This is a genomic window from Paenibacillus sp. MER 180, from assembly GCF_023713665.1.
Lineage (GTDB): Bacteria > Bacillota > Bacilli > Paenibacillales > Paenibacillaceae > Paenibacillus_B > Paenibacillus_B suaedae.
This window is the reverse complement of record NZ_JAMAVT010000008.1, coordinates 1-115,343: the sequence shown is the minus strand read 5'-3', so window position 1 is coordinate 115,343 and position 115,343 is coordinate 1. Positions and strand designations below refer to the sequence as shown.

Annotated in this window: 54 protein-coding genes and 2 pseudogenes (1 of these 56 running past the window's edge); 41 read left to right on the top strand and 15 right to left on the bottom strand. The window is 49.0% G+C overall.

Annotated elements, in window-relative coordinates; all coding sequences use genetic code 11:
* Positions 1–1,098 carry the 5' portion of a MerR family transcriptional regulator gene (locus M3661_RS14890; protein ID WP_251486377.1) on the bottom strand. Its footprint begins 171 nt before the window's first position, so only the first 1,098 of its 1,269 coding nucleotides appear in the window; it begins with the start codon at positions 1,096–1,098; the stop codon falls past the left edge of the window.
* A gap of 154 nt (positions 1,099–1,252) precedes the next feature.
* Here M3661_RS14890 and M3661_RS14885 point away from each other — a divergent pair, with 154 nt between their 5' ends.
* The 5 genes from M3661_RS14885 to M3661_RS14865 all read left to right on the top strand — a co-directional run bounded on the left by M3661_RS14885 (position 1,253) and on the right by M3661_RS14865 (position 7,532).
* Positions 1,253–2,701 (top strand): amidase, encoded by a 1,449-nt coding sequence (locus tag M3661_RS14885; protein ID WP_251486374.1) that lies wholly within the window; start codon positions 1,253–1,255, stop codon positions 2,699–2,701.
* A gap of 256 nt (positions 2,702–2,957) precedes the next feature.
* Positions 2,958–3,809 (top strand): helix-turn-helix domain-containing protein, encoded by an 852-nt coding sequence (locus M3661_RS14880; RefSeq protein ID WP_251486371.1) that lies wholly within the window; start codon positions 2,958–2,960, stop codon positions 3,807–3,809.
* Between the two features lie 221 nt (positions 3,810–4,030).
* On the top strand, positions 4,031–5,335 hold the full coding sequence (locus M3661_RS14875; RefSeq protein WP_251486368.1) for an NtaA/DmoA family FMN-dependent monooxygenase: 1,305 nt from the start codon (positions 4,031–4,033) through the stop codon (positions 5,333–5,335).
* A gap of 84 nt (positions 5,336–5,419) precedes the next feature.
* Positions 5,420–6,448 carry an ABC transporter substrate-binding protein gene (locus M3661_RS14870; protein ID WP_251486365.1) on the top strand — a complete coding sequence of 343 codons (1,029 nt, stop codon included), beginning with the start codon at positions 5,420–5,422 and terminating at the stop codon, positions 6,446–6,448.
* Positions 6,449–6,506: 58 nt separating this feature from the next.
* Positions 6,507–7,532: a hypothetical protein gene (locus M3661_RS14865; protein ID WP_251486362.1), complete on the top strand. Its 1,026-nt coding sequence runs from the start codon at positions 6,507–6,509 to the stop codon at positions 7,530–7,532.
* Between the two features lie 62 nt (positions 7,533–7,594).
* Here the strand turns inward: M3661_RS14865 and M3661_RS14860 are convergent, their stop codons facing one another.
* The gene (locus M3661_RS14860) at positions 7,595–7,831 is read right to left on the bottom strand and encodes a DUF6953 family protein (protein WP_251486359.1); all 237 of its coding nucleotides are present in this window, start codon (positions 7,829–7,831) and stop codon (positions 7,595–7,597) included.
* A gap of 728 nt (positions 7,832–8,559) precedes the next feature.
* On the opposite strand from M3661_RS14860, the gene M3661_RS14855 reads away from it, so the two are divergent.
* Entirely contained in the window at positions 8,560–8,967 is a 408-nt protein-coding gene (locus M3661_RS14855) for a DNA-directed RNA polymerase (protein WP_251486356.1), read from the top strand.
* A 317-nt stretch (positions 8,968–9,284) separates the two neighbouring features.
* Here M3661_RS14855 and M3661_RS14850 read toward each other — a convergent pair whose 3' ends face one another.
* Positions 9,285–10,094: an N-acetylmuramoyl-L-alanine amidase family protein gene (locus M3661_RS14850; protein WP_083189559.1), complete on the bottom strand. Its 810-nt coding sequence runs from the start codon at positions 10,092–10,094 to the stop codon at positions 9,285–9,287.
* 174 nt (positions 10,095–10,268) lie between these two features.
* Here M3661_RS14850 and M3661_RS14845 point away from each other — a divergent pair, with 174 nt between their 5' ends.
* On the top strand, positions 10,269–10,583 hold the full coding sequence (locus M3661_RS14845; RefSeq protein WP_021253182.1) for a YqzE family protein: 315 nt from the start codon (positions 10,269–10,271) through the stop codon (positions 10,581–10,583).
* Positions 10,584–10,650: 67 nt separating this feature from the next.
* Here M3661_RS14845 and M3661_RS14840 read toward each other — a convergent pair whose 3' ends face one another.
* From M3661_RS14840 to M3661_RS14830, 3 genes are all read right to left on the bottom strand, one after another.
* Positions 10,651–11,886, bottom strand: a complete 1,236-nt coding sequence (locus M3661_RS14840) for a hypothetical protein (protein WP_251486353.1) — start codon at positions 11,884–11,886, stop codon at positions 10,651–10,653.
* A gap of 180 nt (positions 11,887–12,066) precedes the next feature.
* Positions 12,067–13,206, bottom strand: a complete 1,140-nt coding sequence (locus tag M3661_RS14835) for a YqhG family protein (RefSeq protein ID WP_065293768.1) — start codon at positions 13,204–13,206, stop codon at positions 12,067–12,069.
* A 25-nt stretch (positions 13,207–13,231) separates the two neighbouring features.
* Positions 13,232–15,034, bottom strand: a complete 1,803-nt coding sequence (locus M3661_RS14830) for a DEAD/DEAH box helicase (protein ID WP_397376525.1) — start codon at positions 15,032–15,034, stop codon at positions 13,232–13,234.
* Positions 15,035–15,386: 352 nt separating this feature from the next.
* Between M3661_RS14830 and M3661_RS14825 the strand changes: the two genes are divergently transcribed.
* The 23 genes from M3661_RS14825 (at position 15,387) to M3661_RS14715 (ending at position 89,762) form a co-directional block, all read left to right on the top strand.
* Positions 15,387–18,452 (top strand): adenosylcobalamin-dependent ribonucleoside-diphosphate reductase, encoded by a 3,066-nt coding sequence (locus tag M3661_RS14825; protein ID WP_397376524.1) that lies wholly within the window; start codon positions 15,387–15,389, stop codon positions 18,450–18,452.
* Between the two features lie 28 nt (positions 18,453–18,480).
* Positions 18,481–18,645, top strand: a complete 165-nt coding sequence (locus tag M3661_RS14820) for a hypothetical protein (RefSeq protein ID WP_251486345.1) — start codon at positions 18,481–18,483, stop codon at positions 18,643–18,645.
* Positions 18,646–19,311: 666 nt separating this feature from the next.
* A complete protein-coding gene (locus tag M3661_RS14815) occupies positions 19,312–19,458 on the top strand; it encodes a hypothetical protein (RefSeq protein ID WP_251486343.1) in 147 nt (48 codons plus the stop codon).
* 1,047 nt (positions 19,459–20,505) lie between these two features.
* Positions 20,506–62,331: a non-ribosomal peptide synthetase gene (locus M3661_RS14810; protein ID WP_251486340.1), complete on the top strand. Its 41,826-nt coding sequence runs from the start codon at positions 20,506–20,508 to the stop codon at positions 62,329–62,331.
* Between the two features lie 476 nt (positions 62,332–62,807).
* The gene (locus M3661_RS14805; RefSeq protein WP_251486336.1) at positions 62,808–63,755 is read left to right on the top strand and encodes a carbohydrate ABC transporter permease; all 948 of its coding nucleotides are present in this window, start codon (positions 62,808–62,810) and stop codon (positions 63,753–63,755) included.
* A gap of 17 nt (positions 63,756–63,772) precedes the next feature.
* Positions 63,773–64,609, top strand: a complete 837-nt coding sequence (locus M3661_RS14800) for a carbohydrate ABC transporter permease (RefSeq protein WP_021254837.1) — start codon at positions 63,773–63,775, stop codon at positions 64,607–64,609.
* A 186-nt stretch (positions 64,610–64,795) separates the two neighbouring features.
* Positions 64,796–66,166, top strand: coding sequence for an ABC transporter substrate-binding protein (locus M3661_RS14795; RefSeq protein ID WP_251486333.1), 1,371 nt, complete (start codon positions 64,796–64,798; stop codon positions 66,164–66,166).
* A gap of 130 nt (positions 66,167–66,296) precedes the next feature.
* The gene (locus tag M3661_RS14790; RefSeq protein ID WP_251486330.1) at positions 66,297–70,379 is read left to right on the top strand and encodes a polysaccharide lyase family 8 super-sandwich domain-containing protein; all 4,083 of its coding nucleotides are present in this window, start codon (positions 66,297–66,299) and stop codon (positions 70,377–70,379) included.
* 371 nt (positions 70,380–70,750) lie between these two features.
* Positions 70,751–72,265: an alpha-L-fucosidase gene (locus M3661_RS14785; protein WP_251486328.1), complete on the top strand. Its 1,515-nt coding sequence runs from the start codon at positions 70,751–70,753 to the stop codon at positions 72,263–72,265.
* Positions 72,262–73,224: a sugar kinase gene (locus M3661_RS14780; RefSeq protein ID WP_251486325.1), complete on the top strand. Its 963-nt coding sequence runs from the start codon at positions 72,262–72,264 to the stop codon at positions 73,222–73,224. The genes M3661_RS14785 and M3661_RS14780 overlap by 4 nt, the downstream gene beginning before the upstream one ends.
* Before the next feature lie 61 nt (positions 73,225–73,285).
* Complete coding sequence (locus tag M3661_RS14775; RefSeq protein WP_251486322.1) at positions 73,286–73,951, top strand: bifunctional 2-keto-4-hydroxyglutarate aldolase/2-keto-3-deoxy-6-phosphogluconate aldolase; 666 nt, start codon at positions 73,286–73,288, stop codon at positions 73,949–73,951.
* Positions 73,952–74,245: 294 nt separating this feature from the next.
* Positions 74,246–76,627 (top strand): glycoside hydrolase family 95 protein, encoded by a 2,382-nt coding sequence (locus tag M3661_RS14770; RefSeq protein WP_251486320.1) that lies wholly within the window; start codon positions 74,246–74,248, stop codon positions 76,625–76,627.
* Between the two features lie 209 nt (positions 76,628–76,836).
* A complete protein-coding gene (gene kduI, locus M3661_RS14765) occupies positions 76,837–77,667 on the top strand; it encodes a 5-dehydro-4-deoxy-D-glucuronate isomerase (protein ID WP_094183182.1) in 831 nt (276 codons plus the stop codon).
* Positions 77,668–77,710: 43 nt separating this feature from the next.
* The gene (locus M3661_RS14760; protein ID WP_021254845.1) at positions 77,711–78,517 is read left to right on the top strand and encodes a gluconate 5-dehydrogenase; all 807 of its coding nucleotides are present in this window, start codon (positions 77,711–77,713) and stop codon (positions 78,515–78,517) included.
* A 152-nt stretch (positions 78,518–78,669) separates the two neighbouring features.
* Positions 78,670–80,466, top strand: a complete 1,797-nt coding sequence (locus tag M3661_RS14755; protein WP_251486317.1) for a DUF2264 domain-containing protein — start codon at positions 78,670–78,672, stop codon at positions 80,464–80,466.
* Positions 80,467–80,593: 127 nt separating this feature from the next.
* Complete coding sequence (locus M3661_RS14750; protein ID WP_251486314.1) at positions 80,594–81,781, top strand: glycoside hydrolase family 88 protein; 1,188 nt, start codon at positions 80,594–80,596, stop codon at positions 81,779–81,781.
* Between the two features lie 84 nt (positions 81,782–81,865).
* Positions 81,866–83,623, top strand: coding sequence for a sensor histidine kinase (locus M3661_RS14745; protein WP_251486311.1), 1,758 nt, complete (start codon positions 81,866–81,868; stop codon positions 83,621–83,623).
* The gene (locus M3661_RS14740; protein WP_251486308.1) at positions 83,598–85,193 is read left to right on the top strand and encodes a response regulator transcription factor; all 1,596 of its coding nucleotides are present in this window, start codon (positions 83,598–83,600) and stop codon (positions 85,191–85,193) included. Before M3661_RS14745 ends, M3661_RS14740 begins: the two co-directional genes overlap by 26 nt.
* 38 nt (positions 85,194–85,231) lie before the next feature.
* A complete protein-coding gene (locus tag M3661_RS14735; RefSeq protein WP_251486306.1) occupies positions 85,232–86,035 on the top strand; it encodes a carbohydrate-binding protein in 804 nt (267 codons plus the stop codon).
* A gap of 555 nt (positions 86,036–86,590) precedes the next feature.
* Positions 86,591–87,007, top strand: a complete 417-nt coding sequence (locus tag M3661_RS14730) for a GntR family transcriptional regulator (RefSeq protein ID WP_021254851.1) — start codon at positions 86,591–86,593, stop codon at positions 87,005–87,007.
* Entirely contained in the window at positions 87,004–87,690 is a 687-nt protein-coding gene (locus tag M3661_RS14725) for an ATP-binding cassette domain-containing protein (RefSeq protein ID WP_251486303.1), read from the top strand. Before M3661_RS14730 ends, M3661_RS14725 begins: the two co-directional genes overlap by 4 nt.
* On the top strand, positions 87,687–88,532 hold the full coding sequence (locus M3661_RS14720; RefSeq protein ID WP_251486301.1) for a hypothetical protein: 846 nt from the start codon (positions 87,687–87,689) through the stop codon (positions 88,530–88,532). Before M3661_RS14725 ends, M3661_RS14720 begins: the two co-directional genes overlap by 4 nt.
* Positions 88,533–88,556: 24 nt before the next feature.
* Complete coding sequence (locus M3661_RS14715) at positions 88,557–89,762, top strand: hypothetical protein (protein ID WP_251486298.1); 1,206 nt, start codon at positions 88,557–88,559, stop codon at positions 89,760–89,762.
* 337 nt (positions 89,763–90,099) lie between these two features.
* Here M3661_RS14715 and M3661_RS14710 read toward each other — a convergent pair whose 3' ends face one another.
* Positions 90,100–90,816, bottom strand: a complete 717-nt coding sequence (locus tag M3661_RS14710; protein ID WP_251486295.1) for an alpha/beta hydrolase — start codon at positions 90,814–90,816, stop codon at positions 90,100–90,102.
* Positions 90,817–91,127: 311 nt separating this feature from the next.
* Between M3661_RS14710 and gnpA the strand changes: the two genes are divergently transcribed.
* Together gnpA and M3661_RS14700 are read left to right on the top strand one after the other, a co-directional pair.
* Positions 91,128–93,299 carry a 1,3-beta-galactosyl-N-acetylhexosamine phosphorylase gene (gene gnpA, locus M3661_RS14705; protein ID WP_251486292.1) on the top strand — a complete coding sequence of 724 codons (2,172 nt, stop codon included), beginning with the start codon at positions 91,128–91,130 and terminating at the stop codon, positions 93,297–93,299.
* Positions 93,300–93,551: 252 nt separating this feature from the next.
* Complete coding sequence (locus M3661_RS14700) at positions 93,552–94,295, top strand: alpha/beta fold hydrolase (RefSeq protein ID WP_397376523.1); 744 nt, start codon at positions 93,552–93,554, stop codon at positions 94,293–94,295.
* Positions 94,296–94,396: 101 nt separating this feature from the next.
* Here M3661_RS14700 and M3661_RS14695 read toward each other — a convergent pair whose 3' ends face one another.
* Positions 94,397–95,317 (bottom strand): GNAT family N-acetyltransferase, encoded by a 921-nt coding sequence (locus M3661_RS14695; RefSeq protein WP_251486288.1) that lies wholly within the window; start codon positions 95,315–95,317, stop codon positions 94,397–94,399.
* A gap of 228 nt (positions 95,318–95,545) precedes the next feature.
* Here M3661_RS14695 and M3661_RS14690 point away from each other — a divergent pair, with 228 nt between their 5' ends.
* The 4 genes from M3661_RS14690 (at position 95,546) to M3661_RS14675 (ending at position 99,412) form a co-directional block, all read left to right on the top strand.
* Positions 95,546–96,145, top strand: coding sequence for a DUF2087 domain-containing protein (locus M3661_RS14690; RefSeq protein WP_251486285.1), 600 nt, complete (start codon positions 95,546–95,548; stop codon positions 96,143–96,145).
* Positions 96,142–97,659: a serine hydrolase domain-containing protein gene (locus M3661_RS14685; RefSeq protein WP_251486282.1), complete on the top strand. Its 1,518-nt coding sequence runs from the start codon at positions 96,142–96,144 to the stop codon at positions 97,657–97,659. The genes M3661_RS14690 and M3661_RS14685 overlap by 4 nt, the downstream gene beginning before the upstream one ends.
* Positions 97,660–97,770: 111 nt before the next feature.
* Positions 97,771–98,451: a YdeI/OmpD-associated family protein gene (locus M3661_RS14680; protein ID WP_251486278.1), complete on the top strand. Its 681-nt coding sequence runs from the start codon at positions 97,771–97,773 to the stop codon at positions 98,449–98,451.
* Between the two features lie 28 nt (positions 98,452–98,479).
* The gene (locus M3661_RS14675; RefSeq protein WP_251486274.1) at positions 98,480–99,412 is read left to right on the top strand and encodes a phosphotransferase family protein; all 933 of its coding nucleotides are present in this window, start codon (positions 98,480–98,482) and stop codon (positions 99,410–99,412) included.
* Between the two features lie 103 nt (positions 99,413–99,515).
* On the opposite strand, the gene M3661_RS14670 is transcribed toward M3661_RS14675, so the two are convergent.
* Positions 99,516–100,736 carry a GNAT family N-acetyltransferase gene (locus M3661_RS14670; protein ID WP_251486271.1) on the bottom strand — a complete coding sequence of 407 codons (1,221 nt, stop codon included), beginning with the start codon at positions 100,734–100,736 and terminating at the stop codon, positions 99,516–99,518.
* A gap of 157 nt (positions 100,737–100,893) precedes the next feature.
* Complete coding sequence (locus M3661_RS14665) at positions 100,894–101,274, bottom strand: VOC family protein (RefSeq protein WP_251486268.1); 381 nt, start codon at positions 101,272–101,274, stop codon at positions 100,894–100,896.
* Positions 101,275–101,591: 317 nt separating this feature from the next.
* On the opposite strand from M3661_RS14665, the gene M3661_RS14660 reads away from it, so the two are divergent.
* Positions 101,592–101,933, top strand: coding sequence for a cupin domain-containing protein (locus tag M3661_RS14660; protein ID WP_251486264.1), 342 nt, complete (start codon positions 101,592–101,594; stop codon positions 101,931–101,933).
* A gap of 310 nt (positions 101,934–102,243) precedes the next feature.
* On the opposite strand, the gene M3661_RS14655 is transcribed toward M3661_RS14660, so the two are convergent.
* From M3661_RS14655 to M3661_RS14645, 3 genes are all read right to left on the bottom strand, one after another.
* The gene (locus M3661_RS14655; RefSeq protein ID WP_251486261.1) at positions 102,244–103,497 is read right to left on the bottom strand and encodes an MFS transporter; all 1,254 of its coding nucleotides are present in this window, start codon (positions 103,495–103,497) and stop codon (positions 102,244–102,246) included.
* Between the two features lie 426 nt (positions 103,498–103,923).
* Positions 103,924–105,081 carry a non-hydrolyzing UDP-N-acetylglucosamine 2-epimerase gene (gene wecB / locus M3661_RS14650; RefSeq protein WP_285853043.1) on the bottom strand — a complete coding sequence of 386 codons (1,158 nt, stop codon included), beginning with the start codon at positions 105,079–105,081 and terminating at the stop codon, positions 103,924–103,926.
* A gap of 431 nt (positions 105,082–105,512) precedes the next feature.
* The gene (locus tag M3661_RS14645; RefSeq protein ID WP_175400648.1) at positions 105,513–105,677 is read right to left on the bottom strand and encodes a hypothetical protein; all 165 of its coding nucleotides are present in this window, start codon (positions 105,675–105,677) and stop codon (positions 105,513–105,515) included.
* Between the two features lie 867 nt (positions 105,678–106,544).
* On the opposite strand from M3661_RS14645, the gene secA2 reads away from it, so the two are divergent.
* The 4 genes from secA2 to M3661_RS14625 all read left to right on the top strand — a co-directional run bounded on the left by secA2 (position 106,545) and on the right by M3661_RS14625 (position 110,657).
* Complete coding sequence (gene secA2 / locus M3661_RS14640; RefSeq protein WP_251486259.1) at positions 106,545–108,827, top strand: accessory Sec system translocase SecA2; 2,283 nt, start codon at positions 106,545–106,547, stop codon at positions 108,825–108,827.
* A 204-nt stretch (positions 108,828–109,031) separates the two neighbouring features.
* A complete protein-coding gene (locus M3661_RS14635) occupies positions 109,032–109,538 on the top strand; it encodes a hypothetical protein (protein ID WP_065294219.1) in 507 nt (168 codons plus the stop codon).
* A 74-nt stretch (positions 109,539–109,612) separates the two neighbouring features.
* On the top strand, positions 109,613–110,035 hold the full coding sequence (locus M3661_RS14630; protein WP_065294218.1) for a hypothetical protein: 423 nt from the start codon (positions 109,613–109,615) through the stop codon (positions 110,033–110,035).
* Positions 110,036–110,180: 145 nt separating this feature from the next.
* A complete protein-coding gene (locus tag M3661_RS14625) occupies positions 110,181–110,657 on the top strand; it encodes a GNAT family N-acetyltransferase (protein ID WP_251486257.1) in 477 nt (158 codons plus the stop codon).
* 120 nt (positions 110,658–110,777) lie between these two features.
* Here M3661_RS14625 and M3661_RS14620 read toward each other — a convergent pair.
* A pseudogene (locus M3661_RS14620) lies at positions 110,778–111,877 on the bottom strand (glycosyltransferase family 2 protein).
* Positions 111,878–112,026: 149 nt separating this feature from the next.
* Positions 112,027–115,343 (bottom strand): annotated as a pseudogene (locus M3661_RS14615) (hypothetical protein); the annotation flags it as partial.

The window sequence follows — 115,343 nt, the reverse complement described above, 5'->3', positions numbered from 1 at the left end:
ATCCAAATAATCTGGATAATAGGTTCGCTCATGAGCTTGCGGAAACAGATGACAAATTCGCGAAAGTGAAGCGGCGGGCGGCTGATAATACAAATAGTGCCCAAGCACACGGGCGCCCGGCTTGAGATAAGTCAGCATCGGGAGAAGCGGGAAGGTTCGATTGTGTAACGAAAAGTCGTTGAACGAAAAGCTGTCGACGATCAAATCAACGGTAACGGGGGCTAGCGGAAGCTGCCAATCACTGCTCTCGATATAAAGCGCCTGCAAATCGGTATGGTTCTGTGAAAGCTTCTCTTTAAGCCTGATAAGCAGTTCGCTCGACGTACCGCAAAAGATGTACATCGTCTCCGGTGGGAGAGATGAGATGTATCTAGGTAGAACCGTGTACACATCAGCGTTGGCTTCCACAATCAGCTGGTGCTTGGCAGGTTCGCTTCTAAGCCGGTCGGCCAACCATTGGTTGCCCTTTTCCGTCAGGTTGATAAAAGCAGATGAAAGCAATTGAAAACGCTCGTGCTCATAGCCATAGGTATATGCGGAACGAGCGTTTTCTTTATCCGAGGTAAGCAGAATGCCGTCCTTGATTTCCGCCCGATAAGAGCAGGAGCAGTATAATTGTGCGCTAAGCATATATTTTCCCTGAAGGCAGGCGTTTCGCATAAGCAGTGGAATGCGGCAGGAGGGGCAGTAAAGCAGGGGCAAAAAGGAGTAAGGCACTCCGGTCTCTGCTTCCGTCCTAGGCTCGTCCTGTAAAGTGATTAATTTATTTTCAAGCCGATGAAGAGCGTTTTCCAGTTGCTCTTTATCCTTCATCAGCCGCTTTTTCTTTTCGTTCATCATACGTAGATAATGCCAGCGGATGTCTTCGAAGACGGTAAAATCAGAGATCCGCTTCCTCAAAAGCATTTGGCGGATTTCCTGAAGTGTAAAATGAAACTGCTTCATTTCACTGATAAAGGCCATATCCTCAACGCATGAAGGAGTAAATTCATATTGGGCGCTTGCCTTTTTATCCGGAAGCAGCAGCTCGATTTCAATGTAGTAGCGTACCGTATCTACGGACACGTCAAAACTCTTGGCGAATGCCCCAATCTTCATGTAAGCACCTCCCATATTTTCCTTAATCTAATAATAAACTAAAATTGCGGGGGCACTCCAGATTTTTTTGGAAAATGAGATTTATTGCAGGCTTGATCTCAAGTACGCTCCATCTCTTAAGATAAGCGCATAACGAAGAAAGAGGTGAGATGCAATGAAGTTATCCGAATATGCTAGTTATGATGGTCTGGGTCTTGCCGAGCTGGTCAAGCGCTGCGAAGTTACGCCACAGGAACTGACGGCATTAGCTTGCGAAGCTATCCGGCTGCTGAATCCGCAACTAAATGTGATGGCCGTATCGATGCAGGAGCTGGCAGAAAAAGAAAGCACGTCTGCTTTGCCGAATGGCCCGTTTACTGGAATTCCGTTCTTGGTCAAGGATTCAACTTTGCATGCGGCTGGAGTGCCTCTAAATAGCGGGAGCCGACTAGGGGAAGGAATGATCTATCCGTACGACTCCGAGATGATGAGGCGGTTCCGACAGGCAGGTCTGGTGACACTCGGATCCACCACAGCGCCCGAATTTGGCTTCAATGTAACAACGGAAGCGGTTCTGTATGGGCCGACGAGAAACCCTTGGAATCCGGATAGGAGTCCAGGCGGCTCAAGCGGCGGCTCTGCTGCGGCGGTCGCGGCAGGTATTGTGCCAATTGCGCATGCCAATGACGGTGGCGGCTCTATCCGCATTCCTGCGTCTTGCAGCGGTCTGGTCGGCTTGAAGCCGACGCGTGGACGAACACCCAACGGTCCTGACAACGGAGAAGTGCTGAGCGGACTCGGTATACAATTTGCCGTGACCAAGACGGTGCGCGATGCGGCTGCACTGCTGGATGCGGTTGCAGGGCCAGACCCGGGGGCTTATGCTTGGGCCGAGCGGCCGAGCCGTCCCTTCTCAGCAGAACTTGCTGAGGAGCCGGGGAGACTGCGGATAGCCTGGATGGGCAAGCCGTTATCGGGCACCCCCGTTGATGCGGAATGCTTGCGGGTCTTGCATGAGACCGTCGGCTTATGTGAGGAACTCGGGCATGAATTAGTGGAGGTATTGCCAGAAGTGGATTATGAAGCATTGTTCGTGGCGACGATGCACATATGGGCGGCCAACACGTATCATGGAATTGAGCGGCTTGCGAAGGCCTTGAATCGTAAGCCCTCGGAACATAATCTGGAAGCAACGATACTGAAAGCTTACCAATACGGCGCTACCTTAACCGCCCATGATCTGCTTAATGCCCTCGATATCAGTGCGCAAGCGTCTCGATCCGTCGGTCGTTTCTTTGAACAGTACGACGTGCTCCTTTCCCCAACGATTGCGTCTTTGCCGTTTCCGTTAGGCGAACTGAATGCCAATAATTCGGATATCGATCTAAGAAGCTGGACAGAACAAGTATTCACCCGCGCTCCGTTCACTAGTCTCTTTAATACGACAGGCCAGCCTGCTGTATCACTTCCGCTTGGTTGGAGCGCGGACGGTCTGCCGATCGGGATGCAATTTGCTGGGCGATTCGCCGACGAAGCTACACTGCTGCGGCTCTCCGCCCAATTGGAAGCCGCCCGGCCATGGAATCATAAGCGTCCCCTCATTCATGCAGCTAGCAGCCAATAAGCCATTCATTTTCTGATCAGACGAACAGAAACCCAGGTCGACTTAAAAAGATGACCTGGGTTTTTGGAGATCCTATTATCTTTACGACAATGATCGAAAAAACTCACATTCATTATGGTTTTTTTTGGTTGCGACAGGTTTGATTCACATCCTGCTTTTGCTACAATGACGATAAAGTTGCTGGTTTCTAGCGATAGCATGTAGTTTTATTACGTTCCTTATTGATAGGTATGGAAAATCACATAAAGGAGAGCATATGCGGAATAAAGCAGATGTGGATAGATTAGCAGAAGTGTATGCAAATGATTCCTATGAAATCGAGAATGTATACCGTTTAGTAATTCAGCCCAAAAGCATACATCGTGAATTCATCACGGAGAAGCATGGTTTTCTCTTTATTATCCGTGGAACTGTAAGAATCAATATAAATGGGACGATATACGATTTGCATTCAGGCTCCGTGTTTCATGCGGCTCCAAACATGCGGATGGAAGCGCAAGTGACAAGTAAATCCGAATTGGAGTATTATTCCGTGTTCTATCGACTGAACAAGGGAAGTACCGACAGCCTCAATCATGCGTGTAATCTACATTTCGAACTTGAGCTTGATGTGATCCCTGAGGTCTTCGAATTGCTGACTATTCTGCATCAGAGCGTACAAATGTTGGATGGAATCGGCAAGCTCCGCGTAAAGGTAATATTTTTGCGAATGATGCATCAAGTGCTTATGGGGTATAAAAATCGTAAATATAGCAGTTCTCCGAATGAAGAAGTGATAGAGGCGGCTATCTTATACATCAAAAGAAATTATATGAATCCGCTGACACTGGGCGAATTAGCAGTCATACATGCCATGAATGCCAAACGCTTCTCTTATTACTTCCATAAATATACGGGATATCGTCCCATCGACTATGCCATTCATTATCGAATGGAGAGAGCTTGTGAGCTGCTTACAATCGGAAGTTTTTCTGTCAGTGATATAGCGGCTAGTGTCGGTTACGCAAATCCGCTTTATTTCAGCAGGGCATTTAAAAAGAAGTTCGGTGTGTCTCCTTCCGCATACGTTAGTATGCGAAATCGTCATGGCGATAAAGAAGAGCCTTGAATTACATGAAATAACCCATCGATTTTGATAATTGTGCATGTCGTATTTACTATTTATGTATTTGCTCGAAGAGGAGTCCTTGCTACACTATTTAATGAGAATGATTATCGTTATTACTTATTTGGGTATGAACAATATTCATTCTTGATGAAGGTGCATCCGATAGGCGAGCCCTAAGAGGATGACTACATGACTATAGGTAGGAAGGATGGTAGCAGCACGTGATAGCAAATCGGCAATTATGCATTGGATTATCATTATCGGCAACCTGGATGAAGGGGCATGGATGGCGGCATCCTGATAGCGGCGTGGAGAAGATGGATTCGATTGATTATTATATTGACTTGGCCAAGCTGGCGGAGAAGGCTAAGCTCGATTTTCTATTCAGAGCAGATTATTTATACATAAGTCCGCAAATGCTCGGTGATTCCGCTAATTTCGGAAGTCCTGATCCGACGGTCATGTTTGCGGCGATTGCTCGCGAGACGGAACGGATCGGACTGGTTACGACGGTGTCCACTACCTTCAATCCACCGTATGTTGTAGCTAGGCAGTTGCAGTCTCTGCATTGGCTAAGTAACGGACGTGCTGGATGGAACATAGTAACTTCAATAGAAGGAGCAGACAATTTCGGTGATTCCCCAATGCCATCTCCTGAGATCAGGTATGCAAGAGCGAGGGAATTTACGGATGTAGTACGCGAGCTGTGGGCAAGCTTCCCCCGTGAGGCGATTCTTGTAGATCGAGAGTCGGGAACATTTTCAGACCCCAATCAAGTAACTCCGATTCATCATTCCGGAGAGTTCTTTCAAGTGAAGGGCCCCCTTACGATGCCAGCTCATGCGGCGGGAACCATTCCATTATTTCAAGCAGGTGCTTCTGATATTGGACGAGAATTTGCTTCTTCTCTCGCGGATGCTATTTTTGCGGCGATGCCGGATATGGAGTCCGGTGTGGAGCTGCGTAAAGATCTGAGAAGAAGAGCGGAGGAACATGGACGTAATCCGAATGGGATCAAAATTCTACCAGGATTGTATTTCTTCCTAGCAGATACCCGTGAGGAGGCACAGTTATTATTCGAAGCTGCGAATGCGCACTTAAGTACAGAACGTAGACATGCAGCGCTCAAATCTGTGCTGGGTGTTGATCTGAGCAGTTATGAATTGAATGATCGCGTGACCGTAAATATGCTTCCTGATCCGAATCAACCGGTGCGCAGCCGAACACATGCCGAACTGCTCCGTAGATACATAATGAATAATCAGCCTACGGTAGCAGAGGTGTTGGCAAGGCCTGAGGTCGTTGGATCCGCGCATTGGGTTTCCGTTGGAACGGTTGAAGACGTGCTGGAGGATATTATGCAGCGGTTCGATGCAGGTGCGATCGATGGATTTATCGCACTTCCGGGTGGCTCAGAGAGGTCGCTGGAGATATTTTTCGAAGAGCTGATGCCACAGCTAGTTGAGCGAGGTGTATTCAGAAGCGAATATACGGGATCGACATTGAAGGAGCATTTACAAATCTAAGATCCAATCGTTATAGCGAACATGCTTCTAATTGATAAAGGAATCGGAAGTAGACCAATACAGTGACAATGCTGGGGGAAGAAAATGAAACGGTGGGGAATATGCTTAATTGCACTGCTAGTCATTGCGGCAGGAGCTCTGGTCGGATGTTCGGAAAAGACACCTGATGGGAACAAGTCTTTCACAAATGCTGCGAGCGGACAACAAATTGGACAGCCAAGTGTAAAACAAAAGGGTAAAGCGGGTACTTCCGATAATGGTGTGTGGCCGAGAACGATAACGCATTCTGCGGGACATGAGATCATATTGAAAGAACGTCCCAAGCGGATAGCGGTGCTTCATCCCTTGTATTTGGATTATTTTTTCGCGTTGGACACGCCTCCGATTGCCTCGGGCAATGCAGTGAGCGCGATGAAGGAATTCGCAACGTTGCAGCCTTACGTCGGAACTGCTGAAATTGCAGATTTGGGTACGGGAAGGGACTTAAACTTGGAAGCGGTTATTGCTTCGAATCCAGATGTAATTGTTACCTTCAAAGGTCATATCGATGCGAATTACGAGGAGCTAAGCAAGATCGCTCCTGTCATCCAAATTGATTACCAAGATACGTGGGAGCAGGCAACGATGATATGCGCCCAAATTATCGGTAAAGATGCATTAGCTGAGCAGCTAATTAAGGACACCAAGGAACTGATTCAAGAAACGAAGGAAAAGCTGGGAGATCTCACGCAGAAAAGCTACGCCCTGCTAAGAGTGGACGGCAAATCCAATTTTACAGCTCAGGGAACGAAAAATACAATGTACTATAACGAGGCTGCAGGTTTCGGACTGATGAAGCCGAATGGATATCCGGAAGACGGAAGTGTGCTGTCTTTGGAGGCTTTATCGGAAATGAACCCGGATTACCTCATCATTCAGCATAATATGGATCAAGCGAAGGCAGCAGTTAAGGAGAAGTCAGATTTGGCGGTATGGAAATCATTGAAGGCTGTGAAGGAGAATCATGTGCTATACTTCGATAATTCTCTGAATTCAGGCAGCGTTCTGGCTATCCGCCTAGCTGCGGAGAACTTTATGAAACTGGCGGGGCAAACGACTCAAACTCATCAATAATAAGCATCCGTAACAATCGGCCACCTCAATCGATACTATGGTTTAGGAGGGGATGCGATTGCAGGATCCATTTTTTAATACAGCCACGATCCATACGATTCGCAACGGAGTCGAAGTACATGAGTTGTGGCTGCTTATTAACGCACGCTACGATGAGACCGCCAAGCGATTCAAGCGGATCAATGTCGACAATTTTAGCTTCGGTTGGCAAATGCAGGCTTGCGGCACGTATCCAGGTGAAGAGAACATCGGAGATTTAGACAATCAGGGAATGAATTTATGGAAGGCTAACGGGAAAAAGGCATACAGTGTAGGGGATCCTGGACGTGACCAAACCGGTGAAGATATCGGGGCTCTGCAACCGGATGGAAGCTGGCGTGAGTTCGGAATCATGCTGGGATGGAATAATCTGTTTATGTGTGACTCATATGGAGGAGTGACGATCGGAGGATCAGGCATTGAAATTGACGGCTCAGGCATATCTCCGCTCAGTAGGCTTTCACTGGGTAAATTCAGCGGTGGAAGCTTAGTCCCGCAGCGTCCTATTCAAGACTATGTGTTTGCCTATAACGGAATGTGCTGGAATGTTCAACATGGACTGTGGAACAAAGATATTGGGGAACAGAGCGGCCTCTTCTATGGCTTGACAGCACCAATCAACTACAATGATAAGGCTGATGGCTCGTTCAACCCGGATTCCAACAAGGCGGACATGGACAAAGCGGAAGTGGTCGTCATGAAATTGCCAGGAGGGAAATCTGCTCAGATCGAAAATTGGGAGTATCTTGTGCAAATAACGAGCAGCGGGAACGCGAAAGTCCACGGATATGATGTCCCGCTAACTCAAGCCATTACCGTTAATTTAAATCAAAATCATGCAGCTGACGTATTTTATCCGAATTCAACCTGGAACAAGAGGAATGCGTATATCTTGGGTGTTAAGGGAATGAAGGCTGATGGAACGACAAAATCGGTTCAAAGCTATGATGCTTCCTACTATGATTATGGCATATATCTCAGTATGCCTGCCGGATATGCCCAAGCGGAGGTTCTATTGTCGAGAATTGGAATGTCGTCGGAATGATGTAATACAAAAGAGCCGCTTGGCTTAATGGCCAGCGGCTCGTCATTTTCTATAGATGCTATTTACATTTTAAAAACCCATTTATATTCTGAAGGATTCCATTCGATCTTTCCATCCTTGTTCAATTTTCCAAATTCCATAGCAACTGTTTTGTTGACTGCTTTCATCCCGTTGTCAAAGGAAAAAGTGAAACGCTTGCCGAATGTTTCTTCAATGCTTTGAACTGCATCAGCCAAGTTTACGACGATATCTCTTTTAATCTTGTTGTACAACCACAGTGCAACGTGTTGTTCGTTCATTTTACTTGCTCCCTTCATAATTCCTATATTTACGGCTGACAGTTTTGGGCTTCTCCGTCCTAAAGTCTGATCCCGTATCTTTATATTACTACAAGATCCTACCCAATCCTGCTATGTAAATGTGAAAATCTTTTGTCATTTAACGCTTATATGCTTAAGTGCATAGTTGCTTTACTGTGATAAACTGAAAATAGAGCACAGTTGAGTAGTATCTATCTTAAATAATCATATCCTTTTCCCATTATCTTATGCTAAGGTAAGCGATTTGCGACTGCGCTTGAGAACTTATATACAATTTTTTAACTTGTATGTGAAAGAATTTCGATTATGATAAAGGAGTAAGGGGCGTAAATGATCTAACTTTTGAAAAAAAGGTATTGACATGGTGGAGGAGTGAGTGTATAATAAATATTTAATAACGCAACACACTCCCTCAACCGTCATTTCACCGTCCATTTCGCCAACCACCTGTCTGTCCATTGGTTCGTTACTCACTATTGCTTTGTCCCTTTTTTAAGCTTGGAATTGTAATTGGTAGTGAAGTTTGCTTTATTTTTATTGGCTATTTTAGTTGTGAAATGTTTTTGAGGATTGATCATCCTATGCTGGGATGATGTTTGAACATGTTGTGAAATGTTTAATCATGTTAAAGAAAGAGAATTTTAAGAAACCTGACTCATTGAAAATAGAGCTAGGAGGTTTTTTCTTAAGAAGTTGGAGGAATACAAATGAATACAATACTAGTAAACAATTGGTTGAATCACATGGGTGACTACCGTGCAAGCCGTGCATTGAATGAGCGTAGATTGACTTATCGCATGTCTTATGTACAAGATATGAAGATGAACATGGTGAGTGCGCGTCGTGAACAAGACAAGTTGCGTCATGCCATTACACGTGCGAAGGAACAAGAAATGATCTTCCATGCTGCGTGCTCGAAACTTGATGCTGTACATCGCGATGCATTGAATACGCGTTACATGCACAATCAACGAGGCATTGAACCTGGTGTCATTTCCGAAGCGATTGATGCTCTTACTGCGGCATTGCAGTTGATGGAGAAGTACGGAGCGATTCAGTATCGTATTGTTGAAGGCTATGTGATTATGAATTTTGTACAACAGCGCACAGCGTAAGTGTATAGGATGCGATCAGGATTTTATAAACTGTCATCTCACGGACAGTTCTCGTCCACTTTAGCATCTCATATTGCATCTCATTTTAAACGATTGGGTGAGCATATGTTTTTGGAAAGTATGGAACGTTAACAGCCTCTTAAGGATAAAACTTAAGAGGTTTATTTATTTCCACTTGCTTTAATCAATTAACTTATAAAAGCAACCCCCGAAGCTCTTCTCCTTATGCCTAAAGAAGCCCAAAGTATAGCCTAATTGTAATATGACGCTGGAATGCGCCCCCTTGCTTGAACAGATGAAGAGAGCGCTTCTTCCAGTTAGAACATGGATTGATACAACATAACTGCATCACAGATGCGTGATGCAATGAGCGTCTGAGTTCGTGATTCAGTCAGCAGCTTGCGATCCCGATCATTGCTAATAAACCCGGCCTCAACAATCACTGCTGGCTGCTCCACCCGCTTGAGCAAATAATAAGTAGGGCCGAGCTCTGGCTGCTTATGCGATGCAAAGATTGGATTCAATGATTGTTGAATAAACCAAGCGAGCATTCGGCTTCGCCCTTCTTTCTGATGCAGCACAATCGGGCCGCGTGCAGCTTTGTTTTTGTTCCAATTGACATGAATGCTGATGAATATGGATACGGGGAGTTCTTGACTTAGCTGCCGACGCTGTGCAAGATCCTTGCGATGTCTAGAGCGGGTGGCCGACCATCGGTTATCATCGCTAAGCGCATAATCACCGGTTCGGTTGACAATGACCGGAATGCCCCTCGACTTCAGCATAAGATACAACTTCTGAGCGATAGCTAAATTAATGTCCTTCTCCAAGATATTGCCGTGAGTTGTTCCCCCGTCAATTCCCCCATGTCCTGCATCAATTAAGACCAGCTTAGAAAAGGGAAGACTCGGAAGGGATCCAATTGGTTCTGTATTGGGTGGGACAGATGCTGCAAAAGGTTCAGGGATTGCGTCCACGGCTAATTCCTGATATACGGCAGTCTCATATGTGGCGGCAGCACGTCCGGCCTGTCCTATCCCAATATTAGCGGTACACCCGATGACAATAGCTATAATGCCAGCGACCATTCGGCGCAATCGCGATGCACATGACGGTTGATGTAGCATAAAGCAATCCCTTCTTTCTGTCACATGGTCAACATAATCATTCCATCTTTATCGTGTACAGCGAAGCACAACCTCATTCCTGCCAATTTGGGTTGGTGCGCCGTAGATCTGGGTATCCTAAGAATGACGGGGCGAGGCAGCCAAGAGATAACGACGAGAGGATTGAGAACCGTTATGGCTAAAGCAGGAAAAGGAGAAGACTTGATTAAATACATTACACAACGCGTTGTCACCTATATGGATACGCCGGTTGAAGCGCGTCGGGAGCGTCAAATGGAGCGGAAAAATCGTGCAAAGGAATCGTGGCAAACGAAGTGGTTCGGAATGGTGCCATTCGGAGTCAAAATGTGGGCTGGCCAATGGGGGAGTGCAAGCAAGCCTCTACTCAAGCGGGCCAGAGAACTAAATGTGCTCCGACTATTGCGCAAACAAGTCAAAACAGCCTCAAATTCTCCATCATCAGGATCTGGGACGCCTTCTCAACCTTAGGCAAAAAAAAGGGGCACGCCTTTGAAGGTCGTGCCTCTTTGCAAGGATCAAGCTATGAACATATTTTTTACGACTGTGGAATAAATGCCCCCGCTTGCAATGCATCTGAGGAGGGCAGCCAGCGCATGGATTTCATGTCAGGAGAAGCGACAATTACATACACATTGTCTCTTGTCTTTGCCAAATCGCTTGAATTGCTCTGACCATCTCTATTTCCTCCTCCAAGCATCCATCTCTGAATCCCGATATACGAAAAAGGTTGATTAACAGCCCCGCCACTTATGCGCTGTACATAAACCCAATTTTGATCACGATAAGTAAGAGGAAGCTCCTTGGAGCTATTCATAGATAGCTTAGTCATCCACTTCACATTCTCATAGGGATCGAATGGTTCAATCAAACTGCTTGATGAGGCAACCTCGCTGTAGCTCTGCGAGGAGGCGACGGCATGATAGGATAGCAATTGTGTCGGAAGCAATCGTTCCTTGCTGTCCATGCGATTAGATCGATTCTCTGAGGGCTGGCTCAGCAATGTAGGGCCATTATTTGCATCTCGTTTTGTTGGCGCTGGTGCATACTGCTTCGGCAACGGGAGCCACTCTCCACTTTGCGCATCAAGCCAATCAACGTTCCCGTTGTGCCATTCCACTCGCCATACGGTAAGCAGCGGGGCTAGCTGGTACGGGTAAATACTCGTTACCCGTACTTCCTTATTACGTTCCTCAACAAGCTGCTGCTGTCGATATAACAATGCATCCTGTAAGGTCGACTCATCAAAGGGTTGCTGTTCGCCAAGCCCATATTCCGACAGTCGTATTTGACCATCGGCATCTGCCTGTAGAATCATATATCCAATTTGCTTTTGCTTGTCCATGACGCGGATGAACCACCCATGCATGCCTGGCCCAAGAGGGAAGCGTTCTGTATCTGCATGCTCCCATTGCTGGAATGGGGCTTTCTTGGCGAGCTGCTGCTGATAGTGGATAATTGCTTCATCAATCTGTTTGTTCTCTCCACCCCCTGGAAGCAGGGTCAAAGATGCGGGGGCGGGCTGGAAGGTTTGATAGGTAGACGAAGCAGAAGTAGACGTCAAGATGAGCGAATGTTCACTAAATAAGGATTGTTGAAGGGAGAGCGGAGCATAAGCCTCGCCTACAATGTTCTCATTGGTTCTGCCCGATAGTGTCTTGGCTTCGCTTGATGCAAACAGAATGCCGACAGTAACACTGCCAGCTACAAGGGAAGTCAGTGCAGCGGATGCGGCGATATAAGCCAATTTCGTCCACCAAGGTTCATTATTCATGCGAATCACCTCTAATTTCCGTTGTTACAGGCTGCCTGTATCGGTTGCTGTTAGTAGATATCCTTAATTGTAAAGGACAAGCTCTAAAAATGGTGTCGTTCCATTGTTCAGGTGCTTGTCCTTTACACGTTCTATTTTTGCCGCAATGTGGCGTTTCTGCACTGTTCATGATTGATAGGCTTAGGTCAATGTCGAAGGAAGATGAATCAAACCTGCATTGAGAATATTGACCGCAATCCGAGGCTCGAACTGCCACCGAATCTCTTGGCACCTCATGTCATATTGCTGCTGGATCTGTTCTTGTTTCGAAGGGGAATTTGTATTCCCTTGTTCGGGATCAGTGTCGGAACCATTCCCGCCATGCTTGTCCTTGTTGAATGGCGTACTCGCAGCCTGCTCGGCATCGGTGCTGAATTGCTGAAGCTGAGGTTCGTAATAAGACTTCAATCTCGCAAGCTCTTCTTCCAATCGTTCTGACGCCTCCACAGCCCATGTATCGTCATAGGTAGAGATGAGATCGATTAAATGTCTTTCTACAGCCTCGCGGGCTTGTTGAATAGACAACGACCAAGACGCAACATGCACATTGGAAGGAAGCTTAGGGGACAAGGGCATGGACAGCAGCTGTTCCATGAAGTCAGTCCGAATGCGTCCCGTTACAAGAGATATTCCGAACGAATGAATTTCCTCTCTCTTCAGATCGCAAGAAAATTCGACGTTAAGATTTAAGAGAAGCCATGGCTCATATGCAGTAGAACGCTTACTACCTCGTGTGGAGCTGCTTGCAGCAGTACTGCCGGCATTGGCTGGTTCAGCGAACAATTGAATGAAGCGACCCTCTTCATGAACCGCTTGCATGATGCTCGACAACCGCCGGCTGCCGAAGGTAACATCCTCGCGTGGAATTCGTCCTAAGCCTCCACCGCCGCCTGTAAAGGCGGGTGCTACGCCGAAGTAGCGACCGAGGATGGAGTCACCGGGGGCTGTACCGGCAAGGGTAGAGCCCGGAGGCGGAGCAATAGCTGCACCAGTTGGCGGAGCTGTGGCGTTACCCGCAGGCGGCAGGACTGGCGGGGCAGAAGGTCCACGATGGGGTTCAGGCGGCATCGCAGAAGGATCGAATACGAAGGTGAATCGCATCGTCTCGGGCTCTGCCCCTGTGCGATCAACAAAACCCCAGTAGTAGGGACGGTTCGTAAGCTTACGGTCGGCTCGTTCTGACAGCTTCACGGTTACACTGGCAGGTGAGGTCTCCATGATATGACAATCGGTGGCCTCCAAATAATCGAGCACAAATCGTCGTACTTGCTCCGTATTCATTCCTTCCTACCTCCTATTCCTGTCATCATCCTTCAATCTCGGCACTCACGTTATGCAGGAGATTACTTATCGCTGCACTCTTCTCGTCGTCTTCCATATCTATTTCTTCACGTATCGCATTTAACGAATTGCCTAAACGCTCCACCTCGGTGCGAATCAGATCTTCCGAATCGGATTCCAGAAGAATGCGGGAGAGGCTCTTCTCGAGAGAATCCTGCTTCTCGAACCGTTCTAGGATCATGTCGAGACTGCCGATGACCATCTCGAACATGTTGATTTTCTCATGAAGCAGGTTCAATATATATTCTTCAATCGTTCCTTGCGTTGATAGGTTGTAGATCTTCACATCATTGTTCTGACCAAGCCGATGTACCCTACCAATCCGCTGCTCTACGCGCATCGGGTTCCATGGCAAATCAAAATTAATCATATGATGGCAGAACTGCAGATTGATACCTTCGCCTCCGGCTTCTGTTGCAATCATGACCTGTGCCCGTCCGCGGAAAAGATCCATCATCCAATCCTTCTTGCCGCGGTTCATCCCTCCACTGTATGGAACTGCGACTAGACCGGCATTGCGGAAATACTGCAGCAAGTACTCCTGGGTAGCTCTGTATTCGGTAAACACGATAACTTTTTCATTAATCTCGCGAATAATGTTCATCGCCGTTTCGGCTTTGGTATTCGCATTAATGCCTTTAATGAGATCGACAAGATCCCAGATATAATTGCGAATAGGGGAGTCCTCGGCAAGCTTCTTCGACAAATTCACGAGTGTTAAGAAGACGGCATCCCGACTGGAGCATACTTCCCGCTGCAGCGTAATGAGGGAGAACATGCTGCCGATATCCCCGCTGCTTGTTCGATATTGCTCCTTTACAAATCGGGTGACGCCATCATAGAGCGCCTGTTCTTCTGGTGAAAGGGTGAGCGGAACATTCTTAACGATACGCTTCGTAAAATGAACATTGCCTTCACCCCTGCGATTGCGCACCATGACCTTCGACAGCTCGCTCTGGAGCATGCCCTCATTCTTCGGCATCCGCTTGTCTGCAACGAAGTTCGTGCTGAACTCCCCTTGTCCGCCCAGCTGACCTGGCTTCAGCAGATTGATCAAGTTATACAACTCGTTCATATCATTCTGAACGGGTGTAGCAGTTAGCAGAAGACAGTATTTCTTGCGCAAATGCTGAATGAATTGATAGTTCGTTGTTTTTCGATTTTTCAGTTTATGGGCTTCGTCAACGATTAACATATCGTATTCCTGCTCCATGAGAATTTCCTTGTGCGGATCGCGCTTAGCTGTATCCATGGAAGCGACTACGATGTCATTCGCCCATTGATATCCCTTCTTTTGGGCGATTGCGGGGATGCCGAACTTATGGTTCAACTCACGAACCCATTGCAGCACAAGAGAGGCGGGTACTAAGATGAGCACTCGCTTCACAAGTCCCCGAATCATATATTCCTTCAAAACAAGACCGGCTTCGATTGTCTTCCCGAGACCTACTTCATCGGCTAATATTGCTCTGCCTCGCATATCATGCAGCACTTTGCGGGCTGTCTCCAACTGATGCGGCAGTGGATCGACGTTTGTAATATGAGTTAAGCATTGAAGCTCGTCAAATGCATGAATTCGCTTTGCCTGCTGAGCTTCGTATGCAAGCCGGAATAAGGTCCAATCATCCCAAGGGCTGTTTTTGTCAATGCGAGCAAGAAGCTCGTCCGTCCATCCGTTCTCGATTGTAAGGGGGATGCGACCTATTGCAGCTGTGCTAGTACGGGAGGATGAGGAGGGGTTATCTCCATTATTGCCCACAGCTCCCATAGATGCATCGATTCCGGGGTAAGCTAGTGTTGTAGAAGCGTTACTCGGTGTACGAGACTCTTCGTTCGACGGCTGATACGTACGCATGTTGTCTCCCTCCCTAATCGATTCGTTATTCTTCATTACCGTGTAGTATGGACGTAATCTTCTTATTTCATAACTGTTCATACGATACGATGGAAAGAGTTTGGAATGAGGGATTTATCACAGTGGTTTTGTATATGTTGATGTAAAATACTTTTTGGACACTAGATATAGTGTTGAGTACATACCATGTAAGCAGGTCTAACGCACGTGGTTGTCGGTAATGATTTGATGAATTGAAGAAGCCAGGAGGTCGTTCTCTTTGAATATGCCACAGAAGAAACGCTTGGAAGGACTAAGTGAGAAGATATTTCTAGATCGATATGCAAAAAAGGATGCAGATACGAACAATACCCGAGTGGGGGACTTTGTGCTTGTATTAACCAAGGATGATCCTAAATTTCCGACGAAGGAGGTTGGAGAGGTTACTGCACGTAATGGCCGGAACTTATCTGTTGCACTCCGAAGCGGGGCGACCATCCAGACGTCTATTGAGCATGTGACCCTGACCGTGGAGAAAACACCGGAGGAAATGTGGGATCGATTGGCATCTGCAATTGCCTCCGTTGAGACTACGGAGAAGCAAGCGGAATGGACGGACAAATTCAGATATATTCTCGATGATTGGAAGCTTGTCCCGGGTGGACGAATCGCAGCAGGAGCAGGAGCAAGCGAGGAGCTAACCTTGTTCAATTGCTATGTCATTCCGTCTCCGAAGGATAGTCGAGGCGGGATTATGCAGACGCTCTCGGAAATGACAGAGATTATGGCTCGGGGTGGCGGCGTTGGCATCAATCTATCCTCGCTTCGTCCAAGACGGGCTATTGTGCGTGGTGTTAATGGCTCATCCAGTGGAGCGGTTTCATGGGGAGGCTTATTCAGCTATACGACAGGACTTATCGAGCAGGGCGGCAGCCGGCGTGGTGCCTTAATGTTAATGATGTATGATTGGCATCCGGACATTTTGGATTTTATTACGGTGAAGCAGACTGCAGGTCAAGTGACGAATGCGAACTTATCTGTCTGTGTTAGCAATGGATTTATGAAAGCTGTGAAGGAGGACTTGGACTGGGAGCTTGTATTCCCAGATACGAGTGATCCGGACTATGATGAGCAGTGGGATGGAGATTTGGAGAAGTGGAAGAAGGCAGGCAAGTCCGTCATTCCTTATCAGACAGTTAAGGCCCGCGACATTTGGCATACGATTATAGAGTCGGCGTGGAAGTCGGCGGAACCGGGTGTTGTCTTCATGGAGCATTATAATCAGATGTCGAACAGCTGGTATTTCAACCCGATTATCTGCACGAATCCTTGTGGAGAACAGGGACTTCCGGCGTGGGGTGTCTGCAATTTATCTGCGCTCAACCTGTCCAAGTTTTATGATGCTGAGAAGCGGGATGTTGCTTGGGAGGAGCTATCGAAGGTAACGCGTTATGCGGTGCGCTTCCTCGATAACGTCATAGATAAGACTCCGTATCATTTTGAGGAGAATAAAAACAATCAACAGAAGGAGCGGCGTGTCGGGCTTGGCTCGATGGGATTGGCAGAATTGATGATCAAGCTTGGAATCCGATATGGAAGTCCTTACTCGCTCGAATTCCTTGACCGGCTGTTCGGCTTTATTGCCCGCGAGGCCTACTTGGCTTCTGCGGATATTGCTGCGGAGAAAGGGGCTTTCCCTGCCTTCCAAGCAGAGCCTTACTTGTCAAGCGGCTTCATGAAGCAAATGTGCGGTGTATATCCTGAGGTCAAAGAAGCAATTCAAGCGAAGGGGATGCGTAATGTAACGGTCATTACGCAAGCGCCGACGGGCAGCACGGGTACCATGGTTGGCACTTCCACCGGGATCGAGCCGTACTTCGCCTTCAAATATTACCGCCAGAGCCGTCTCGGCTACGACGAGCAGTTCGTGCCGATTGCGCAGCAATGGAAGGATGCGCATCCGAACGACCAGCTGCCGGATTACTTTGTAACAGCGATGGATCTGTCAGCAGAGGATCATATACGTGCGCAAGCAGCGATTCAGCGCTGGGTGGACAGCTCGATTTCCAAAACGGCGAACTGTCCGAATGACTTTACTGTCGAGCAGACGAAGGAATTGTATGAACTGGCGTTCGACCTCGGATGTAAAGGTGTAACCATATATCGGGATGGAAGTCGAGACGTGCAAGTGCTGTCGACGGAGAAAGAGTCGAAGCAGGAAGAGAGCAACCATTCAGAATCGGGGCAAGCTGATTCCCATTCGAACTCGCAGGGAAAGCAGCCTGAGCAGGATGATTTCCGTGGGGACAATCAGGAGAAGCAGCAATCCGTGCAGAATCATTTTAGTACGGACGGTCAGGAGAAGCCGCAATCAACACAAGGAGGGGTTCTGCATTGCGAGTCTTCCTCTGTCTCGGAAGATCAGCAGAAGAAGAAGAAGAATGGGGATGGAAATGAGCAGCAGCTTCGTCGTCAGGATACCGGCTCGTCTGGTGCATCATCTAGTATCTCTTCAGATCGTGAAGAGAAGGATAGAGTGCGAGCGCAGGAAAGTAATGACGGTCAGGAATCTACACATGGCAATGCTTCTCCATCTGCTGAGGTAACTGCAACCAAGGGGGAAGAATCTGAATCAGTAAGCTCAAATAATGTGTACAAGCGCCGTCCACAAGTATTGCGCGGAGCAACGTATAAGATTAATACGCCGTTCGGGATGGCGTACATTACGATTAATGATTTGAATGACATTCCTGCAGAAATCTTCTTAAACGTTGGCAAGGCTGGATCCGATGTATTTGCGATGGCAGAAGCGCTAGGCCGCGTATGTTCACTGTTCCTGCGCTATGGCGATCATGGCAACAAAGTAGAGCTGTTAATCAAGCATTTGAAGGGAATCGGTGGTTCAGGTTCCGTTGGCTTCGGGGCTAATCGGGTGGAGTCGATTGCAGATGCAGTCGCAAAAGCGCTGGAGACACATATGCAGGAGCAGGCATGTGATCAAGAGCGTCAGCGAAATAATGAAGGGAGAAACGGTCAGCAGAACCATCAAAATGACAGCGGTCAGTCGCACAACAATAACCAACAATCGAGTGAAAATGGCCATCAGTCAAACAGCAACAATCAGACTGCCGATGGCAATCATCAACAGGTTAATTCTGTACGACAGGAATCGATCGAGCAGGCACCAATCGCAGCTGCGATTGAAGATTCATCATCTGCTCAGAAAAATACATCTCCTCAGATGAAGAACGGGATGTCGAGAGACTTATGTCCTTCTTGTGGCTCAGCGTCGCTCATTAATATGGAAGGTTGCAAGACGTGTGCGAACTGTGGTTACAGCCGTTGTTCATAAAGAGCATGTGTTTGGAGATTTGAGAGAAATGAGTGCGGTAGATCATTTGTATGTAACGTTCATTGTAATAGTCGGGGCAATACATCGGTTACCGTGTCAACGTGGCGGCATGGATAACAATTCGGTGGCGCTGCTTGAATATATGAAGAGAGGCGCGCAGATCAAATCGCCGATTAATGGTTACAAAGTATAGGGCAAATGGAAAACCCCCGTGAAGCTGCTATGGCAGCGCCCCGGGGGTTTGTGTTTTGGTTTGGCGCAGCATGACGCCAACTATTTAACCCCTGACAGCCTGTAGTATGGCTGCAGCTGGTCCCTGGTTGTTTTCTAGTTGCATAAAATGAACGGGAGATTACAGTTGAACTTCAGTTCATTTTATATAGGTTAACAGAATAATGACACTTCTAAAACAACAAAAGCCCTACCTCTCTTTTGTCCTTGCGGCTCCGATGACCGCGCCAGTGTGAATCAGAATTTCGTCTTTACATAAACTCATACTTCGTTTGGGTTATTCAAAATAGGAATTTAAAACCTCGTGGTCACGAAGGGTTATTCTTCTAGCGAGGAACGTAAAAGGGGTTAAATTGAACTTACAATATCATATTATATCACAGATGTAACTGTCTGACAAGAGCTCTATTGGGTTCTACTTTAGGCTGCACGGGCGGAGCCGGAAATAACAAAACTGATTCAAACACAACTGCAACAATGGATTGCTAGTTTGCCCTGCCTCATCAAGGCTTACCTTCCTATTTCATGCTGCGAAGGAGAGCGCATAGTATTATGATTAATAGGCCTAAATGGTATCCTGATGAGAGTATTTTCAGTTATTAGTTAGATATTGGCTAGAGCCAATTATATGACGATCAATGTGTTGCTGGCAAAGTTTGAAGTGAAGAGAGTGGATTGGTTAAAAAATTGTTATTCATATGAGCAGTTGACTAATCTTGCAGCGCATTTAAAAATACAAAAAAAATTACCTGGCGGTGCTTCAATTTCAAAATAATATACTGGAAATACGAATTCTTACTTATTAAAAAATCGAATGAAATATTTAGGAACCGCCGAATACCGAGCGGTATGTATGTCAGAAAAAGTTATTATTTAACAATTTGGATATTGCAAAGAAAAATTTGGCATGTTACTATTGCGCTAACACTTACGATAGGAGTTGAAGAGGGTAATGTAAAATTTCTTGCTTACGTTTAAAGAATAAAACAAGCTCTATTTGTTCTGTTTTATTCTTTATTGGCAAGAAAGTTACCTTATTCTTTTCACTCAAAATATATCCTTATCTGACTTTGCGTAGGGTTGGGTTTGCTTTATTTTTTGAGCTGTAAGAAAGGTCAACTTTCTTGCGGCTCTTTTTATTTGAGTATTTTGCATTAATCTGAGCCCTTGATACGGAAGGATTTTCAGTCATAAAAAAGGGATTTCACCCCAACTTGGCGAAGTTTTTCGGTGATTGAACCAAAAATACCCAAGAATGGAGGAAAAAACCTCGTATATCCAAGAAAGTCTATTTTCTTTTGAAGATCTGCAAAAAATGCATACAAATGATTGGTTGCTTATCATTTTTAGCGTTTTGGATCTTCGTCCTTACGTGAAAGAGCTGAGAAGCAGTTCACCCCGAGGGGCTGACGGTCACTCTATTGTTATAAATAATAAGAAAGATGGGGAAGGAGATGTATTCACCAGTACCGCTTTCGAAAAGTGAAAAATATTAGCAACTACTATTTAGTAGATGAGAACTTTAAGGAAAACGAGAGCTTAAGAAGACTAGTATCGCTTAAACAATAAAACATACGAAATCATGATCGATACCACATAAGGATACTCCTCTGTATTTAATAAAACCTCAAACAATTTCTTTCTTACAACCAGAACCGTTACAATTCTCATTAAAACAGACAGACATAGAATTATTCATTTCATTAGCAAGAATAAGGTGAATTTGCAGGAAGTTGAAAGCCACTTTGTTACATTTACCCCACAGCAGAAAGCATGACCAATACCGGCATTCCAAGGATTCCAAAGAGAAGGAAGGGTATTTATGTCAATGAGCAAAGCCAATCTGCAACTGCAACAAAATGAGAAAGTTTATTACGAGCTTACAGAAGCTCAGCGTCGAATTTGGTACATGGAGCTTTTGAATCCGCACACGACAGTTGCCACGCTTAATAGTTTGCTTACTATCAAGGGCTCGATACAAGAGGATAAAATCGTAGAGGTGCTGCAAAGCCTTGCTCTCCGTCATGACGCTCTGCGTATGCGATTGCAGCAGAGAGAAGGTGAGGAGCCACTAAGCTATATTGTTCCTTTTACACCAATTGACATCGATATTGTGAATTTATGCGATAGAGAACCAGAGGCATGGGAAGAAGAAGTCGAGTTTTTGTCATGCCAACCGTTTCCACTTTTTGACTCCCCTTTATATAAATTTACGCTGTTTCGGACTGGTGAATCGGAAGCCAGGCTGTTCTTGAGCATTCATCATATTATTGCCGACGGCTATTCGCTCAACTTGTTGGGTAATGAATTCGTTGAGGGCTATCATGCTTTGCTTTGCAATAGAGAGCTTCCTCAAGAAGCGGCGCCTGCTTGCACGGCTCTGCTCCGTAACGAGGAGGAATATCTACAATCTTCCCGGTTTCAGAAAGATAAGGCATTTTGGGAGGGTGAGTTCTGTACGCTTCCTTCCATCACACGGCTTGGCACTTCCGAAAACGCTGTCCAGACGGCCGGAAGCTCGGCAACTTATGCCCATTATGAAATTCCGGTATCTGAATGCAACGACATCCGTACGTTCTGCGAATCACAGCATGTTTCCCCATTTAACTTATTCGTATCTGCCCTTTGCCTGTATATGTCGCGGATTTGCGGAGAAGAAGAAGTTGTGCTTGGAACGATGTACGCCAACCGGACATCTCGAGAACAGAAGTTGATGGTTGCGATGCTCGTCAGCACGACGCCTTTTCGTATGCGCATTGACGCTTCCTGGTCGTTCGCGGAATTTGTTAAACAAGTAAAGAACAAGCAGAGCGAACTGATTCGGCATCAAAAGTACCCGTTTAACCGGATTGTCCCGGACCTTCGCAACCGTTTCGGATTTACGGAGGCATTGCTGCCCGTGTTCTTCAATTATCACCCGATGGAGTGGGGAACGCTGCCTGACGATACGCCTTTCCAATACGAGACGCTGCCTCTGGGAAATGGGCACCAGGATAACGAATTGACGGTTCACATCCGCGAACATGTAGGAACCGGAGAAATGGCCATTCAAATCGATTATTTGACTGATTTGTTTGCGCGACAAGACATCGATTGTTTGTTCCAAAGATTGCTGCATGTAATCCGGGAAGCGATGTCGAACCCCATGCAGTCGGTAGGGCGACTGGAAATTCTGCCCCCTGAAGAACAGAAGAATATACTCCACAATTACAGCTTGGGACAACGAACCGAGCAACCACTTGACCGTTCTGTGCACGAAATGTTTGAGACCCATGCAGCAAATACGCCGGATCAAATCGCTGTTGCGGAACCGGGCGGATTGTCATTGACCTATGGACAATTGAATGAGCAAGCGAACAGGCTCGCTCGGACGCTTCGTCGCTTGGGCATAGGGAGTGGGGAGCCTGTGGCCATTCTAGGGGAACGTTCTCCGCTTATCGTAACTGCCGTTCTTGCCGTATTAAAGGCAGGCGGCGCTTTCGTTCCGTTGGACAACTCATTGCCAGCCGAGCGCCTGGCTTATATGGTAAGGGATTGCGAAGCAAAAGTACTGCTTACTGCCGACGATGACATGATGACTGTGCCTGATGGCTGCCGAGTCCTAGATTTGCGGCTTGCGTCAAGCTATGCCGACGATTCGACCAATTTACTTCACGGTTGTCCACCTGAGCGACTTGCGTATGTTATCTACACCTCCGGAACAACGGGAAGGCCCAAGGGGGTTATGATCGAGCAACGCAGTTGGGTTTCTACTGCATGGTCATGGCATCATGAATACAGGCTCGGTAATATGGAAGTACGACTGCTGCAAATGGCAAGCTTTTCGTTTGACGTATTTGCCGGCGATTTGGCCAGAGCATGGCTAAGCGGAGGACAGCTCGTTATATGTTCGAACGAAACTCGTCTCAGTCTGCCTCGTCTCCATAGGGTAATCGTCGAACAAGGCATAACATTGCTGGAATCGACGCCAGCATTGCTTGTGCCGCTCATGGATTATATTTACGAGAATGGCTTAAGTACGGGACAGTTACGTTTGTTAATTATGGGCTCAGACCGCTTTGCGGCGAAAGATTATCAGAGGGTGCACGATTGTTTCGGCTCTATTATGCGTATTCTCAACAGCTATGGGGTGACGGAAGCATGCATTGATGCTTCCTATTACGAGACAATGAATGGAAGTATACTGCCTCAAGAAGGAGGCGTACCGATTGGCAGACCGCTCCCGCACGCCAACCTGTATGTGCTTGGACAGGGCGGGACATTGCAACCCGTTGGCGTGCCGGGGGAGCTGTGCATCGGAGGAGCCGGGGTAGCTCGGGGTTACCTGAACAGGCCGGAACTGACGGCAGAGCGATTCGCTCAAGATCCGTTTGTGACGGATGGACGCATGTATCGTACTGGAGATCGCGCTTACTGGCTTCCGGACGGGAATTTGCAATTTCTTGGTCGTCTTGATGACCAACTAAGTATACGGGGCTATCGGGTAGAGCCGGGCGAAATTGAATCATGCCTCATACAAAACGCATCTATCCGTGAGGCGGTTGTTGCTGTTATGCCAGATCGCCAAAGTGAGCAGGTACTTTGCGCGTATTACACGGGCGAGAGGGAGCTTGAGACAGATGAGCTGCGAGGATTCTTGTCCTCGATGCTGCCGGACTATATGATTCCTGTCGCTTATATGAAGCTGGATCAGCTTCCTTTGACGACAAACGGTAAGGTGGACCGCAGAGCCTTGCCTGCGTTGGATGAAAGAATTTCCTCCAAACCATACCTGCTACCGGTGACGGATGCTGAGCAACGGATGGCAAAGCTTTGGCAGGAAGTGCTGGATCACGAGCAGATCGGACTCCTAGATAATTTCTTTGAACTTGGAGGTCATTCGCTGAAAGCGATGACGCTGTTGACGCGCATTCATGAGGAGTTCAAGATCGAACTCGGATTGCGGGACATCTTTCAGGCGTCAGTGCTAAAAGACTTAACCGAAGTGGTCGGCTCGGCGGCGACACGTAATTACGAGTCGCTTGAATCCGCACCTGAGCAGCTCTATTACCCGCTATCGTCCGCTCAGAAGCGGTTATTTATGTTGCAGCAATTGGATGTAACAGGACTAAGCTACAATATGCCGGCCGCCTTTCTTATGGAAGGGACGCTGGACAAGGAACGATTGGAAGCGGCGTTCCATTCGCTTATTGCCCGGCACGATGTTTTGCGTACTTCATTTGCTATTGCAGATGGGGAGCCTATTCAGCGCGTGCAGCAGCAAGTTGATTTCTTTATCGCGGTAGAGACAGCAGAGGACGGGGAAGAAGATGCGCGTATTCAGGCGTTCATTCAGCCGTTCGACCTGGACGCGGCACCACTGCTGCGGGCAAAAGTCGTACATCTCGGGGATCAACGGAATCTGCTCTTATTTGACATGCATCATATCATCTCGGACGGCATTTCTGTGCAAATATTGACGGAAGAGCTGGCTGCGGCCTATGCCGGTGAAACGATGGAACCGCTAAAGCTGCAATATAAAGACTATGCTGTATGGCAGCAAGCTTATAGACATACGGAAGATTATGCCAAGGAGGAGGCCTATTGGCTGTCGCAGTTTGCCGAGGAGGTACCGGCTCTCCAACTGCCGACCGACAATCCGCGGCCTGCTGTGCGCAGCTTTATAGGCGGCCGGGTAGACGCCGAACTGGACGGCGAGCTTGTGATGGCTGTGCGCGAGTTGGCTCGCAAGAGCGACGCCACCGTGTACATGGTACTGCTAGCCGCATACAGCGCATTTCTGTCGCGTATAGCCGGACAAGACGAGATCGTCGTCGGCACGCCGGTGGCGGGACGTCAGCTTGCAGGTTTGTCAGGCATGTTAGGGATGTTTGTAAATACCTTGGCGCTCCGCATGTACCCGGAAGGAGAAAAAACGTTTGCCGCCTATCTCCGTGAAGTGAAGCAGACGGCGTTATCTGCGTTCGAGCATGAGAAATATCCGTTTGAGGAACTGGTTCAGCGAATGGTTCAGGAGCGCGATCTTAGCCGCAATCCACTATTCGACGCAATGCTCGTTCTGCAGCAGGGGGATAATGAAGAGCTGAAACTGGAAAATGTCAATCTGACTTTGTATCCGTTGGATTACACGGCAGCCAAGTTCGATCTGACGCTCACGGTAACCGAGCGAGAGGACAGCTTCTTAGTGACTTGGGAATACGATTCTTCTTTGTTTACGCAACATACAATTGAACGCTGGAGTGGCTGCTTTCAAGAGCTTCTCCTTCAGGCCGTTCATTTCCAGGACGTCAAACTTGGCGCTTATGACTTGGTTACCGCCCAAGATAAAGAACATTTGCTTGAGCGGTTTGCCGGTAGAGAAGAAACGTATGATCCAGCATCATCTGTGCTAACGCTGTTCGAGCAGCAAGCGGCGCTAACTCCCGACCTCCCGGCGATTATTGGGGAAGAGGGGGAACTGAGCTACCGGCAACTAAACGAATGGGCGGAGCAGCTAGGCGCCGAACTTCGTAAGCGCGGTGTAGGAACGGATACGATTGCCGCTGTCATGACTCACCGTTCGTTAGAAATGGCGGCAGGTATAATTGGGGTCTTGAAAGCAGGAGGAGCCTACCTCCCGATTGATCCGGAATTTCCTACGGATCGGATCCGCTTTATGCTGGAGGACAGCCGCCCTCAAGCGCTGCTTACGTTCGACAAGTATAAGCCGCTTATTGCCGAGCTTCGTCAAGATGTTTCTGTTCTTTATTTTGAAGACAATCCGCTGCAGGAAGTTTCCGTGAAAGGGCAGGGACGCTCGATCGATCCGAAGCACTCGGCCTACGTCATCTACACATCGGGCACAACAGGAAGGTCGAAAGGCGTTCTTATCGAACACGGGAGCTTTGCGAACACCATACAGTGGAAAAAGCGCCACTACCAGTTTGGTCCGAGCGACAGGGCGTTGATGCTGAATCCTTTTATATTCGATTCGTTTGTGACTCACTTCTTTGCGCCTATCGTCTCAGGGGCAGCCGTTGTTATCCTGAGCGATCAGAACAGCAAGGATGCTTCAGCCATTCGCGAAGCTATCGTCCATCATCAAATCACCCATTTGCAGAGCCCGCCGAGCTTCTACTCCGCCATGCTGGAACACATGAACCGCGAGGATTGGCGCTCGGTGCGCAGTGCGGTAGTAGCAGGCGAGGCCGTAGGCATGCCTTTAATTCGCCGTTTGAAAGCAATGAATCCTGAAATGCAATTGATGAACGAATACGGCCCAACCGAAAATACGGTCGTAACGACTGCTGTGGAATTAACGGAAGAGACTGCTGTATCCATCGGACGCCCTATTCCCAATACTCGTGTCTATATTGTCAATGCACAGGGAAGGCTGTCTCCATTCGGCGTACCGGGAGAGCTCTGCATTGCCGGTCTTGGTTTGGCGAGAGGGTATGTGAACCAGCCGGAATTGACCGCAGCGAGGTTTGTTTCCGATCCTTTCGTACATGGAGAGCGTATGTATCGAACCGGCGACTGGGCCCGGTGGCTGCCAGATGGAACGTTGGAGTACTTGGGACGCATTGATCATCAAGTGAAAATCCGCGGAAATCGGGTCGAACTGGGAGATATTGAGGCACATCTGATATCGCTCCCTGGGATAAGCGAGGCAGTTGTGACTGTGATCGAGGGCTCGGAGGGGAGCGCCAGTCTATGCGCTTATTTTGTCGCGGATCGGGACTACGCGGTGAAGGAACTGAGACAACGGCTTGGTGTTGCCTTGCCTTCTTACATGATACCGTCTTATTTTGTTCCCATGCTGCAAATGCCTCTGACTGTCAACGGAAAATTGGATCGCCGCGCCCTGCCGCATCCTGAGGGCAGCAGCCTGGCCGTGAGCGGAAGTTATTTGGCTCCAAGATCCGATGCGGAACAAAAAATGGTCGAATTGTGGCAAGATGTGCTTGACGTTCGCCCGATCGGAGTGCGGGATGATTTCTTTGAACGAGGCGGCCACTCGCTAAAAGCGACGGTCCTCGTTTCCCGCATGCAAAAAGAGCTTCAGGCTGATGTTACGCTCCGGGATCTGTTTCAATATCCCACTGTTGAAGCGTTGACGGAGGCACTCGCTTCCAGATCGGTTAAAGCAATCGATTCGCTGGAGCCGGCGGCGCCGATGGATTATTATCCGCTGACATCGGCTCAAAGAAGGATGTACGTGCTGCAGCAACTGGAAGGCGTAGACGTCAGTTACAACATGCCGGCCGTTCTCCGGATGGAAGGCAGTCTGGCCCCCTCGCGATTCGAGTCGGCCCTGCAACAGATCATTCTGCGTCATGACGCTCTGCGAACATCTTTTACATTCATCGACAATCAGCCTATGCAGAAAGTGCACGAGCATGTGCAGGCGTCCGTCGTTTACCGGGTAGCGGAAGAACAGCAGCTTGACGCAAGAATAGCGGAGTTTGTACGTCCATTCGATCTGGAGCAAGCGCCTTTGCTGCGTGTCGAGGTTATAAGTGCGGGAAAACATCTGCATTACTTGCTGCTTGATATGCACCATATTATCTCCGATGGCGTATCCATCAGCATTTTTGTAGAAGAATTTGCGAAACTGTACGCCAGACATCAACTAGAACCCCTTCGATTGCAATACAAAGATTATGCCGTATGGCAGCAGCAATACGCTCATAGTGCAGCTTATCGGAAGAATGAGGACTACTGGATGCAGCAACTAGGGGGCGAGCTGCCTGTGCTGCAAATCCCGACCGATTACTCACGCCCGATGCTGCGCAGTTTTGCCGGAGAACGTGTTGATTTTCATCTTGACAAGGCATTGTCGGAGTCCGTGCAAAGGTTGGCGCTGAATGAAGGGGCGACCGTGTACATGGTATTGCTGGCGGCATACAGCATGTTTTTGTCGCGATTGTCCAGCCAAAACGAGATTATCATCGGCTCCCCGGTAGCTGGGCGGCCGCATGCAGATTTGTCGTCCATGATGGGGATGTTTGTAAATACACTGCCATTGCGTACGTTTCCTTCGGGGCAAAAGAAATTTTTGCATTTTATACAAGAAATCAAACAAACGACGATGGATGCCTTAGAGCATGGAGATTACCCGCTGGAAGACTTGGTCGATCAAATTGTCAGAGAGCGGGATATGGGTCGAAATCCGTTATTCGATGCTGTATTTGTGCTGCAAAATACCGATTCGTTGCCAATTGTGCTTCCTGACTTGAGCGTGGACACGTATTCGTTCGTAGATACAACGGCGAAGTTTGACCTTACGCTTCAGGTTAACGAGCACCCGGATGGCTATCGCTGCTCTATGGAGTTTTCTACGGCTTTGTTTGCTCGCGAAAGGGTAGAGCGTTGGTGCCGTTACTTCACAGTCATGCTGCATGATGTGATTACGGCCCCGGATACGCTGCTTGCTGAAGCAAGATTGCTTAATCAAGAAGAGCAGCTTGAACAGCTTATGACTTATAGCGGATTACCTGTTTCTCCGATGCCGGATGTCTCGATTACGGATCGGTTTGCAGAGGTCGCTCGCAATTATCCGCAACGATTGGCGGTTGTATGCGGTGAACGTCACCTTACCTACGAAGCGCTGCAGCATCAGTCGGGCATTCTGGCCGGCAAGCTTCTTAGAGAAGGACTGCCGCTTCATGCGGCTGTCGGAATTTTAGCTGATCGGTCCATTGAATTTATTGTAGCTGTCATGGGAGTTTTGAAGGCGGGTGGCGCCTATGTGCCGCTGGATCCTGAAGCTCCAGAGGATCGTCATCTGTATATTTTGGACGATTGCGGAGCGGAATTTTTGCTGGTTGCCGGCAATTTGCACCCGCCGGAATCGTATGAGGGGGCAGTCATCAGCCTTGACGCCGATTGGCTTTTACATGAGGATCTGGTGGCAAAAGGGCAATCGCGTACGGTAGGCCCCGATGATCCCGCTTATATCATGTACACCTCCGGCACAACGGGAAAGCCGAAAGGCGTGCTGGTCACACACGGCAATGTGGTCAACCTGGTGACAGGCGGCGGTTATGTACCGTTTCATGACGGACATCGCTTCGCACAGACAGGTTCGGTCAGCTTCGATGCGGCGACATTTGAAATGTTCGGAGCTATTCTTCATGGAAGTCAACTATACCCTGTGGAGAAAGAAGTACTGCTGAACGCTAGCCGTTTGGGACAGTTTATCGCAACCAACAGCATTACGGTTATGTTTTTGACGACATCTCTTTTTCATCATTTGGCTGATATGGATGACAAACTTTTTGCCGGAATTCAGCATTTGATCATGGGGGGAGAAGTGCTGCTGCCGAAGCATGTTCGGGCCGTTCAGCAAGCATGCCCATCCATTACGATATGGAACGGATATGGGCCTACGGAGAATACGACGTTTTCAACCGCGTTCAAGGTCAGCGATGCGGGCAGCATGACAAGTATCCCAATCGGCCGGCCGATTGGCGGAACGACAGCCTATGTGCTGGGCGACGGCGGACAGGTTCTTCCTGTTGGCGTGCCGGGAGAATTGCATCTCGGTGGCGCTGGAGTAGCCAAAGGCTACTGGAATCATCTTGAGCTTACGCATGAGAAATTCAAACCCGATCCTTTCAACGAAGGCAAAACGATGTATGCAACAGGGGATCTGGCTCGCTGGCTGCCAGATGGCAATCTTGAATATTTGGGACGGATCGATCAGCAGGTCAAAATTCGAGGATATCGGATTGAACCGGGCGAAATTGAAGCCCGTCTGCTGTTGAATGCCGATATTCGGCAAGCGTCTGTCGTTATTCGAAAAGATAAGCCTGGAAACGAAGTGCTTTGCGCTTATTATGTCAGCGATAGTGCGTTAGATCTTTCCGCATTAAGACATGAAATGAGCCTGGCACTGCCTGCTTATATGGTACCTGAGCATTACATCCGCCTTGCAGAGCTGCCGCTTACTAAAAACGGAAAACTGGATCGTTCGGCATTGCCTGTATCTGCCTATGAAACGGCAGCCGTTGCGCCGTACATGGCCCCTCGTACACGGACGGAGGCTCAGCTAGCCGCAATTTGGGAAGACGTGCTGCAAATTTCGCAAGTAGGAGTAAGCAGCAGCTTCTTTGAATTGGGAGGCCACTCGCTAAAGGCGATGACGTTGGCATCGCGTATCCATCAAGCGTTGCATGTACAAGTCTCGATTCGTGACATTTTCCGCTTTGCAACCATTGAAGCGTTGGCTCCGCTTGTCGAGCGGCAATCGAAGGATCTGTTTAAGGGATTGCAGCCGGCCGAGCCATGCGATTATTATCCGCTGTCATCCGCACAAAGAAGGCTGTTCGTGCTGCAGCAGCTTGAAGGCGCGGAACTAAGCTATAACATGCCTGCAGCCTTGTTATTCCATGGACGCGTGGACTTTGTCCGATTGGAACAGGCTTTCAGGGAGCTGCTCGCCCGCCACGAGGTGCTGCGAACCGGGTTTGATGTGGTGGACGGCGAGCCTGTTCAACGAATTAGCGCTGAGGTCGCGTTCGATTTGCCTTATCGGGAAGCCGGGGATAGGAGAGCGGAAGACCTCATTAGGGAGTTTATTCGTCCTTTCGATCTGAGCCAGGCACCGCTGCTGCGCGTTCAGTTGATCAGGCTGACCGATACGCAGCATTTGCTCCTGTTTGACATGCATCATATTATTTCCGACGGAACTTCCATGGGCATTTTGATTGAAGAGGTGACCAGGCTGTATGCCGGCGATCGTCTCGAGCCCGTATCGCTTCATTATAAGGATTATGCCGTCTGGCTGGCGGCAAACGGTCATTCGCCTACGTATGTCCAACAAAAAGAGTACTGGCTGCAGCAGCTCGGCGGCGAGCTTCCGGTTCTTCAGCTGCCAGCCGATTTCGCCCGTCCGCCGATCCAAAGCTTCACGGGAAGCCAATTGGATTTCGCGATCGATGCGGAATTGACTGCCAGCATCAAGCAGCTGGCGCAAGACACGGGAACTACGTTATTTATGGTACTGCTCGCTGCTTACAGCATGTTCCTGGGCAAACTGGCTGGTCAGGACGAGATTGTGGTGGGAACGCCGATCGCCGGTCGGCCGCATGCCGACCTGTCCGGCATGCTCGGCATGTTTGTCAATACCTTAGCCATTCGCTCGATGCCTTCTGCCGACAAAACATTCCGAAGCTATTTGGAAGAAATGAAGCAACTGGCTTTAACGGCGTTTGAGCATGCGGAGTACCCGTTTGAAGAACTGGTGGAGCACGTCGTACGGCAGCGGGATGTGAGCCGCAATCCGATTTTCGACGCGATGTTCGCGCTGCAAAATATGAACCGATCCGAACTGCAGATGGCCGATGTCGACATCGCCCCCTACGAGTTGGAAAACCCGACATCGAAATTCGACTTGTCGCTATTTATCCACGAGGCGGGAGAGGAGCTGCACGGCAGCCTGGAGTACGCGACAGCGCTCTTTAAAGCCGATACGATCCGGCGGTGGAAAGATCATTTCCTCACGCTGCTGCGGCATACGGCCGCAGACCCGGATGTCAAGCTCGGCAATGCGAGCTTGCTGAACGAACAGGATCGGATGATGCTCCAAGGCTGGATGGACGGATCTGTACAGAAAATGCCGGATGCCTCGGTGCATCAGTTGTTCCGCAAGCAGGCGAAGGCAACACCGGAAGCTGTCGCGCTCGTATGTGCCGATACAAGCCTTACTTACGAAGAACTGGATCGGTTGTCGGATCGCCTGGCTGCTGCCTTGCGTCGGGAACAGATCGGCAGCGGCCGTATTGTCGGGCTGATGGCGGGACGTTCCGCCCACATGATGATCGGTTTGCTGGGCATTTTGAAGGCAGACGCGGCTTTCCTTCCGGTCGACCCTTCCTACCCGGCGGAGCGCATAGCGTACATGCTGGACGATTCGAAAGTGGCTTGCCTGCTGGCGGATGCCCCTTCCGCGCCAACGACCGGAGGTCTTGGATATGAGGGTAAAACGCTCATCGTCGAAGAGCTTCTTTCGGCTAGCAAGCAAAGTGTGTGGAACCGTGAGAGCTCAGATAGCACCATTAGCATTGATAGCTTTAATAGCTTTAATAGCTTTAATAGCTTTAATAGCGCTAATAGCGCCTCCTTTGAACCGGATAGCGAGAGTAGCCGATTGCTCTACGTCATCTATACGTCGGGTACGACGGGGAAACCGAAAGGCGTTATGTTGGAGCATGGCAACCTTGTGAACCTGATCATGCATCAATACGAGCGTACGTCCATTCCATTTGACAAGCAGGTGCTGCAGTATGCGTCGTACAGCTTTGATGTGAGCTATCAGGAAATCTTTTCTACCTTGCTGGCGGGCGGAACGCTGCATGTGATCGAGGAAGACATGCGCCAAAATCCGACTGCGCTCTTCCGCTATGTGGAGGAACGAGGCATTCCAACCTTGCTGCTGCCGTCGTCGTTCGTCAAATTCGTTTGGAACGATCCGACCTACGAAGCGAGTTGGCCAACGTGCGTGCAGCATCTGATTACGGCCGGAGAGGCGCTGATTGTCGGTCCGGCGCTGCAGCGCTATTTGCAGGAGCATGGCGTCACGCTTCACAATCATTACGGCCCTTCGGAAACGCATGTAGCCACCACGTACACGATGATGCCGCAAGAACCGATGCTGGCGCTGCCGCCGATCGGCAAGCCGATCAGTAATTCGTCCGTGTACATTTTGGACGGGCTCGGACAGCTGCAGCCGATCGGCGTAGCGGGCGAGCTGTATATCGGCGGTGCTTGTGTCGGCCGAGGCTATTTGCATCAGCCGGGCTGGACGCAGGAGAAGTTCCTTGCCAATCCATGGCTGGAAGGAACGCGGATGTATCGAACCGGGGATCGGGCCCGCTGGTTGGCTGATGGCAACCTCGAGTATTTGGGCCGTATCGATCATCAGGTGAAAATAAGAGGATACCGGATCGAACCGGGCGAGATCGAAACCAGACTGTTAGCGTTGGAAGGAATTCGAGAGGCGGCCATCATCGCACTGCCCGGTGAGCGAGGCAGCCATGAGCTGTGCGCGTATGTGGCAGGAGAACGCGAATTTACATTCGCCGAACTGCGCGAGGCCTTGCGATTGAACTTGCCGGACTACATGATTCCGGCGTATGTCGTGCAGCTGGAGGAACTGCCGATTACGAGCAACGGCAAAATCGACCGCAGAGCGCTGCCGGCGCCAGAAGGGGAGCTGCGAACGGGAACGGAGTATGTGGCGCCGCGCACAGCAACGGAAGCGAAGCTGGCGCAGCTATGGCAAGAGGTGCTGGGACTGGAGCGCGTCGGCATCCGCGATAACTTCTTTGACATCGGGGGCCATTCGCTCCGGGCGATGACGCTCGTATCGCGCATTCATCAGACACTGGAGGCGGAGGTGCCGCTGCGGCAATTATTCCTTTCGCCAACGATTGAAAGCTTGGCGGCTGCACTGGAGGAGGCGGAAGGCAGCGTATTTGAAGCGCTCGTGCCTGCCCCGGCGCAGGCAGCTTATCCGCTGTCGTCCGCGCAAAAACGGCTGTATGTGCTGCAGCAGCTGGAGGGCGCCGAGCTGAGCTACAACATGCCTGCTGCTCTGCGTCTGACGGGGACGCTGGATCGCCAGCGGCTCGAAGCCGCCTTCCAGGCGCTCATCGCCCGTCATGAATCGCTGCGCACGGCGTTTGCGGCGGTAGACGGCGAGCCGATGCAGCGCATCGTAGAGGCTCCGGACTTCACCGTCGCATACGAGGAGGCGAGAGGAGCCGAGGCGGAGACGTACATTCGCCGCTTCCTCCGTCCGTTTGACCTTGACGTTGCACCGCTGCTGCGGACGACGGTGGTAAGGCTGGACGAAACGGATCACGTGTTGCTGTTCGATATGCACCATATCATTTCCGACGGCACCTCCATGAACATTTTGGTGCAGGAATTGACGAAGCTGTATGCGGGAGAAGAATTGGAACCGCTGCGTTTGCAATACAAAGATTATGCGCTCTGGCAGCAAGGCTACCGGCAAAGTGCAGCTTACCGGAAGATGGAGAGCTACTGGCTGAGCCAGTTTGCAGGCGAGCTGCCGGTGCTGAGCCTGCCGACGGATGCTCCGCGACCGGCGGTGCGCAGCTTTGAGGGGGATCGGGTAGACTTCGAGCTGGACAGCGTGCTGGCGGAAGCGGTCAGAGAGCTGTCCCGGGAAAGCGGTGCGACCGTATACATGGTGCTGCTGGCCGCATACAGTGCCCTGCTCGGGCGGTTAAGCGGTCAAGAAGAAGTGATTGTCGGTACGTCGATCGCCGGACGTTCCCATGCGGATCTGCAAGGGATGATGGGCATGTTCGTCAACACGCTGGCGCTGCGGATGAACCCGTCTGGAGAAAAGCCGTTCTCGACCTACTTGGAGGAAGTGAAGCAGACGGCGCTAGGCGCATTGGAGCATGGGGACTATCCGTTCGAGGAACTGGTGGAGCAAGTTGTAAAGCAGCGGGATATGAGCCGCAATCCGCTGTTCGATGCCATGCTGGTGCTGCAAAACACCGAGCAGGCCGATTTGGAGCTGGCAGGTCTGCAATGGACGCCGTATCCGATCGAGAGCGGAGCAGCGAAATTCGACTTGACGCTGTCGGTTACCGAGCATGAGCAGGGGATGCGATGCTCCCTGGAATATGCGTCCAAACTGTTCGAACGGACGACGATCGAGCGCTGGGCGGGTCACTTTACCGAGCTGCTGCGTCAAGCGGTTCGTCATCCACAAGCGATGCTGGGAAGGATCGAGGTGCTGACGGCTGACGAGCAGGAAGAGCTGCTGGTGACATTTAATGATACGGCGGTGGAACTGCCTGCGGAAGCAACGGTGCATGCGCTGTTTGAACAGCAGGCTGCACGAACGCCGGAGCAAGCGGCACTCGTAAGCGGAGAGGCGGTATGGACATATGGCGAGCTGGAGGCGCGAGCCAACCGCATCGCCGGCTGGCTGCGTGCGCATGGGGTGAAAAGCGAAGACCGCGTCGGCGTGCTGCTCAGCCGTTCACCGCAACTGATCGCCGGTCTGCTGGGCGTGATGAAAGCCGGCGCGGCCTATGTGCCGCTGGACCCAGCGCTGCCAGAAGCGCGCATCGAGGGGATGATCCAGGATGCCGGTATCCGTATCCTGGTGACCGAAGGGATGCAGACAGAAAGGGTGGCGGACTGGGAAGAAACGCCGCTGCGGCATGTCCTGTGCTTGGATGAGGAACGCTCCGCCGTTACGGAAATAGCTGCTGCGGTTTCCGAAGGGAAGAAGGAACGCTTGGCCGCCACGGATGCCGAAGGGCAGAAGAACTGCTCTGGCTGCTCTGCCATGGTGAGGTTTGCCTCCGCGGAAGAACTGGAAACCTATTCGTCGGCCTCCACGAGATCAACGGATGTACATTCGGATGTACAGACAACGCCGATGAACAGCGCGTATGTGATCTACACGTCGGGCACCACCGGCAAGCCAAAAGGCGTGGTGGTGGAGCACCGGAATGTCATGAACTTTATCACGGGGATGGTGCGCTCGCTGCCGTTTGCGCCGTCTGCGTCGATCCTCTCGGTCACCACGGTGTCCTTCGACATCTTCGTGACCGAGAGCTGGGTACCGCTTAGCTGCGGGATGCAGATCGTTCTCGCGAGCGAAGCGGAGCTTCAGGACCCTGCGCTGCTGGGCGATTTGCTGGCGGAGCATCCGGTACAACTGATGCAGACGACGCCTTCGAGGTTGTCGATGATGTTGGAACAGGAGCACAGCGCCGCGCAGTTGTGCCGTATACCAGCTCTGTTAATCGGCGGCGAGCCGCTGCCTGCGGCGCTGCTGAAGCAGCTTCGGGCGCAAACGAATGCGTCGCTGTACAATATGTACGGCCCGACGGAAACGACGGTGTGGTCTACGTTTGAACATCTGGAGGATAGCGAAGGAGGAAAAGTCAGCATCGGCCGTCCGCTGGCGAACACGCAGGCGTACGTGCTGAACGAAGCGCTGCAGTTGCAGCCGATCGGAGCCGTAGGCGAGCTGTGCCTCGGAGGCGCCGGGGTCGCCCGCGGATACTGGGCGCGCGAAGAGCTGACCAGGGAGAAGTTTGTCGATCATCCGTTTCTATCCGGAGAGCGGATCTACCGGACGGGCGATTTGGCCCGATGGCTGCCAGATGGCAGATTGGAGCATCTAGGACGGATCGACCATCAGGTGAAGATCCGCGGTTACCGGATCGAACTGGGCGAGATCGAAGCGCATTTGCTGCGAATTGAAGGCGTCAAAGAAGCGGTCGTGTCGGTTGTTACCGGGGAAACGCAGGAACTGTGCGCCTATGTAACGGGCAGCGGCGAGCTAACGGCGCAGGCGATGCGAAGCAAGCTGGCGGCGGGCCTTCCGTCATATATGCTCCCCTCGCACTTCATTCGCTTGGAGAAGATGCCGCTCACGCCAAACGGGAAACTGGATCGCAAGGCGCTGCCTGCGCCGGAAGGGGCACTGCAGACGGGAACGGAGTATGCAGCGCCGTGCACGGTAACGGAAGCGAAGCTGGTGCAACTATGGCAAGAGGTGCTGGGGTTGGAACGCGTCGGCATCCACGATAACTTCTTTGAAATCGGGGGCCATTCGCTCCGAGCGATGACGCTTGTAAGCAGAGTAAACAAGGAAATGAGCGTGAGCCTGCCCCTAAGAAACGTGTTCTTTTATCCGACAGTTGAAGAGATGGCGCAGGCGATCTCTGAGCTGGAGCGGTTGGAATATGCCGTCATTCCGCAGGCCGAAGCAAGGGACTACTACCCGGTGTCCTCGGCGCAGAGACGGATGTACATTTTGCAGCAGTTTGAAGGCGCAGAACTAAGCTATAGCATGCCTGCAGCCTTGTTATTCCATGGACGCGTGGATTTTGCCCGATTGGAACAGGCTTGCCGGGAGCTTATCGCCCGCCATGAGGTGCTGCGGACCGGATTTAGTATGGTGGACGGCGAGCCTGTTCAACGAATTAGCGCTGAGGTTGCGTTCGATTTGCCTTATCGGGAAGCCGGGGACAGAAGAGCGGAAGCCCTCATCCGGGAGTTTATTCGTCCTTTCGATCTGAGCCAGGCACCGCTGCTGCGCGTTCAGCTGATCAGGCTGACCGATACGCAGCATCTGCTCCTGTTTGACATGCATCATATTATTTCCGACGGAACTTCCATGGGCATTTTGATTGAAGAGGTGGCAAGGCTGTATGCCGGCGATCGTCTCGAGCCTGTATCGCTTCATTATAAGGATTATGCCGTCTGGCTGGCGGCAAACCGTCATTCGAATACGTATGTCCAACAAAAGGAGTACTGGCTGCAGCAGCTTGGCGGCGAGCTTCCGGTTCTTCAGCTGCCAGCCGATTTCGCCCGTCCGTCGATCCAAAGCTTCACGGGAAGCCAATTGGATTTCGCGATCGATGCGGAATTGACCGCCAGCATCAAGCAGCTGGCGCAAGACACAGGAACTACGTTATTTATGGTACTGCTCGCTGCTTACAGCATGTTCTTGGGCAAATTGGCAGGTCAGGACGAGATTATTGTGGGAACGCCGATTGCCGGCCGGCCGCATGCCGACCTGTCTGGCATGCTCGGCATGTTCGTCAACACCTTAGCCATCCGTTCGATGCCTTCTGCTGACAAAACATTCCGAAGCTATTTGGAAGAAATGAAGCAACTGGCTTTAACGGCGTTTGAGCATGCGGAGTACCCGTTTGAAGAACTGGTGGAGCACGTCGTACGGCATCGGGATGTGAGCCGCAATCCGATTTTCGACACGATGTTCGCGCTGCAAAATATGAACCGATCCGAACTGCAGATGGCCGAGGTCGACATCACACCGTACGAGTTGGAAAACCCGACATCGAAATTTGACTTGTCGCTATTTATCCACGAGGCGGGAGAGGAACTGCACGGGAGTCTGGAGTACGCTACAGCGCTCTTCGAGGCGGATACGATCTCACGGTGGAAAGATCATTTCCTCACGCTGCTGCGGCATACGGCCGCTAACCCGGATGTCAAGCTCGGCAATGCGAGCTTGCTGAACGAACAGGATCGGATGATGCTCCAAGTCTGGATGGACGGATCTGTACAGAAAATGCCGAATGCCTCGGTGCATCAGTTGTTCCGCAAGCAGGCGAAGGCAACACCGGAAGCTGTCGCGCTCGTATGTGTCGGTACAAGCCTTACGTACGAAGAACTGGATCGGTTGTCGGATCGCCTGGCTGCTGCCTTGCGTCGGGAACAGATCGGCAGCGGCGGTATTGTCGGGCTGATGGCGGGACGTTCCGCCCATATGATGATTGGCTTGTTGGGCATTTTGAAAGCAGGCGCGGCCTTCCTTCCGATCGACCCTTCCTATCCGGCGGAACGCATAGCATACATGCTGGACGATTCGAAAGTGGCTTGCCTGCTGGCGGATGCCTCTTCCGCTCCAACGCACGAAGGTCTTGGATACGGCGGCAAGACGCTCATCATCGAAGAGCTTCTTGCGGCAAGCGAGCAAAGTGAGTGGAGCCGTGAGAGCTCAGATAGCACCAATAGCTCTAATAGCTCTAATAGCTCTAATAGCTCTAATAGCTCTAATAGCTCTAATAGCTCTAATAGCTCTAATAGCTCTAATAGCTCTAATAACCCTGATAGCGGCTCCTACGAACCGGATAACGAAAGCAGCCGATTGCTCTACGTCATCTATACGTCAGGTACGACAGGGAAGCCGAAAGGCGTCATGCTGGAGCATGGCAATCTCGTGAACCTGATTATGCATCAATACAAGCGTACGTCCATTCCATTTGACAAGCAGGTGCTGCAGTATGCGTCGTACAGCTTTGATGTGAGTTATCAGGAAATCTTCTCCACATTGCTGGCGGGCGGAACGCTGCATGTGATCGAGGAGGACATGCGCCAAAATCCGACTGCGCTCTTCCGTTATGTGGAGGAACGAGGCATTCCAACCTTGCTGCTGCCGTCGTCGTTCGTCAAATTCGTGTGGAACGATCCGACCTACGAGGTGAGTTGGCCAACGTGCGTGCAGCATCTGATTACGGCCGGAGAGGCGCTTATTGTCGGTCCGGCGCTGCAGCGCTACTTGCAGGAGCAAGGCGTAACGCTTCACAATCATTACGGCCCTTCGGAGACGCATGTAGCGACCACGTACACGATCAGGCCGCAAGAGCCGATGATGGCGCTGCCGCCGATCGGCAAGCCGATCAGCAATTCGTCTGTATACATTTTGGACGAGCTCGGACAGCTGCAGCCGATCGGTGTAGCGGGCGAGCTGTATATCGGCGGCGCTTGTGTCGGCCGAGGCTACTTGCATCAGCCGGGCTGGACGCAGGAGAAGTTTCTGGCCAATCCATGGCTGGAAGGGACGCGGATGTATCGGGCCGGGGATCGGGCCCGCTGGTTGGCAGATGGCAACCTGGAGTATTTGGGCCGTATCGATCATCAGGTGAAAATAAGGGGATATCGGATCGAACCGGGCGAGATCGAAACCATACTGTTAGCGTTGGAAGGAATTCGAGAGGCGGCCGTAATCGCGCTGCCAGATGAGCGAGGCAGCCATGAGCTGTGCGCGTATGTGGCAGGCGAACGCGAATTTACATTCGCCGAACTGCGCGAAGCCTTGCGATTGAACTTGCCGGACTACATGATTCCGGCGTATGTCGTGCAGTTGGAAGAACTGCCGATGACGAACAACGGCAAAATCGACCGCAAAGCGCTGCCGGCACCAGAAGGTACGCTGCGAACGGGAACGGAGTATGCAGCGCCGCGTACGGCGACGGAAGCGAAGCTGGCGCAGCTATGGCAAGAAGTGCTGGGGCTGGAACGCGTAGGCATTCGCGATAACTTCTTTGACATCGGGGGCCATTCGCTCCGGGCGATGACGCTCGTATCGCGCATTCATCAGACACTGGGGGCGGAGGTGCCGCTGCGGCAATTATTCCTCTCGCCAACGATTGAAAGCTTGGCGGCTGCACTGGAGGCGGCGGAAGGCAGCGTATTTGAAGCGCTCGTGCCTGCCCCGGCGCAGGCAGCGTATCCGCTGTCGTCCGCGCAAAAACGGCTGTATGTGCTGCAGCAGCTGGAAGGCGCCGAACTGAGCTACAACATGCCTGCTGCGCTGTGCCTGACGGGAACGCTGGATCGCCAGCGGCTGGAAGGCGCCCTCCAGATGCTCATCGCCCGTCATGAATCGCTGCGCACAGCGTTTGTGGCGGTAGACGGGGAGCCGATGCAGCGCATCGTAGAGGCTCCGGACTTCACCGTCGCGTACGAGGAGGCGACAGGAGCCGATGTGCAGGCGTCCATTCGCAGCTTCCTCCGTCCGTTTGACCTTGGCGTTGCGCCGCTGCTGCGGACGACGATGGTACGGCTGGACGAAGCGGAGCACGTGCTGTTGTTCGATATGCACCATATTATTTCTGACGGCACCTCGATGAACATTTTGGTGGAGGAATTGACGAAGCTGTATGCGGGAGAAGAATTGGAACCATTGCGGCTGCAGTATAAAGATTATGCGCTCTGGCAGCAAGGTTACCGGCAAAGTGCGGCCTACCGGAAGATGGAAAGCTACTGGCTGAGCCAGTTTGCAGGCGAGCTGCCGGTGCTGAGCCTGCCGACGGATGCTCCGCGACCGGCGGTGCGCAGCTTCGAGGGGGATCGGGTCGATTTCGAGCTGGACAGTGTGCTGGCCGAAGCGGTCAGAGAGCTGGCCCGGGAAAGTGGCGCGACCGTATATATGGTGCTGCTAGCCGCGTACAGCGCCCTGCTGGGGCGGTTAAGCGGTCAAGAAGAACTGATCGTAGGTACGTCGATCGCCGGACGTTCCCATGCGGATCTGCAAGGGATGCTGGGGATGTTTGTGAACACGCTGGCGCTGCGGATGAACCCGTCCGGAGAAAAGCCGTTCTCGGCTTACTTGGAGGAAGTGAAGCAGACGGCGCTAGGCGCCTTGGAGCATGGGGACTACCCGTTCGAGGAACTGGTGGAGCAGGTTGTGAAGCAGCGGGATATGAGCCGCAATCCGCTGTTCGATGCCATGCTGGTGCTGCAAAACACCGAGCAGGCCGATTTGGAGCTGGCGGGTCTGCAATGGACGCCGTATCCGATCGAGAGCGGAGCAGCGAAATTCGACTTGACGCTGTCGGTCAGCGAGCACGAGCAGGGAATGCGATGCTCCCTGGAATATGCGTCGAAACTATTCGAACGGACGACGATCGAGCGCTGGACGGGCCACTTTACTGAGCTGCTGCGTCAAGCAGTCCGTCATCCGCATGCGATGCTGGGAAGCATCGAGATCCTGACGGCTGGCGAGCGGGAAGAGCTGCTGGTGGCGTTCAACGATACGGCGGTGGAGCTGCCGGCGGAAGCGACGGTGCATGCGCTGTTCGAACGGCAGGCTGCATGGACCCCGGATGCGTTAGCTGTGGCATTTGAAGATAGGCAGCTGACGTACCGGGAGTTGAACGAGCGGGCGAACCGCTTGGCGAGAAGATTGCAAGCGCAAGGGGTGCGGCGTGAGCAGTTGGTAGGGATTATGGCCGAACGCTCGCTGGAGATGATCGTGGGCATACTGGCGATCCTAAAAGCCGGTGGAGCGTATGTGCCGATCGATCCCGAGTACCCTCAGGAACGCATCTCCTATATGTTAGAGGATTCCGGGGTGCAGGTGCTGCTGATTCAGAAGCATTTGAAGGAGAGGGCTTCTTTTGAGGGAATCAAGGTGGAACTGGAAGAGGAGCCGTTGTCTGGCGCAGAAGAATACTTCGCGAACAGTGCGAACTTGGCAATGGCGGCAATGGCCGATGATCTGGCGTACATCATCTACACGTCGGGTTCAACAGGAACGCCTAAAGGGGTTTGCGTGACGCATCGCGGGGTTGTCAGACTTGTTTCGTCATCGAATTATGTGGACATTAGCGAACAAGACGTATTTTTGCAGGGCTCGACGATTTCCTTTGACGCTGCGACGTTTGAGATATGGGGCAGCCTGCTGAATGGTGCGGCGCTGGCGATTTTGCCGCCCGGTAAATTGTCGCTAACGGACTGGGTGCAGGCGATTCAGCAGCATCGCGTCAGTATATTGTGGCTAACGGCTGGCTTGTTTCATGTAATGGTGGAAGAGCAGTTGGAAGGTTTGTACGGGGTGAAGCAACTGCTGGTTGGCGGTGACGTTGTTTCGAGACCTCATGCAAAAAAAGTGTTGGAGCGATTCAGCGAATTACGGCTGATCAACGGTTACGGCCCGACGGAAAACACGACGTTTACGTGCTGCCATGAAATCCGGATGTCAGATGTGGAGCGCGCGTCGATTCCGATAGGCCGTCCAATCAGCAACACGCAAGTATACGTGCTGGGCAGAACCAAAGAGATACTGCCTATTGGCGTAATTGGAGAGTTGTATACTGGCGGCAGCGGATTGGCTCGCGAATACTTGAACAATCCGGAGTTAACAGCGGCGAAGTTTGTGGAGCATCCGTTTGCACCGGGCGAGCGGTTGTTCCGAACAAGCGATTTGGCCCGCTGGCTGCCGGATGGAACAATAGAGTATGCAGGTCGCATAGACGATCAGGTGAAAATTCGCGGTTACCGTATTGAGCTTGGAGAAATCGAAGCGCAGCTTCTTCGCGTAGCGGACGTTCAGGAAGCGGTGGTCATCGCCCGTGAGGACGAAACCGGCCGAAAGACGCTGTGTGCGTACATCAAAGCGATACGTGAACTAGAGGCCGAAGAACTCCGAAACCCTTTGGCGCAAAAGCTGCCAGGTTACATGATCCCGTCGTACTTCGTGCAACTTGCGCAGATGCCGCTGACGCCCAACGGGAAAGTGGACCGCAAAGCGCTGCCTGAGCCGGTAGCAGGCATGAGTGCGGGGACGGAATACGTCGCCCCGTGCACGGGCGAAGAAAAAGTGCTCGTGTCCGTTTGGCAGTCGGTGCTGGGCGTAGAGAAGATTGGGATCCTAGATCATTTCTTCGAGCTTGGCGGCGATTCGATCAAAGCGATTCAAGTCGCTTCGCGGCTATTGCAAGCCGGGTATAAGGTCGAGATGAAAGATCTGTTCCGCTATCCGGTCGTCTCCGAGCTTAGCTCCCAGATGACGGCGGTCACTCGCCGTGCGGGACAAGAAGAGGTGCATGGTCCAGTGCCGCTTACGCCAATCCAGCGCTGGTTTGTGCAGCATGATCCTGTGGATCTGCATCATTTTAACCACGCGGTTATGCTGTACCGGGAAGAACGGTTCGACATCGATGCACTGTGCCTGACGATGCAGCGCATCGCTAGGCATCATGACGCGCTGCGGATGATTGTCACGCAGACGGAAGACGGCTACGCTGCTTGGAACCGCAGCGTGGAAGACGGCGAAAGCTACAGTCTGGACGTATTTGACTTCCGTGGCGAAGAGGATTGGAGCCAGCGGGTCGAGACGGAGGCCGGCAAGCTGCAGGCCAGCTTCTCGCTGGGCGCCGGTCCGCTCCTGAAACTGGGCTTGTTCCAGTGCCCGGATGGGGATCATTTGCTTATCGCGATTCATCATTGGGTCGTCGACGGAGTCTCTTGGCGTATCCTTTTTGAGGATATCGCGTCAGCTTACGAACAAGCGGCGCAAGGACAGGACATTCGGCTGCCGCTGAAAACGGACTCGTTTCAAACGTGGTCGCGGCAGCTTGGCGCCTATGCGGCAAGTCCAGCAATGGAGGCGCAGCGCGCTTACTGGCAATCAATTGTAGAGAAGGGCGTAGTGCCTCTGCCTAAAGATGATGAGCAAGGTGTGTCCACGCTGGATGCCAGCCGGACGCTGACGGTGGAGTGGTCGCAGGCACAGACGCAGCAATTGTTGAAAGAAGCACACCGGGCCTACGGTACGGAGGTCAACGATCTGTTGCTGACCGCATTGGCGATGGCGGTTCAAGCGTGGAGCGGACTCGAACGCGTGGCAGTCTTGCTGGAAGGACACGGCCGAGAACCGATCGCGGCGGATGTGGATGTAAGCCGGACGGTCGGCTGGTTTACGAGCGCGTATCCGGTGGTGTTGGAGATCGAGCCGGAGATGAGCCTGCCGCAGCGGATCAAGCGCGTGAAGGAAACGCTGCGGGCGATTCCGCAAAAAGGGCTCGGCTACGGTCTTCTGCGCTACATGTCCGCGTCGGAAGAGGCGAAGTGGGCGTGCGATCCTGACATTTCGTTCAACTATTTGGGACAGTTTGATCAGGATTTGGAGCACAGCGCGCTGCGAATCTCGCCGCTTTCTACAGGCGAGGCGATAAGTGGCCGAAGACAGCGTGCGTCGGCACTGGAATGCAACGGCATGATCGCCGAAGGAGCGCTTCGTCTGCACATCAGCTACAGCGCGGAGCAGTACCGCCAAGCGACGATGGAACGGTTCGCGCACGAGTTGCAGATCAGCTTGCGAGAACTGCTCGCCCATTGTGTCGCGCAGGAGAGAACGGAATTGACGCCAAGCGATTTGCTGCAGCCTGGCTTTACGCAAGAAGAGCTGGATGCGCTCATGCAGCGGAGCGCAGCGTTAGGTGAGATCGAAGATGTGTACGCGCTGACGCCGATGCAGCAAGGAATGCTGTTCCACAGCCGCCTGGATCCGCAAGCCGGCGCCTACGTGAATCAGATCCATCTGACCCTGCAAGGCGAGCTGCAGCCGACAGTGTTTGAACAAAGCTGGCAAGCCGTCGTGCAGCGGCATGCGGTGCTGCGAACGAGCATCGACAGTGAGTGGCGAAGTGAGCCGCTGCAAGTCGTGTACCGGAAGCGGCCGTTTACAATCGCCTATCGCGATCTGTCGATGCACGACGCGGGCGAGCAGGCAGCCTGCATAGCGCAGTGGAAGTCGGACGACCGGAAGCAAGGCTTTGCGGTAGCGTCGGAGAGCCTGATGCGTGTGGCGGTGCTCCGCACAGGAGAGCAAACCCACGAGGTGTTATGGAGCTTCCATCACCTGTTGATGGACGGTTGGTGCTTGCCGCTGGTCATGGAAGAAGTGTTGGGGATTTACAACGCCTTGCGCACCGGAGAAGAGGCGCCGTTACGCAGCGTCCGCCCGTACCGCGACTATATCCGCTGGCTGTTCGAACAGGACGGGAATTCGGCACGAAGCTACTGGAAGGAGCAGTTTGGGGGTACCGAAGCGCTGTCTGCGCTGCCGAAGCGGCAGCGTCAGGCGCAAGGCTATGAAGCGAAACGCGTGAGCTGGATCGTCCCTCGGGAGCAGAGCAAAGCCATCGCACTGGCGGCCACTGCGCACGGCGTAACGGTGAGCACGCTGCTGCAAACGGCATGGGGACTGGTGCTGCACGCCTACAGTGGCGGACGGGATGCGGTATTTGGCGGCGTCGTATCGGGCAGACCGGCAGACCTGCCTGGCGTGGAAGGAATGATCGGACTGTTCATCAATACGCTGCCTGTTCGGGTAACGTGCGAGGGACAGGAGACGGTTGCTCACATGCTGCGCCGTATGCAGGCGCAGGCGCTGGCATCGCAAGGGTACGCCTACTATCCGCTGCACGAGATCCAGGCGCAGTGCGCCGGAACGAGAGAACTGTTCGACCATATTCTTGTGTTCGAGAACTATCCGATGCAAACCGCGCAGGCGGAAGCGTCAGCGGATGCAAGCGGACTGGAAATTACGGGGGTTCAAGCGGACGAACAAACGAATTATGACCTGAATGTGATGATTCAGCCGGGAGAAGAGCTGCACATTCATTTCGATTACAACGGACAGGTGTACGAGCAAGGGACGATGGAGCGCTTGCAAGGTCACTGGATGCGGATGGTAGAGCAGATCTTGTCCACCCCGAACGTGGAGGTAGAGAAGCTGGAACTGCTGACGGCTGAAGAGCGGGAAGAGCTGTTGGTGACATTCAACGATACGGCGGTAGCGCTGCCTGAGGAAGCGACGGTGCATGGGCTGTTCGAACAGCAGGCTGCACGGACGCCGGAGCAGCCGGCGCTCGTAAGCGGAGAGGCGGTATGGACGTACGGCGAGCTGGAGGCGCGAGCCAACCGCATCGCCGGCTGGCTGCGTGCCCACGGGGTGAGAAGCGAAGACCGCGTCGGCGTGCTGCTCGGCCGTTCACCTCAACTGATCACCGCTCTGTTGGGCGTGCTGAAAGCCGGCGCGGCCTATGTGCCGCTAGACCCAGCGCTGCCAGCAGCGCGCATCGAGGGAATGATCCAGGATGCCGGCATCCAAATTCTGCTGAGCGAAGGGACGCAGACAGAAACGGCGGCAGACTGGGAAGAAACGTCGCTACAGCATGTCTTGTGCTTGGATGAGGAACGCTCCGCCGTTACGGAAATAGCCGCTGCGGATGTCGAAGAAAAGAAGGAACGCTTGGCCGCTTCGGATGTCAAAGAGAAGAAGGAACGCATGACCGCTACGGATGTCGAAGGGAAGAAGGAACGCATGACCGCTACGGATGTCGAAGGGAAGAAGGAACGCATGGCCGCTACGGATGCCGAAGGGAAGAAGGAATGCATGGATGCCGAAGGGCAGAAGAATTGCTCCGCCATGGTGAGGTTCGCTTCCGCGGAAGAACTGGAAACTTATTCTCCGGCATCCATGGGATCAACGGATGTACAGACAACCCCGATGAACAGCGCGTATGTGATCTACACGTCGGGCACCACCGGCAAGCCAAAAGGCGTGGTGGTGGAGCACCGGAACGTCGTGAACTTTATCGCGGGAATGGTGCGCTCGCTGCCGTTTGCGCCGTCTGCGTCGATCCTCTCGGTCACCACGGTGTCCTTCGACATCTTCGTGACCGAGAGCTGGGTACCGCTCAGCTGCGGGATGCAGATCGTTCTCGCCAGCGAAGCGGAGCTTCAGGATCCTGCGCTGCTGGGCGATTTGCTGGCGGAGCATCCGGTACAGCTGATGCAAACGACGCCTTCGAGGCTGTCGATGATGCTGGAGCAGGAGCACAGCGCCACGCAGCTGCGCCGTATACCAGCTCTGTTGATCGGCGGCGAGCCGCTGCCTGCGGCGCTGCTGAAGCAGCTTCGGGCGCAAACAAATGCGTCGCTGTATAATATGTACGGCCCGACGGAAACGACGGTGTGGTCTACGTTTGAGCATCTGGAGGATAGTGAAGGGGAAAAAGTCAGCATCGGACGTCCGCTGGCGAACACACAGGCGTACGTGCTTAACGAAGCGCTGCAGTTGCAGCCGATCGGAGCCGTAGGCGAGTTGTGTCTCGGAGGAGCCGGGGTCGCCCGCGGATACTGGGCACGCGAAGAGCTGACCAGGGAGAAGTTCGTTGACCATCCGTTTCTCCCCGGAGAGCGGATGTACCGGACGGGCGATTTGGCCCGCTGGCTGCCGGATGGCCGACTGGAGCATCTGGGCCGGATCGACCATCAGGTGAAGATCCGCGGTTACCGGATCGAACCGGGCGAGATCGAAGCGCATTTGCTGCGAATCGACGGCGTCAAGGAAGCGGTCGTGACTGTTGCCGTCGGGGAAACGGAGAGGGACGTACAGGAATTGTGCGCCTATGTAACAGGCAGCAGCGAGCTAACGGCGCAGGCGATGCGGAGCAAGTTGTCGACGGACCTTCCGCCTTATATGATCCCCTCGCACTTCATTCGCCTGGAGAAGATGCCGATCACGCCAAACGGGAAGCTGGATCGCAAGGCACTGCCAGCGCCGGAAGGGGCGCTGAGCACGGGAACGGAGTATGTAGCGCCGCGCACGACGACGGAAGCGAAGCTGGCGCAGCTATGGCAAGAGGTGCTGGGGTTGGATCGCGTCGGCATCCGCGATAACTTCTTTGACATTGGCGGTCATTCGCTCCGGGCGATGACGCTTGTATCGCGCATTCATCAGACGCTAGAGGCGGAGGTGCCGCTGCGGCAATTGTTCCTCTCGCCAACGATTGAAAGCTTGGCGTCTACACTGGAGGCGGCGGAGGGCCGCACATTTGAAGCACTTGTGCCCGCTCCGCTGCAGGCCGCATATCCACTGTCGTCCGCGCAAAAACGGCTGTATGTGCTGCAGCAGCTAGAAGGCGCTGAACTGAGCTACAACATGCCCGCTGCACTGCGCCTGACGGGAACGCTGGATCGCCAGCGGCTGGAAGCCGCCCTCCAGGCGCTCATTGCCCGCCATGAATCGCTGCGCACGGCGTTTGCGGCGGTAGACGGAGAGCCGATGCAGCGCATCGTAGAGGCTCCTGGCTTCACCGTCGCGTACAAGAAGGCGAGAGGAGCCGATGTGCAGACATACATTCGCAGCTTCCTCCGTCCGTTTGACCTTGGCGTTGCGCCGCTGCTGCGGACGACGGTGGTGCGGCTGGACGAAGCGGATCACGTGCTGCTGTTCGATATGCATCATATCGTGTCCGACGGCACCTCGATAAGCATCTTGGTACAGGAATTGACAAAGCTGTATGCGGGAGAAGAACTAGAACCGCTGCGTTTGCAGTACAAAGATTATGCCCTCTGGCAGCAAGGCTACCGGCAAAGTGCGGCCTACCGGAAGATGGAAAGCTACTGGCTGAGCCAGTTTGCAGGCGAGTTGCCGGTGCTGAGCTTGCCGACGGATGCTCCGCGACCGGCGGTGCGCAGCTTCGAGGGGGATCGGGTAGACTTCGAGCTGGACAACGTGCTGGCCGAAGCGGTCAGAGAACTGTCGCGGGAAAGCGGTGCGACCGTATACATGGTGCTGCTGGCCGCGTACAGCGCCCTGCTCGGGCGGTTAAGCGGTCAAGAAGAACTGATCGTCGGTACGTCGATTGCTGGACGTTCCCACGCGGATCTGCAAGGGATGATGGGCATGTTCGTCAACACGCTCGCGCTGCGGATGAACCCGTCTGGAGAAAAGCCGTTCTCGACCTACTTGGAGGAAGTGAAGCAGACGGCGCTAGGCGCATTGGAGCATGGAGACTACCCGTTCGAGGAACTGGTGGAGCAGGTTGTGAAGCAGCGGGATATGAGCCGCAATCCGTTGTTCGATGCCATGCTGGTGCTGCAAAACACCGAGCAGGCCGATTTGGAGCTGGCAGGTCTGCAATGGACGCCGTATCCGATCGAGAGCGGAGCAGCGAAGTTCGACTTGACGCTGTCGGTTACCGAGCATGAGCAGGGGATGCGATGCTCCCTGGAATATGCGTCCAAACTGTTCGAACGGACGACAATCGAGCGCTGGGCGGGTCACTTCACCGAGCTGCTGCGTCAAGCGGTTCGTCATCCGCAAGCGATGATGGGAAGCATCGAGGTATTGACGGCTGACGAGCGTGAAGAGCTGCTGGTGACATTCAACGATACGGCGGTGGAGCTTCCGGCGCAAGCGACGTTGCATACGCTATTCGAAAAACAAGTGGCGAAAACACCAGACACGGTGGCTGTGGTATTTGAAGATCATCATCTGACGTACTCCGAGCTGAATGAGCGGGCCAACCGGCTGGCGCGAACGCTTCGGGCCGCGGGTGTGGAAGCCGACCGGTTGGTCGGCATTATGGCGGAGCCATCGCTGGAGATGGTCGTCGGCATTTTGGCTGTTTTGAAGGCTGGAGGCGCTTATGTGCCGATCGATCCAGCGTATCCGGCCGAGCGCATCCGCTATCTGCTGGAGGATTCAGGCGCATCTCCGATGCTTCTACAGACACACTTCCAGGAGTACGCCAGCCTATTTGCAAAAGCGCTGATCAGGCTGGACGATCCCGCCGCTTACCTTGAAGATGGCACGAATCTGGGGAATGTCTCCAGTTCAAGCGATTTGGCCTACGTCATCTATACGTCCGGCTCGACAGGCAAGCCGAAAGGGGTTATGGTGGAGCACCGGAATGCCGTTAACGTCATTTCCTGGTTTATTTCCCGCTATGAGCTGAGCGATAACGTGATGTTAACGACATCGTATACATTCGATCCCAGCGTTGAACAATTATTTGGCAGCCTGTTGGCCGGAAAAACATTGCACGTAATCCAGAAAGAGACGCTGCTGAATCCGCCTAAGCTGCTGGACTACATCGACGAGAACAAGATCAATACGATCAATTTCACGCCGTCTTACATTCGGGAACTGCTCGTGGGTCAAACCAAACTACCGGGACTGCAACATGTCATCGCCGGAGGAGAAAAGCTGGACGATCGGCTAAAAGAGGAAGTTTTGCAGCTCGGCTATAGCCTGTACAATCACTACGGACCTACGGAAACGACAATCGAGGTCCTCACAGGATCATGTTATGCAAACGTAAAAGTGGCTGTAGGCAAGCCGATTCATAATACGGCGGTCTATATATTAGACGCGCGCGGCGGATTGCAGCCGATCGGCGTCGCCGGGGAGCTGTACATCTCGGGCGACGGAGTGGCAAGGGGCTACTTGAACCGTACGGAGCTGACAGCGGAAAGGTTCGTCGAAAATCCGTTCGAGCCGGGTCGTCGGATGTACCGAACAGGCGATTTGGCCCGCTGGCTGCCTGATGGCACTGTGGATTATTTGGGCCGGATCGACGATCAGGTGAAAATCCGCGGTTACCGTATTGAGCTTGGAGAAATCGAAGCGCAGCTCCTGAGGATAGCTGCGGTGGAAGAGGCGGTCGTGGTCGCACGCGAGGATGCTGCCGGGCAAAAGCAGTTGTGCGCGTACATTGTGGCGGAGCGCGTGCTGACGGTCGGAGAGCTGAGGAAGGCGCTTGCCCGCGAACTGCCGGAATACATGATTCCGTTGTACTTTATGCAGCTCGACCGGATGCCGCTGACCTCCAGCGGCAAAGTGGAACACAAAGCGCTGCCAGCGCCGGAAGCAGGCATGAGTGCGGGGACGGAATACGTCGCCCCGCGCACGGGCGAGGAAAAAGCACTCGTGTCCGTCTGGCAGTCGGTGCTGGGCGTAGAGAAGATTGGCATCATGGATCATTTCTTCGAGCTTGGCGGCGATTCGATCAAGGCGATTCAAGTCGCTTCTCGGCTATTGCAAGCCGGGTATAAGGTCGAGATGAAAGACCTGTTCCGCTATCCGGTCGTCTCCGAGCTTAGCTCCCAGATGACGGCGGTCACTCGCCGTGCGGAGCAAGAAGAGGTACATGGTCCAGTGCCGCTTACGCCAATCCAGCGCTGGTTTGTGCAGCATGATCCTGTGGATCTGCATCATTTTAACCACGCGGTTATGCTGCACCGGGAAGAACGGTTCGACATCGATGCACTGTGCCTGACGATGCAGCGCATCGCTAGGCATCACGACGCGCTGCGGATGATTGTCACGCAGACGGAAGACGGCTACGCTGCTTGGAACCGCAGCGGGGAAGACGGCGAAGGCTACAGTCTGGACGTATTTGACTTCCGTGGCGAAGAGGATTGGAGCAAGCGGGTCGAGACGGAGGCCGGCAAGCTGCAGGCCAGCTTCTCGCTGGCCGCCGGTCCACTCCTGAAACTGGGCTTGTTCCAGTGCCCGGACGGGGATCATTTGCTGATCGTGATTCATCATTGGGTCGTGGACGGAGTCTCCTGGCGCATCCTTTTTGAGGATATCGCGTCAGCTTACGAACAAGCGGCGCAAGGACAGGATATTCGGCTGCCGCTGAAAACGGACTCGTTTCAAACGTGGTCGCGGCAGCTTGGCGCCTATGCGGCAAGTCCGGCGATGGAGGCGCAGCGCGGTTACTGGCAATCGATTATAGAGAAGGGCGTAGTGCCTCTGCCCAAAGATGATGAGCAAGGGGCGTCCACGCTGGCAGCCAGCCAGACGCTGACGGTGGAGTGGTCGCAGGTACAGACGCAGCAATTGTTGAAAGAAGCACACCGGGCCTATGGGACGGAGGTCAACGATCTGTTGCTGACCGCACTGGCGATGGCGGTTCAAGCGTGGAGCGGACTCGAACGCGTGGCGGTCCTGCTGGAAGGACACGGCCGAGAACCGATCGCGGCGGATGTGGATGTAAGCCGGACGGTCGGCTGGTTTACGAGCGCGTACCCGGTGGTGCTGGAGATCGAGCCGGAGATGAGCCTGCCGCAGCGGATCAAGCGCGTGAAGGAAACGCTGCGGGCGATTCCGCAAAAAGGGATCGGCTACGGCCTCCTGCGATATATGTCCGCGTCGGATGAGGCAAAGTGGGCGTGCGATCCTGACATTTCATTCAACTATTTGGGACAGTTCGATCAGGATTTGGAGCACAGTTCGCTGCAAATCTCGCCGCTTTCTACGGGCGAGGCAATAAGCGGAAGAAGGCAGCGTGCGGCGGCACTGGAATGCAACGGCATGATCGCGGAAGGAGCGCTTCGTCTGCATATCAGCTACAGCGCGGAGCAGTACCGCCAAGCGACGATGGAGCGCTTCGCGCACGAGTTGCAGATCAGCTTGCAAGAGCTGATCGCCCATTGTGTCGTGCAGGAGAGAACGGAACTGACGCCAAGCGATTTGCTGCAGCCAGGCTTTACGCAAGAAGAGCTGGATGCGCTCATGCATCGGAGCGCAGCGTTAGGTGAGATCGAAGATGTGTACGCGCTGACGCCAATGCAGCAAGGGATGCTGTTCCACAGCCGCCTGGATCCGCAAGCCGGCGCCTACGTGAACCAGATCCATCTAACCCTGCAAGGCGAGCTGCAGCCGGCAGCGTTTGAACAAAGCTGGCAAACCGTCGTGCAGCGGCATGCGGTGCTGCGAACGAGCATCGACAGTGAGTGGCGAAGTGAGCCGCTGCAAGTTGTGTACCGGAAGCGGCCGTTTACAATCGCCTATCGCGATCTGTCGATGTACGACGCGGGCGAGCAGGCAGCCTGCATAGCGCAGTGGAAGTCGGACGACCGGAAGCAAGGCTTTGCGGTAGCGTCGGAGAGCCTGATGCGTGTATCGGTGCTCCGCACAGGAGAGCAAACCCACGAAGTGTTATGGAGCTTCCATCATCTGTTGATGGATGGCTGGTGTTTGCCACTGGTGATGGAAGAAGTGCTGGGGATCTACAACGCCTTGCGCGTCGGAGAAGAGGCGCCGTTACGCAGCGTCCGCGCGTACCGCGACTATATCCGCTGGCTGTCCGAACAGGATGCGAATTCGGCAAGAAGCTACTGGAAGGAGCAGTTGAATGGTAGCGAAGCGCTGTCTGCGCTGCCGAAGCGGCAGCGTCAGGCGCAGGGCTATAAAGCGGCGCAAGGTTATGAAGCGAAACGCGTAAGCTGGAGCGTCCCTCGGGAGCAGAGCAAAGCCATCGCACTGGCGGCCACTGCGCACGGCGTAACGGTGAGCACGCTGCTGCAAACGGCATGGGGACTGGTGCTGCACGCCTACAGCGGCAGCCGGGATGCGGTATTTGGCGGCGTCGTGTCGGGCAGACCGGCAGACTTGCCCGGCGTAGAAGGGATGATCGGACTGTTCATCAATACGCTGCCTGTCCGGGTAACGTGCGAGGGACAGGAGACGGTTGCGAACCTGCTGCGCCGTATGCAGGCGCAGGCGCTGGCATCGCAAGGTTACGCCTACTATCCGCTGCACGAGATCCAAGCGCAGTGTGCCGGAACGAGAGAACTGTTCGACCATATTCTTGTGTTCGAGAACTACCCGATGCAAACCGCGCAGGCGGAAGCGTCAGCGGATGCAAGTGGACTGGAAATTACGGGAGTTCAGGCAGAGGAACAAACGAATTACGACCTGAATGTGATGATTCAGCCGGGAGAAGAGCTGCACATTCATTTCGACTACAACGGACAGGTGTACGAGAAAGACATGATGGAGCGCTTGCGGGGTCACTGGATGCGGATGGTAGAGCAGATCGTGTCCATGCCGAACGTGGCGGTAGAGAAGCTGGAACTGCTGACGGCCGAAGAGCGGGAAGAGCTGCTGGTGACATTCAACGATACGGCGGTAGAGCTGCCTGCGGAAGCGACGGTGCATGGGCTGTTCGAACAGCAGGCTGCACGAACGCCGGAGCAGCCGGCGCTCGTAAGCGGAGAAGCGGTATGGACGTACGGCGAGCTGGAGGCGCGAGCCAACCGCATCGCCGGCTGGCTGCGTGCGCATGGGGTGAGAAGCGAAGACCGTATCGGCGTTCTGCTCAGCCGTTCGCCGCAACTGATCGCTGGTCTGCTGGGCGTGCTGAAAGCCGGTGCAGCTTATGTGCCGTTGGATCCGACACTGCCAGCAGCGCGCATCGAGGGAATGATTCAAGATGCTGGTATCCAAATTCTGCTGAGCGAAGGGACGCAGATGGAAACGTTGGCAGGCTGGGGAGAAACACCGCTGCGGCATGTCCTGTGCTTGGACGAGGAATGCTCCGCCGTTACGGAAATAGCCGCTACGGATGTCAAAGGGAAGAAGGAGCACTTGACAGCCACGGATGCCGAACAGCAGAAGGAACGCTTGGCCGCTAAGGATGCCGAAGGGCAGAAGAATTGCTCCGCTATGGTGAGGTTCGCCTCCGCGGAAGAACTGGAAGCCTATTCGCCAGCCTCCACGAGATCAACGGATGTACCGACAACGCCGATGAACAGCGCGTATGTGATCTACACGTCGGGTACCACCGGCAAGCCGAAAGGCGTGGTGGTGGAGCACCGGAACGTCGTGAACTTTATCGCGGGAATGGTGCGCTCGCTGCCGTTTGCGCCGTCTGCGTCGATCCTCTCGATCACAACGGTGTCCTTCGACATCTTCGTGACCGAGAGTTGGGTACCGCTTAGCTGCGGGATGCAGATCGTTCTCGCCAGCGAAGCGGAGCTTCAGGACCCTGCGCTGCTGGGCGATTTGCTGGCGGAGCATCCGGTACAGCTGATGCAGACGACGCCTTCGAGGCTGTCGATGATGCTGGAGCAGGAGCACAGCGCAGCGCAGCTGCGCCGTATACCAGCCTTGTTGATCGGCGGCGAGCCGCTGCCTGCGGCGCTGCTAAAGCAGCTTCGGGCGCAAACGAATGCGTCGCTGTACAATATGTACGGCCCAACGGAAACGACGGTGTGGTCTACGTTTGAACAACTGGAGGATAGCGAAGGGGAAAAAGTCAGCATCGGCCGTCCGCTGGCGAACACGCAGGCGTATGTGCTGAACGAAGCGCTGCAGCTGCAGCCGATCGGAGCCGTAGGCGAGCTATGTCTTGGAGGCGCCGGAGTCGCTCGCGGATACTGGGCGCGCGAAGAGCTGACCAAGGAGAAGTTTGTCGCTCATCCGTACCTCCCCGGGGAGCGGATATACCGGACGGGCGATTTGGCTCGCTGGCTGCCGGATGGCAGATTGGAGCATCTGGGACGGATCGACCATCAGGTGAAAATCCGCGGCTACCGGATCGAACCGGGCGAGATCGAAGCGCATTTGCTGCGAATTGACGGCGTTAAGGAAGCGGTCGTGACCGTTGTCGCCGGGGAGACGCAGGAATTGTGCGCCTATGTAACGGGCAGCGGTGAGCTCACGGCGCAGGCGATGCGGAGCAAGTTGGCGGCAGGCCTTCCGCCTTATATGATCCCTTCGCACTTCATTCGCTTGGAGAAGATGCCGCTCACGCCAAACGGGAAGCTGAACCGCAAGGCGCTGCCAGCGCCAGATGGTGCGCTGCAAACGGGCAGGGAGTATGCAGCGCCGCGCACAGAGACAGAAGCGAAGCTGGCGCAGCTATGGCAAGAGGTGCTGGGGCTGGAACGTGTCGGCATCCGCGACAACTTCTTTGACATCGGGGGCCATTCGCTCCGGGCAATGACGCTTGTATCGCGCATTCATCAGACGCTGAAGGCGGAGGTTCCGTTAAGAGACGTGTTCCGTTGTCCGACAGTCGAAGAGATGGCGCAGGCGATCTCCGTGTTGGAGCAGAAGGAGTACGCAGCCATTCCGCTCATCGAAGCAAGAGACTATTACCCGGTGTCGTCGTCGCAGAAACGGATGTACATTTTGCAGCAGATCGACGGGGCAGAGCGGAGCTACAACATGCCGGGCGTTCTAATACTTGAAGGAGCATTGAATCGCAATCGCTTGGAAGAGGCATTCCGCAGTCTCATTGCACGTCATGAGACGCTGCGTACAGCCTTTGAGCTGGTCGATGGTGAACCAGTACAGCGTGTGCACCGGGACGTGGAATTTGCCATAGCGTATGCATGGGTACAAGAAGGGGAAGAGAAGGCGCATATTCAAGAGTTCGTGCGGCCGTTTGATCTTCGCCAGGCGCCACTTTTGCGGGTGGGACTTCTCGAACTGAAACCGGATCGCCATCTGTTGCTCTTGGATATGCATCATATCATCTCTGACGGAGCTTCCATGAGCATCCTCACTCAGGAGCTTGTTCAGTTGTATGAGGGAGCGGAGCTGCCGCCGCTACGCATTCAGTACAAGGATTATGCAGCATGGCAGCAAACGGAAGCTCAAAGTGAGCGGATGAGCAAGCAGGAAGCGTACTGGCTGGGTGTGTTTGCGGGAGAAATCCCGGTGCTCGATCTGCCAATAGACGATGCCCGGCCGCCAGTCAGAAGCTTTCAAGGAAATCGACTTGACTTCGTGATCGACGAGCGAAGAAGCGAAGGATTAAGACAACTGGCCTCGCAAACGGGAACGACGTTGTATATGGTATTGCTGGCGGTATATACGACCTTGCTGTCCAAGTACAGCGGACAGGCAGATATTGTCGTGGGAACGCCAATTGCAGGCAGGTCGCATACGGAACTGGAGCCGATTCTGGGGATGTTTGTGAATACACTGGCGATCCGCAACGCCCCAGTGGGGGAGAAGACGTTCCGAGAGTATCTGCAGGAAGTCAAAGAAAATACGTTAAGCGCCTATGAAAACCAGGATTATCCGTTTGAAGATTTGGTGAGCAAGCTGGATGTGCCAAGAGATGTAAGTCGTAATCCGATCTTTGACACGATGTTTGTACTGCAAAACATAGAGCGAAGAGAACTGAGCCTGGAAGGCTTGAGATTTAGTTCCTATCCGTTCGAGTATAACTTGGCCAAGTTTGACCTGACATTCAGTGCGGCGGAGGAATCGGAAGGGATTGTATGCGGCATCGAGTATGCCACCTCCCTGTACAAGAAAGAAACGATCGAGCGGATGGCGGGGCATTTCAAACAGGTGATCGATGTCATCGTGAATGAACCGCAGACGAAACTGTCATGGATCGAGATCGTGAGCAAAGAAGAGAAGGCGCAGATTGTGGAGATATTCAACGATACGACGGCAGACTCTCCGAGAGACAAGACGATTCACCAGTTATTTGAGGAACAGGTGGAGCGGACACCGAATCAAGTGGCTGTTGTATACGAGGGCAGCCAATTAACATACCGTGAATTGAATGAAAGAGCAAATCATCTGGCAAGAACGCTGCAAGCGGAGGGCGTAGAGCCGGATCAACTGGTAGGCTTCCTGGTTGAGCGTTCGGTGGAGATGATTGTGGGTATTTTCGGGATCTTGAAAGCCGGTGGGGCGTATGTGCCGATTGACCCGGAATATCCAGCGGAACGGATTGACTATATGCTAAAGGATTCGGGTGCGAAGCTGCTGCTGACACAAAGTCATTTGGTAGAGCGTGTGACTTTTGCCGGCCAGTGTTTGATGCTGGATGACGAACAACTGTACATGGAAGACGGTTCGAATGTGGAATCGGGCGCGACAGCGGATCATCTGGCCTACGTGATCTACACGTCGGGAACGACGGGCAAACCGAAAGGGGTTATGGTTGAGCATCGCGGTTTGTGTAATTTGAAACAGATGTTTGCAAACACGCTACAACTCGGAGAACAGGACCATGTAATCCAATTCGCGAGTTTGTCTTTTGATGCGTCGTGCTGGGAGATCATTCAGGCGTTATTTTTGGGTGGAACGCTGCATATTCCTACCAAATCGACGATTTTGGATCATCAATTATTTAAGAGCTATATGAACGACCATCAAATTACGACAGCAACTTTGCCGCCAACGTATGCAGCCTACTTACAACCAGATGATCTGCCAAGTTTTAAGAAATTGATCACGGCGGGCTCCGCTAGTTCGGTTCAACTTGTCAAGCAGTGGCAAGACAGCGTGATGTACTTTAATGCTTACGGTCCGACAGAAGACTCGATTGCAGCGACGATATGGCCAGCATCTACTGGTACTTTAACCGGGAAGTTGGTACCTATCGGTCGTCCAATTCTGAACCATCGGATCTATATCGTGGATGAGAACGATCAGTTACAACCGATTGGCGTAGCCGGGGAATTATGCATTGCGGGCGTAGGGTTGGCGAGGGGGTACTTGAATCTTCCAGAGCTGACGGCGGAGAAGTTTGTGAGCAACCCATTCGAACCAGGTACGCGGATGTACCGGACAGGCGATTTGGCCAAGTGGTTGTCAGATGGGAACATTGAGTACTTGGAGCGTATCGACGATCAGGTGAAGATTCGCGGTTACCGGATTGAGCTCGGTGAGGTGGAAGATCAGCTGTTGAAGGTGTCGTCGGTACAAGAAGTGGTCGTAGTCGCACGGGAGGATGCGGGCGGACAAGATCAGCTTTGTGCGTATGTTGTAGCCGATCGGAAACTGGCTGCAGGCGAACTGAGAGAACACTTAGCTCAGCGATTGCCAAATTATATGATTCCTGCCCACTTCGTGCAGATCGATAGAATACCGCTGACGGCAAATGGCAAAATCGATCGAAAAGCGCTGCCGGCGCCGGAAGAAAACCTTCTAGCCGCGACTGAATATGCAGCGCCCCGAACTCGTGTCGAAGCGCAGCTCGTGCACATTTGGCAAGAAATACTTGGTCTTGACCGTGTAGGTGTACGCGACAACTTCTTTGAAATCGGCGGTCACTCTTTGCGCGCTACGGCCATGGTGAGCCGTCTGCACAAGGAACTGCAAGTGAACGTACCGTTGCGGGACGTATTCCGTTTCTCCACCATCGAGCTGCTGGCCGAAGCCATTGCGGATAGAAAGCAGCAGATGTTCACTGCTATCGAACCTGTCGAAGAGAAGACGTATTATGCAGTGTCTTCCGCGCAAAAGCGGCTGTATATCTTGCACCAGCTCGAAGAAACGGGACTGAGCTACAATTTGCCTATAGTGCTGGAACTCAATGGGGCGCTTGACCGGCAGCGGTTTGAATCCGCGCTTCGCAAGCTTATTGCCCGTCACGAGACGCTGCGCACAAGCTTTCATATGGAAGAAGGCGAGCCCGTACAATGTGTGCATCATGAGGTTGGCTTCACTCCGGAATATGTGCAAGCAAGCGAATCGGAAGCCGCGGAAGCCGTTCGGACATTTATTCGCGCCTTTCATCTGGAGCAGCCGCCGATCTTACGCGTCGGGCTGATAGAGCTTACGTCTGAACGGTATTTGTTCGTGCTCGACATGCATCACATCATTTCCGATGGCGTATCGATAGGCATTTTGGTAGATGAATTTGCTCGCTTGTATGAAGGGGAAGAACTTCCGCCTCTGCGTATTCAGTACAAAGACTACGCGGCATGGCAGCAGTCCGAGACGCAAAAAAGGCGCAAGCAGCAGGAGGAGACCTATTGGTTGAACAGGTTCAGCGGGCCTATTCCTGTTCTGGAACTGCCAACCGATTATGTCCGGCCTGTGGTGCAAAGCTTCCAGGGAGAAGCGATGTCATTTATGCTTGGGACTCCGTTGAGCCGGAGCTTGAAACGAATAGCGGCAGAAACCGGAGCGTCTCTGTATATGGTACTGCTGGCGGTATATACAACCTTACTGCATAAATATTCAGGGCAGGAGGATATTGTTGTCGGCACGCCGATTGCAGGCAGATCACATAGCGACTTGGAGTCACTGGTGGGGATGTTTGTAGGCACGTTAGCGATACGCAGCTATCCGGCAGGCAACAAAACATTTTTATCGTATGTAGAAGAAGTAAAAGAAACGATGCTTGATGCCTACGAGCACCAAGGCTATCCATTTGAAGAATTGGTCGAGAAGGTGCAGATCAAAAGGGATAGAAGCCGCAACCCAATTTTCGATACGATGTTCGTTCTACAAAATGTGGAGCAAAGAGATTTGCAAATCCAAGGTTTGCACATCCAGCCTTATACAATCGAACATTCCGTAGCGAAGTTTGACCTCACCTTCCAACTGGCAGAGATGGAGAACGGAATTTCGTGCAGCATCGAGTACGCTTCTTCCTTGTTCAAACGAGAGACCATTGAGCGGATGGCGAAACACTTCGAGCAGTTGATTCATGCGGTTACGGCAAATCCGCAGGCACAGATTGCGTCGTTAGAGATCCTAACTGCGGAAGAGCGCGCACAGCTTGCGGCAGGAAATGCGACAGCTTCGGAATATCCTCGGGAAGCAACGGTGTACCAATTGTTCGAGCGGCAGGCGGAAAAAACGCCAGAGGCGGTAGCCATCGTTCATGAAGAGGAGCAAGTGACATACAGCGAGCTGAATGCCCGTTCCAATCGCTTGGCAAGGACATTGCGGGCAGCTGGCGTACGAGCAGATCAATTGGTCGGCATTTTGGCGGATCGGTCGGTGGAAATGATCGTCGGCATACTAGGTGTGCTAAAAGCCGGAGGAGCTTACGTGCCGATTGATCCGGAGTACCCGGATCAACGCATTCGTTACATGTTGGAGGACTCCGGTTCGCAGGTGCTTCTCACACAGCATCATTTACTGGCTCGCGTACAGTTTGAAGGAATGCTTATCGATCTGAACGATCAGGCTGTCTACAGCGAAGAAGAATGGAATCTCGAGCCGGTATCAAGCGCCAACGACCTTGCTTATGTGATTTATACATCGGGAACGACAGGAAATCCGAAGGGAGCAATGATTACTCATCAGGGCCTAACGAATTATTTATGGTGGGCGAAAAACGTATATGCTGCTGGGGAAAGGCTGGATTTCCCGCTGTACTCTTCCATTTCCTTCGACTTGACGGTGACATCCGTATTTACGCCTTTGCTTACAGGCAGTCTGATTCGGATTTATAGCGGGGAAGACAAAGCGCTGTTAATTGAGCGGATTGTAACCGATAATCAAGTCAACATTATCAAGCTGACGCCTGCTCATTTACGTTTGATCAAGGAATTGAAGGTCACGCCCGGATCGAACATCCGCAAGCTGATTGTCGGTGGAGACAATCTTGCCACGGATCTGGCGAGAAGCATCCATGATCAATTTGGCGGAGAAATCGAGATATTCAATGAATACGGCCCGACAGAAACGGTAGTCGGCTGTATGATTTATCGATACGATCCGGCAACCGATACGAGCGGGTCGGTTCCCATTGGCGTACCGACTGCGAATGTCAGCATCTATTTGCTCAATTCTGATTGCAAGCAAGTTCCGATAGGGGTACCAGGAGAAATCTATATTGCTGGAGATGGAGTCGCGAGAGGGTACCTCAACCGCTCCGACTTGACGGCAGAGAAGTTCGTAGACCATCCATTCGCCCCTGGAAAGCGGATGTACCGCACAGGAGATTTAGCAAAAATGCAGTCTAACGGAAACTTGGAGTATTTGGGTCGTGGAGACGACCAAGTGAAAATAAACGGCTTCCGTATTGAGCTGGGCGAAGTGGAAGCAGCTCTGACGAAAGTGAAGGAAGTGAAGGAAGCGGCGGTCATCGCTCGCGAAAATGAAGCGAAGGAGAAGCTTCTATTCGCATATGTCGTAGCGGATACCGAGCTTGTGGCCGGAGAACTGCGGAGAGCCTTATCCAAGCAGCTCCCAGCCTATATGATTCCGACGCGCTTCGTGCAACTGGATATGCTGCCGCTCACAGCCAATGGCAAAGTCGATCGCAGACGCTTAGCTCATATACAGCTCAATGAGCCTCTTCAAGCGAATTATACAGCACCAAGAAATGCGTTAGAACAAGCGCTTGCCGACATTTGGAAGGAGATTTTCAGCCTAGAGAGGATTGGCATTCACGATAACTTCTTCGATATAGGCGGACATTCTTTGAAGCTGATTCGAATGATTGGTGAAGCTCGTGGTAGATTGGACGTGGACATATCGTTCAGTGCCGCCTTCGCTTACCCGACGATTATGGAACTCGCTGATCACCTTCAAAGCGGAAGCAGCTCAGAAGATCTAGCGAAGCAGCCAACGGAAGGAGTGTCCGTCTGGAACGAAAACAATGCAAACGGCATAATCTTGCATTGTTTCCCGCCTATCGTCGGTTTTGGTCAAGTATTCATGATGCTGGCGACATTGCTGCGAGATACGGCTGCTATATATGCCTATGATTTTATTAGCTGCGAAGATGTAGCCTCATACTTTGCACAAAGCGTTCACAAGCTGCAGCCTCAGGGTCCGCTCTATTTGTTGGGCTACTCTGCAGGAGGCAACCTGGCGTTTGAAGTGGCCAAGCAGCTGGAACAACAAAATCGCGAAGTAGCCGGCATCATTATGCTTGATGCCTACCCAAGAGATTCGCATTCCTTGAACATGCTGCAAGAAGAGTACCTGCAGACGCTGCAAGAAGAAATTTCTCTATTTCTTCGTTATGTTCCAGGACTAGACGAAGAAGAAGTTAGACAAAACATTATAGCTTACAAAAATTGGGTCGATAATAGGGAAACGACAGGAGAAGTTCGGGCAGACATCTATCTGATCCAATCGTCGGAAGCAATAGGCGAAGTAGAACGCGGATGGACGTCCTGGAGCGAGTTAACAACTGGACAGTTGCACTTCTATTCAGGAAACGGCAAACACGAGCAGATGCTGGAAAGAGACTATGCTCCAGCAAACGCATCGCTCGTAAAAGCGATTTTGGAAAAATCCAAAGCTTACAAGTAAAGAAAAAAAGGGGCGTGCTTCTTCTATTTGGTGGCGGGCTGGCGGTTTCCTTACACATTCATCCGTTCGCATTATACAGCAACATGATTTTTTGGGTCTTTCCTTTGTCAACTTTCGTGATTTATCATAATCAAATATGTAATAGTAAGTGAATCTCAATCTTGCGAAAAAGAGTGATGGCGGCCCCTACATTGAAAAGTAGGGGCCGCTGTTCTGTTTACATTACATTTCTTTTATTTCTAGAATTCAATCTATAGGACAACTACTCCCCAATCAATCTCCAATCGTTTGTGAACAATTGATCGAGTTCACTAAGAGACCATGGTATCACTACTCTTTAGTCAACTCGGTTGCATGTTTCCTTACACGACAAAGGTCAAAATTTTACCCACACTAGGTCATAATCCATCCTTTGTTCTCCCTTGTCTGCGGCTTATGATGAAGTCAACAAATTATAAGCTGAGGTGACATAAAAAGTGGAAGAGACAAAATCAAGTTATCAGCTTCCAAAGCAGCAGGCGGAGCGCGTAGTGAAAAAATTTTGGTCGCCACGGAGAAAGGAAGCATTAGTTGGTTGGCTGTTTTTACTGCCAGAAATAGTGGGCATGTTGATGCTTAATGTATTTGCCCTTGGGTTTTCATTGTACTTAAGTTTTACAGATTGGGATTTATTATCTGGGGTATCAGGTATTAAATTTGCTGGTCTGCAAAACTTCATTCATTTATTTCAAGACCCAACGATTTGGAAGGCATTATATAACAACTTAGTATATACGGTGTTAACCGTGCCAATTCCGATTGCGCTTGCGCTTGTATTAGCAGTTGTTATTCATAGTAAAGTCTACTTTAAGGATTACTTTAAAGTCGTATTCTTTATACCTTACATTTCTTCGATTATCGCTGTGGCAGCAGTGTGGAGCATCTTGTTCCACCCTTCACTAGGCCCTATCAATCAATTTCTAATGGATCTTGGTATATCGAATCCTCCGAAATGGCTCGTTGATCCGAAAACATCACTAATTGCGGTCGCTATTATTAGTGCGTGGGCAGGGCTCGGTTACACGATTATTATATACATGGCGGGATTGTCCAATATTTCCGAAGAATTATATGAAGCGGCAGAAATTGATGGGGCGACGGGGCTGAAGAAGTTTTTCAATATCACGATCCCGCTGCTCCGTCCAACGACGTTCTTCTTGCTTATTACGATGCTAATTGGTTCATTTAAAGTGTTCGATATTATTTCGTATTTGACCGAAGGCGGTCCTGATAATTCATCAACGGTAATTGTATTCCGCATCTATCAAGAAGGTTTCATCAACTATAATATGGGCTATGCATCTGCAATCTCTTGGCTGTTATTTGCGATTATCGGTCTGATTACTGCGGCAACGTGGAAGATGCGCCAAGAAGAATCATTTTAATAGAAAGGGAGAATACGATGCTAACCTTACGTAATAAGATTACTAAAATTATCGCTACCGTGTTAATGGGGGCATTGTCTATACTTTTTATCTTTCCATTATTATGGATGGTGTCGTCAGCGTTTAAATTTGAAAAAGATGTCATGCGCTTCCCGATTGAATGGATTCCGTCTGCAACCAACTTTGTAAATAACTTCAAGGCAGTATGGATGCAAAAGGTACCGTTCGGTCAGATTTACTTTAACTCAATTAAAGTGGCAATTATCGTTACTTTACTCTCGCTACTTATATCAACGATGGCAGCCTATTCCTTTACGAAACTACAATTTCGCGGTCGAAACCTTGTATTTGCCGGGCTGTTAGCCATGATGATTATTCCTGATCAAGCGACGCTCATTCCTCGCTTCATGCTTATTCGTTGGCTGGGACTATATGACACCCATGCAGCGCTAATATTGATGGGGATGTTTTCAATTTATTTTACATTCTTGTTGCGTCAATTTATGGCCGGTGTGAGTGATGATATTTTGGAAGCTGCTAAAATTGACGGTGCAGGGCACCTGCGCAGCTTCACTTCGATTATGCTTCCGCTCTGTCAGCCTGTAATCGCGACGGTGGCGATTATTAAGTTCATCTGGTCGTGGAATGATTATCAAAATCCGTTAATCTTCTTGCAATCGAAATCTTTGTATACCGTTCCGCTAGGCATGACATTGTTTAGGGACGATTATACGACCAACGATGCGATTATGATGATGGCGGCAGTGTCAGCGATTATTCCTCTGCTGATTGTGTTTATTGTTTTGCAGAGACAAGTTATTAGTGGGATTGCCCTTGGTGGTGTGAAAGGGTAAGCAATACGGACTCATGATAAATCTGTAGACATTTCTAGTTGAGAGTCTTCTAATAAGTCAAAATCGTTATCGCACAAGCACAAAATTATACACGCAGGCAATTTGCAAACGTTATATACTGTCTGTAAGCGCTAACAAGGCCTTGACTCAAAGCTTACTATCATTCATTTTAGGGGGAAGTTGCACATGGCAACTAAAAGTAAACGTTATTTTCTTCTGTCCACATGCCTACTACTAGCATTAATGATGTTTACAAGCGCTTGTGGAAACAAAGCTGACGAATCCGCACAATCGAACGGTACAGAGAAGAAGGAAGTGACCCTTAAGTACTATAACTGGGATAATGAGGCTCAACAAGAGGGTACAGACGCAATGCTGCGTGAGTTTGAAGCTGCCAACCCTGGTATTAAAGTGGAACATGTCGTGCTCGTTCCAGGTAATTCATTGGAAATGTTGAAGAAACTGGACTTCCTTATTTCGTCAGGAGATGAAGTTGACGTCGTTCAATTGCCAAGTACTTCAGCGGTTGTTGAAAGAGCGGTTCGCAGTGCATTTACGCCACTAAATGAATTCTATGATAAAGAAGGTTTGAAAGCGGAAGATGAGTATTATGTAAATCCGCAAATAGACGGCAAATATTACGGGATGCCATATACATCAGGTTATACCTATGTAATGCTCAATAAGAATGCGTTGGATGAAGCGGGACTGCCTGTTCCTAAATTCGGCTGGACATGGGATGACTATCGTGACTATGCGAAGAAGCTAACAAAAGGCGAAGGCGTAGACAAACGATACGGAACCTACTTCCATACGTGGGAGTTGTATATGAATGCCCCAGCGCAAACGGTAATGAAAGATCCGTTCCGCTATGACGATGGCAGTACAATTCTGTCTGACCCAACCTATCCGTACTTCTTCCAACTGCGCAAGGATATGGAAAATGTTGACAAGTCAGCGAAACCATATGCGGATGTGCTAGCATCTAAGCTTAACTATCGCAGTGAATTTTTCGGTGGTAGTGCAGCGATGATCATGTCAGGCAGCTTCACGATTCCAGATCCAGGGAATCTTGAGCAGTACCCACATGATTTTGTGACTGCTTTCGCGCCAGTTCCTTTGCCTCCAAAGAATGCTTTGCCTAAAGATTATGAGGGCGGTAAATACTTTGTTGGCAGTTCACAATTAGCAATGGGTTCAACAACGAAGCACAAGGAAGAGTCATATAAGCTGATGCGCTTTATGTCTACAGATGATTCAGCTAATAGACAAGAATTTTCCGGTTGGAAGAAAGCAGATCAAACAGCACTATTGGAGCGCATGATCGGCAAAAACAAGGACAAGTACGATGTAGAGTCGTTAAAGAACACACTGTTTGGCGACGATATTAAGTATTTGGATGCTTCCAAGGTACTTACCATTTCAAGTGCTGACTTAACAAAAGTTATCGACGATGGCTTCAGCAAATTTATGCTTAGCTCCGAGCCAATTGAGAAAGTACAAGCATGGATGGTTGAAGAAGCGACGAAGATTATTAATGAGAAAGAGAAGAAGTAACGATTCGTAAGTAACATAATAACTAGCAACGCTGAAACAAGGCGTCTCTATATTCCATGCTATATAAAGTGCAGATAGTGGGAAGAGGGACGCCTTTTCTGTATGGTGCTCAGAGAAGGGGTGAAGAGTGATGAAAAGAATACTAAGTTGGATACTAGTAGTTGCGATAGTAGTCACATTCTTGCCGGTTGGCACAGGTGTAGCGATGACATCAAATGTTGATAATTTATTTCCAAATGGTGATTTCGAATCAACTGCAGCGCCGAGCGGTACTTGGACTCAATATACGGATACGAACCCTGCGCCTGTTAATTGGGACACATGGATTCCTGTAGGTTCTGGTAAACCAGCTGGTAGGACAGTAAGTGTAACGGTCGCTACCTATGATTCTTATAGTGGTCAGCAATCGATGCTGATTGATGCTTCCCAAACAAGCCGCGTGTCAATTAATGCAAAGGCACCTGTTGCATCCGGTAAATCGTACCGCTTGCAAGTGTGGTACAAAACCGAAAATATTGCAGGTGGCAGCGGCGTTTATTTCCGCACTTCTGTGCTGAATGCTTCTAACACAAAATTAATCGATGGACCTACTTCAACGAAGGTGTATGGTACGAACGATTGGGCGATGCAGCAAGTTTTTATAACGGTGCCGGCTGGTGGTGCCAAATTTTTTGTTGAATTGTTTTTAGAAAATAGCACCGGCAAAGTGTGGTTTGATAACATTCGACTGGAGGAATATGACGGCATAACGGGGTTAGCTCTTGAACCGACGGCAAGGATGATGACGGTTGGGGAGACGAAGCCGCTTACATTAACCGTCACTCCAAATAACCTGCCATCTCCCAAAGTAATATGGAGTACTAGTGATGAGAACGTAGCTGCTGTTGATCAAGATGGCAATGTAACAGCAGTTGCTGCGGGTGTAGCAACAATCACTGTTGCGACAGAAGACCAGATGATAAAGGCACAAAGTACCATGGGTGTTGACTCCACAGAAACAGCAGCTGCTTACGACCAATTGCGTGAACGCTGGAAGCAGAAGTTAGTAGGAGCTGTAGACGATAACCTCGCTTCTGATCCCGCTATTCAGGCACTAGTAGCTGAGATGGACAATAATGTATCCAATGCCGCTAAGACGGGTTATCTCGATACGCTTAGTGCTAATGATAGCAGCCGTAGATACTTATGGTCGGATCTTGTCGATAGCGCCGATACCAAGGAGCAGCATGCCAACAACATCGTTAGCGAGTTTACTCGTATTAAGACAATTGCAACCGCTTACAATACAGAGGCTTCTCGTTTCTATCACGATCCACAGCTGCGGGATGCAATTATAGGTGCCCTGGATTGGATGTACGCTAAGCGTTATAACGAGCGTTTATCCTACAGCAGCACCAGCAGCTGGTGGGGATTTGAAATCGGTGCACCGCAGCTGTTAAATGATTGTTTGATCCTTATGTATGATGAGTTGAACGATCAGCAAATAGGCAACTTCATGCGGACAATTGATAAGTATTGTCCTAATCCAACAAAGCGGGTGCAAAATAGCTCCGTGATCGAGACCGGTGGCAATTTGCTGGATAAAGCGCTTGTTGTAACTCTTTGCGGCGTAATTGGTAGAAATAGCGCTAAAATTACGCAAGGACGGGATTCGATTGGTTCCGAATTCAACTATGTCACGAAAGGTGATGGTGTATATGAAGATGGTTCACTGGTGCAGCATGCGAATATCGCTTACACTGCTGGCTATGGTGCAGTCTGGCTCAGCCGCACGGCGGACATCACTTATTTGCTCAACACTTCACCATGGCCTGTGACTGACCAACGTGTGGCTAACATTTATAAGTGGGTAAGTGATACATTCGAACCGGTTATTTACAAAGGGCTGTACATGGATATGGTTAACGGGCGGGGGATCTCCAGAAAAGACTCGGGTACGGCTCGCGGCACGATTGTAGCTTTAGCAAGTTTAGCAGAGGGTGCACCACCAGAGGTTAGCGCTAATATTCGCAGTATGGTTAAGGAATGGGTAAGCAAGGATACAACCTTTAATGATTACTATAAAGGCTTGCCGATTTATAGTGTGATGTTGCTGAAGAAAGTGATGAACGATGATACTGTCGCACCGAGGGGTGAATTGTCGCGCAGTTATATGTTCAACGGTATGGCCCGTGTTGCGCATCATCGTCCGGACTACGCTTTTGGGCTAAGCATGTTCTCAGACCGCATCTCTGCCTTTGAAATGGGCAATAAAGAAAATATAAAAGGTTGGGATACTGGTCTTGGCATGACCTATATCTATAACGAAGATTTATTGCAATATCGCGATGGATATTGGGCAACGGTTAATAGTTTCCGCTTGCCAGGCACGACGACAGACGGTTCTGGAGAAGGAAAGATGCCGGGCGAATGGGCGTACTATTACAATACGAAAAGTCATGTTGGCGGCGCAACTCTAGATCATTTGTATAGCGCTAGCGGCATGGATTTCTCATTAACGAAAGTAACGGGTAGTGATTTAAGTGGTAAGAAATCATGGTTTATGTTCGATGATGAAATTGTTGCCCTCGGTACAGATATTAGTAAAACATCGTCCGCTACAAAAACGGTAGAAACGATTGTTGATAATCGGAAGTTGAATAGCAGCGGTGATAACGCATTTGTGATTAACGGTGTACAGGTGCCTACAGTATTGGATTATGCAGCAGATATTAATGATGTAAACTGGGTGCACCTGGCGGGCAATGGTGCAGGTTCTGGTGCGGATATGGGCTATTACTTCCCAACTGCACCCACACTCCATGTCGTACGCGAGGCGAGAACAGGCTCTTGGTATGACATTAACAACGGTCAATCGCAAGATAAGCTGACGCGCAACTATGCCAGCATTGCCTTTGATCATGGGAATAATCCACAAGCCGCTAGTTACGAATATGTGTTGCTTCCAGGTAAGACAACGGTACAAACACAAGCTTATAGTGAACAACCGGCAGTAGAAGTGCTTAGCAATACATCAACATTACAGGCTGTTAGCAATAAGCAGCTTGGCATCACCGCTGCGAACTTCTGGAGTGCGGATACTGCAGGAAGCATCCAAGCTAAATCTGCAGCTACGGTCATCATGAAAGAAGAGCGTGGCGAAATGACAATTGTGATATCCGATCCAACGCAAAAGCAAAACACAGTGACAATTGAAGTCCATCAACCGAACTTGACATTGCTAACTGCAGATACGGGGATGAAAGTTACACCGATACAAGATGGAGTTAGCATTGAAGTCAATACTTCGGGATCGCTCAGTAAGACGTACACAGCAACATTTGATCTCGGCAAGACTTACACCGTAACCATGGAAGGTGTAACAGCAGATAAACAGACTGCTAAGAAAGGTGAAACCGTAACTGTAGTACTAGATACGCCTGTGGGTAAAGTGTTCGACAAGTGGATCGTTACGCCAGCAAGCTTGACGTTGACCCAAGATACAACGAATAACAACATGTATACGTTCATCATGCCAGGTGAAGCAGTTAAAGTAACAGCAACGTATAAAGACGATACACCGGTAGGTGGCGGATCGACGCCATCAGCGGATCCAACACCAACATCGCCAACACTTAAACCTATACCAACTGAACCTGTGAATCCAGTGAAACCTACTGATCCAGTACCCCCTAAAGTAGATTTGTCTGATATCGCAGCTCATTGGGCTAAGGCTGCCATTAAAAAATCAGTTGAGCTTGGTTTTGTAAGTGGCTATGAGGATGGAACCTTTAGGCCGAATAGTACGATAACTCGCGGTGAGATTTCAGCAATGTTAGCTAGAGCGCTAAAGTTGGAACCCGTAAATACAGGGTTTATTTTTGCGGATCAAAGTCAAACACCAGTATGGGCACAGCCATTCATTCAAGCGCTTGCTAAAGCGGGATATATTTCAGGCTATGAAGATGGTGCATTCCGTGCGAATAAAGAAATCACCAGAAGTGAACTCGTTGTTATGATTGTTCGTGCACGGGGTCTTGAAGCACATCCAAATGCAACTCTGACGTTTACAGATGCGGATCAAGTGCCAGCATGGGCTAAGCCTTATGTGGCAACTGCAGAAGAAGCAGGCCTGATTAAAGGAAATGGAGTTGGAAAATTCAATCCTAATGCTGCTGCAACCAGAGCTGAAGCAGTTACTTTGATTCTAGGCATGTTAAATGATTTGAAATAAGAGATGCTGTCTATTCAAGCCATCTGCATTAGTCACGTCTTAAGGTCAACGACTTAAGTAGGTGCCAAACTGTATCATCTAAGTGAAGGTGGCTTCCCAGCAGGCTTGAGTTTAGATGAATATATTTCCATTTTACAGTTAGTAGAGGTTAAAATAACCAATCGAAAGCCAAGGTCCGATTTTTAGGATCTTGGCTTTCGATGTTAAGGTCAAAATATTGCATATATATAAAAAAATAATGCGTGTTTCTACCTATCTTTGATTTGCTATTATTAGCCTAAGTTAGGTTGGGTTTTTAATTTCCATATAGATATGTATGATATCTTTTTATATTTTTCAAGATGCTGCAGCGGGAAAATGAGAGGGGGGAAATGGTAATGAACAGCAGTGGAGTTATAAAAACAGAGCAAGTTAAAGCGGCAGCGTTGGTGCGGCCGTCTGAGCGGCAGTTGGCGATACAAGAGATGGAGTTTTACGCTTTTGTACATTTTACAGTAAATACGTTTACGGACCAGGAATGGGGCAGTGGGCAGGAGCAGCCGGATATTTTTAATCCGACACAGCTGGATGCAAGGCAGTGGGTACGCGCTTGTAAGGCCGCAGGGATGAAAGGGCTGATTCTGACTTGCAAGCATCACGATGGGTTTTGTTTGTGGCCGAGTGAGTATACAGAGCATTCGGTGAAGAATAGCCCATGGAAAGATGGCAAGGGTGATGTCGTTCTTGAGGTGGCAGATGCTTGTCGTGAAAGCGGGTTGAAGTTTGGGATTTATTTATCGCCTTGGGATCGTCATGAGCCGTGTTATGGGGATTCGCCAGCTTATAATGAGTACTTCACCAATCAACTGCGCGAGCTGTTGACTAGGTATGGGGATATTTTCTGTGTGTGGTTTGATGGGGCTTGTGGTGAAGGTCCTAACGGCAAACGGCAAATATATGATTGGAATGGCTATTATGCACTGATTCGTGAATTGCAGCCAGAAGCGAGTATTTCGGTATGTGGGCCGGATGTGCGCTGGTGTGGCAATGAGGCGGGGCATTGTCGCAAGTCGGAGTGGAGCGTAGTACCTGCGCAGCTGCAGGATAAGGAGAGAATTCAGGAACATTCACAGCAGGAAGATAATGCTGAATTCGCCAAGCGTTTCACTTCAGAGGATGAAGACTTGGGTAGCCGCGACATTATCGCCAATGTATCGGAGCTTGTCTGGTATCCAGCGGAAGTGGATACGTCGATTCGTCCGGGATGGTTCTATCATGCGAGTCAAGATGATCAAGTCAAGTCGCTGGATGAGCTGCGGAATGTGTACTATGGTTCGGTCGGAGGCAATGCTACGCTCTTGCTTAATATTCCTGCCGATACGCGTGGTCTGCTCCACGAGAATGATGTGCAGCGGTTAGAGGAGCTCGGAGCTTGGATTCGCAATACGTTTGAGACGAATGTGGCACGCGATGCTGCTGCTGCGGCTAGTGAAGCGATGGCTGGATATGAAGCGGCCAATATACTGGATGGCAATCGAGATACGTTTTGGGCTCCTGAGCAAGGTACAGAGGTGGCGAGTATCACTGTCGACCTAGGAACAGAGCAAACGTTTGACCATATCGTACTGCAGGAGTATCGCTATACGCAGAGGATTGAAAGCTTCAGCTTGGAGTATTGGCAAGCCGATGCTGCTGCAACGACAGAGGATTGTACGGATACTGCTGCAGGCAGAGGGACGTGGCAGCCGATTCTGAAGGGTACCATTATCGGTCACAAGCGGATCTGCCATTTTCCAGCCATAAGCAGCAGTCGCTTGCGTCTTCAGATCACTGGCTCCCGCTGGTGGCCAAACTTGTCCACATTCGAAGTGTACAACAGTCAGGTTCAGGGTGGTGAAGGGGAATGAATAATCGAAATGCTCATCCGGAAGTGGTCACCTTCGGGGAAAGTATGGCCCTATTGATCGCCGAGGGGGGGAAAGGTCTTGAATATACATCGAATTTGACGCCTTCCTTTGGAGGAGCTGAGACGAATGTAGCGATCGGTTTGTCAAGGCTTGGACATTCCGTAGGCTGGTGCGGTCGGCTTGGAGATGATCCGTTCGGGCAGCGGATTTATAAGATGGTGCGGGGCGAAGGCGTAGATGTTACACGCGCTTCATTCACAGATGAAGCTCCAACTGGACTAATGATTCGAGAGAATGCGGCTGGAAGAAGCTCTGTCTATTATTACCGCAAGCTATCGGCGGCAAGTAAAATGACTCCTGAGCATTTGGATGAGGAATATATTGCTGGAGCAAAGATTTTACATATTACCGGGATCACACCTGCATTAAGCACATCCTGTGCGGAGACGGCGGCAGCAGCGATGGACATCGCGAAGCAGCACGGAGTCAAAGTGAGCTTCGATCCGAATCTGCGCTTGAAGCTATGGGATGTAAAAGCAGCTCAAAAGGTTCTGTTGCCATTGGCGCGAAAAGCGGATTATTTCTTGCCGGGATTAGATGAATTGAAACTGCTGTATGCGACGGAATCGATGGATGAGATCGTTGCCCAGCTCGGTGAGCTGTCCGCTGTAAGCATTATTAAAGGTGGCGAGGACAAAACCTACATTCTGGAGAACGGTAAACTGTCATCAGTTCCTTACTATAAGGTTGATCATGTAGTCGATACGGTAGGAGCTGGAGATGGCTTCTGCGCTGGATTTCTAGCTGGTTTGCTGCGGGAATATAGCCTTGAAGAGGCGGTTCGTCTCGGTAATTTGATAGGCTCGCAGGTAATCCAGACGGTTGGCGATTGGGAAGGTCTCCCTAGTGGAGCACAAATCGAGCGATTTCTAGCTGGTAAGGTGCATGTTGAGCGATAAGATGTGTTTCATTGAGAACTATTAATAGAAACGACATTCGATAAATGGGGAGGAGAACAATATGAAGAAAATGCAGATTATTCAGAAGATTATGCAGGAAGGTGTCGTTGCAGTTCTTCGCGGAGAAACGGCAGAAGAAGTTGTTGCAATGGCCGAGGAAGCGATACGCGGCGGAATTAAAGTGATAGAGATTACGATGACAGTTCCGTTTGCATTGAAAGCGATTGAGAAATTAGCTCAAACCTATAAATGGGATTCGTCGGATGAATCTACTTATGCAATTATTGGGGTAGGAACCGTGCTGGATGCTGAAACGGCACGCGCGGCGATTCTTAGCGGCGCTCAATTCGTAGTGACTCCTTTCCTTAGTGCTGAGACCGTAACCATGTGCAACCGATATCGCGTACCGGTTATGCCAGGAACGATGACGATCAAGGAAATTAATGAAGCGCTTGAGCTTGGAGCCGATATCGTCAAGCTGTTCCCAGGCAACCTGTATGAGCCATCCGTAATCAAGGCAATCAAAGGCCCATTGCCGCAGGCTAACATTATGCCAACCGGCGGTGTGTCATTGGATAACCTTGGTGAGTGGGTGAAAGCCGGAGCGGTAGCGGTAGGAATCGGCTCCGACTTGACGAATGAAGCAGTTAAGAACAAAGATTTCTCGTTGATTCAGAAGAAAGCTGCCGCATATGTAAATGCCTATCGTCAGGCAAAGGGGATATAAAATATTCGAAATGATATACGCAGATCGGACGATTCAGCATGTATGAATCGTCCGATTTTTTTGTGCGGCATGACCAGCAAATCGAGTGACAAGTATAGGTTGTTGCACGATTCGAATGGATCAGGATGTAAGCAACTGAAGCGTACGATATGTCAATAAACGACACATACATGGTCATAATCGTGCATCTATTTTTAAGTAGATTGCCGATATAATGGTGCGAAGTACGGTATAGGATAGGGGATAAGATACAAGCTATTACACATGATTCTTTGCAGAAATGAGGGTAGCTTAATGAATCATATAAACAACTATTATTTGCTTGAGCGGACAGCGGCTAGCAAATGGACGGAAGCATTTCCAATCGGTAACGGGCGCTTAGGGGGAGTTGTATATGGCGGGATACAGCGCGAGCAGATTCAATTGAATGAAGATTCGATTTGGTATGGTGGTCCAAGGGATAACGATAATAGAGGTGCGCAAGCGGCGTTGCCGGAAATTAAAAACTTGTTGCTGCAGGGCAACGTGCGCAAGGCAGAAAAGTTAGTGTTGAAGCATATGACGAACGCACCACAATATTTCCACCCTTATCAGACATTAGGCAACTTGTTCTTGGATTTTGATATGGATATAGATGTTCATTCAATTCAGGATTATTGTCGTGAGCTAGATTTGGATAATGCTTTGGTTCAGGTGAATTATGAAGTGGGACGGCAAGACGCAATTCAGTACAGCCGTGAGATATTTTCTAGTGCCGCTGATCAAGTGCTGGTCATCCGGATGACAACGACCGATGCAGCAGGCTTAACCTTTGCAGCTAAAATCGACCGGAGACCATTCACCGGTGAAATTGTTCAGACAGATGATGGACAGGCTATCGCCATGCAAGGACAATTGGGAGCAGATGGCGTACGTTATGCCGTTGTGTTGCGGGCAGTAGTTGAGGGCGGACAGTGTCAGACGGCGGGCAATTATCTTGATATTCGTCAAGTTCGTGCAGTCACGCTTATTGTAGCTGCGCAGACTTCATTTCGCTGTGCTGATGCTTATGCTGTTGCTTGGCAACAGGCAAAACAGGCAGCTCAAGTGCCCTATGAGACATTGAAGCAGCGGCACTTGGATGATTATAAGCCGCTGTTTAACCGTGTAACGTTAGATTTGGAAGCGGAGGAAGGAAGAAGCACTGAGCCACAGCTTCAGGTTCCTAGACAACAATGCTTGTCCACGTCGCAGCGACTAGAACGATATCGGCAAGGTGCCGCTGATAATGGGCTGGAGGCGCTGTTTTATCAGTATGGGCGTTATTTACTGCTTGCCAGCTCCAGACCGGGAACTCTGCCAGCTAACTTGCAAGGGATTTGGAACGATAGTTTTACTCCTCCATGGGAATCGGACTATCATCTTAACATTAACTTGCAAATGAACTACTGGCTTGCCGAGACGGGGAATTTAGCGGAATGTCACCTGCCGCTATTTGATTTTATTGAACGCTTGGTCATCAATGGACGCCAAACAGCGCGCAACATTTATGGTGCACGTGGATTTGTTGCTCACACGAGCAGCAACCTGTGGGCGGATACAGGCATTTACGGTGAATATGTGAGCGCCAATATGTGGCCGATGGGTGGAGCATGGATTGCGCTGCATATGTGGGAGCACTATTGTTATAACGGCTCACTTTCGTTTTTGCGTGAACGTGCGTATCCCGTGTTGAAAGAAGCGTCTTTATTTTTCTTAGACTTCTTAATGGAGTTGCCATCAGGACAGCTGGTGACCGTACCATCCCTATCACCAGAAAACTCGTATCGTAGTGAACAGGGTGAAGTCGGGGCACTATGCTATGGTCCATCGATGGACTCGCAAATTTTGTATGCGTTGTTTACAGCATGCATCCGTGCCGGTGAGCTATTGCAACTGGATGAAGGGCATATGGAACAAGGGGGCCAAGAGGACAAAGATTTATTGGCACAGTGGAAGCAAGTACGCAGTAAGCTGCCACAGCCGCAAATCGGCCGCCATGGACAAATTATGGAGTGGGCGGTTGATTATGAGGAAGTAGAGCTGGGGCATCGCCATATTTCTCATCTATTCGCTTTGCATCCAGGGGAACAGATCATTCCTCATCGCAGCCCTGAACTTGGACAAGCTGCTAAGTTCACGCTGCAACGACGCCTAGCCCATGGAGGCGGACATACGGGTTGGAGTCAAGCGTGGATTGCAAACTTCTGGTCAAGGCTGGATGAAGGAGAACAGGCACATCTGAGTTTACGCAATCTATTAAGCAAAGCGGTACATCCGAACTTGTTCGGCGACCATCCTCCATTCCAAATTGATGCCAACTTTGGTGGAGCAGCAGCGATGCAAGAGATGCTATTGCAGTCGCACGGGGATGAAATCCGGATACTGCCAGCTCTTCCGCCTGCATGGCGGCAGGGTCATGTTACTGGCTTACGTGCCCGCGGTGGATTTACCATTGATATGGCTTGGCAGGCAGGCAAGCTGCAGCAGGCGCAGATAACGTCTACGCTTGGTAAGCCTTGTGTTATTTATAGTATGGTTCCGCTTACTTTTTGTACTGGTAAGCCATCAATGGCGGTGGCCGTAACACAGCCCGCGCCACATACGTATCAGCTGGATATCCCGCTTGGAGCTACGGTTATAGCAAGCTTAGCGTAGGTTACTATTGAACTAATAACATAAAAAGGAAAAAGTAAAGTCAATTAAGCAAGAAAGTCAAAATTGTTCACAATCGAGCAAAATAATTGACTTACTATTGTTGGGTGCATTCACTATGATGGTTGTAGATCCAATATCGAATGATCGCATTGTTTATTGTGATGATTCCAAGTCTATGAAATCGGGAGGAATTAGAAAAAATGCAAACTATGGAGACGCGCTACGCGTATGCGCCACAATCGATCGCACGCATGACAACAGAAGAATTGCGCAAGGAGTTTCTAGTGGAGCAGGTGTTTGTTCCCGGTGAAATTCGCTTGACTTACTCGCATAATGACCGTTTGATTTTTGGTGGCGTAACACCTACGAAAGAGCAGTTGGAGATTAAGCTTAATAAAGATTTGGGTGTTGAGTATTTTCTAGAGCGTCGTGAACTAGGTGTCATTAATATAGGTGGTCCAGGGTTTATTACGATTGATGGTGTGCGTGAATCGATGAACAATCAGGATGGCTATTATATCGGCAAAGAAACGAAAGAAGTGCTGTTTGCTAGTGCAGATGCTAGTAATCCAGCGAAATTTTACATTGCTTCTAGCCCGGCTCATCACAAATATCCGAATGTACGTATTTCCATTGATAACATTAAGCCAATGGAGACAGGTGCTGACAACACAATGAACAAGCGTAAAATTTATCAGTACATTCATCCGAATGTGTGTCAGTCATGCCAGTTGCAAATGGGCTATACGCACCTAGAAGAAGGAAACGCTTGGAATACGATGCCATGCCACACGCATGAGCGACGCATGGAAGCGTATGTATACTTCGATATGGAAGGGGACAACAAGGTATTTCATTTCATGGGCAAACCTGATGAGACGAAGCATCTCGTTGTCGGCAATGAGCAAGCGGTTATCAGTCCAAGCTGGTCCATTCACACCGGTGTTGGCACTAGCAACTATACGTTTATTTGGGCAATGTGCGGCGAGAATATCACATACACCGATATGGATATGGTAGCTATGGACGATCTAAAGTAGATAGATGAATAGATAGGGTTTATAGAGAGGGGAGTATGAAGAGTTGTCACAATTTTCGGTAGATCAATTTCGCCTTGATGGCAAGGTAGCTCTCGTTACAGGTGCAGTGTATGGGATCGGATTGGAAATGGCATGCGCTATGGCGCGTGCGGGTGCAAAAATTGTATTTAATGCTCGTGAGCCAGAAACGGTAGAGATCGGTATGGCTGCTTATAAGGAAGCCGGCATTGAGGCGCATGGATATGTATGCGACGTGACCGACGAGCCAGGTGTACAAGCGATGGTGCAACAGATTGAAGCGGAAGTTGGAGTCATTGATATTCTAGTCAACAATGCTGGCATTATTAAGCGGATTCCAATGACAGAAATGACTGCGGAAGAGTTCCGTGAAGTCATTGATATTGACTTGAACGGACCATTTATTGTCTCCAAAGCGGTTATTCCAGGGATGATTAAAAAAGGCGGCGGTAAAATAATTAATATTTGCTCGATGATGAGTGAATTAGGACGGGAAACGGTGTCTGCTTATGCTGCTGCCAAAGGCGGCCTCAAGATGCTAACCCGCAATATCGCTTCTGAGTATGGCCAATATAACATCCAATGTAATGGTATCGGACCAGGCTACATTGCTACGCCACAAACAGCGCCGTTGCGTGAACTTCAAGCTGATGGCAGCCGTCATCCGTTCGATTCCTTTATTATTGCGAAGACACCTGCAGAGCGTTGGGGAGAAACTCAGGATTTAGCAGGTCCTGCGGTATTCTTAGCTTCGCCAGCTAGTGACTTTGTCAATGGACATATTTTATATGTTGACGGTGGAATCCTTGCCTATATTGGTAAGCAGCCTTAATTTTGAATAGTAAGATCAAAATAGAGACTAACAGGAGTACGTTGCTGTTAGTCTTTGTAATTTATCTGTGTACGATGTGAGTTATGAGGTTTGTTGTGCTGTGAAAACTGTTGAAGGAAGCGTGAATAATCGTGATGGAGAAAATACGTAGCATGCAGTGGAATCATCGTGACGATGTAGCGGAAGCCCTATTGACGCTAGTAGAGCCGTTAAGGTCACGGTTAGCAGAACAGCCTGGACACTTAGCATTAGGAAGCCACGGCACGGTCTATACCGAAAATCGCAGAGATGCCGAAGGATTCTTACGAATCCTGTGGGGATTGGGGCCTTTCCTCGTTCATTATGATGACGAGCAGCTTCAGCATCAATGGATGCGTGGACTAGCGGAGGGCTGCAACCCACACAGCGAGCATTATTATGGCAAGACGATGGATGGCGATCAGCTGCTGGTCGAGATGGCTTCTATCGCGACTACACTGCTGCTTGCACCACACAAAACTTGGGATACTCTTTCGAAGACAGAACAGCAGCATTTGGCAGACTGGTTATGGCAAATTAATGAACGCCGTTTGGCACCGAATAACTGGCACTTCTTTCGCATCTTAGTGAATGTGGCACTGAAGCGACTTGGCATGAAGTATTCTCAGGAGAAAATCGAAGAAGATTTTGCCCTGATTGAGTCTTGCTATGTTGGCGATGGTTGGTACTTTGACGGTGTGGATCAGCAGTTTGATTATTACATCCCATGGGCGTTCCATTATTATAGTTTAATCTACGTTACGTTTATGGCGGATGAAGATCCGGAGCGGGCAGCTAGGTTGAAAGAGCGGGCTATACTTTTTGCGCGCAGCTATCAGTATTGGTTCGATAGCAAGGGAGAGGCGATTCCTTTCGGTCGCAGTCTAGCGTATCGATTTGCGCAAGCAAGCTTCTGGAGCGCGCTTGTGCTGGCCGATGTTGAAGCGCTGCCATGGGGCGTCATTAAAGGATTGTATGCGCGCAATATGCGAAGCTGGATGAATCATGATATTTTTACGACAGATGGCGTACTAAGCGTAGGCTATCACTATCAGAACTTGGTGATGGGCGAGGGCTATAACGGTGCGGGTTCCCCGTATTGGGCGTTCAAAAGTTTCTTATTGCTTGCAGTTTCGGATGAACATCCTTATTGGCAGGCAGAGGAAGTAGAGCAAAAGGTATCACCAGGCCGACTGCCGCTGCCGAGCATGAAGGCGATGATTGAACATACGCATCATTCACAACATGTGCTTATGTATCCAGTAGGTCAATTTATTGGCTATCAGAACCATGCTTGCGCCAAGTACTCTAAATTTGCCTATTCGACTGTATTTGGCTTTAGTGTGCCGCGCAGTAATTATTACTACTATGAAGGTGCTTTTGATAGTGTGCTTGCTGTTAGTGAGGATGGCGTACATTTTCGTGATAAGCCGCTCGATTCGAGCTATGAGCTGCATGAAGATCGACTTATACATAACTGGAAGCCGCAAGTCGGAGTTACGATTCGCAGTACGATTATCCCTTGTGGTGACAGCCATGTACGCATACACGAGTTGGAAACTAGCCGTGCCTTAATTGCCTATGATGCCAGTTTCTCTGCGCCGTTCGCCACGGTTAGCAGTGACGACACAGCCGTTGTCAAGACAAGCTGGGCAAGTTACGATTCGCCTGTCGGGAGCACCATCGCCAAGGCGGTTAGAGGATTCACACAAGCGGAGATGATCCGAACCGAGCCTAACACCAATGTATTCTATGAGCGTACTCTGATGCCTGCACTGCGAGCTGAACTTCAGCCAGGGAGACATTTATTAGTTAGTGTGATGGCAGGAGTTCCTGCTGGCTGTGAGTCGCAGCTGCCTGAGGTGAGGCTGACATCGGATCGCGTAATTGTACACCATAACGAGCAGACGACAACGGTTAAGGTGAAGTAGAAGGCAAGCGAATACAACAAAAAAGTCAAAATTGTTCACATTTCACACAAATTAAGGCGTACATTCTGCGGAATGTATCCGCTATCATAAGGAATGCATTGAGTTATTTTTCTGGGAGAGGGCTGAAATGCAGATGTCTACAGAGGGAACGCAAACAACGGTCATGCAAGCAAATAAACTTTACACACAAGCAATTGAAAATATTCTAGCGAAAACGCTGAACAATATGGATAAGTTTGGAACTCAGTTTCCGCATGTTAGCCTTGATGGGAAATATCAACTGAATGATAACAACGACTGGACGAATGGCTTCTGGTCAGGAATATTGTGGTTATGCTATGAATATTCACAAGATGAACGTTATCGGCAGGCAGCAGAAGCTACAGTGGCTAGTTTCCATCAGCGGTTTGAGCAAAAAGTTGTATTGGATCATCATGATATTGGCTTCCTATTCAGCTTGTCTTCCAAAGCGCAGTGGATCATAACAGGCGATGAACGTGCTCGTGAGTTGACACTGGATGCAGCTGATCATTTATTGAAGCGTTGGCGTGATACGAGCGATGGAAGCGGATACATACAAGCTTGGGGAACGAGAGATAACGAACAAGAAGCGGGTCGTATCATTATCGACTGCTTGCTTAATCTGCCATTGTTGTATTGGGCAAGCGAACAGACTGGTGATCCGAAGTATCGAGAAATTGCAGAAATCCAAGCAGAGAAAACGCGGCGCTATATCGTTCGTGGAGATGATAGCTCATACCATACGTTCTTCTTCGATACCGAGACGGGGGTTCCAATTGGCGGCGCGACTCATCAGGGCTATAGCAACGGTTCGACGTGGACGCGGGGGCAAGCTTGGGGCGTATATGGCTTTGCACTTTCCTATCGTTATACGGGAAATGCAGCATTTTTGGAGACATCTAAGCGTATGGCGCGCTACTTCCTTGAGAATTTGCCTGAGGACAGTGTTGCTTATTGGGATTTCAATGCGCCTGTAACGGCTGATACGTATCGCGATAGTTCAGCTTCAGCGATTGTGGCTGCCGGACTGGTAGAGCTTATCTCACATTTGGATGCTGCTGACCCCGACCGTCCTTATTTCGAGAAGATGCTGACAACCAGTATGGAGTCGCTGATTACCAACTATGCTACGATTGGTGACGATGCAGCGGAAGGTTTGCTTAAGCATGGCTCGTACTATGTCCATGGTGGGTTGTCCCCTGATGATTATATGATTTGGGGCGATTATTACTACTTGGAAGCGCTCATGCGTCTTACACGCGGTATTCCTGGCTACTGGTATGAGCGTAAATAGAAATAGGAAGAGAAAGTCGATGATTTGGCTTGAACAGTAACGGAAATGATGAAGGATTGAAGGAAGGGAAGTGACGCTAACCTCATGTTCCATTTAACTTACTATAAACGAATGTTACTTTCCTTCATGCTATTTATTATCGTACCGATGGTTGCTGTATCTGCGCAATCTTTTTATCTAATTAAAGAATCGATGCTGGATAAGCTGCATGCAACGAATGAGAACATGTTGAACGTTATTGGAGCAGAATTTAGCAAAACAATCGATGATGCTACATTTGCCTCCCATTTCATTGTAAACGATGAAGGCTTCAAAACTAGCTTACGTAATTTCGCTGATGTGAAGCAATTAAATAGTTATGCTGATTATGAGAATTTCTCACAAATCAAAGCTGTATTTTCGCTTATCAATTCAAAAACGTTGAATAGGCAGACGCAGATGTACTTAATTAACCGCCAGCAGTTTATTATCCCTTCAGGAGATGATGAACCGGCGAAACTACTACCACATTTACCTGAATTGTATAGCAAAATTAATTTCCAGCAGCCAGAAAGGCTGCAGTGGTTAGGACTACTCGAGGACAAGGGAGCTAGTAAATATTATATTGCTCGTGTCATCTATGATCGCGTTAGTAAAGAGCATACGGCCGTGCTGCTGATTGGAATTGAACAGTCCTATTTCGAAAAAGCATTACAATCTGTGAAGTCATGGGATGTTGCTCTCTTGGATGAGCATGGTGACCGGATTGCTGGCTCAACACAATTGCTTGCATCCGATTCAAATAAGGTGGACGATCGAATGCGCTCGGAAGTCGTGCTGAGCAAAAACGGGTGGAAGCTTGTGTATGAGATGAGCAACAACACGTTTAGAGGCATCATTTCAAAGACGCTTTATATCGGTTCTGCTGAAGTCATGCTTTTTGTCATTATATTCTCTTTGTTTGCACTGCTGATCTCTAAACGATTGCATCGTCCAATTGAGCAATTACAGCAGGTTGCAGGACAATTTGGCAACGGTAAGCTAGATGTTAGGCTGCAAGTTAAGGGAGATGATGAGCTAGCAGCGGTTAGCAAGACGATTAACTTGATGTTGGATCAGCTGCAACAGTCCATTCATGACATGGAACGGCAACAGGAGCAGAGACGAGTGTTGGAGCTTGAGGCGCTGTTTATGCAAATTCGTCCCCACTTTCTGTTGAATACGCTTAACTCAATTAAGTGTAGCTTAATGTTGCAGAAAGATCGCCTGCATAGCGGCATGATTGACTCTTTAATGAGCCTACTGCGTGCCTATATGAATTTCAATGCACTAGCAACACTGCAAGAAGAGTGTGAGTTAATGGGTCACTACATTGATATTATGCAAATGCGCAGTGATATTCCAATCCAACTGCAAGTCGATGTAGAGCCGCAATTGCAGATGCTTAAGTTTCCAAAGTTATTACTACAACCGTTAGTTGAAAATGCAATTTTACATGGGTTTGTCGATACTGATGTAGATATAGAGGGCAATGATAGTGGGCGCCAGCAATCTCAAATTTGGATTTCCGTCTATCAGGACGCGGATACCATCGTCATTGAGGTTGCCGACAACGGAGCAGGTATGGATGAGTCTTTGTTGCATCGCCTGAATGAAAGTGTGTTACGTTGCAGTGATGAACCTGATCCTAGTTATAAGCGGGTCGGATTGGTTAATGTTGCTCAACGCTTGAAACTATCTTTTGGTTCAGAGGCTACGCTTTCTTTTGCTCCTAACAGGTATGACGGTATAACGGCACGAATGCAGATTCCAGTGACATCAAGCGGGGGGACCACCAGTGATATACAAAGTGATGCTTATTGATGATGATGTGCCAATGCTCAAGCTATTGCAGCAAATGATTGATTGGGAACAATTACAGTTGAAAGTTGTAGCTGCCACCTATTCCAGCGTAAAAGCAGTACACCTATTTCAGCAGACCGTTCCAGATATTGTGATAACAGATATTGGCTTGCCACAAAAAAATGGGATTGAGTTAGCCGAACAGTTTCGCCAACTCAAACCTGACGTGCGCGTCATTTTCTTAACCTGTCATGAAGACTTCAACTACGCGAGACAAGCACTTAAGCTTCAAGCTGACGATTATTTAATTAAAGATCAGTTAACAGAAGAGCAGTTGCAACAAAGTCTGCATAAGTCGCTGCGCTTACTGAAAAAACAATCATCGTCTGTCAGTGTACAACCTTCAAGCTACAATCAACAGTTGCTCAAACAAGGTTTACTACAGAGTGTGCTTGATCGAACGAATGTTGACGAAATCCTTAAATATGCTGCTGGCATTGGAGTAAGGTGGAACTGTCCTTGGTATATGCTCAGTCTTGTGCATGTACAATATGCTAGTTACGATGAACATTACTCACAGCAATCGTTATCGTTAATTTGCTATGCCGTCTACAATATTGCGGAAGAATTAGCACGCAAGTTTGAAGGGATCACACCATTTTTGCAGCAACAACATCTAGTCATTGTGTATAACTATCACGATAATTTAGCAGATAACACCGTGTTGCACTTCAACAGCTATTTGCAAAAATTGAAAGAACGAGTTGCCCAATATATGAAATTGCAGCTTGTAAGCGTCACGGTAAGTGATAAGCTTCAACTTAAGCAAATGGGTACTTGTTATCACTCCTTATTGCGCCACAAATATGAGTTCTATGTTGGGGAGTCGATGCAGATTGCCGATCGCCAGCAGGCGATCGGCTCAACATGGCTGCAATTGCCTGCAGGGGAGTTGGACAACTATAAAGTTGAACTGAAGCAGGCGCTAGCTATTCATGATATAGATGGTATACAACGTATTATTGGGAGTATGAAGCAACATTTTCAAGCAAGGATGATTGAACCTGCTTCATTCATGCATGAGCTGCAAGTTTGCTTACGCGAGCTGACGATTGCAGCTTCGGTTAGACTCGATGAAGCGATCTTCAATTATATAGAGCAGTCACGAACCCTTGTTGATGTGCTTGCATTAGCGGAACGCACGCTAACCGCGATGGCTATGCCTAGCGATAAACAGGGGAAACAAGGGCAAGGTACACTAGCTAATAGCTATGAACCTAAGTTACAGCAAATTCAACATTATATCGAACAAAATTTAGCTGATAGTATTACTTCCATTGATATTGCGCGCTATCTGTATTTGAATCCAAGTTACTTCTCACGCTATTTCAAACGCATGACTGGCAGCAATTTCACGGATTATGTACATCAGTATAAGATGAACATTGCTTCACAAATGTTGAAGACATCTGGGCATACGCTGGAACAGATCGCATTGACACTAGGTTACTCAGACCGTACCTATTTCTCTAAAGTGTTCAAGAAGTATATGGGCGTAACACCGAGTGAGTATAAGAACGAATGCTCGTAAATCTATCAAAAATAACGGAAGAAAGAGATGATCATCTTATGACACCACTAATGCAATTTACGATTGAAATTCACGATGCAAATCATACCGTATTGGCAGCTACTTCTGATCACGGGCAAGCCCAGCTTGTATATCATCAGCCCTATCAAGAGGGTGACCAAATTGTTGTAAAGAGCGAGCATCCCAATCAATATGTAATGTTGCAGCTTGATGATACGATGCCAGAAACGTTCGTATATTTAGCGACAACTTGCTATCGGCTTACGATTCCATTTGGAGAGAAGAAAATCTCCTATAATCCGAAATCATATAGTGGTGACATCCATGCCCTTAGTGTGCGTCTAGCGACTGAAGCGGAAATCTCCAGTTACAAAAATGTAGCGCTTAATCCGTTCGACCAACATGAGAATGACAGTTGTTATCCGCATGCGATTGCGAATGTGGAGACGCGTGGAGAGTCCGTGTTTGCCGCACGCAATGCCATTAATGGCAATTGCTTTAATGCAGGCCACGGGGCATGGCCATTTGAGTCGTGGGGCATTAACCAGCAAGATGACGCTGAAATGAGCGTGCAGTTTGGACGCACTGTAGAAATTGACTGCATTGCTCTTACGCTGCGAGCAGACTTTCCTCACGATAACTACTGGGAGCAAGTAACCGTCTGCTTTTCAAACGGTGATTGTGAGACGATTCATCTCACGAAAACGCATGCCAAGCAGGTATTTAAGCTTACGCCGCGTCAGGTAGAGTCATTGACAGTAAAGAACTTAATCAAGTCCGCTGACCCGTCGCCGTTTCCTGCACTAACGCAAATTGAAGCTTATGGCTATGAAGTAAAGTGATCGGAAAAAGATATAGAACCTAACCTGTTGCAGACAGGGAGGTCTATATCTTTTTTTTGGTGATGTTTTAAAACAATGTTGAAACTATATACCTTTTAAGGGAAGACATTTTGACGTCCCTTAATTCGCTTTTAAAGAAAATTATACATTAATCATTTTTTATACCTTTGTCTACAATAGTATGAAACTGGCAAGTGATCGCCTAAACAAACAGTGCCTGGCTCAAGCTGTTTAGCAAAAAAACGATAAAATTTGAATTGGAGTAGTCTACAGTTTTTTAGGTTCAAACATTATGAAATTGATTCAGTTTAGTATGGGCTGCCTAGTGCAGCTCTTTTTGGTTCATTATTTATTGTAGCTAGGGAAGTAATCATTACAGGGATTAGACTTCTCTATTTATATTTTTTTGGCACGAAATACAATGGCTAAGAACGATAACCCCAGAAGCCTGTGCTCGAAATCAAACTATTGACACAAAAGTGTATTACACGTATAGTACACGCATAAGATGTATGAACCACTTAGTACACACACTTACCGTATGGAGTTGGTTGCATGACAGAAGAACAAAAATTAGGTGTCAGCTTTAATGTTCGAGAACCGGTATATATTCAAGTTGTCCGCTACTTTAAGGAACAGATTGCTACAGGGCAAATCGGAGCGGGAGACAAAATTCCTTCACGGCGTGAACTGGCATCAGTAATGAAGATTAATGCGAACACGGCGCAGAAGGCATATAAGGAGATGGAGGAACAGGGTTTGATCGTAACAGAAGGAAATTCACCGAGTCGAATTACACAGGATCAGCAAATACTAAGCTCGATTCGTGCTGAATTAATCGAAAGTGCAGTGGATATATTCATCAGTTCCATTCGGAATATTCAAATTCCAGTTGAAGAACTAGTAGATATCATAAAGACAAAATATACATCCGAGCGAAAGTTATCCCCAGAGGGTGGTGACACAAAATGATCCAAGTGAATCAGATGGTGAAGAATTATGGATTTAAGAAGGTACTTAATGGCGTTAGCTTCACTGCTGCCAGGGGAGAGATTACCTGCCTGATCGGAATCAATGGTGCCGGGAAGTCAACGGTGCTGAAGTCCATCATGGGACTGACACCATACAAAGGTGAAGTCTTAATCGATAATGTATCACTAACACCTGTGATGTATGAGAAAATTACTTTCATTCCAGATTCGTTAACGATGCCCTCCAATATGCGAATTGCTGATTGCTTGAGCTTTATGACTGACTTTTATCGGAATTGGAACGCTGAACGTGCAAAGGAATTGCTTAAGTTCTTCCAACTGAGCTCTTCGGATCGCGTATCCTCATTGTCGAAGGGAATGGCTGCGAAGTTAAATTTGTTGCTCGGACTTGCCTTGGATTGTGATTACATCCTAATGGACGAACCGTTCTTGGGGATTGATATGTTCAGCCGCGAGCAAATTGCTGATGTGTTCACGAGTGAATTGATCGAGGATCGTGGTGTGATTATTACAACTCATGAAATTAACGATATTGAGTATTTAATTGATAAAGCGGTCTTGCTACAGCACGGGAAGGTAGAACGTGAATTCTACTGTGAAGAAGTTCGCGAGCAGGAAGGTAAGTCCATTACGGACGTAATGAGAGAGGTGTACATAAAATGAGAGCTTTTGTGAAGCTATTGAATTTTGAAATGAACCGATTTGCCAAAATATATATTGGACTCATGGTGCTGACAGCCGCCTTGCAACTTGCAGCAGTCGCCATCGGTGCTAATCATTGGCTGGATTCTGCGAATGAGGCAATGAGAGTGAATCAATGGACCCTTGAGCAATATCACAATGTGACTGGATATATTCAGCTAAACAGTACGGTGTATGATCACTATAATAAACTTCTATATTTCGGACCCATATTTTTGAGCATAACAGTGCTGCTAATATATAGCTGCTTCATCTGGTACCGTGACTGGAGAGGTAAAAATACGGTAGTATATCGCCTGCTCACGTTGCCGTCCAATCGGGCGAATTTGTATTTTGCCAAGCTGGTTACGATCTTGCTTTTCGCCTTTGGATTTGTCGCCCTGCAAATTGTCCTTGTTCCACTGGAGAATTTGATAGCACAGTCGATTCTTCCTGCTGAATTATATCGAAACATCTCGGTATTTGATTATTTGAAGCATCCTACTGTGCTTAAAGTTCTGATTCCGCCCTACTTTTCTGAGTTTGTACTATACTATGGACTGGTCATTACGGGCTTGATCGTCTTGTTCACAGCGATTCTAATGGAGCGGAGCTACAGACTGAAAGGGATCGGCTTTATCGTACTATACTTTGCGGTTCTAGCTGGATTAGCCTCAATACCCTATTTTATGGGTTATAGCAGATACGATAGCTACTTCTATCCAGGAGAAATCATAGGCACTTGTCTCGGATTAATAGTGATCATTGCTGGAGGTTCGCTTTGGTACAGCTTGTATCTATTGCGTAAGAAAATATCGGTATAATTGAAGGGTTATGGAGGTTAAGGTATGAGAAAATATATGGTTAACGCCATTCTTGTAGTGTTCGCGGTTATTACAATCGGGACGTATTATGTACAAGCTTCACAAAAGACACCACCTAATTATAAGCTGACGATGGTTCAAGGGGATGCTTCTCTCGTTGAAGGTATAGCTTTATACGGAAATTACATGAGTAAGGATAGTGTTTTTGGCATCGAACGAGCTTATATCACTACAAATGGTACAGATTATCCACATGAAAATTTAACGATAAGCCAAAGCTTAAACCGAAGACCAGTGAAAACGCAATTGGATAAATGGGTGGATCAGCATCGTCAGTTCATGCGTGGGAAGAACAACTTAGCTGGGTTCTATGAAAATCAGGACATACTTGCTTATGTGAATTGGACCATAGATAAGCAGCAATCCAATGATCCATCAGCGAAGAAGAATGCAGAGGTCAGTATTTCTGTGCTTAACAAGCAGAAGGACAATACACAGGAAATCAGATCCGATATCAATGTAGATCATGATGTTTCAGATATCTTTGTAGAAAATGTACAGCTTGTTGATCAACAGCTTGTTGCAATTGTGTCTTTGAATCACAGTGCCAAAGGTTATGTATCTGAACCGCAGATTATCCGTGTTAATCTAGCAACAAAGGAGATTACGAATGAGCCGCTCGCATTACTAGGAGCTAAATCTGTAGCAGCAAATGGGGATAATCAAATCGTAAGGTTAGCTAATCAAAATTTGGATCACACGGATCAATGGATTTTAAGTGTTAGTAAAGATAATCATAAAAAGGCATATCAAGTGGATGTTAAAACAGGACAAATCTCGCCGCTCACGTTCAAAGGGCATGAAATGTTATTGAATAATAATATTATGTATGCCTATGGACAGAAAATTTATTTCCTGCAAAAAGCTGCATCGAGTAAGAAAAATATAGGATTCACTGTTATTTCTTACGATCTCGTGAGTAAAGAATATGAGACTACTCTGAAGAATACAAATATAGATTTAAGTGAAAACATTACCTATGATTTTAAACAAGACTATCTCTATATTGTGGGTCATAAGAATTTTAAAGGTAATCGTCTATATGTATTCAATTTGAAAAGCGGTAACCTTGAATACGAAGGAAAAGCAGTATCAACAGAGGCTGCAAATCAGGCCGAAGATGAAGCTAACATGGATTTGAATTTTATCGATCTCGGCCAGTTAGAATAGAAAAATAGAGATAAAGAGATATAAAAAGGCAACAAAGGCCGAGCTAATGACTTCTAATAGTCAATTAGCTCGGCCTTTTAGTTGAAAACTAGAATACAAAAATGATGTGGAAACTTAAGAATTATCGGGTACGGACGGTTACCTATCCGACATGGAAAAAGGAGTACCTCCCCAAATCTCGAATAGTTTAAGCGACTAAACCAACCAAAAGAGAAATGAACCGAGGTGAACTCCTATGCCATATATTCGACACGAGCCTTGGAAGAGGTGAGCCAACATATATCAAAGCTCGCATTAGAAGAAGGATCAGTAGTCTACAGTTTTCTAGGTTCAAACATTATGAAATTGATTCGTATATATGTTTTTTCAGCCATTGTCTGAAAACCTGCAACTGTTCCTCAGTATGGAAATAGTGTTCTCCATTCTCCATTACTTGCAAATTACAGTTAAAACGTTTATTAAATTCAGATACAACGTCAAACTCACATACGTTATCCTCTGAACCATAGAGAATGGAAGTTGGAATATTCCAAGCAACAATAGGATGTTCTTTCACATAACAGTAGTAGTCCCAGTAGAGAGTTTGTCCAATAGGTGTAGCAATTTCTTTCTCTATTTTTAATCTACTCTCACTTACGTTAAACCAAGTCATCATATTATTTATAATACGTTCCATATTTACCACAGGAGAGAGAAACAAGCACTGCTTCAACGGCTCATGGCTATATGCTAATAGACTAAAATACGCTCCCATGCTACAAGCAAAAAGGCTTATATGATTTGATAACGATTTTGCATAGGTCATAATTGTATTGAGGTCTTGAACACAGTTCTGAACGTTGCAAAGATAAGGTTCATCCTTACGATCACCATGTTGAGGTAAATCAAAACTAAGTACTTGATAACCTGCTGCTGTTGCTTCTTCTGCAAATACAATAATCGAGTCATCTGCCTTGTTTGACATGTTACCATGCACCACCACAAATAACTTATCTGATTTGTCACCCCACAAAATCGCTGGAATATTTTCTATTTTCAAATTATTTTTTATCATTATAATTTATCCTCCATGATATTAAATCATTGCTGATTTATTTAGTTGCAACACCATTAAACTAATTAGTTTTGAATGAAGTCAAAGGAATACATTTTCCATATAATACCTCCAAACCTATATATATGGCTTAATTATACTATGTGTTTTCTATTAATATATTAATTTTCAACATCTATTTAAACGTAGCCATTTTTTTAAGCAAAGGTCAAAATTTTACCCGTGGAAGGTCATAATCCGTCCTTGGGTCTCTCCTTCTCGCTGAGTATGATGGAATCAACAATCAGTTATTTGGAAGGAGCGTATTTCAAATGGTCGAGCAGAACCAGAACAAACAAGGCAGAGGGCGCCTCACCATCCCTACCGACCTTGATGTCGTAGGTGAAACGCTGAAAACGATGGAGTTGTGGGGCGCTGATGCTGTGCGCGATGCAGACGGCACCACTTTTCCGCAAGAGCTAGCTGAATGTGGAGCGAAAGTATACGCTACTTACTATACAACCCGTAAAGACAACAATTGGGCGAAAGCAAACCCTGACGAAGTGCAGCAATGCTATATTTCAACGAAATTTGTTCCTGCCACAGGCGCTGAACTTTCCATTCGTTTATTAGAAGGGATTAGCGAAGACTTATTGCAAGTCAACAACCGCGATGATATTTACCGTTGGTGGGAAGTTATCGATCGTACCACTGGCGAGGTCGTACCTACGAATCACTGGCGCTATGATGAAGCTAGCGGCTGTGTAATTATTAATAATACGATACCTTATCATGAGTATAGCGTGAGCTTCTTAACCTATCTGATTTGGGATCCTGTTCATATGTACAATGCTGTCGTTAATGATTGGAAGGATTTCGAACGACAAATTACGTTTGACGTACGTCAGCCTAAGACACGGGAATACTCCAAAGGCAGACTTCGTGAATTTTTGCGGGACAAGCCTTATGTAAATGTAGTACGGTTCACGACGTTCTTCCATCAGTTCACGCTTATCTTCGATGAACTGCGTCGGGAGAAATATGTGGACTGGTACGGCTATTCCGCTAGCGTCAGCCCTTATATTCTCGAACAGTTCGAGCGTGAAGTTGGCTATAAGTTCCGTCCGGAATATATTATTGACGAAGGGTACTACAACAACCAGTATCGGATTCCGTCCCAACAATACTTGGACTTTATGGCCTTCCAACGGCGCGAAGTGGCGGGGCTAGCTAAAGAGCTCGTTGATATTACCCACGAAGAAGGTCGCGAAGCGATGATGTTCTTAGGGGACCACTTTATTGGTACTGAGCCTTATATGGATGAGTTTAAAACCATCGGGCTGGATGCAGTCGTCGGCAGCGTCGGCAATGGTTCAACACTGCGTCTAATTAGCGACATTCCTGGAGTGAAATATACAGAAGGGCGCTTCCTGCCATACTTCTTCCCGGATACGTTCCATCCTGGCGGAAATCCAACGGCAGAAGCTCAAGAGAACTGGTTAACGGCAAGACGAGCTATTTTGCGTAAGCCTGTAGATCGCATTGGCTATGGCGGATACTTGAAGCTGGCGCTGGACTTCCCAGACTTTGTGGATTATGTAACAGAAGTTGCCGATGAATTCCGCGATTTATATGAGAAGGCACGCACGAAGCCGATGTGCTTAGCTAAAGTTGCTGTACTGAACTGCTGGGGGAAAATGCGCTCTTGGGGCTGCCATATGGTGCATCATGCGCTGTACCAGAAACAAAACTACAGCTACGCGGGCATTATTGAGATTTTGAGCGGAGCTCCTTTTGATGTATCGTTCATTAGCTTTGACGACATTCGTGAGCAGCCGCAGCTGCTAAAAGATATCGATGTCATTATTAATGTCGGTGACGCTGACACCGCGCATACCGGCGGTGACAACTGGAAAGACCCGTATATTGTTGAGCAAATCCGTGCATTTATTGCTGGCGGAGGCGGCTTTATCGGGGTAGGTGAACCTTCTGCGGTTCAACATCAAGGTCGTTTCTTCCAGCTGGGCGATGCTCTTGGCGTAGAGCTGGAGCGCGGCTTTACCCTCGGCTACGATAAATATAATTGGGACGAAAAGCCGTCTCACTTTATTACCGCCGATATGAATGGTGACATTAACTTCGGTGAAGGCAAGAAAAATGTATACGCAACGAGCGCTGATATTTTAGCTTGCAAGGATAAAGAAGTGCAGTTTGCAGTCAATAACTACTTCGGCGGTCGATCTGTCTATATCGGTGGACTGCCGTATAGTGCGGAGAACGCCCGCTTGCTGCATCGTGCAATATTATGGTCATGCAGCAAGGATCACGAATTGCACAATTGGTTTAGTTCGGATGCCCATACGGAAATCCATGTCTACCCAGAAACAGGTACGTATTGCGTTGTCAATAACACGGCAGAGCCGCGCAACACGACTGTGTACGCGAATGGCAAGAGCTTCGAATTGGAGCTCAAGGGCGGCGAATTGCGTTGGTTTGAAATGTAAGTTTACGTTGTATTACAATTGAATAACAATTAGATTAGGTTGGGCAATTAGTGAGATAATTGTTCCAGCCTAATCCTGTTTTTGGCTGACATCATCATCACCTATTGCTACATTCATTACAGCCACTCCATTAATAATCAGATCGTTTGATTCTGTAATATTTTTATGAAGTCTATAATTTTGAAAATGCGAATTCATCGAAAGAAAGGGATGGACATGATGGAAGGTAGGAGTGAAGAGCGCGATAGATATATGGAAGCCTATCATATATGCGACAATGTAAAGTTATATAGTAAATATTCGCGAAACAGCACGCCGAGCGTCATTTTTATCGCCGGATTAGGTGATAGCAGTGAGACATGGGAGATCGTGCAGAACCGAATATCAGAAGCAGCGTCGACCTTTTCTTATGACAGAGCAGGTATTGGCAGAAGCCAATCCGCATCAGGAACGCGAACATGTCGTTGTTTAGTCGAAGAACTTTCCGAATTGCTGCAAGTGCTTAACGTAGAACCTCCATATGTATTGGTGGGGCATTCCTTCGGCGGCTTAGTTGCTAGATTATATGCTGGCCTTTATCCGCAAGACATATGTGGACTCGTGCTGGTAGATGCAGCCCCTGAATACAAAGAGTTGGCATACGAAAAGGTGCTTCCGAAAGAACGGATTGCAGAAAATAGGGAATATCTGATGAACCCATTGCAGAATAGTGAGCGAATCGACAAGATACGAAGCTATGGGCAAATTGCCGAACGTGTACAACTATTTGACATTCCACTCTCTATTATCATAAGAGGGTTGCCCGATGAATACCATGAAGGTTGGCCTCACATGGAAATATTAGAAGTGGAACAAAAGCTGCAATCCGAGTTTCGGCGATTGTCGACGACAAGCAGGATTCGAATAGCCAATCAGAGCGGACATTACATTCATCATGATGAACCTGAGATCGTAGTAGAGGAAATCATGAATATGCTAGAGGAGAGTAGAAGTTAAGCAATTCTCTCAAATCCCCGTAGAATGGGTATGGACGAGCCACTCTACGGGGATTTTTATGTACATAAATTATAAAAATGGCACAGAATGCGACCCCAATATCACAACTCTATGCAATATCGAATTTCTTCTGCTTTCTGCTCAAATCCGAGCGACTCATACAATTGCAATGCTGTTCGATTATCGGTTAATACCTCAAGGTTCGCACGTGGTATGCCATGAGACTTCGCATATTGGAGCGCTTGAGCAAGCAGGAACTTCGCAAGGCCCTGTCCACGCCATTGCTCGCGAACGAATACATTTTCGATTTGGGCATAATCGTCTTCTTTCCACGTCAATAGACCGGCGACGACGGTATCCCCTTGGCGGACAACCATTGAATTCCAGAGCGGATACTGCCTGTATTCATTAAGTCTTTCCAATCCAAGCGGATTATCTGGCCAAATTTCTGTGTCGATATCCAGATAGGCATGAGCTTCTTCATCCGTATCCAAATTCCAATGAGAAAATTGATAACCTTCAGGCAATTGCAATTCTGGGATAGGTGCTTCTATCATTCTTTTCATACGATATAGACTAATCAGATGACGGAAACCACGCTGCAGGAAGAATTGACTGTTCACCTCTTCAGTTGAATCATTACCAACACAGAGTCTCGTTCCGTATTCGGCAGGAAGTGTTGCCTTCAATTCAACGGCTCTTGCGTACAGCAGCTCATAAATGCGGGCAAGTAATACATAGTCATGCTCACGTTCTGGGATCGCTTTGATATTAACGTAAATGGCATGCTTGTTCTCTTGAGCGCGACCGGGCGGTACAATATTAATGATGCCGACTTGCCCCTTGGCAACCATCTTGCCATGCTCAAAGGCACAATAGACGTTGCTCCAATTCGCTTCTTCACCAACCCACCAAAATATCGCGTTCGGACGCGACGTAACGGATTGATATAACTCCCCTAATAATGGCATGTCCTCTTGCTGGAAATGACGAATCTGCAATTCAGTCGTAGTATGCTCCATTCGATACCTCTCTCTGTAAGTAGTAATTTTTGTGCTGGCAGGTTGTTCTGCTCCTTTTCCACTATAGTATACAAAAACTGGGTTGACAATATATTCCTCGATTGTGTATCATCTATTTTATATTCCATCTAATTTAATGATTATCTAATTTGATTATTGTTTAATTCGTGCATGCTCTACGGATACTGCAACATTACTTACATAATCTGAGGAGGAGTGAATGCCTGTATGCAGTTAGACAAGGTGGTTGCTTATCATAAGGCGTTGGCGGATCCAACACGTGTCAAGATGCTCATCCTGCTTGCGGAAGGTGAACGGAATGGTCAGGTGTTAGCGGAGAAGCTGTCGGTTACTCCTGCCACGATTACTCATCATGCGGCCAAGCTTCGCGAAGCGAGCCTTATCAACGAACGAAGAGAGAAGAATACGATTTATTTTTCATTAAATGATTATTTTCTAAAGAATAATGCTGCTGCGGCTATCAATCTTATATACCGCGGAGCTGATGGAGGTATAGGGATGTTGAATGAGGAGCAGCAGCGTTTGAGGGATTCGGTGATTCGCAATTTCTTCTCGAAAGAGGGCAAGCTCAAAAATATCCCGTCGCAGTTGAAGAAGAAGCTTATCATCCTGGAGCATATGGTGACTAATCTGGAGTCGGGACGCAGATATAGCGAGAAGGAAATCAACGAATACATTAAGGCCTACCATGAGGATTTCGCAACGATCCGCCGGGAGTTCATTATGCATCAATTTTTATTCCGAGAAAAGGAGATTTACGAGCTGAACTCGCAGGAAATGTGGGCAAAGTGGGTGAATCTTGCTTGAGTACGAGAAGCGATTGTTCTGCTAGATACCGTGGGAAATCCGCGAGTATCCAGCAATTTTTCAATCAAATCGAGCAATGCGAATTGCCGGTTCATAGTTTGATCGTGTGTCACCATGGTTCTACGATTGCAGAGTTCTGGCGCGAGCCGTATCGCAAGGATTGCCCGCAACTGTTGTATTCCGTAAGCAAAAGTGTGACCTCCATTGCGGTTGGTATTGCATGGGACATGGGACTCATTCGTCTGGACGATCCGGTCATTTCATTCTTTCCCGAGCGGCTGCCAGAGCGAGTATCCGACAAACTATCCGCGATGACGATCCATCATCTGCTATCTATGACAGCAGGTCATAAGGGCGATATTTACCCTGTTGTGGCTAAGGAACAGGACTGGGTCAAGGCATTTCTAGCGCAAGAGGTGGATGATGAGCCGGGTACCCAATTTCAATATAGTACACATTCGACCTATATGCTGTCTGCCATATTGGAGCGGGTAACGGAACAGAATCTTGTCGACTTTCTCATGCCTCGATTATTCGAGCCGTTAGGCATCGCTAGACCTGTATGGGAAACCTGCCCGATGGGAGTTACTGCTGGGGGGATGGGGCTGAGTCTAACGACGAGCGACGTAGCGGCATTCGGTCAGATGCTGCTGAACAAGGGCATGTTCAAGGGAGAGCGCATCGTGTCAGAACAATATATCCAGATGGCGACAAGCGAGCAAAGCGATAATCGCAAAGGAACCAATCGAATCGATTGGGCTCAGGGCTATGGCTATCAGTTCCATCGCTGTCGAGACGGCTGCTTCCGAGCAGACGGGGCATTCGGTCAGTTATGCTTCGTCTCTCCGAAGGATGGGATTGTCATTGCTGCGACGGCTAGCTATCCGACCATGGATATGCTGCAGACACTTCTGAATCTCATTTATGAACATCTCCTTGACGAAGTTGACAGCAGTGGTGATTCTCGGGAGTATCCGCATGAAGGCGTGCAGCAAGAGGGTCATCCATTAAGTATTGATCATTCCAGTCAGTTGCCTCCCGTTGAGCCTTGGGCTTGGATGGTTCCGTTACATAGAAAAGCGCGGCAAACAGTAGGGGGAAAGCATGTACAACAAATGCTGGAACTGCCGGAACTGCATCAGCATGTGTATGTCATGCAACCGAATGCTAGTGGATTGAAGCAAATTCGCTTCGATGCTCAGAGTGAGACGGTGCAGCTTCATTTGCTATATGGAGATGAGCGGGATATTGCTTTGCCTATAAACGCAGCGCAGCCGATGCGTACGAAGGCTGTATTTTACAAAGATCTATCCATGTCCCTGCAGGAAGTCGTTGTGTATGCATCGTGGGTGAACGAATGTACCCTGCAGGCCAAGCTATTTTATATCGAAACGCCTTACGTGGTGACCTATATCATGAAGTTCCATCCGCAGTCGATCGACTTGGAGTTTGCTATCAATGTGTCTTTTCATTTGTCCAACTTCATAGCTGTTGGTTACAAGGAAAGCTTGTAGCTTGTAGTATGCGTAGTGTGTGGCTTGAGATACGGATGGCATAACGTTTGCATCATGGATGTGATTGCGTATAATTATGGACAGCACGATAAGGGAAGGAAATGACACGATATGAACCAGAACTCCAAGAAGAGCATCATTGATAAATTAAATTTGAACAAATACCCGATGAAATTAATCTTAAACAAACCTGACGATATGTCGGACTTCGATGGGTTGGATTATGACACTGCGATCAAGCGGGACAGCTATGATCTTATTTTTGCCTTCATCTACTCGCTAGAGCAATTTACAGAGCTGGTACAAATGGTTATCGATAAGCAGTTGCTGAACAGCAAGGGATATCTATTTACCGCTTATCCGAAGAAAAACAATCCTAAATACGAGCAATATATTGAACGCGACAGCTTCTTCAGCATCGGATTCGTTAATGAGGAGGGCTATGTAGGAAGCAGTGAACTTAAATTCGCACGGATGGTCAGCTTGGATGACGTCTTTACCGTAATCGGCTTGAAGTCCGAAGCCAAAAAAGCAGCCAAATCAGCATCTCCTAAAAAGAGCCAATGCGTTGATGATTATGTTGAGCATGTTGCAGATATTCAGGCATATTTAGCAGGCAGTGCGGAACTGGAGTTTTACAACAGCCTCACACCGGGATATCAAAAGGACTGGGCGCGTTATGTGTACAGTGCTAAGCGGAAGGAAACACAGGACAAAAGGCTTGAAGAGATGAAGGCGATCTTGGCCGAAGGATATAAATCTTTTGATTTGTATCGCAGACGGGATAAGTAGTGCATCTTGTGTTTGTGGGGGAGAGACAATGAGTCACGCTTTTGCAAAAGAGATCCACAACTGGGATTCATGGGGAGCGGTGTATCAATCGATTGAGGATTTTCGTCAGCTCATCGAAGTCATCTACCGAAAAGAAAACCTGAGCGGGGCAGAGCACATATTCCAGTTGACGCCGGGTACAAATGCGGTATTTCGTGCCGGCAGCTATGTGATTAAAATCTTTGCACCCAAGGAATCCGGAGCGAATACAGATGCGGATTATCAAGCAGAATTAAGTGCAATGGAGCGCGCTATCCAGCAGGGCATCCACGCACCGAATGTGATCGCAGCGTCCTATATTCAAGATAAGTATTTGTTCCGATACATCATCATGGACTTTATACAAGGACAGGAAGCGGGGAAGGTGCTTACTGGCTGGACACTACCCCAGAAGGAAGCGTTCGTCAAGCAGCTGCTTGCTAATTTGGACAAGCTGAATACGTTGCCTTCGGAGCATGTTGATGCAAGTGCAATAAAGCAAAGGGTTGTACGCAATACGAGATGGAACTTCTTTTCAGAGTCTATCCGGGCACAAATTGCTGAAATCGTGACAGAAAGCCCGATATCCCAACCCGTATACGTACATGGAGATATTACAGCGGAAAATGTGATGGTGGATGATGAAGGCCAATTATTCATTATCGACTTTGCAGACAGTACAATAGCCCCCGCCGAGTATGAGTACCCGCCAATCCTGTTCTCCTTGTTTGATTTTGATGCTGATCTGATTCAATTGTTTAGGAGAGAGATAGGATGCGGCCGCGCGGCGTTCATCGATAAGCTGTTTCTGGCCACATTGCTGCATGAATTCGGGTTTGTATTCGTAAAAATGATTTGTGAGAAATATTCGGATCAGGATGCACACGCCTTAACGGATATTTACGAAGTGAAGAGAATGCTGCAGGCGCATTTGCCAATGTGATGGTGTCAATGACAATCAAAGATGTGCATTAAAGATGAGCAATAAACAAAAGAGAGCGCACCGAACCCGTAGGGGAGCCGGATGTGCTCTCTTCTTCGTATATTTAGAAATAGTCAGAGAAGTAAGGGATCTGCCGAATAATGAGCTTCTCCAGCAGGTCGATGGTGGCCTCGTTGGCTTGGAATCGACCGATTTTCGCTAAGTAGGATGGACGCTTGTATCCCATAAGCATCGTGGTCAAGGTTTGAATATCAAATTCGGCATCCCGCTGATTCCCACCTTTGACAAGATGCCCGTTGCCCTGCTCATCTACGGTTAATGTAAATACTCCTTGATTCCATTCCAGCATCGGGTCGTGAAGTACGAAGGTGAAGCTGCATACAGCTTCTTGCGGCTGGAACGGATACTGCTCTAGGAACAATCCGATATCCACGATTCGTGCCATATAGTAAGGTGCGATCGTTTCTTTAATATCGCTGTCCTCGAGCAGGAACGCAAGCGGCTCATCTGTGTAAATATGTCCCTTCACACTGGTTATCATGGAGAAATGCGCGCTAATAAAGTTCCATAACCCGTTCCGCGCTTCTTGATTGACATACACCATCTCTTTCATATAGAACACTTCCTCGGCGATCCAATAGAGCAAGTAACCTGTCGGTTCATGGTTGCTGTCATAGTATACCGCGACAGTCATATCATCGAGATCCCATCGCAGGTATTCTTCCCACGCCAGATCGTTGCGCAGCATAGCGCCGTGTGTCAGCAGGGCGAAGCGATGATAGACTTCACGTACATCAGGATGCTCAATGGTGACGCGTTCGCAATTTCCAGGAACCGTCTTGAGCTTCGGAAGCTGTGTATCCTTCACTTCGAACGAGATCTTATCGGAGATGATTTCCCAGCCTTTGCGGCGATAATACGGGATGGAATAAGGATATAAGTAGGACACGGATTGCTTGCGCTTGCGCATGTTCGTCAGCGCTTGACGCATTAATTTATTCATTAAGCCAAGATTGGCATATTCTGGATAGGTTCCGACACCTGTTACTCCACCCATTTCATAGATTTGCCCGAAAATATTCACTTGGAATGGATACACGGCTAGCTGAGATATGAGCTTGTCGCCATCGAACCATCCTAATACATCGGCCTGTCTCAGTACGGGCAGCTTCGCCTGCGCAATTTCTCGATTTTCCCATCCAAGCGCCTGCAGATCATGGTTGGTCACTTGGAATACATAACGAAGTAAATCGTTGAATTGCTCACCGTGACGAATTTCAACGTCCCTCATTTTCAGTCTCTCTTGCAGCTCTTGGCGGCTCATGAATGAGAACCTCCTTTTAATGGATGAATCACCTTATCTTATCTTACACTAATTTCTCATGCTTCAATCATGCAATGGTGTGCACTCTGGAGTCTGCACTGACAAACAATAAACGCCACCACAAGATGTGATGGCGCTGCATTCTGCGACAAATCGCTTACTTTTGTTCCATAACGGCAAAGTAGTTATTCTCATCGTCAGCAAAGTTGAATACTCTGGCACCAGGCATTGTTACTACATCACCAACTGTAATGCCTTTGTTCTTGAAATCTTCATACAATGCATCGAGATTGTCGGAGAATAGCATGATCGAAGGAGTCCCTAGGTTGAGTTCTGGCTGCATTTCGGCAATAAGCTGCTTATTGTGGAGCACGAAGGATGTCTGTGCGCCTTGTGCAGGAGCAATTTCAATCCACTTCATTCCATGCCCGTTGTTATCTTCCGACACGACAATGAATCCGACTTTTTCTGTCCAGAATTGCACCGCTTGGTCTTGATCATTGACATACAGCATAACTTGTCCGATTTGATTGATCATGGATCATTCTCCAATTCTAACGTTTTGTGATTGAATTCTTATCGATCGTACAATTTTTAGGCAATGAATGCAAGCGGAGGTGAGTAAGTGAGCAGCCCATCTATCGAGGGTCGATATATTTGGCTATTCCTGAATGTGATTGGAATCACAAAGTATGTAAACAAGTTCAATATAATAGAAGTACGTGGGGATGAAGTCTAAAGAGTCAAAAGGGAAGCCATGAGATAAATGTATACTTTCGTGATAGTTGAAGGATTGGCTTTGTGTGGAATGGGGTAAGAAGGAACTACAACTAAAATCCAGGAGAGTGAGAGCTCATGCAGAAAAATCACGTGACCGAGTATCAAGAATATGTAGAGAACAAATTTACGAAACGAATTATTCATAAGGATGAGGAAAATGTGATATTCGTACTGAACTTCAGTCCGGGAGCCGAATTGCCGACACATCGTCATCCGGGCGCAACCGTCAATATTCTAGTTCTGGATGGAAACGGGATCGTGAATAGTGATGGGGTGGAGACAGGAGTTGCCGAAGGTGACATCCTTCATATTAGTGGTGACGAGAGCTTCTCTTACTGCAGCGGAACAGATGCCGTTTCCTGTCTATATGTCGTGTTGACGAAAATGCCGAGTGAGCGCTATGCCCAAAATATTTGATCAAAGCGTTGGATGAAGCAATTGGTGGATTCGTGCCCCGAGATCAAAAAACCGTTATTTTGAAAAGAGATTGATCAAAATAACGGTTTATTATTTGATTAAATATAAATTTTCATAATATAGTTTGGTCATTTCTTATTTAACTAAAGCACCCGATCGTTTAAGTTTATATATTCACAAACTTTCCCCATAATTGGTTATTATCAAAAACAGAGAAACCAAATATGGATATTAGCGGTTTTTTGCTTTCTGAATGGTCTTATCCCTAAACCCTTTTGTCGTCTGCGCCCGGAATAAGTCTTTCCATCATTCAGCTACTTTTGGATGTAGCATGAATTGGACTGATTTTATCCATTGCTACTCCTTGCTTTTTATATTTAAAAATAAACAAGCCATTGACTAATAAAACCAATGATCCAAATGCCAATGCTGCCGTAGAGTTCCATTCAGAAATCAAACCAGATAGTATAGTCGCTATCATTGCTGCAATTCCACCAAAAACGTATATGGAACTTCGAACCCTGGCGATCAAATAGTCTGGAGTAATCCCCTGTTGAACAGTTATCTGAACAACAAATGCCATAGAAAGTGCCCCATCAAAGATTATCATTCCGAAACACATGGTGATAAATGAATTTGATATCAATAATAAAATACCAAATGAAGATATAATCATTAAAGTACTGAGAAGATATAACCAGTTTGCATTTTTAAATTTGTTCATTATAAGTACGCCAACGACATTACCTATACCAGCACAAGATAATAGTATTCCAATATACTCTTCTGAAAAATGGAGAGTATATTTAGAATGAATGGTAACACTAAGCACAATAAAACTGGTTGAAAATCCGAGAACCAAAGCTGAAATAGTCGATACAATTTGAGCTCCATTAGCATAGAGGTACTTTACACCTTCTTGGGAATCCCGAATGAAACTCTTCAGTTTCTGTTTTCCCTTCATGGGCTTATCATCCGTTTCCTTACGTACATTTCGGTATTTTATAAGTGAAATAAATAACATTGAAACAAGTAATAAACTACCGCAAATAGTTAAGGAAATGTTCGGGCCATATTTCGCAAGTATAATTCCACCTAAGGCTGGACCAATTAAGGTTACAATCGCATCAGCGGCTTCTAATGAATTATTAGCACTTAATAAACGTTGCCTCCCAACAATTTTAGGTACCATAGCTGAAAAGGCAATATTTAACACCAATTCCACTAAACCCATGAAAAATAATATTGGCCCAATAACAAAAAGGCTCGTTATGTCGATTGTTATTAAATATGCCAGTAGAAACAATAATATAGCATATATGAAATTACAGATCGAAGAAATTAAAACTAGGTTCTTTTTCTCAATCCAAGTACCTATTGGAATAGAAAAAAACACGGAACTAATTCTCTGAAATAAAAGCACTAATGAAGTCATTAATGGTGATCCAGACAGACCCAATATGATAATAGGCATGATTAGTTCGCGAAAACGTTCACTTAGGATTTTAGATATATTATGAAACCATAACTTCCCAAAATCAGCATTAATCATTAAATTATTCACTTTTGAACACCTCTTAAAATTGATTTACTACCTTCCTCTTATTTAAAATCTGATTAATCAATCTACTAGACTCATAGTATATCCTCCTTGCAAAACTTCATGGATATATTAGTACATAGAATATTCCTTAGAAACGATAATACTATAAATTTGGAGTTATATTTTCCTCTCTTATTCAACAAAACGGCCATTGTGAACATAAGTTAAGCACTGCTCTTGCACTAAATGCCCCTATAGTTAAAGAAAAAAATCCTGTAAAAACAGGATTTTAATCAAACTTTATTATAAATGATCAATCTTTATTTTAAATAAGCGTACTTTGTTTTTAATGATCAATCTTTTTTATAAGACTACAACTTGGATGGTATTCTATGTCTTATCTTTGGGGCACGATAAATTCGGAACAGTTAGATCATGCTTCGTTCTCTAGCATTCGAATGGAGCTGGGAGTTCCGACGCAAAGCCGAAGTGATGCGCAATGATGTCCACGATCCGTTTGGAAGCTTGTCCATCGCCAAACGGATTGCTTGACTTGGTCATGTCTTGGTACGCCTGCTCATTCGCAAGCAGTCGGTTGGCAATGTTGAAAATCATGTCTTCCTCTGTTCCAGCCAGTGCAACCATATTGGCGGCCACGGCTTCAGGCCGTTCCGTTGTATCTCGCATCAGCACGAGCGGCTTGTTGAATACCGTTGTCTCCTCTTGCAGACCACCGGAATCACTCATAATAAGATAAGAGCGGGCGAGCAAATTTATCATATCTGGATACTCCAATGTGTTCAGCAAGTGAATCCGTTCATGACCAGACAGTAGAGTATGTGCTGCATCCCGCACGACTGGGCTCATATGGACAGGATAAATGACAGCCGTATCAGGATGTTCGTCTACAAGACGACGAATCGCTTGGAATATGTGCTGCATCGGTTCCCCATAGTTCTCCCGGCGATGAGCAGTAACCGTAATCAGTCTCCCGCGGTGGTGAATCAGCTCATTTAATGAAGCTTCATGGAACGTATAATCCTCTTGGTATGTCTGCAGCGCAGCATCTACAGCCGTTTGCCCCGTTATATAAATATGCCCAGCATCGTACCCTTCACGAAGTAAATTGTCCTTCCCAACTGAGGTAGGCGCGAACAGCAGATCGGTTACGACATCTACGATTCTGCGATTAACTTCCTCTGGCCACGGAGAGTATTTGTTGTGGGAACGCAAGCCTGCTTCTACATGCCCGACAGGGATTTTGTGAAAGAAGGCCGCTAGTCCGCCGCACATCGCTGTCTGCGTGTCGCCATGAACAAGAATCATATCCGGTCTATCTTCTGAAATGATATTATCCAGCCCTGCGATTGCAGCAGAGGTGAAGTAGGCTAGCGATTGATTTTCCTTCATTAAGCTTAAGTCAACATCCGGTGTCAATGAGAAATGAGAGAGTGCCTGATAGAGCTGCTCTCGATGCTGTCCCGTGACGACAACCTTGGTATCGAACCAATCGGAATGCTGCTTCAACTGTTGAACGACTGGGCACATCTTCGTCGCTTCCGGTCTCGTTCCGAAGATGACCATGATTTTTTTCTTTGTCTCCAATGGAAAGTCCCCCTCTTAAGCAATTCAATCTATTCCTCATATTACCATGGGCCGAAATGGAAGTCATATGTAAGGAGTATGCTTCCCTATATAGGAATGAAACGGACATTGGAAATCCTGTACCTGTGGAGAAAAGGTGGCGTGCAAGTGATATGTCTTCATTTATAGGACAAGCGATTATTGAGGGTTGGTCAACTTCAAGTCAAACGAATGAAATGTCAATAAAAAAGAGACTACGATCCTGCAAGATCGTAGCTCCTTTAACAAAAGAGCCAGTGGGCAACCACGGCGAGCATATTCTACTTTTCAGCGAAAAGCCACGATTAAGGGCCCAACTTAGTCTCGGTGGTTTTTTCGCTTGTTGTACGCCTCTTGAAACGCTTGGTAAAGCACGTGGAGTCAAAAATACGTTACTTATATTCACGTCAGCTTTAAGATTTTTTTCTAAAAAACAGAAGAGAAATCAGGATAATTACTAGAATTGCAAAAATATTAAAGATCACTTGGAATGTTCCAACTTGTGTCCGAGAAATAATAAAACCAATAATAGCAATAACTAGAACCACTAACCCCAAAAAGATATTTTTTTTATTCAAATTAACCCCTCCTCCCGGCGAAAAAACCCTATACCTAATTGAAGCTATACCTGATGAAGTAATTGAACAAGGACCCCAAACAACTGCCGAATGGCTGAGTGCTTACACAGGCGATATGTATATTACAGATGGAGATAAATTCTATAATACTTCAAAAGTAGAGACTTTAGGGGTAATTGGGTGTATTTCTGCAGTAGGACTGGCTATTGCCGAAAACCTGTTCTCATTTGGGTCAATTTTTAATTTTTATAATACCCAAGGGCGGGAAAGCGCATCGCTGGCAAGCGATGAGTTCAAGTATTCAAAACATTGACGTGAAATTGATGTAAAGCATCAACAGAAACGTACGGAATTCAGCCTTTCAGAACGGAAGTCCATTGGCAAAAAGCTCGTCAAACCTGGGGTTCCGCGGATTGCTACAGATTGCATCCCAATAGAGCATGTTCCCGCAAGAACTCAACTTCTCTTTGACGGGGGAGAGAGAAATAGATACACTCTTTACAAGGTAAAATATGGATGTAAGTCGAGGTTAGATGATGAACCAAGTTAATCAGGCTCAAGAAATCGACTATCTCATTCGAATATATGTCGTGTTTCAACACCTGCTAGCAGGTGATCTCGACTTCGAACGGTTACAGGACTGTGTGTTTCTCTTTATGGAGAACTTCCTATATCTAGGCAAGGTACATGTCACTGTAGAGCAACAAGGCGATGACCGGCCACTCTCTAATCATCTTGTACAGGGATATGAATTTGTTCGTATTCGAAATCAGTTGATTCTTGTTCGTTACCACCTTTGGAAGGATCCTGACACACACCTCCTTTTGTGCGGATAGAAACGCTCAATGTAAGGAGGACTGTACGAGAATGACAAGTAAATGGTTTGAGAGATGGAGCGAGAAATATCGCAATCGAAAGCTGATGCCCTACTTGGAGCAAGTGAGAGAAATGAGGAAGCTTCATGCACATGCATGGAGTGATTCGGAAATCTTGCAGCGTGCAAAAACGATGAAAAGAAGGATTCAAGAAGGAGCCGCATCGGATCGTGATGTCATAGAGGTAGCAGCGCTGGTTGATGAGGCCGTGTGGAGAGTGAAGGGAATCCGATTATATGAGGTGCAATGGCTCGCGGGCATGGCTTTACATGAAGGCTGCATCATTGAAATGCAGACTGGTGAGGGTAAAACGTTAGCCGCCGTTCTCCCTGCCTTTTTGCAAGCTTTGTCAGGACGCGGGGTACATGTTCTTACATTCAATGATTATTTGGCCAACAGGGACGCAGAATGGACTAGACCAATTTATGAATATTTGGGTGTGACAGTTGGCTGTATTACGGAGGGATGCAGTACTGAGGATAGAAAGCGGGCCTACGCTGCTGACATTACGTATTTGACAGCCAAGCAGGCAGGTTATGACTACTTGAAGGATTCGCTGGCTCGGGAGACAGAGCAACTCGTCCAGCGCCCATTTCATGCTGCACTAGTTGATGAAGCTGACTCAATTCTGCTTGATGAGGCGAGAGTTCCATTAGTCATTGCGGGTGAGAGGGGAGTTTCGAAGCGGGAGGCGGTGTCTTATGCAGGCATTGTTAAGCAGCTCATCTCTGGAGTAGATTATGAGACAGACAAGGAGTTTCGCAATGTATACGCTACAGACTATGGCATCGATAAAGTCGAAGCCACACTTGGTTGCGGCAATTTATACGAGGATCACAATATAAACGTACTGACCATGCTGCAATGCGCGCTGCATGCTGAGGCGCTCTTGAAGAGAAATGTTCATTATATTGTGAGGGATGGGCGAGTCCAGCTCATTGATGAATGTACGGGTCGAATCGCACAGCACAGGCATTGGCCGGATGGGCTGCAGGCAGCGGTAGAAGCGAAGGAAGGATTGGACATACAAGCGAATGGTCAGATACTAGGCACCATTACGCTACAGCATCTGCTTCATTTGTATCCAAAGAAATGCGGCATGACGGCTACGGCACAGTTGGCTGCTCAGGAGTTCATGGACATGTACGGGTTCCAAGTGATCTCCATTCCGCCCAACAAGACCAGTCGAAGAGTAGATGAGCCGCATATGGTATTTACCCATCGAGCTGCGAAGCAGCAAGCCATTGTGGATCAAGTTAGGGCTGTCCATCAGACAGGGAGCCCCATCCTGATCGGAACGTCCAGCGTCGAGGAGTCGAATGAATATGCAGAAGCACTGCGTAGGGCTGGAGTGACCTGTCAAGTTCTGAATGCATACAACGACTGGGAAGAAGCTGCGCTTATCTCCAAGGCAGGAATGCTTGGGGCAGTTACGGTGTCCACGAATATGGCAGGCAGGGGAGTAGATATCGTCCTAGGCGGCGGAAGCTTGGAAGACTATAAGAAGGTGGCGAGTCTGGGCGGCCTTTATGTAATTGGAACGAATGTACATGAGAATGCGAGAATTGATAATCAACTAAGAGGGAGAGCGGGACGTCAGGGGGATCCAGGAACTTCACGTTACATGATTAGCTTGGAGGATGATCTATTCATTCGCTATGGCCTTGCTGAGGTACTGCCGCATGATCTCCTTGCTCGCAGGCAGGACGAGCCCTTGAATGATTCCCGAATCTTGCAGTTGATTGAGCATGTACAGCGAGTTGTGGATGGACAGCATCTGGATATGAAGAAGACGTTGAACAAATACGCAGATTTATTGGAGCAGCAGCGAATGATCTTTTTCAATCGACGCAATGAAATCCTGTATGGGAGACAACGGCCTAACATTATTGCTGATTATGCACCAGAGCGTTACAGGCAGCTGTGTGAACAATTCGGAACGTCAACTGTCCATGCAGTTGAGAGACAAGTGCTTCTGGCAATCATGGATCAATGCTGGGCTGACCATTTGGCGTATGTCGCTTATGTGAAGGAAGGCATTCATTTGGAGAGCCTCGGCAATAACAATCCGTTGGATGAGTACAACCGACTCGTGATTGCAGCATTTGAGCAGATTGATGGGGTTATGGTGCAGAGAGTGCTCGATCATTTTTCCAACATTGATTCGGGCAGCAGCGAGCTTCATTTCAATGAAGAGGAATTAAAGATTCCCTCTGCAACGTGGACATATACGATAACGGATCAATTTTTCCCGAATCGGGTTCAACTACTATAATATAGCGGTACATTTTCCGGCGAAAGCATATCCCATCAAGGATATCTGTTTTCGCCGGAATTGATCGTAAATGATAGGAGGGAGTTCTCTGCTTTTGAAAAAAAGGAATTGTACAGTAAGAGTCAAAAGGGAATACCGCGAAATAGTTATCGGATGAGGCACACAGGTGTACAATTTTAATCTGTTTTGGTGGAGGATATTACATTGACGAGAAGGCGAGCAATAAAATTTCTAGTTTTATTTATTGTCATTAGTTTACCTGTATTGAAATGGCTCTACCAAGATTACGCAGCAAGTAAAATGATTGAAAAGGCATTGCATCAACTATTCATTGATTATTGCGGTGGGGATGTCGATAACATCGAAGTTGAAACAAAATTGATCCACGAATTCGGGTTCTGGAATACTGGACATAATTGGCATGCAGTGATGTCTTCCGTGAAAATCCCGGAATTGACAGGGCATCATGGAAATGAAGTAATCAGCATCAGTGATTTTCCGTGTTCGAGAAAAAACTTTGTGCTCGATAGAGAAACAGAAAGATTTATTCCAGTAGATCTATTATTTTTGGATTCAAATGATAAAGCAGGGATTAGTTTTGAGGTAATGTTCTTATATTTCATTGTTTATCTTTTTTACTTCACCGTATTAACGGTGTATATCCTACATTCGTATATTCGAAGGAAGCGTATAGGTAAAAAAGAAGCTTAAGCTTGAGTTTTACGTTTTTTCTGTCTGAACTACAATAGCAGGACACTTTTGTTTCTTACGGAGGGGGAAATTTCTTGAACAGGTGGATTCGAAACAAAGTAGTTATCGCGTACATCGTTATTTTTGTCCTTCTTACTCTACCTCTTTTCGTGAAGATCCTACAACACTATGACACGTTGGGTAAAATAGAAACCGCACTTCATAAATTGTATAGAGACACTTGCCATGAGGATGTAGAAGAGATCGTAGTAAGAGCGAACATTTTGCAGCCTTTTTCGATTATAGGGGGGGTGGATAGTTTATGGGGCGCAACGACTTCATCCAAGCTAATACCATCAGTATCAGGTTATTATGGAAAGAAAGTGATAAGTATCAATAAATTTCCTTGCTCAAACTATGAATACATTTTAGATAAAGGGAAAAAGGAGTTTGTCCCAATTGAATATCTTATTCTTAGTACAGATGATAACGAAGGCATACCTTTATTAGGTTACTAATACTCGCGTATTTTGTATACTTTTCTAGCATTCTAATCATTCTTCTTGTATACGTGATAAAAAAACTGATTAGCATGCTACGCAATTCTAAATAATCGAAGTGATGCAAAACAACTGGAGTACAGCAGATTAGGAGGTACACATTATGAAAGTCACAAGAGCTGCACGTGAAGACCTTGAACAGTGGCTGCAATTGGCTGCAGAGGTGGAATATTTATTCGGTCCAATGGTGGACGATCCTCATTTTGTGGAAGCTGTTGAGAAGAGTATCGAGATGGCAAGGGCGTTTTGCATAAGAGAGAAAGACGGAGATCCTGGTGCACCGCTGCTAGGCGGGATACTCTTCTCCTCATCGAATGCCCCGATTTATAAAATCCATTGGCTATCGGTGTCATCACATGCCAGACAACAAGGAGTGGGTTCGGCAATACTTGAACATATTTTAAGCTTGGTAAAGCCTCCTGCGGAAGTATTCGTTACTACGTTCGGTGAAGATATTCCAGATGGACAGCCAGCAAGAAGACTGTATCAGAAATTTGGATTTGTGCCTCAGGATGAGACGGTTCCGAATGGCCCTGAAGGGGGATCGCGTCAAAAGTTCAAATTATCCATCGGTAGTTAGTGAAGTATCTTACATAAATAAGATTAAACCTCGTACTTGCTGCTGCATGAAATCACGTATTGAAGATATGTATCTGAATTTGTGCAGCAGCCAAGCAGATGGGGATCTAGAACATATGAATTAATGAGCTGCATCACTTGTAATCGGAGTGTCTGATGCGGATAAGATGGACTCGAAATACACTCGATTGTGCAGCACTCGTTCGTCTTCTGGGCGATATTGAGCGGCTAATTCGTTATGCGCTGAAGCCAATTGATGTTCTCCGATGCGATCATAGCACACACATAATTGCAAGTGGGGGAGCCATGTAGAGCATGCTGTATTCGATAAACCGAGAACATCGTCAGATGGATTGAGGGCAGTGGCTGTTTTGTACCAAAAGATGGAGCTCTGCCATTCACTCTTCTGCATAAAGTAAAATCCGAGGCGACAGCAAATTTCTGCTCGTGGAGCTGCATATTGAAGGGAGCGAATCGCACTCTCTAACTCGAGCTGCTCGTTTCCAAGTGCATGATGGCAGTCAGCCATCTTTCCGCAAGCAGACAAATTATCCTCGATCCACCCTTGGCCAGTTTCAAGAAATTGTTCGTAATATTGAATGGCTTCCTCATAACGTGCATGATCTTGCAGTTCATTTGCGTAATAGTACAAATCCCTCGGTAAAAAAGCTTCGCCAGCCTGCAGCGCATTTTCATAAATGGCGATATTCCGATTCCTGTCATGATGCATGCTGGCATGGGTTACGGCAACATCGCTGTTGATAATATGTCCCCACACCTCTAGATACTCGTGAACCCTGCCGATCCAGCGAAATGAGTTGCATCGCTTGACGAGCCGATTACGTCGATTCTTCACTGTAACATTGCCATATTCATCGTGTGCAAGATGGTATTCCATGGTGACGGAATCCACGCTGGGATCGAGAGTGTCTTTCAACTCAGCTAATTTACTTCTGTCTCTTTCACGTAAAAAATCGTCAGCGTCGAGCCAGAGGATATACTCCATTGTAGCTTGACTGAATGCATAATTGCGTGCCGCTGCAAAATTATCTATCCATACGAATTCATAAATACCGCTTGTGAATGGACGAGCGATTTCTTTGGTTCGATCGGTGGAGCCTGTATCTACGATGATTATTTCATCTACAAAATCAGCGACAGACAACGTGCCAACGTATCTTCCTCGTTTTTGACAATCATGCACAGGCTTATGCTTGGCAAGTTGATCCCTCCATCCGAACAAGGTTGTGGGTGCTTACTAGTAAATATATATTTCCGTTGCGCTGAAATTGACCTTACAAATGAAAACGATAGCCGTGTGAATAGAAGCTATTCACACGGCTATCAACGAGGATTATAAATATATGCTTTTAGCTGAGTCGAATGATTGTTACCGCTGCGCCGGCACCATTATTAATTAATGTAGCTGTCCCAAGGAGTCCAAACAATTGCAGGGAAATTGTTGAATTTGCAGCCAAAGTTACGATGACATCACTGTTAAAGCTGGATAGCGTAAGCACTGGCGTTATGGTTGAGGCGACATTCGCAGCGCCGTTAATAATTAGACGCGAGCCGAGAAGTAGACCGGCAGTTAAATTGACTTGGTAGGTTATATAATATCTACCGGCAGTGGAGACAGTGAATGTGTCGTTTGTTCCGTTGATAGTGATACCTGGGCCAATATTTTGAGCACTTGGAAGTGGTACGAGTGTTCCTCCAAGGATAACGGCGATTGTTGCACCAGTTGTATTCGCAGCGAATGCAGAAGTTGCAGTGGTACTTGTTCCTGTAGCTCCGGTAGCCCCAGTCGCTCCGGTTCCCGTAGCCCCTGTAACCCCCGTAGCTCCAGTGTCGCCGGTAGCCCCCGTAGCGCCCGTGGCTCCAGTAACACCAGTTACACCAGTAGCCCCCGTAGCACCGGTAACGCCAGTAGTACCAGTAACGCCAGTAGTACCAGTAACGCCAGTAGTACCAGTAACGCCAGTAGTACCAGTAACGCCGGTAACGCCAGTAGCGCCGGTAACACCAGTAACACCAGTAGCGCCGGTAGCACCAGTAGGGCCGGTGGCACCAGTGGCACCAGTGGCACCGGTAGAACCAGTAGCGCCCGTAGCGCCAGTCGTCCCAGTCGTCCCAGTAGCACCAGTCGCCCCAGTAGCACCAGTAACGCCAGTAACGCCAGTGGCACCGGTAGTGCCAGTAACGCCGGTAGCGCCAGTAATACCAGTCACGCCAGTCGAGCCAGCCCCAGTGTCTCCGGTAACGCCAGTCGCGCCCGTAACGCCCGTAACGCCAGTCGCGCCCGTAACGCCCGTAACGCCAGTCGAGCCAGTAACGCCTGTAACACCAGTAGAACCAGTCGTACCAGTAACGCCAGTGGCACCGGTAGAGCCAGTAACGCCGGTAACACCAGTAGCTCCCGTAGCGCCAGTAGCCCCAGTAGCGCCAGTAGCACCAGTAACGCCGGTAGCACCAGTAAAGCCAGTCGCGCCAGTAGCGCCAGTAGCGCCAGTGTCGCCGGTAGCGCCGGTAGCGCCAGTAGCGCCAGTAACACCAGTAGACCCAGTAACGCCAGTGGCACCCGTAGTCCCAGTCGAGCCAGTAGCACCGGTAACGCCAGTAGTACCAGTAACACCAGTAGACCCAGTAACGCCAGTGGCACCCGTAGTCCCAGTCGAGCCAGTAGCACCGGTAACGCCAGTAGTACCAGTAACGCCGGTAGCACCAGTAACGCCAGTAGCGCCAGTAACGCCAGTAACGCCAGTCGCGCCGGTAGCACCAGTAGAGCCAGTAGCACCAGTCACGCCAGTAACACCAGTCACGCCAGTCGCCCCGGTAGCGCCAGTAGCGCCGGTGTCGCCCGTAGCACCAGTAGCACCGGTAACGCCAGTAGAGCCGGTAGAGCCAGTAACGCCCGTAGCACCCGTAACGCCAGTAACACCAGTAGCGCCAGTCGCACCAGTAGCGCCAGTAGCGCCAGTGGCGCCAGTCATGCCAGTCACGCCCGTAGCGCCAGTCACGCCAGTCGCCCCGGTTGCGCCAGTAGCGCCGGTGTCGCCCGTAGCACCAGTAGCACCGGTAACGCCAGTAGAGCCGGTGGAGCCAGTAACACCAGTAACACCAGTAACACCAGTAACGCCAGTAGCCCCAGTAACACCGGTAGCACCAGTAGAGCCAGTCGTACCAGTAACGCCGGTAGCGCCAGTGGCACCAGTAACGCCAGTAGCGCCAGTCGCCCCAGTAACGCCAGTAGTACCCGTAACACCAGTAGAGCCTGTAGTGCCAGTATCACCGGTAGCGCCAGTAGCACCAGTAGAGCCAGTGTCGCCAGTAGCGCCAGTCGCCCCAGTAACGCCAGTAGCACCAGTAGAGCCAGTAACGCCGGTAGCGCCAGTAACTCCAGTAACACCAGTAACACCAGTAGCACCAGTAGAGCCAGTGTCGCCAGTGTCGCCAGTAGCGCCAGTAGCGCCAGTAGTGCCTGTAGTGCCTGTAGCTCCAGTAGCGCCGGTAGCACCAGTAACGCCAGTCGCCCCAGTAACACCAGTAGCGCCGGTAGCGCCCGTGTCGCCCGTAGCACCGGTAGCTCCAGTGACGCCGGTAGCCCCAGTAATTCCAGTCGCACCAGTAACGCCAGTGGCACCAGTAATGCCAGTGGCACCAGTAGCGCCAGTAACGCCGGTAGCACCAGTAACGCCGGTAGCACCAGTAACGCCAGTCGCGCCAGTAGCACCAGTAGAGCCAGTAGCACCAGTAGAGCCGGTAGAGCCAGTAACACCAGTCGCACCAGTCGCACCAGTCGCACCAGTAACGCCAGTAGCTCCAGTCGCACCGGTCGCCCCAGTCGAGCCAGTAACACCAGTAGCGCCAGTAGCACCAGTAACGCCAGTAGCACCAGTAACGCCAGTGGCACCAGTAACGCCAGTCGCCCCAGTATCGCCGGTAGCTCCCGTAACGCCGGTAGCGCCAGTGTCGCCCGTAGCACCAGTAACGCCAGTAACGCCAGTAACGCCAGTAACGCCAGTAACGCCCGTAACGCCGGTAGCGCCGGTAACGCCCGTAGCGCCAGTAACGCCCGTAACGCCGGTAGCGCCAGTAACGCCAGTAGCGCCAGTGGCACCAGTTGCCCCAGTATCGCCGGTAGCTCCCGTAACGCCGGTAGCGCCAGTGTCGCCCGTAGCACCAGTAACGCCAGTAACACCCGTAACGCCGGTAGCGCCGGTAGCGCCGGTAGCGCCGGTAGCGCCGGTAGCGCCGGTAGCGCCGGTAACGCCCGTAGCGCCAGTAACGCCAGTCGCGCCAGTGGCACCAGTTGCTCCGGTAGCACCTGTAGCGCCGGTAGCGCCAGTGTCGCCCGTAGCACCAGTAACGCCCGTAACGCCGGTAGCGCCGGTAGCACCGGTAGCGCCGGTAGCGCCAGTAACGCCGGTAGCGCCAGTAACGCCAGTCGCGCCAGTAACGCCAGTAACGCCAGTAACGCCAGTAACGCCGGTAACACCAGTAGCTCCCGTAGCGCCAGTAGCCCCCGTAGCGCCAGTAGCACCAGTAACGCCGGTAGCACCAGTAAAGCCAGTCGCGCCAGTCGCGCCAGTAACGCCAGTAGCGCCGGTAGCGCCAGTAGCACCAGTAGCACCAGTAGCGCCGGTAGCGCCAGTAGCACCAGTAACACCAGTAGCGCCAGTAACGC

Bases quoted from the DNA above. Each gene is read 5' to 3' on its own strand.
- M3661_RS14825 (WP_397376524.1), top strand. From the start codon at position 15,387: ATGCCACAGAAGAAACGCTTGGAAGGACTAAGTGAGAAGATATTTCTA.
- M3661_RS14885 (WP_251486374.1), top strand. From the start codon at position 1,253: ATGAAGTTATCCGAATATGCTAGTTATGATGGTCTGGGTCTTGCCGAG.
- M3661_RS14755 (WP_251486317.1), top strand. From the start codon at position 78,670: ATGCAGTGGAATCATCGTGACGATGTAGCGGAAGCCCTATTGACGCTA.
- M3661_RS14785 (WP_251486328.1), top strand. From the start codon at position 70,751: ATGGTAATGAACAGCAGTGGAGTTATAAAAACAGAGCAAGTTAAAGCG.
- M3661_RS14775 (WP_251486322.1), top strand. From the start codon at position 73,286: ATGAAGAAAATGCAGATTATTCAGAAGATTATGCAGGAAGGTGTCGTT.
- M3661_RS14695 (WP_251486288.1), bottom strand. From the start codon at position 95,317: ATGGAGCATACTACGACTGAATTGCAGATTCGTCATTTCCAGCAAGAG.
- M3661_RS14720 (WP_251486301.1), top strand. From the start codon at position 87,687: ATGAGAGCTTTTGTGAAGCTATTGAATTTTGAAATGAACCGATTTGCC.
- M3661_RS14700 (WP_397376523.1), top strand. From the start codon at position 93,552: ATGGAAGCCTATCATATATGCGACAATGTAAAGTTATATAGTAAATAT.
- M3661_RS14780 (WP_251486325.1), top strand. From the start codon at position 72,262: ATGAATAATCGAAATGCTCATCCGGAAGTGGTCACCTTCGGGGAAAGT.
- M3661_RS14710 (WP_251486295.1), bottom strand. From the start codon at position 90,816: ATGATAAAAAATAATTTGAAAATAGAAAATATTCCAGCGATTTTGTGG.
- M3661_RS14725 (WP_251486303.1), top strand. From the start codon at position 87,004: ATGATCCAAGTGAATCAGATGGTGAAGAATTATGGATTTAAGAAGGTA.
- M3661_RS14810 (WP_251486340.1), top strand. From the start codon at position 20,506: ATGTCAATGAGCAAAGCCAATCTGCAACTGCAACAAAATGAGAAAGTT.
- M3661_RS14820 (WP_251486345.1), top strand. From the start codon at position 18,481: ATGAGTGCGGTAGATCATTTGTATGTAACGTTCATTGTAATAGTCGGG.
- M3661_RS14675 (WP_251486274.1), top strand. From the start codon at position 98,480: ATGAGTCACGCTTTTGCAAAAGAGATCCACAACTGGGATTCATGGGGA.
- M3661_RS14860 (WP_251486359.1), bottom strand. From the start codon at position 7,831: ATGAACGAACAACACGTTGCACTGTGGTTGTACAACAAGATTAAAAGA.
- M3661_RS14750 (WP_251486314.1), top strand. From the start codon at position 80,594: ATGCAGATGTCTACAGAGGGAACGCAAACAACGGTCATGCAAGCAAAT.
- M3661_RS14840 (WP_251486353.1), bottom strand. From the start codon at position 11,886: ATGAATAATGAACCTTGGTGGACGAAATTGGCTTATATCGCCGCATCC.
- gnpA (WP_251486292.1), top strand. From the start codon at position 91,128: ATGGTCGAGCAGAACCAGAACAAACAAGGCAGAGGGCGCCTCACCATC.
- M3661_RS14665 (WP_251486268.1), bottom strand. From the start codon at position 101,274: ATGATCAATCAAATCGGACAAGTTATGCTGTATGTCAATGATCAAGAC.
- M3661_RS14770 (WP_251486320.1), top strand. From the start codon at position 74,246: ATGAATCATATAAACAACTATTATTTGCTTGAGCGGACAGCGGCTAGC.
- M3661_RS14715 (WP_251486298.1), top strand. From the start codon at position 88,557: ATGAGAAAATATATGGTTAACGCCATTCTTGTAGTGTTCGCGGTTATT.
- M3661_RS14670 (WP_251486271.1), bottom strand. From the start codon at position 100,736: ATGAGCCGCCAAGAGCTGCAAGAGAGACTGAAAATGAGGGACGTTGAA.
- M3661_RS14735 (WP_251486306.1), top strand. From the start codon at position 85,232: ATGACACCACTAATGCAATTTACGATTGAAATTCACGATGCAAATCAT.
- M3661_RS14835 (WP_065293768.1), bottom strand. From the start codon at position 13,206: ATGAATACGGAGCAAGTACGACGATTTGTGCTCGATTATTTGGAGGCC.
- M3661_RS14625 (WP_251486257.1), top strand. From the start codon at position 110,181: ATGAAAGTCACAAGAGCTGCACGTGAAGACCTTGAACAGTGGCTGCAA.
- M3661_RS14850 (WP_083189559.1), bottom strand. From the start codon at position 10,094: ATGCTACATCAACCGTCATGTGCATCGCGATTGCGCCGAATGGTCGCT.
- M3661_RS14730 (WP_021254851.1), top strand. From the start codon at position 86,591: ATGACAGAAGAACAAAAATTAGGTGTCAGCTTTAATGTTCGAGAACCG.
- M3661_RS14815 (WP_251486343.1), top strand. From the start codon at position 19,312: ATGACGATCAATGTGTTGCTGGCAAAGTTTGAAGTGAAGAGAGTGGAT.
- M3661_RS14830 (WP_397376525.1), bottom strand. From the start codon at position 15,034: ATGGGAGCTGTGGGCAATAATGGAGATAACCCCTCCTCATCCTCCCGT.
- M3661_RS14795 (WP_251486333.1), top strand. From the start codon at position 64,796: ATGGCAACTAAAAGTAAACGTTATTTTCTTCTGTCCACATGCCTACTA.
- M3661_RS14660 (WP_251486264.1), top strand. From the start codon at position 101,592: ATGCAGAAAAATCACGTGACCGAGTATCAAGAATATGTAGAGAACAAA.
- M3661_RS14855 (WP_251486356.1), top strand. From the start codon at position 8,560: ATGAATACAATACTAGTAAACAATTGGTTGAATCACATGGGTGACTAC.
- secA2 (WP_251486259.1), top strand. From the start codon at position 106,545: ATGACAAGTAAATGGTTTGAGAGATGGAGCGAGAAATATCGCAATCGA.
- M3661_RS14870 (WP_251486365.1), top strand. From the start codon at position 5,420: ATGAAACGGTGGGGAATATGCTTAATTGCACTGCTAGTCATTGCGGCA.
- M3661_RS14745 (WP_251486311.1), top strand. From the start codon at position 81,866: ATGTTCCATTTAACTTACTATAAACGAATGTTACTTTCCTTCATGCTA.
- M3661_RS14690 (WP_251486285.1), top strand. From the start codon at position 95,546: ATGCAGTTAGACAAGGTGGTTGCTTATCATAAGGCGTTGGCGGATCCA.
- M3661_RS14845 (WP_021253182.1), top strand. From the start codon at position 10,269: ATGGCTAAAGCAGGAAAAGGAGAAGACTTGATTAAATACATTACACAA.
- M3661_RS14790 (WP_251486330.1), top strand. From the start codon at position 66,297: ATGAAAAGAATACTAAGTTGGATACTAGTAGTTGCGATAGTAGTCACA.
- M3661_RS14800 (WP_021254837.1), top strand. From the start codon at position 63,773: ATGCTAACCTTACGTAATAAGATTACTAAAATTATCGCTACCGTGTTA.
- kduI (WP_094183182.1), top strand. From the start codon at position 76,837: ATGGAGACGCGCTACGCGTATGCGCCACAATCGATCGCACGCATGACA.
- M3661_RS14680 (WP_251486278.1), top strand. From the start codon at position 97,771: ATGAACCAGAACTCCAAGAAGAGCATCATTGATAAATTAAATTTGAAC.
- M3661_RS14880 (WP_251486371.1), top strand. From the start codon at position 2,958: ATGCGGAATAAAGCAGATGTGGATAGATTAGCAGAAGTGTATGCAAAT.